This window comes from Runella zeae DSM 19591, from assembly GCF_000423565.1.
Classification (GTDB): domain Bacteria; phylum Bacteroidota; class Bacteroidia; order Cytophagales; family Spirosomataceae; genus Runella; species Runella zeae.
Genome location: NZ_AUIF01000011.1, coordinates 230,686 through 339,983, shown reverse-complemented (window position 1 = coordinate 339,983; position 109,298 = coordinate 230,686). Strand labels below are relative to the sequence as shown.

Here is a 109,298-nt window from a genome sequence, read left to right as displayed (position 1 = left end):
TAACTAATCAGACGCATGCCCATCTATCACCGATAAATCTTTAGCAATATCACCATGCGGTGTCCCTGCTTTATGCGGTATTAATCCCTGTTTCCAGAGGCTATCCCCCTGTGATAGGTAGGTTGCATACGTGTTACGCACCCGTACGACAGTGACATTGCTGCCCCTTCGCCTTGCATGTATTAGGCCTGCCGCTAGCGTTCATCCTGAGCCAGGATCAAACTCTCCATCGTAAATTTCTATTCTATCGACTTACGTCGCTTAATTCTACTGTTACACGCTTTGTCGTTTATTCTTTCTCACCATTCTGTCAATGAACTCCCGTCTAGCGCGTCGCTAAACTTTGTGCTTCTCTCAAAGCTCCTAAACCTCTCTTTTCTCTCTCTCCCCTCTTTTGGGGTTGCAAAGGTCTATCTTTTATTTTTAACTTCCAAATTATTTTTTGCTTTTTTTTATTTTACAAAATTTTCTTCGGAAATTATTCCCTCACTCTCTGTTTCGGGTTGCAAAGGTCTACTTTTTATTTTAAACCTCCAAATGTTTTTTAATCTTTTTTTTAAAACCCAATCCTTAACTCTTTTCTTCCCTCTTCCTTTTCGCCGCTCGTCCGTTTTGGGAGTGCAAAGGTAACACAACCCCGCACCCTTTTCCAAATATTTTAACACATTTCTTTTTAAAAAATTTATAACATCCTAGCTGTTAAGCCTTAAGATAAGGCTAGGTTAGTTTTATTTCTTCTTTAAAGTACTTGATGACATGAATTTTAAGCAAGGATTCCTGTGAAAGAAGATTAAAATGAGGTACCTTTTCTACCGACCGCCAATGTGGCCACCCATCTTTATCTAAGCCTTCTAACTCATAAAAGCCCGATAAGCTTAAAACTTTACATACTGCGATGTGCATTAAATCTTGTTTTTGCTCCTTGGTAAAGGAAATAGGGCCTTTTCCTAATTCATGCACGCCAATCAAAAATAAGACACCATTTAGATCGGCGGGCTTTTTCCCGATTGTTTGCTCAAGGGTTTCTAACAAACCTTCCCAGTCTTTTTCCAACTGTTCGTCTATTTCTTGGTTTTTCATTAGTATATATCCATTTAAAATACATCAAAAATCTTTATGATTCCTGAGATAAAGCATCCCAATATTCAACTGCTCTACGAAGATGAGGGATTACGATGGTACCACCTACCAAAGTAGCGATTGAAAATACTTCTTGTACTTGTGCCGTTGTAACACCCAATTCTTTGCATTTACCTAGATGATATTTTACACAGTCGTCACATCTTAATACCATTGAGCATGCTAAACCCAACATTTCTTTCGTAGCTTCGTTTAAATGACCTTCCGCATACGCGTTTGTATCTAGGTTAAAAAGTCTTTTTATAATGAGATTATCTGAGTCCATGATTCTTTCGTTCATCCGTGCTCGATAATCATTGAACTGCTCAACCAAGTTTTCCATTTTTTAGCTTTATCTTAATATTTTTTGAATGAATGACTATAAAAGCAAAATACCTCCCTTTCTACAAGTTATTTAAAGTAGAGTTGGAGGTATTAATTGAGATGTTGTTTAAATCATAATAGCTCTTCGGTAGAGGTCTTCTTTTCAGCTACATCTTCATAAACTGAGGTATACTCTATTAGATCTGCGACTAATCCGGTCCAGCCAGTTTGGTGCGCAGCTCCAAGACCATCACCATTATCTCCATTAAAATACTCATAAAACAGATACAAGTCCTTAAAGTGAGGATCATCTTGAAAGGTTTTTTGCGAGTAAAAGGCTGGGATATTTCCTGCTGAGTCCCTACGGAAGATATCTATCAAACGTTTGGCCACACAAATCGCCGCATCTCTGATTGTCATGACATTGCCAGAGTTTGTTGGGTATTCTATTTCATAATCATCTCCATAATAATTATAGAATTTTAATAAAGAATCTACAATTAAGAAGTTAAGAGGAAACCAAATAGGCCCTCTCCAATTTGAATTGCCCCCAAAAATACTACTATCAGATTCGGCTGGCGTATATTTGACCCGCAAAACCTCTCCATTCACAAAAAACTCATAAGGGTGCGCTTCGTGGTATTTTGAAAGAGCTCTAATGCCGTATTTAGATAAAAACTCTGTTTCATCAAACATCCGCTTTAGGAGCATTTTCATGCGGTGGCCCCGCAATAATGCCAATAAATGCGACTCACCTTTGCCTGGCTCGTGCCAACGCGAAATCAAAGATGCGAGGTCGGGGCGATTGGTGAGTACCCATTCGACTCGTCTTTTAAAATCTGGAAGCTTTTCTAGTAAATCATCATCCAAGATTTCTACGGCAAACAATGGAATAAGGCCCACCATAGAGCGTAATTTCAACAACATACTCTTCCCGTCTGGCGTATGAAGCACATCATAGTAAAATTGGTCTTCTTCATCCCAAAGACTAATCTTTTGGTCTCCTAAAGACTTCATGGCCGCAGCTATATGCAAGAAGTGCTCAAAAAACTTGGAAGCCATATCTTGATAAACAGGACGTACCAACGAAATTTCGCACGAAATCCGTAACATATTAAGAGTATACATGGCCATCCATCCAGTACCGTCGGCTTGCTCAAGATAACCACCCGTAGGCAACTCTGCACTACGGTCAAACACCCCAATATTATCTAGCCCTAAAAAGCCTCCCGAAAATACGTTGTTTCCTTCAGCGTCTTTGCGATTGACCCACCATGTAAAGTTGAGGAGTAGTTTGTGAAAAATCCGCTCTAAAAATGCAACATCTCCCTGTCCATTAAGTTCTCTATCTATTTCATACACTTTCCAAGTGGCCCACGCATGAACGGGCGGATTGACATCGGAAAAGTTCCATTCATATGCAGGCAGCTGTCCGTTGGGGTGCATGTAATATTCTCTAAGAATAACCGCCAATTGACGCTTGGCAAAATAGGGATCCAACCTCGCTAATGTCACCGTATGAAAAGCCAAATCCCATGCCGCAAACCAAGGGTATTCCCATTTGTCGGGCATAGATAGGATATTGGCAGTGTACATGTGCTTCCAAGTGAGATTGCGTGGGTATGCTCGCCCCTTAAAATCAAAAGGCATTTTGGGATCACCTTTCAGCCATTCATTTACATTATAATAAAAGAACTGTTTGTTCCAGAGCATTCCTGCAAAAGCTTGGCGTTGAATTGTCCGCAGTTCAGGGTCTTTTACATTTTGCTGAAGATCGTCATAAAACTCATCGGCTTCCTGTTTCCTTAGGGCAAAAATTTCGTCGAAATCCGCAAAAGGGTTAGAATTATGGGTTTGGTTAGAAAAACGAAGCCTCACGGTAACACTCTCTTGCGGCGGAACTACTAGATTGTAGTGGCCTGCTGCTTTTGAACCTATCTGATTGGGATTGACAAATTGTTTTTTCCCTGTTACAATATAGTTATTGATACCATCCTTAGTATAAGGCGATGCATTAGGTTTACCAAAGATTCGTTCAATGTTGGTCTCATTTTCACAAAACAACAACTCATCTACTCCCTCAAAATATAGTTTATATTTACCTAGTAAACGATGATTGACTTCTATTTGCCGGTTGGCAATGCCATTGAGAATCGGTTTATAGTCAAATTGGTCATATCCCCACGACCAAGTATTCCGAACCCATAATGTAGGAAGTATCGTAAGGGGTGCTTCTTCTGAATAGCGGTTATGGGCGGTAATTTTGACAAGCAGGTCGTTTTCGTCTGCTTTTGCGTATTCTATAAAAATATCGAAATACTGATTATTGTCAAAAGCACCCGTCTCCAAAATCTCAAATTCGGGCTGAAGTCGGTTTCTTTTTCTATTTTCTTCCGCAAGCTTGGCATAAGGAAAAGCTTGTTGGGGATATTTATAGAGCATTTTCATGTAGGAATGAGTAGGAGTACTATCCAAATAATAGTAAATCTCCTTCACATCTTCTCCGTGATTACCTTCTGGGCCAGTCAATCCAAAAAATCTTTCTTTGATAATAGGGTCTTGCTGATTCCAGAATGCAAAAGCCATACAGATATGGCCTTTGTTGTCGGAGATACCTCCGATACCATCTTCCCCCCAACGATAGGTATATGAGCGAGATATTTCATGAGAAATAAACCCCCAAGAATCTCCCCAATAGCTGTAGTCTTCTCTAACAGTTCCCCATTGGCGTTCAGCCAAATAAGGGCCCCATTTTTTCCAACCTTTATTATCAGCACGCGCATGAATACGCTTTCTTTCAGCAGTATCTTTCATCGTAAGTTAAAGTGGGTTATTGTATGAAATCACAAAAATAAGACAATCACCAACATAGTTTTTTGCAATTTTGTGTCTAAATAAGCAATTAATCAAGCCTTTCCCAATGTTATTTCGTTCTTTTTTATGTCGGAAACTCATTTTTGTCTTTTGTTTGTGTGTAGCCTTTGTCTCCAATGCTCAAGTTTATCAGCCCAAATCAATTATTGCTTTAATAGGAGCACTGGATGAAGAAATTGAACTTTTGAGACAATCTATCCAAAAACCCCAAGACGAGATTATTCATGGAATACATTTTTTTACCGGAAAAATCGGGAAGCAACGAGTCGTAGTCGTTAAGACCGGAATCGGAAAAGTGAATGCCTCAATGACCACCGCTTTTTTATTACAACATTTCCGGCCTCAGAAAGTTATATTTACAGGCATTGCGGGGGGCCTTCATCCTGATTTAAAACCTGGCGACATGGTGATTGGTAAAAAAACAATCCAATATGATTTTGGATATATCAACAATGATACCACGCTCGTCCGAAATACCCGTAACCCCATCAATTCACAGTTAAATCCACTTTACTTTGAAGCAGATTCTGTGCTTTTATCCAAAGCTCAAATAGCTGCAAAGAAAACAGTGCTAGAAAAAATCTCGATTGCCGCAGCTAGTCCTTCTATCATAGTGGGTACTATTGTTACGGGTGATTTGTTTGTAAGTTCAGAAAAAAAAGGGCAACAGCTACGCCTTCTTTTTGACGCGGATGCTACCGAGATGGAAGGGGGAGCCGTAGCCCAAATATGCTGGCAACAACAAGTTCCTTGTTTAATTATCAGGAGTATGAGTGACAAAGCCAACAGTAATGCCCAAGAAAACTTTGCTCATTTTAAAAAAGTAGCAGCCCACAATTCTGCTTCGCTTTTATTGAATATACTCTCCGAAATATCACATTAGCTTTTCTAACAAAAACTAGATTACATTCGGATATTAAGTGCCTTGTTTTTATGGTTTATCCCTAAAAATCATCATTTTTAACTTTCCAAAAATCTTCATCAGCTATGACCAATTCTGAGTTTCATCAACAGCTCCTTGAGCAGCTCCATCAAAAACTTGAACAAGTTAAACTAGGCGGAGGCCAAAAAAATATTGAAAAGCACAAAGCCAAAGGTAAACTTACCGCCCGCGAACGAATCAATTACTTGATTGATTCGGAAAGTGATTTTGTAGAAATAGGGGCGTTTGTGGGAGATGGTATGTATATAGAAGAAGGCGGCTGCCCTTCGGGAGGCGTGGTGGTAGGGATAGGAAGGGTATCGGGGCGTATGTGCGTAATAGTAGCAAATGATGCCACGGTCAAAGCAGGCGCGTGGTTTCCTATTACTGCAAAAAAAAACCTCCGAGCCCAAGAAATCGCCCTCGAAAATCGCCTACCTATTATTTATTTAGTGGATAGTGCGGGGATTTATCTCCCTCTTCAAGCCGATGTTTTTGCGGACAAAGAGCATTTTGGTCGAATCTTTCGCAACAATGCTGTCATGTCTTCTTTGGGGATTTTGCAGGTAGCGGCTATCATGGGAAGCTGTGTAGCGGGCGGTGCCTATTTACCTATTATGTCTGATGAAGCGCTTATTGTAGAAGGAACTGGCTCTATTTTTTTAGCGGGTCCTTATCTCGTAAAAGCTTCTATTGGCGAAGATGTAGATGCTGAAACTTTAGGAGGCGCTACCACCCACTGCGAAATCTCAGGCGTAACCGACAACAAATACCCTGACGATATCGCTTGCCTAGATGCCATCAAAAAAATATTTGATAAAGTAGGGCATGAGATAAAAGCTGGGTTTGATAGAATAAACCCCTCCCTCCCTCTCAAAAATCCTCAAGAAATATTTGAAATACTGCCCGCCGATCGCAATAAGCCTTATGATATGCGCGAGATTATCGAACGTATTGTAGATAATTCTGAATTTGAAGAATATAAAAAGTCGTATGGCCAAACGCTGCTATGCGGATACGCTAGAGTAGACGGCTGGGCTGTGGGGATTGTAGCCAATCAAAGAAAAATAGTAAAAGCTAAAAAGGGCGGGAATACGGCTCCCGAAATGCAAATGGGAGGCGTGATTTATTCGGATTCGGCAGATAAAGCGGCGCGTTTTATCATGAATTGCAATCAGAAAAAAATCCCTTTGGTTTTCTTACACGATGTTACGGGCTTTATGGTTGGTAGCCGCTCCGAGCAAGGGGGAATCATCAAAGATGGAGCCAAGATGGTAAATGCCGTCGCCAATTCGGTTGTACCTAAGTTCACGTTCATTGTGGGCAACTCTTATGGCGCGGGCAACTACGCTATGTGTGGTAAAGCCTATGACCCACGGCTGATATATTCTTGGCCTACCGCTAAGCTTGCGGTCATGAGTGGGGCCTCTGCCGCAAAGACGTTGCTCCAAATACAAGTAGCTACGCTCAAAGCCAAAGGTAAATCTATATCATCAGAAGCAGAGAATGAGCTTCTGACCGAAATTACGGAGCGTTATGATGCACAACTTTCGCCTTATTATGCAGCGGCTCATCTCTGGACCGACGGAATCATCAATCCGCTTGATACGCGACGTATCATTTCTGCTGGAATTGAAGCCGCAAATCATGCTCCTATTACCAAGACTTTTAATGTAGGTGTCATTCAAACCTAAAGGTGACTAAGATGACTTAATGCAGGCAAGACAGTCTAATTAGTAAACCCTTTTGCTGATGTCCTGTCTTGCCTTGGTTTATACCGACTCTCTATCTTTACGCTTCTTGAAAGGTCAATGTGAATTTTGGAAACAAAATAAATACGAAGTGCATGTGTTTTGTGCCAATAGCGACATACTTCAAGATTTTGGCATTACGAACGATGTTATGACATGGGGGCTTTCTTTTAACCGCCATCCGACTGCGATTCGTCAGCATTTAAAGAGTGTGTATGAATTGACTTGTTTTTTCAAAAAAATACGCCCGACTATTGTTCACGCCAATACTCCTATTGCCGCCTTTTTGGCCATGATAGCCGCCCAAAATGCCAAGGTTCCTATTCGTATTTATGAAATGCACGGCTTACCTCTCGAAACTGCATCGTTTCCGGCAAAAGAAATTTATTTTTCTGCTGAAAAAATAAGCTGTTTACTAGCCAATCACGTCATTACGGTAAGCCAATCGCTACGAGATTTGGTCATCCAAAAAAAAATAGTCTCTCCCACCAAAGTCTCGGTAATGCATCATGGTAGCTGCAGCGGCATTGATACAGCAGTAGAATTTAATCCCGCCCTCATTGACACCACTACCATACTCACCCTCAAAAATGAGCTTTTTGGTAACATTTCTGGCCCTGTGGTGGGTTTTGTAGGGCGTCTTAGTCCCGAAAAAGGAATACAAGAACTATATCAGGCTTGGATGATTGTTGAGCGACATTTCCCTTCAGCCAAACTCCTAATTGTGGGGTCTTTGGACTCGCGCCAGTCTATTTCGCCTTATTTGCAGACTCTTCTCAAAACCACTTCTAGTATTGTGTGGGTAGAGTGGAAACAAGATGTGGCTTATTATTTTAGCCTGATAGATTTTTTAGTGCTTCCAAGCCACCGCGAAGGACTCGGCAATGTAGTGCTAGAAGCAGCCGCTATGAAAAAACCTGCCGTAGTATCTAACGTAACTGGCCTGAAAGACGCCGTCGTGGAGAACCAAACAGGGATTTTTTTCAAAAAAGGCTCAGTAGATGAGTTAGCCGCCCAAATGATGTTTTATCTTCAAAATAAGCATATCGTAGAAACTCATGGGCATGCTGCTCAGGCACGGGTAAAAACCTTTTTTTCTCCTACCGATGTTTGGACTAGCAAACTAGCACTTTATCGCCGTTTGGAGCACGAGATGAAATAAGTAATTTTGTGGCATGAATTATCAATATTTTTTCAAACCACTGCTTGATAAAACCATTGCACTTTTAGTGCTTATCCTATTCTCTCCGATTTTGTTTGTGGTTATTGTTTTACTTAGCATTTACAACCAAGGCAAACCTTTCTTTTTCCAATTTCGCCCTGGTCTTCATGGCAAAATATTTAGAATTGTAAAATTTAAAACCATGAATGATCTCCGTAATCCTCAAGGGGAGCTTTTATCAGATGCCCAACGTCTCACGCCTATTGGCAGATTTGTGCGCAAAACTTCTCTGGATGAGCTTCCTCAGCTTTTGAATGTACTTCGAGGAGAGATGTCGTTGATTGGACCACGTCCTTTGCTTACCGAATACTTGCCACTTTATAGTAAACAACAACAAAAACGACACGATGTAAAACCCGGCATTACAGGATGGGCCCAAGTCAATGGTCGAAATGCCATCTCGTGGGCACAAAAGTTTGAGTATGATATATGGTATGTCGAACACCTTAGTTTTCAATTAGATATTAAAATACTTTGGCTTACCCTCATAAATGTTTTTAGCGCAAAAGATATAAATGCAGCTAATTCGGCAACTGTCGATAAATTTACGGGAAACAATTAAAAACTATGCTTTTGTACGGAGCTAGCGGTCACGCTAAAGTTATCATTAGTTGCCTGATTGCCAATCAAATACCTATTATGGGGATTTTTGACGATGATTTATCAAAGACTAGCCTGTGGGATATTCCGGTGGTGGGAAGCTATAAAGCTGAATATGAGAGTCAGGAAAGTGTTATTGTGGCCATTGGCAACAACAAAATCCGTCAAAAAGTAGCCATGATGGTTAGACATTCTTTTGGAAAGACGATACACCCCTCAGCCATCGTAGACCCGACCGTCCAAATCGGTGAGGGAACCATCATTTTGCATCAATCAGTAATACAAGCCGACGCTCAAGTAGGCAAACACGTGATTGTAAACACTGCGGCCTCTATCGACCATGAATGTCGAATCGGTGATTTTGTCCACATCGCCCCTAAGGCTACCTTGTGTGGAAATGTATCTATAGGGCAAGGTACTTTGGTAGGTGCGGGGAGCATTGTATGTCCCAATCTCACCATTGGCAAAGGCTGCTTGATAGCCGCCGGAAGCGTTATTACCAAAAATATTCCTGATTTTGCTGTCGTACGAGGAAACCCTGCTAAAGTGCTGAAAATTATCGATGCTTAAACACCCAATGAAGCATTTTTCTAACCATTTGCTGAACTCCATTACCGGCATTTACCCATAAAAGCGTAGTCAACAAAAGAAATCCAAACACAATCAGAAAACCCCAATATCGGCTATCAAGCCATTCGTTGATTCCTACTGCTAGCGTAATAAACACAAAAATGCCAGTCAGTGAGGCAAGCATCAACATCACTACCAAATACACGAGTTTTATGATGATGTTTTCGATGTGCTCTTGGGTTTCTGTTTTTAAAAGTTCTACACGTGTTTCGATGTACTTGTAGAGATAGTGACGAAGTTCTTCAATTTTCTCAAACATCAGGTTTTGTAGGATAGTAAGCTTACCAAGCCTCCCACAAGAGAGTCTAAAGGTAGCCGCTTTGTTAGAAATAACAATTTTACACAAAACTATTGAGTCTCACAAAGCGTTTGAGATAATGTGATTCTTAACTTTGTAGCCTCAATGCTTATTGTTGAGGCTACAAGAATCTTCTTGTGTTCAATTGTTTCATCATTGTTTTCTGGCTTCGCAACCATGACAGTAGTTCCTTATAAAGATAAAACCACGGGCAAACGTGAGCAAATTGCCGAAATGTTTGACAATGTTTCGCCTAAATACGATCTTCTGAATCACGTCCTCAGTGCAGGTATTGATATTTATTGGCGCAAAAAAGCCATTAAGCTTCTTCAGAAAGAAAAGCCCCAAACTATTCTTGACATTGCCACTGGCACGGGAGATTTTGCGATTGAGGCGCTCAAGCTCAGCCCCCAAAAAATCGTAGGTGTCGATATTTCGGAAGGGATGCTGGCAGTAGGTAGAGAAAAAATCAAAAAACTTGGCAAGGAAAACATTATAGAACTTCGTACGGGAGATTCTGCTCATTTGCCTTTTAGCGACAATTCTTTCGATGCCCTTACGGCCTCTTTTGGCGTTCGTAACTTCGAGAACTTGCTTTTGGGGCTGACAGACATGTATAGAGTTATGAAGCCCGGCGGAACTTGTGTGATTTTGGAATTTTCAAAACCGAAAACTTTCCCCTTCAAACAATTATACAACTTTTACTTTCGTTACATTTTACCGATTATAGGACGAATGGTCTCAAAAGATACCTCAGCGTATACTTACCTTCCCGAATCGGTGCAAGCATTTCCTGATGGAAATGACTTCTTAAAAATTTACGAACAAGCGGGCTTTAAACACACAAAATGTATACCACTCACTTTTGGGATTTGTTCGATTTATGTAGGAAAAAAATAAGAAGAGCCTTTCAAACTCGCCTTCTTATCACTCAACGTAATGACTTGCTGATTGGCGTTTTATTATTGGGCTTATGCCCTTTGATTCCCAGTCAGGCTCAAACGATGCAATATTTCCGCAAAAATTTAGAATACTATGATGATAAGCCCATCCACTTTGGATATTTGATGGGCTTACCTTTGACTCGATTTCATTTTGTGCATGGAGACAATTTCCTCACTCAAGATACCACAAGTCGAATCACAGCTCCTCGAACAGTGGGCTTTCGTATGGGTTTTGTGGTAAATGCCTACCTCAACGAGCACTGGGATATTCGTACGACTCCTACGGTAGCTCTTTATGATCGAGTGCTTGAATACGAATACGCTGGAGGTACTAAGCGTAAAGAATTGCGGGAAGCTACTTGGTTTGAGATTCCTCTTCTGTTAAAATACAAATCCCAACGTCGCAAAAACTCCCGTATGTACATGATTGGAGGTATCACATTGGGTTTAGAAACCAATGTAAGGCGACGACTCCAGCAAGGTTCTGATCGTCTCAATGCCAAAAGCGTTGATTTGAGTATTGATTATGGTTTTGGTTTCGAGCAATTTTTGGCTTATACCAAGTTTTCTCCTGAGATTCGTTTTTCGCACGGAATCGTCAATCTCAACCAAAATACCGCAGGTAGCAGTATTCGCCGCCTTACTTCTCATACGGTTAGTATTTATTTCATGTTTGAATAAACCGTTTGTTTTTTCAAACTTTGCACTACACAATTCTTTTTGATTTTAGGATAGTGAAACCTGGGCTTTTTGTAGCCTAAGTATTACTACTTAAAATCTACACTATCAACATCTTAGAACCATGCAACAAAGTACACTTCTAGACGAAATTCCGTCATTAGATATCTCTGATTTTACTTCGGGTGACAATACGCTCAAAGCTAAATTTGTGCAAGATTTAGGGGCCGCTTTCAACAATATCGGTTTTGTCTGTATCAAAAATCATGGGTTGACCGAAGAGCTAAGATTGAAGCTTTACGATGCTGTTCAGGCTTTTTTTAAACAAACAGACGAAATAAAACGTAAATATGAATTTTCGGAGTTACATGGTCAGCGTGGGTATATTGGGAAGGGTAAAGAAAAAGCCAAAGGCTTTAAAGTAGCTGACCTTAAAGAATTTTACCATATAGGACAGCCTCAACCCGAAGGCGATATGCCACATAATATATTTCCTACAGAAACACCTGAGTTTGAAGTTTATAGTATTGAGGTGTACAAAATTTTTGAAAATACGGGTAAAACTCTTCTCAAGGCGATTGCCATTTATTTAGGATTAGACGAAAATTATTTTGAAGATAAAGTCCGTAATGGCGACAGTATTTTGAGAGCCCTCCATTATTTTCCTTTAGATCCTACTACCGTACCCGACGGAGCCGTCCGAGCAGCTGCCCACGGCGACATCAATCTCATCACGCTTCTTATGGGTGCAAGTGCCGAAGGCCTAGAGGTACTTCGCCGAGACGGAAAATGGATTGGTATCACGGCTCTTCCAGATCAAATTGTGGTCAATGTAGGTGACATGCTTGACCGCCTTACCAATCACCATCTCAAATCTACGATTCACCGGGTTGTCAATCCTCCACGCGAAAAAATGAACACGTCTCGTTATTCTATTCCTTTTTTCATGCACCCACGTGCCGATATGGATTTGACTTGTTTGGAAAGTTGTGTGGATTCATCTCATCCCAAAATGTACATAGATATGACCGCTGGTGAGTTTCTGAACGAACGCCTCATCGAACTTGGTCTAAAAAAAGCTTAGAAAATCATACATTTATACTTTTAGCTAATGACGTAGTCGCACTCCATCACACTTATTTCTTTTATTGTGTTTCAACCAGTATTGCACCCTCCCGTCAAACGGATTCGGTACCTCATCTTTCTCAAGGATGTGGCGATACTGGCTTTGACGTGTTTTGGAGGGCCACAAGTGCATTTAGTTATGTTTTTGGACAAATTTGTCAAAAAACGACGTTATCTGACGGAAGCCGAACTTCTAGAACTACAGTCTCTTTGCCAAATTTTACCTGGCCCTACTTCTACTCAGACCATTACGGCACTAGGCTTTAAGATAGGTGGTCCTAATTTAGCTTACTTGACGCTTTTGGTATGGTCTCTACCCGCAGTGATTGCCATGACAGCTCTAGGGTTTGGAATTAATTACCTCCAAAATCAACACATATCCATCGCTTTTATGCGATTTGTGGAGCCTATGGCCATTGCTTTTCTGATTTATGGAGGGTTTAATATCGGCTCCAAGGTTATCCGAACCTCCTCTCACTGGATTATCCTGGTAATTTCGACAGTCATAGCGTATAGTTTTCCTTCGCCTTACATGACTCCCGTAGTGATAGTAGTCGGCGGGTTAGCTACCTCCTTACAATATCAAAAACACACCAAAATGGATAAAGCCCCCATTCATATCGAATGGGCTAATTTTTTCTTATGGCTGGGAGTCTTGGTTTTTGCAGCGATTTTAGGAGCCATTACGCAGTCTCTTCCTATTCGTTTGTTCGAAAATTTTTATCGGAATGGCAGTCTTGTATTTGGAGGAGGTCAAGTACTAAACACCATGCTTTACACCGAATTTGTGGAATTTAAGCAATATCTCACGCGGCAGGAGTTTTTATCTGGTATGGCGTTTGCACAAATTGTACCTGGCCCTGTATTTTCGGTGGCATCTTACATTGGTGCGCTATCCATGCGTACAGAAGGTATATCAGGGCAACTATGGGGAAGTCTTGGAGCTACGATGGGTATTTTCTTACCTGGTACATTTCTTATTTTCTTTGTTTATCGATTCTGGAACGAACTCAAAAAATACAGGGGAGTCAGAGCATCACTTGAAGGAATCAACGCCGCTAGTGTAGGGCTTACCGCAGCGGCAGCCATCAGGATGTTTATCCCAACCGCCACGGACACTACGGCAGTTTTTACTATTATAGGGACTTTTCTTATATTACAATTCACCAAAACCCCTCCTTATATCATTGTATTTGGAGGAATACTACTTGGGATTTTATTTCATTAATTTCTCAAGTATTTACTTTTCAACAATCCAATAATCATTCTTTATGAACAAATTAAAACTTACACTTTTTTCTTTTCTTTTAGGAGCAAGTGTGTCTTTTGCTTCCGACCCTGCCGACGAAGGGATGTGGCTTCCTTCTCTGATTGGCAAAAATGAAGCACAAATGAAAAAACAGGGCTTCAAACTTACCGCCAAAGACATCTACGACATCAACAATGCTAGTCTTAAAGATGCAATAGTCAGAATGGGGGGAGGGTTTTGTACCGGCGAAATTGTGTCTGACAAAGGTTTACTATTTACCAATCACCATTGTGGATATGATGCAATTGCGACACTCTCCACTCCTAATGATAATATCTTAGATAACGGTTTCTGGGCAAAATCAAACGCAGAAGAACGCCCCGTAGAAGGTCTTTACATTGATATTTTGGTGAGAATGGAAGACGTAACCGCACAAATCTTACCAAAACTTGAGGGTTTGAGTGAAAAGGAAAGAGCCGCCAAAGTAAACCAACTTGGCAATGAGCTATCTCAAAAAGCTACTGACGGAACCGCCTACAATGCTTCTGTGAAAGAATTTGCCAAAGGAAATGCCTATTATTTGTTTGTGTTTGAGAAGTTTTCTGACATTCGCTTGGTAGGTACACCTCCCCAAAGCATCGGTAAATATGGCGGCGACACCGACAACTGGGAATGGCCTCGCCATACAGGAGACTTTTCGGTATTTAGGATTTATGCCAACAAAGACAACAAAGGGGCAGATTATTCCAAAGACAATATCCCTTACAAACCCAAGAAGTTTTTGCCTATTTCTTTAAAAGGTATCAAACCTGGCGATTTTGCGATGGTATTTGGTTTTCCTGGGCGCACCAATCGCTACGAAACTTCGATGGGTATCAAACTCGCTATCGACAAAGTAAACCCTGGCATTATCAAAAACCGAGACATTCGGCTGAAAGCTTGGAAAGAAGAAATGGACAAAGACGTGGCTACCAAGCTCGCTTTGGCCTCTGAATATGCGAGTATTGCCAACTATTGGAAGTATTTTATCGGTCAGACCCAGCAACTAGTGCGTCTGAAAGTGTTCGACCAAAAAGTAGCTTTGGAAAATCAGTTTAGAACTTGGGCCAAAGGAAAGCCTGCCTATGAAGATATTTTTGACCAATGGCAAGTAGCTTACGCATCTTATGAGCCCTACGCAACCCACTCTACCTATTTGAATCAAGGGATTGTAGGAGCCCATATTGCTGCATTGGCCCTACCTATGGCCGTGGCAGAAGAACAACTCAAAGACCCCGCCAAAGCTCAGGGTATCACTGAGCGTTTCAGAAGTAGAGGCGAAGAGTTTTTTAAGTCATTTAACCTTCTTTCGGATCAAAAAATAGTAGCTCAAACACTTTTGGCTTTTTATAATGATATTCCGAAAGACCAACATCCGGCTATTATCAAAGAAATTTTAAACAAGTTTTCGGCGGGTACTCCAGAAGAATCATTTAAAAAGTTTGCTCAAGAAATGTACCTCACAAGTGTTTTTACGGACAAAAACCGTTTCAACAAATTCTTAGACTCCCCCCAATACGAGACTCTATCAAACGATTGGGCGTTTAAATATTTTGCTGATTTTCGGAAAAACTACATTTCTAAATATGCCAAGTACAACGCTGATTTTCAAGAAATTGACAAAAAACTATCTCGTTTGTATATCAAAGGGCTAAGCGAAATGAATCCGAGCCTTGTCGAATATCCCGATGCCAATAGTACGCTACGTGTAAGCTATGGAAATGTGCAAGACTATGACCCACGCGACGGGGTTCATTATAATTACAAAACAACCATGACTGGCGTTATGGAAAAATACAAACCCGGTGATGGTGAATTTGACCTTCCCAAAAACTTTTTGGAACTCTATAAAAACAAAGATTTTGGTCAGTATGCTGAGAATGGCGATGTTACGGTAGGCTTTATTACCAACAACGACATCACGGGAGGAAATTCAGGAAGCCCTGTGATCAATGCCAAAGGCGAATTGATTGGATTGGCATTTGACGGTAACTGGGAGGCAATGTCGGGCGACATTGTTTTTGACAAAAAATACAAACGTTGTATCAACGTCGATATCCGATATGTACTTTGGTGTATTGAGAAACTAGGCGGGTCAGACCTAGTGAAAGAGTTGAAAATCAATAAATAATAATTTTTGCCTTTATAGAATCACCAAATTCAGATAAGGTAGTGTATCAAAAAAACACCTAACCTCTAAAGAGATTAGGTGTTTTTAATTTTATAGCTATGTAAAACATTACTTTTCTCTAAAGAATATTGTAATAGGGACTCCTTCAAAATCAAAGTTTTCGCGCATACGATTTTCCAAATATCGCATGTAAGGCTCTTTGATATATTTGGGGTGATTACAGAAAAATACAAACGTAGGCGAAGGTGTCGGCAACTGAATCATATACTTGATTTTGATATGCTTACCACGATGGGCTGGAGGTGGGTACTTTTCAATCTCTACCTGCATTATTTCATTGAGCTTAGAAGTAGTGATTTTCTTCGTCTTGTTTTCGTATACCTCCATGGCTTTTTCCATGACTTGGAAAATCCGCTGCTTGTCTACTACCGAAGCAAAGATGATGGGCATATAATCCATCGGCGCTAATCGCTCAAGCATTTCTTTGCGAAGTTTGTCGGCCGTTTTGGAATCTTTCTCTATCAAATCCCATTTGTTAACCATTATCAATATTCCTTTTTTGGCTTTGTGGGCCATTCCGATAATATTGAGATCTTGGGCTTCTAATCCTCGGCTGGCATCTAGCATCACAATCACCACATCCGAATCCTCCATGGCTTTGACAGACCTCAAAGTTGAATAAAACTCAATCGCATCTTTCACCCTTGATTTACGACGTATCCCAGCCGTATCGACCAAAATAAAATCTTTGCCATAGGCTTTATAATGGGTATTGATAGCATCGCGAGTAGTTCCTGCTATGTCGGTGACAATACTTCTTTCTTTTCCTATCAAAACATTTAGGAAAGATGATTTTCCGACATTAGGACGGCCAAGAATCGAAATTTTAGGAATTCCAGCATCTGGATCTTCTATCCCAGGGTTTTTGAAATGTTTTACCACCTCATCCAGCAGTTCTCCAGTACCATGCCCTGTTTGAGACGAAATAGGGTACGGCTCTCCCAATCCCAACTCATAAAATTCGGCAGAAGCCTGGCTTCTTTCTAGGGTTTCGGCTTTATTGACAACTAAATAAACTGGCTTTTTGGATTTGCGAACCACATTCGCAAATTCTTTATCTAAGTCAGTCAGACCAGTCATGCTATCTACCATGAAAAGAATAACGTCGGCCTCATCCATGGCAATTTCTACTTGTTCACGGATAGCCCCTTCAAAAATATCATCCGAGCCTACTACATATCCTCCCGTATCGATGACAGTAAAATATTGTTCTGTCCAGTACGCGTATCCGTAATGACGGTCACGCGTTACACCACTTTGGTCATCCATGATGGCCTGGCGTTGTTGAATCAAACGATTAAAAAACGTTGATTTGCCCACATTAGGGCGTCCTACTATTGCTACTATATTTGACATTGTTATAAAAATGTAGAGACACCCTGTCGGGTGTCTGTTTGGTGTTTTGCAGTTTTGTTAGATACCTCTAGGAGTTTTCGTATCCAAACTGCTTCAACTTCTGTATTTTGTTGCGCCAGTCAGGCTCAACTTTTACGTATTGTTCCAAGAACACCTTTTTACCAAAAAACTGTTCCATTTCTTCTCGGGCAGCTACCCCTATTTTTTTGAGCATGCTGCCTTTGTCACCAATAATGATTCCCTTTTGGCTTTGTCTTTCTACCAAAATAACCGCTCTGATAACTATAATATCTTTCTTTTCTTTAAATTCCTCGATTATAATTTCGGTACTGTAAGGTACCTCTTTTTTATAATTCAAAAAGACTTTTTCGCGAATAATCTCCGCCGCAAAAAAACGTTCGGGCTTATCAGTCAGCTCATCTTTAGGAAAATAAGGTGGATGCACAGGCAAATATTCCATGATTGCACCAAACAACTTATCGATGCCTTCTTCTTTTAAAGCAGAGATAGGAATGATAGCTGCCGTAAAGAGTTTTTCTTTCCAGAAAGCGATTTTTTCTTCGATTTGCTCTGGAGTAGCTAGATCAGTTTTATTCAATACCAAAATCACGGCCCCTTCGGTACGTGCTAGTCTTTGCAAAACGTCTTCTTCGTCATGTTTTTCAAAAATATCTACCACAAAAAGCACAATATCGGCATCTTCAAGAGAACCTTGCACAAAATCCATCATCGACTCATGCAGCTTGTATTGAGGTTTGATGATTCCGGGGGTATCCGAATACACCAGCTGAAAATCAGTACCTTCATGAAGGCCATTCAAAATACCCATAATACGATGACGAGTAGTTTGGGCTTTTGATGTAATGATAGATAGCTTCTCTCCTACCAATACATTCATCAATGTAGATTTTCCAACGTTGGGTTTTCCCACAATACTGATAAATCCAGCACGATGATTGGGACTTACTTGGGGCAATATATTTTCTGCTTCCATTATTTCAACCTATTAGTACATCTCTCTTTTATACGACCAGAGATATATTTTTTATTTTTTTTGCAAAGATAGTTGTTTTTTCTGAAAAAGGTCTTACCTTTGCAGTCCCATTACATCGCGGGATAGAGCAGTTGGTAGCTCGTCGGGCTCATAACCCGGAGGTCACAGGTTCGAGTCCTGTTCCCGCTACAACCACAAAGTCGCTGAAAATCAGCGACTTTTGTTTTTTTATAGCTTTACTACTTTTCCTGTCTTGGCTGATTTTACGGCTGCCTCCAAAATCTCTACCACAATACGATTGATTTCGGGAGATGACAAATCTTTGTGTGGCTTGATTTCGCCTTTTACTACTGCCGCAAAATAAGTGAAGGGGTCGTCGTAAGGGGCTGATAAAGACGCGATTTGGCGCTTTTCTTCTTCATTTCCTGTCCTTACTTTTAATTGCAAAGTTTTATCACAAACCACGTACCCTGTCTGACCATAAATTTCCATGTCTTTTCGATCAAAAGGCCAATTCCAAGAAGCTTGAAAAATCCCTTGTGCTTTAGGATAAGTCACAACAATAGTCGCTTCATCATCCACCTTTGGATAAATATCAGGTTTGATTTGCTGAGTTATGGCTGATACACTAATGGGTCTCTCTCCTTTCATCAACCAAGTCATGAGATTGGCACCATAACAACCAAAATCAATCACTGCTCCCCCACCATTCATGACAGGGTCGGTTAGCCAATCCAAAAACTCTTTTGAACATCCAATCTCTTTCGGGCCTCGGTGACCATCATGCACCACTACCTTCCGAATATCTCCCAAAGCCTTTTGCTCATGAATCATCTCAAATGCTTTTTGATGACTTGCATACCAAGTTGTTTCAAAATTTGTCAATAGATGGATTTTATGCTTTTGGGCTAGTTTTATCATAGCGTCAGCGTGAGCCACACTGACTGCCAAAGGTTTTTCGACCATTACATGAATCCCTTTGGGCGCGCATATTTCCACTACCTGCTTGTGTTCAAAAATACTATTGAACGCGCACACCGCTTCTGGCTGAGTAGCTGCAATCATGGCTTCTGTAGTGGGATACCACAACTTCTCCGAAAGTTGATAGCGCTTGAGATAACGCAGGGCAAGCTCTTGATTAGGCTCGGCAATTCCTACAATCTTTACATCTTTTTGGGAAGCTCTTCGTAAGATTTGATGAACATGATCGTGAGTAAGCCCCACCACACCTAGCCGTAATGGCTGCTGTGCAGCACTCCAAAAGCTGATGTGCAACAGCCCTATCAGCATAAAAGATAGTAAGGATTTCATAAGATGATAAGTTTTGTATTAAAAGTACTTACCTTCCAAAATCCCCTTATGTATTCATAAAAAAAGCGGGTAGTCTCATACAAAAACTACCCGCTTCTAAAAAAATCTATGAAAATTAGGCTTCTATTACCAAATCTGCTCTATACACACCTGCATCCAATTTTTCCCGCATAGTATCAAACGCTTGTAGTGTCCGCTCCACATCTTCTAGGTTATGGGCAGCTGTGGGAATAAGACGCAAAATAATCTGCCCTTTTGGAATCACAGGATATACCACTATCGAACAGAAAATGCCCATGTTTTCGCGTAAATCGCGCACCATGTTGGTTACTTCTGGTAGTCCACCTTCCAGACCTTGCATGAATACCGGCGTCACTGGCGAAGTAGTTTCTCCTATATTAAATCCTCTTTCTCTCAATCCATTCTGGAGAGCACCTACAATCTTCCAAAGGTTTTCGCGGAGTTCGGGGTGCTTTTTAATCAACTCCAAACGCTTACGTCCGGCTTCTACATACGGCATTGGTAGGGCTTTGGCATACGTTTGGGAGCGCATATTGTATTTAAGATACATGATAATATCTGGGTCATCTGCTGCTACAAAAGCCCCAATAGCAGCCATAGACTTGGCAAAGGTTGAAAAATACAAATCGATCTCTTCCGAAACTCCAAACATCTCACCGACACCCCCTCCGTTTTCGCCCATAGTCCCAAATCCATGAGCATCATCTACCAAAAGTCGGAAATTATATTTTTTCTTTAGCTCTACTACCTTATCCAGACTACCTACTTTACCCGACATCCCAAATACCCCTTCGGTAATCACCAATACGCCGCCACCTTTTTCATTGGCTACTTTGGTGGCTCTAATCAAGTTTTTCTCCAAGCTTTCCATATCATTATGGTTAAACTTGTAGTATTGACCCATTTTTGCTTTATGTAAACGAATACCGTCAATCAAACACGCATGAGCCTCAGCATCATATACAATTACATCGCGATGATCACATACACACTCTATCACCGACATCACCCCTTGATAACCATAATTGAGCAAAAAAGCATCTTTTTTCCCGACAAATTCCGCCAATTCTTTCTCAAATGCTTCATGATAATCTGAATTTCCAGACATCATACGAGCTCCCATAGGATAGGCAAGCCCCCATTTAGCACTAGCACTAGCATCTGCTTCACGAACTTCGGGATGATTGGCTAATCCTAAGTAATTATTTAAGCTCCAATTAAGCACTTCCATTCCTCGAAACCTCATGTGAGGGCCAAGTTCTCCCTCAAGTTTAGGGAAAGAAAAATAATGATGGCTATTTAAGGCCTTGGCCGATGCTCCAATAGGCCCCCAGTTGTTACGTAGTTTCTCGAAAATATCCACTTTATATTGCTTTTTTGAGGGTTAAATCTAGTTTTTAGACAATTTTTTTGCAAAAGTATTGATTCTCAAAACAAATTCAAAAAACATACTCGTATCGTCCTTGAGTTTAGCTTTATACAAATATACATTTATGGGCGAAAATTAAAATACATATTTGCTTACTAATCGTACTGGTATTAGTCTAAATTTGTGATAGTACTTTTATTAACCGCTCAAATACTTAAAACCAATGGAAGATCAATTGAAAAATGCAGCCGAGCAAGCTAAAGCAAAAGCCCAAGAACTAGCCTCTGAGGCTCAAGAAAAGTATGAAGAAATCAAAGGTGAAATCACCGAAAAACTTCAGAGCATCGATGTAGAAGAAATCAAAGCGGAAGCTTCCGCAAAAGCCGCCGAACTCAAAGCCGAGGCAGGAGAAGCTCTAGCTGAAGCAAAATTAAAAGCCGAAGAATTAGCGGCTGAAGCTCAAGAAAAATTCGAGGATTTGAAAGAAGAAGCAAGCGAAGCTATCGACAAAGCAACAGGCTTTATCAAAGGTTTGTTTGGAGGAGAAAACACAGAAGAAAAGAAATAGTCGGCTAGGAAGCTCATGGTTTGATTCTTCATCTATGAGCTTCTTTCAACGGCTCTTCGTACGCGTTTTGTTGTAATGTATATTGGTTTGAAGACGCGTGTAAGTAATAAAACAAAAAAGTCATCCACGGAAAAAACAGAAACTGCCCGGCATTGAGGTTAGATTCAAAATAAGGAATAATCAAAAAAGGTGGCATAAATATAAAATACTGACTATCAAACCTATAGTATTTGATTACAGCATTAAAAACAAAAAAACATAGAAAAAAAATAAACGTAATACCTCCTCCCGAAAAAAGGATTTCTAAATAGGAATTGTGAGATGCTAATTCAGTTTGTACACCTCCATAATATTGCAAACCCGCCTGAAAATTATCAAAACCAAAACCTGTAAAAAAGACACTAGGATTGTTTTCAAAAATTTGAAAGGCATGTTCTGCTAATTCGAGCCGCACCTCTTTTCTTTGATTTCGGATAGTTGCGTACTCTGAACGCAGATTTACAACTGAGTTTGGGCTAGTAATGATATAGTAAGCAAAACCTGCAATACAAATTGCGATAGCTCCTTTTAGGTAGATAGAACTAATCTTGCTCCGCCAAATCACTATCATCGTCGAAAGCCCTAAACTCGCATAACTACTTCGAGAACCCATCAAAACAATCGCCCACAACGTAACCACCCCCGTTGCAAAAAAGGTATACTTAAGCCAAGTAGGCATCTTGTAATTAGTATACAAATCAAAACTTAGTATAACAAATACCGTACATGCCCAGCTCAAAACATTTGTCTTATAATTACTAATACTCTGACCATAAGCATTTTCGGTTTGAAAAGCGACACCATTGCTTAGCATAATAAGCACAGGGAAGAAATAGGCTAAGCTAAAAATTTGAAGCAATTTAATTTTTGCCTCATCTTTTGAATAATTTTCAAAAAGATAAATAATAAAGTAGTTGATATAAATCAGAAAAGGAATCCACGCAATGAGCCGTTGTAAACTACGTACAAAATCAACACTAAAGGGAGACACCAAAAAATATAGCAACAAAAATGTATATAGAACCCAACTTTTATGCCTGTCAAATAAATATTTTTTATTGCGCCCAGACCACAGAATGCTTCCTAATGAAGCTATTACCAATCCCACTCTCAAAAGTTTTGCAGCCTGAAAAGCCTCTCCACGCAGTCCATAGCCATACACAACCGCAAATACATTCAGAAAAAACATGACCAAGTGCCAATCCCACCGTTGCTGATTTTTAAAAACATTACGCCACTGCATACTTTTCTTTGTTTTTGATACTCCTCTATTCTTTTACCACAGTCATGAGCATTTCTACAAAGTTGCGCAACATTTCGTCTTTAGAAAACTTTCGAATAAAATTCCTACCATTTTGAGCTTTCTCTAAGCGAAGCGTAGGATTTTGAATACATTCTTCAATAGCATTGGCCAAATCCTGAGCATTTGAAGGCTCTATGAGCCAGCCATTTTTACCATTGTCTATTACCTCAGGAATCCCCCCTACCCACGTGCTAATGACCGAAATTCCATGGGCTAATGCTTCAATATTTGCTACCCCAAACGCTTCTGTGTAAGAAGGCACACAAAAAATATCATGACTTCTCATGCAGGCATAGACTCGTTCTTGAGGCTGAGGGCCAAGATATTCTAACTTTACATGAAGTATTTGGGAGAAAAAAGACTTTAAATGCTCTTCAAACCAGGGTTCAGGCCCTATTACTGTCAACAAAAATTGGTACTTCTCTAAGCGTTTAAGGGCTTCGGCCAAAAGTGGCAGTTGGCCTACTAAATAGTCTGCTTTGACAAATAGAATTTTGATGGGCTCTTTAAAATCACGGGTAGGATTGAATTCAACCTCCTCTAACGCAATAGACTTATACAATTTTGTGACCTTCTCTGGGGTCACTTTGTAAGTAGTCTCAATTCGTTTTTTTAGAAACTGAGAGTTGGCAATGATAAGTTGGTGATGATGAGCAGAAAAGCGTTCAAATTGCTTAAACAAGAATCTTTTAAACCATAAGGCACTAAAAGTGAAATTTCTCCAAGTAGAGAGCATATTTTTTTCATCATTTATCATTCCTACCGTGGGCTTAGGCGAAATCAAACTCGCCCATGTCCCATTGAATGAATTGATGAATACCAGTACATCAAAATCGTAGCTTTTTTGAATCTCTTTTATGTGGCTGTAGTAAACAAACCACCTCAGAATTTGCCCAATTGGTTTTAAAATTCGGGGAATATTGAGTCTTACTTTATAAACGTATTTCAAAGTCGTCAGGCGCTCTTCAGATACATCTTCCGTCAGCACTCTCACTTCATGGGCCGGCAAAGTCTCATTGATTTCCAAAATAAGATTGGCAAACTTTACCGGCCCATTGGTTACGTTTTCAAAAGCATTTGTACAAAATAAAATCTTCATTTTTTCTTTGTCGCAATATAGATTTTCTCATTTGGAGAAACCCCATATCGTTCATAGTCAATATTTTGGGCGGTTATTTCCTCTACTTCCAATCCTTCTGCTCTGATTCTGTCCGCATAGTCTTGTCCATAATACCACCTTTGGTCATGCCCATGATACAGCGTCTGTCTTTCTTCGGCAGAAATATCTTTATCCGAAAATGAATGCGCTCTTGAGTAATCAATAGGGTCATGTAAAACCACATAACCGCCGGGTTTGAGTACCCTTTGTATCTCTTGAAGGGCTTTAGAATTGTCAACGACCATCACCAATACTCCAATCGCTATCACCACATCAAAGGTAGCATTTTCAAACTTAATGTCGTCGATAGACATTACATAAGCTGGGCGCACCGTAATACTACTCGTGAATGTAGTCATGTTGTCGGCCGTACTATAGTCTATATAGCGGCTCGACCTTATACTCTCATACAAACATATGTCAGGGGCGAAATGAAGTACTTTTTTAGGAACGGCTTCATAAAAACCTAGCTTCTCCTTAAGTGCAATGTAAGCAAGACGGTGCCTCTCAAGAGACTTACAACTCGGACAATAAGCATTGACCCGATAACGAAATGGCATAAAAGCCTTGTATTTGCTCCCACAGATGGGACATTCGACCTTGTTTCCTAACCGATAAGGAATGCTTCGCATTTGGAGCCGCATACTGCGAAGCTGATCTAAGACAAAGTAATTGTAGGGTATCATGTGTAAACATACGATTGGGTGTCTTTAGCATCATTTGATGGTGTGGCTTGCAACTAACAAAATCGGTGTGGCTTAGCAGCAACAGACATCAAACAACAACACCTTCCCTACCGCTTAAACAACTTCACAAGGTCTTGATAATTTGTGGTATCAGCTATTTCAAAGTTTCGTCTTCCTATTGCCTTCAAATCGCTCTCTCTCGCAATTTGGAGGCAGTTTTTTAAGGAATAACGGTGATTATCAAAAAGTAATGGTAATTGGTGACCCAATAAACGTTCCGTGGCGTTGGTCCGCAAAGTTACAATGGGCTTACTAAAAGACATCGCTAGGTCAATAGAACCCGAATGGTCGATTCGCTTGAAGGGCAAAACCACTACATCGGCAGCATTGAAAAAAAACTGTACTTCTTCTTTCTCAATGAAACGATGAAACCATTGGATGGTAGTGTTATCTTTCGCTTTTGCTGTTAGTTGTTCCCAGTATTGGGTATCGTAACTTTTCCCTGCAATTATAAGACAATTTTTTGATTCTTCTAACTCCCCATGCGCTGTTAATAAATCATTTATTCCTTTATAGGGCTTAAGTTCTCCAAAAAACAAATACACAAACTTATCTTCTTCAATACCAAGCTTTTTACGACTCGTTTGTTTATCTACTACGTTGGGATAATAATAATGATACGGCACATCTTGAATCACTGATACTCGCTGCTCTTTTAGCCCAAATTTAGAGATGGCTTGGCGTTTTACCTCTTCTGAGTACACTCTGATATGATTACATTGTCTAAGAAAAAAACCATATATCTTTCGTTCTAAGCCCAGCCAAATTCCCGCATGGTTTTGAAGATTATGAAGCGTGTGTACAATCTTTACTTTATAAATATTTTTAGCAATGAGAATCTCTACCACAAAAATCAAGGATTTTAAAAACGACCAGCCTAAGCTTTTTCCGATAATAAAACTATGTACCCAATCATAGTACAAAAACGTAGGCTTGTGCTGTTTGAGGGCTTGATATGTACTTCCCAAGGCGTGTTTTTTACCAATAATCACCTCCATTTGGTTTTGCCTCAGAAAATTTACCATCTCATACTGAAAAGGGTTTTCGGCACCAGCATCAGGCAGTACCACAATACGTATAGATGAAGAAGACAAGGTTACTCTTTTTTAGGTTTAATGCGACAAATGTACAAATTGTGCTTAGAAAAGTGGAGGCCTTGTCTTTTGGTTATGTTTATCAGCTCCTTAATCTTTTACTTCTTTATACTATATCCCATGAAGAGAGTCAGTTTATTGTTTATTTACCTTCTCAGTGTCTTTACCGTTTGGGCACAGCCTGCCGAAAAACTCTATAAAGTAGTAGTAGCTCCCGACCATTTTGACTGGACTTACAAAGCTGGAGAAAATGTCAAGTTTACGATTTCGGTTCTTCAAAATGGTAACTTGGTCAAAAATGCGCGCATCCGTTATGAAATTGGGCCCGAAAAAATGGAACCTACCAAAAAGGAAACCATTACACTTCCTTCGGGTGCTATTACTTTGGATGGGGGAACGATGAAAACAAGTGGTTTTTTAAGATGTATTGCTATTGCAGAAATTGACGGTAAAGAATACAAAAATCTAGCAACGGCTGGTTTTGAGCCTCTCACTATCAAGCCTACTGTTGAAAATCCTGCGGATTTTGATACTTTTTGGGAAACCGCTAAGGCAGATTTAGCCAAAATCCCCATGGATGCTAAAATGACCCTACTTCCCGAACGATGTACCGAAACGGTGAATGTCTATCACCTCAATTTGCAAAACTTTCGGATGGGAGCACGGGTGTATGGTATTTTGTGTGTTCCAAAAAAAGAAGGTAAATACCCTGCACTTTTGCACGTTCCTGGCGCGGGGGTACGGGCGTATGCGGGAGACATTGCAAATGCTACCAAAGGAATCATTACGTTACAAATCGGGATTCATGGCATTCCTGTTACAATGGATCCCTCAGTTTATCTAGATTTGGGAGCAGGTGCTTTTAATGGCTATATGAACTACGGTTCTGATGACCGTGATCGTTTTTACTACAAACGCGTCTATCTTGGTTGTGTTCGGGCTAATGATTTCTTGACGAGTTTGCCCCAATTTGATGGTACTAATCTCGCCGTAACAGGCGGTAGCCAAGGAGGTGCTTTGTCTATCATTACGGCAGCGCTTGATAGCCGTGTCAAATGGCTCGGTGCTTTTTATCCAGCTTTGTCGGATGTAACTGGCTATTTGAAAGGAAGAGCGGGTGGATGGCCTCATTATTTTGACAAAAACGCACTCGCCTACAACAATAAACCAGAAAAAATCACCACGCTTGGCTATTATGATGTTGTTAATTTTGCCCGTAGACTAAAAGTACCTGGGTATTACTCGTGGGGTTTCAACGATGAAACCTGCCCTCCTACTTCTATGTATGCGGCTTACAATGTGATTTCAGCACCCAAAGATTTGTACTTAGCTCTCGAAACAGGTCACTGGACTTATCCTGAGCAGCACGAACGAATGACCGGATGGCTTGTTAATAAACTAAAGAATCAATAAAAAAAGCCGAGCAATGCTCGGCTTTTTTTATTGATTCTTCTTTTAACTCTGAGGCACTTCTACTACGTTAGATGTAGTATTTTGGCGAGTACCTTTAGGCATGATAGCCCAAAAAACAAGGTAAATAATGATGACAGGGACGTGAATAAAAGCGAAAAAAGACGCTATCCACAAAATACGCATCAAAGTAATATCTATCCCAAAATAATCGGCTAAACCAGCGGCTACACCACCTATTTTACTTTCCGAAGGGATTCTATGCAATTGTTTCGTTGTCATGGCTTTAGGTATTTAAAATGTTTTAATGACTGTTTTTGTTTCTTTGGCTGTTATTGTTGATTCAAAGGTACTATGTATTACCAAGTAATCAAATAAAGTCTTTATCAGTGGTTAAAGCGGTAGTCAAACGGTGATTTTTGAGGAAGAATTTGAGTTTTGTTATATTTTTCTTACTCTTATGCTAAATGCTTCTGCGGGATTATGAACCAACAATTGCTCAAAATCATCATTGCCAAATCCCTTTGTCTTAAGTATCGGAAATAATTTCTCAAAAATTGTGGTATAACCCACAAACTCTCCGCCCCTTTCCTCTCCCGGCTTATACCAACCCGCATCATGCGAAATCAGCACTTTATGCAAGAGTTTGTTGGATTTGAGCAAATCAAGCCATGTAGCATATTTTTCCCAATCACCCCATCCTATGCCATCTAAGCTTACCCAAGCTCCCATTTGAGCAGCTTTGGTATAAAAATTTTTGTTTGTTTCATTTTGGGCATGTACCCACACAAAAGCGCTGAGATGCACTCCTAGCCGTTGTAGTTGTTGTATTTCTTCAAATGCCGCTACCGCCGGCCCAGTATGTGAACAAATAGTCAGGCCTGTTTTGAGATGAGTAAGCCCCGCTGCTTGTATAAGCTTTCGATGAAGGTCGGAAAGGGGGGCAGGATTTACGCCTATTTTTATAAAACCTGGTTTTACGGTAGTTCCTTCTATTCCTTTTTCAAATTCGGCGCACCATCGTGCGGCCAACTGCTCGGCGGTTTCTTCAAATGCCCATTTTGGCAAATATTTATTATCCACGGCTCCATAGTATCCTGTATTTGTTAGGATTTGAAGGCCGCTTGCCTGAGCTGCTTGTTGTAGTAAAACTACATCTCTTCCCAAAAATGCAGGAGTACAATCAAAGAGTGTTTTTACGCCTTGTTTCTTTACTTCCAATAGATACGGCAATACCACCTCCAATACTTCTTTCCGATTCCATCGTCCTGAGTGGATTTGGTCGGCACCAATAAAATCTACTAACAAATGCTCATGGATAAGTGTTTTTCCCATTTGTTTAGTACTCATTGCCCCGTTGATAGTCATGATTTGCCTTTCTTTTTGTAGAAAAGGCACGAGAGAAGTAGCAAGTAAAAATTGGCGACGGGAAATCATAGCAAAAGTTTAGGGTTGAAATGGTTTGGTGTAAAATACATTGGTTATTTCTTCATTTTTGAAAACCACGGCATAATGTTCAGGTAAATCTACTTTCAATACTACTCCCTGTATCTCTTGAGTTTCAAACGATTGAAGAGGTTTTTGGAGCACAAATCCCGTTTGTTTGAAAAGTTGAAGCCACTGCGAAGTTGCGTATTGTTTTTCTACTCTGAGTGATTCGGTTTGTCCCAATACATCATCTATCTCCCGACTAAAAAAAAGTTTTAGGGCTGCTTTTTCTTTAGGGGTAATTTCCAATGTATCTATCACTTCAAAAACTAACCCATAATGAAGTGCTGCATTGCGAAAACGAGTACCATAATGAGGTTCAAAATGATCAGAGACGGGCTCTGACAATAGAAAAACCTGCGGCGAAAGCTTATGAATATAACTAAAAACTTTTTCGCGGTCGGCCGCTTTTTGTATATGATGCAACGCAAATGAGGCATTGATTACCAAAGTATCATAATGTGTTGGCAATAGCCTCTCTATTTCGGCAAAGCTCATATTTTCAATCAAAGCCAGATGAGAAACAAAATTTACCTCAAAAGGAAGTAATAGATTTGTGAGATTGTGTTGGGCGGTTTGAAGCGCCTCCGCAAAGGGTTCTACCCCTACCACTGTCAATTGTTTTATCTGACTATCAGGCTGTTTTGCCAACTTCTGCAACATATTCACTATCTGCATTCCAGTGCCAATACCAATATCCATTAATACGGGATTCTCAAATCTTGTCAAACTCTGAATCAAAAGCGCATTAGCGCAAGTTTGGGTAAGCGAAGCAAGGGGCAATTGCTGAATCAATAACTCGAACAATCGAATTTGGGGTATTTCAAATTTTTGAAGATAAATATGTTCGTTGGACTGTCCACCTGATAAATGCTGACGCATCGCTTTGGCTAGTACAAAACCAAACATGGCTTCTGGATGGTCAAGGTCTTGGAGAGAGTTTTGGTATATATTCTCCAAGGTTTCTTTATCCGCATCGGTAAGTTGGTCAGGTAGGTGTTGAGCGATGTTTTGGAGTATTGGTAAAAGGTTTTTCATGTCAAAGTGTATTTGCTCAAAATTAAAAAAGTCACGGCGCAAATGCACCGTGACTGTATAAAAACTCAAATATTCTGAATTAATTCCTCGGAGGTTTTCCGCCTGTCAGTAATCCCTGCATTCGCTCCAAGGTTTTTTTCTCCCCTGTTAAAGAAAGGAACGCTTCTCGCTCTAAATCAAGGAGATACTGCTCTGTCACCTGCTGTGGATAACTCAAATCACCCCCACAAATCACATAAGCCAGTTTATCGGCAATCTTGGCATCGTGGTCGGTGATGTAGTTGGCCATGCGCATACTAGCTATCCCCGCTTTAAAGAGGGCAATACCCGTTTTTCCTTGGACTTTAATATCGTTGCGATGCTTGGGCTGAGTATAACCATTTTCGGCCAAATCAATTGCGGCTTGTTTGGCTTCCGCAATCAACCTACTACGATTCAGTACGATTTGGTCACGGTCTGCTTTGATGTAATTCATTTCTACGGCTTCTTGGGCCGAAGTAGAAACTTTCGCTTGGGCTATGTTCATAAAAGCATTTTGCAGGATATTCAGCTCAGGGTCGCCAGTTTGGTACAAATCTGAGCAGCGCAAGGCCATTTCTTTAGTACCTCCTCCGGCTGGAATCAACCCTACGCCCAATTCGACCAATCCCATGTAAGTTTCGGCATGAGCTACTACTTTATCGGCGTGCAGATTCAACTCACATCCTCCTCCTAAAGCCAAGGTATGAGGGGCTACCACTACAGGTACTGACGAATACCGCGCCCGCATCATGGTTTGCTGAAACTGCGCAATCATCAGATTGATTTCGTCATAATCTTGTTCGATAGCAAACATAAACAACATCGCCAAGTTGGCTCCTGCCGAAAACGCTTCGTTGGATTCATTTCCGACCACAAGTCCTCGAAAATCTTTTTCGGCTACCGCATAGGCACGATTGAGCCCTTCTACTACTTCTGCCCCAAAAGTGTTCATTTTGGAGTGAAATTCTACCCCTGCAATACCATCTCCTAAATCATAAATAGATGCGCCCGCATTTTTCCAAATGATATTTTGTGATTTGTTTTCGAGAATGATAAACGCCTCTTGACCAGGAATAGGTTTGTAAGACTGCGAAGGAATATCGTAGTAAAGCTTGCGGCTATTTTCTACTTTATAAAAACTCTCGTTGCCAGCTGCTAGCATACCATACACCCACTGAGCAGGTTTAGCCTCCAACGACTCCATGATTTCGACCATCTTTTGTACACCAACGGCATCCCAGGTTTCGAAAATGCCAAGTTCCCAGCCAAATCCTGCACAAATCGCTTGATCGATGCGATAAAGCTCATCAGAAATTTCGGGAATACGCAATGAAGCATAGCGGAAACTACTGGCAAACGTACGCCGATAAAACTCCCCCGCTTTGTCGGTGCCTTTGAGCAACACCCCAAAACGTTTTTTGAGATTGTCGATGGTCTTAGTTTTTTCGAGCGTCTCAAACTTCACTTTTACCGATGGTTTGTATTCGAGCGTGCTCAAATCCAAAGCCAAAATCAACGTTTTGCCTTTTTCATCTTTTGTTTTCTTATAAAACCCCTGTCCTGTTTTATCGCCCAACCATTTTCTTTCCATGAGTTGAGCTATAACAGGCGAAATATTGAAATCGGCCCGCGATTCGTCGTGTGGTATTTTGGCTAAATTTCCTGCTACATTGACGGTAATATCAAGCCCTACTACATCCGACAAACGAAATGTTCCCGATTTGGGGCGGCCTACTACGGGGCCTGTCAACTTATCAACTTCTTCTACCGTCAAGCCCATTTCTTCGGCTATGCGTACCGTCTGAACTAAAGCATGAATCCCTAGCCGATTGGCAATAAAACCGGGCGTGTCTTTACACAAAACCGTTGTTTTGCCCAAAAACAACTCTCCATAATGCATCAAAAAATCAATGATATTAGCGTCTGTTTGGGGGCCAGGAATCACTTCAAATAGACGTAAATAGCGGGGTGGATTAAAGAAGTGCGTTCCACAAAAATGTTTTTGAAAATCTTCGCTACGCCCCTCCGCCATCAAATGAATCGGAATACCTGAGGTATTGGAGGTGATTAGAGTACCTGGTTTGCGCAGCGCGTCTACTTTCTCAAACAACGAGCGTTTGATATCTAGTCTTTCTACAATGGCTTCTAATACCCAATCATAGTTTTTGATTTCGGCTAGATTGTCGTCAAAATTTCCAAGTTTGATACGACTTGCAAACTTGGGACTATACAAAGAAGCAGGCGTAGCTTTGAGCGTGTTTTGAAAAGCATCATTCACAATACGATTACGCACAGCAGGATGCTCAAGGGTAAGTCCTTTGGCTTGTTCGGCAGCATTTAATTCTTTCGGAACAATATCTAACAACAATACTTCTACACCAATGTTGGCAAAATGGCACGCAATACGCGATCCCATGATACCTGAGCCCAAGATGGCTACTTTTTTAATACTCCGGTTCATCTATGTAGTTATCAATTTTAAGGATACTATCGGATATTTTTGAAAGTCAAAAATAGAAAAAAATATTATGCAAGCATACTATTATCAAAAAATAATAACTAAAAAAAGTCTAAAAAAATAGAAAATAGTTGATAACATCACCCCCTCTCTTGGAGTGAGGTGTAAAGTAAAACACGCTCATTGAAAATCTATCTAAGTATGGAGTTAAAATCGTAACTTTGTGGTTCAAATTAGTTTGGTGATGTATTTCATTGACTGATTCATAATTAACCAATTGACAACCGATGTTAGAACAGTTAGAGGCAATAAAAGAACGTTTTGAAGAGGTAGCCCAGCAGATTGTGCAGCCCGAAGTAGTTTCGGACCAAAAACGCTTCTCAAAATTGAGCAAAGAATACAAAGACTTGGATAAAATTGTCCAAAAATACCAAGCTTATAAAAAAGTACTGAGTGATATTGATGGCGCAAAAGAACTCCTCGCTACCGAAAGCGACGAAGATATGCGCGACTTGGCCAAAGCCGAACTTTCGGAACTCCAGCCTCAAGCCGAAGAACTGGAAGCTACGCTAAAAGAAATGTTGATTCCTAAAGATCCCAACGATAGTCATAATGTAATTCTTGAAGTCAGAGGAGGTACGGGTGGCGACGAAGCGGCTATTTTTGCGGGAGATTTGTTCAGAATGTACCAGCGTTTTTGTGACCGCATGGGCTGGCGCATGGAAATCATGGACTTTACCGAAGGAAGTACGGGAGGCTACAAAGAAATCATCGCAAGTATCGAAGGAGAAGATGTATATGGTAAGCTCAAATTTGAATCTGGAGCGCACCGTGTACAACGCGTGCCTGTGACAGAATCACAAGGAAGAGTACATACTTCAGCCGCTACGGTGGCCGTACTTCCTGAGGTAGAAGATGTAGAAGAAGTAGAAATCAACCCTGCCGACATCGAAATCATCACTTCACGTTCGGGAGGTGCCGGTGGACAAAACGTCAACAAAGTAGAAACAAAAGTGCAACTCACTCACAAACCTACGGGTATAGTGGTGGTTTGTCAGGTAGAGCGTAGTCAGCACGGCAACCGCGAACGGGCTATGAATATGCTACGTTCGAAACTCTACGAAATGGAATTGAAAAAACAAAACGACGCAGTATCTTCTCAACGTAAGTCATTGGTAGGAAGCGGCGACCGTTCTGACAAAATCCGAACTTACAACTACCCACAAAGCCGCGTCACTGACCACCGCATCGGATATACTGTTTATAACTTGCCAACCGTAATGGACGGCGAAATTGGCGATTTTATTGAGCAACTTCGCATTGCCGAAAACGCCGAGCGTATGAAAGAAGGCATGCCGGCCTAAATTTCGGTCGCTATTAGATTTTAAGTGGAATTTGATTAGATTTCGTTGTTTTTTACGGCTTTTCATTTTCACTTAAAATCTATACTAAATGGAAAATCAAATCACAAAAAAATACACAAACGAGGAAGTGACGGTGGTATGGCAGCCTCACATGTGTATTCACTCCGCCATTTGTTTTAAAGGCCTTCCTCTGGTTTTTAATCCTCGCAAACGTCCTTGGGTCACTCTCGAAGGTGGTACTACGGAAACTATTGTGGAGCAGATAAAAAAATGTCCTTCGGGTGCGTTGTCTTATTATATGAATGATGAGATAGAAGAATCCGTAGAAATAGAAGGAAATACAGTCATAGAAATGCTACCCAATGGACCGCTCCTTGTATATGGTAATCTGACCGTCAAGGATACCCAAGGCAATGAGTCTAAGAAATCTAAAGTGACGGCATTTTGTCGCTGTGGGCAATCAGGCAATAAGCCCTATTGTGATGGCTCCCATATAACTTCAAAATTTGAAGGCTAGTTAAGTAGTATTTCCTAGCTACTCTTTCGTAGTAGTAAAAGAAATCAATACAAACTTTCCTCAACAAGCTCTTTTCTTAACCTTCTATCTACTTCTCTATGACTAAACCCACTACCGACCATCGCTCTCATCGGTTGCTTTCTTTGGATGCCCTACGCGGATTTGATATGTTTTGGATTGCAGGTGGCGAAGAGATATTTCATCTACTTGCTAAAGCCACAGGATGGACAGGCGCTGTCATCATGGCTGAGCAGCTTACCCATCCCGAATGGAATGGATTTCGAGCCTATGATCTTATTTTTCCTTTATTTCTTTTTTTGGCGGGCGTATCGGCACCTTATTCGTTGGGTTCTCGTCTCGAACGCGGCGACGACCGCAATAAATTGCTTCGTAAAGTAATACAACGGGGATTAACACTGGTTTTGTTAGGTATTATCTACAACAATGGTCTTCAGATTAGACCCTTAGAAGACATGCGTTTTCCGAGTGTGTTAGGACGTATAGGCTTGGCGGGGATGTTTGCTCAGATTATTTATATCTATACCAATACTCGTACTCAATATATCTGGTTTGTAGGTCTTTTGCTTGGATATTGGGCTTTTGTGATGTTGGTACCCGTACCCGGATGTGGCGCGGGTCATATGACTATTGAATGTAATCCCGTTAGCTATTTAGACTATATGCTTATACCGGGGCATTTGCACCGTGACATTCATGACCCTGAAGGTCTGATTTCGACCATACCCGCCATAGCTACTGGCTTACTTGGCATTTTTGCGGGGAACTTACTTCGAGCAGATGAGCGCTCCACTACGCGCCAACAAAAAGTGCTCGTCTTATTCATAGGCGGGATTCTTTTCTTGATTATTGGCAAACTTTGGGATTATGTTTTTCCCATCAACAAAAACCTCTGGACTAGCTCTTTTGTGATGACTGTAGGCGGATGGAGTTTGATTTTGTTAGCTATTTTTTACTGGATTATTGACATCCAAGGCTGGAATCGATACGCTTGGATACTGGCAGTGATTGGTATGAATTCTATTTTGATTTACATGGCCCAGCATTTCATTGATTTTGGATACACTTCGGAGCGACTCTTTAGAGGCATCGTGAAGTACTTCTCTGAGCCTTACCAAAAGGTCTTCTACGCCATTGGCTATGTGATAGTTGAGTGGCTAATGCTATGGTTTTTGTACAAGAAAAAAGTGTTTTTGAAAGTATAAATAATAGAAACAGGAGGTCTCTCTTTAAGTGATAGAGAGGTCTCCTGTTTCTATCATATCTCCCCACTCTACTCTCAGTACACGCGCTTTGATTCCTACATCTGCCATAAATTGCATCCAATGTAGCTGCTGCGACGACAAATGATCGGTAGGTGACTTTACTTCTACAAGTTCTAATCCATTTTCATCCCAAACCATCAAATCTGGAAAGCCACGGGTATTTTCTCGAAGATTGGTGGCAATTTCTAGCAATATGGCCCGGATTTGTAAGGGCGTCAAGTGAAGGGCTATTAGCTTTACAAGTTCCAACAAAATTTCATTCCAATCTACCAAGACATTAGCAATCCCAAACTTTTCGATAAAAGTGCTTTCTAAAATTTGAGCTATGATCTCAACAGACTCAAGTTCGGCTAATCTTTCACGAATCTGAGGCGCTCTTTTACGAAAAAAATCAGGTTGGTAAAAATCCGAAGGCATTCGTTGAAGCGGATGATGAATCGCTTGCACATTGGTGTCATAGATGATGTCCCAAAAAATAAGTCCAAATAATCCTCGCCAAGGGTAGTTTTCGGCATGAAGGGCTTGCTTACCTTTCAAAACAAAATACTCCGCTACTCCCTGCTCCACACGATGCCGAAAATCAGGGGAGATTGTTACACTTTCAGATTCTTTCAAAAATCGGGTAACACTCTTACGAACCTTTTTCTTGGCACTGTTTATTTTTTCTTGAAAATCAAGCGCAAAAAATCGTTCATCGGCATTTTGAGGGTCTTGCGCGATGGCTTCACAAAGCGCAATGGCTTCTTCTACAAATCCCATACGATGTAGCAACCGAACCCGCCGCTCTCTGGAAGGAATATGGTCAGTAAGCTGATACACCGTAAGTGCTTGCTCAGGAAGTTTGTGTCGTTCGAGGTAAGCTGCGACTCTATTGATTAATTTTATATAGGAAGGCTGGGCTACTTCGCCTAAGTGCCCAATCGAAGCTTGCCAATTCATAAACCAATCAAAAATCTCTTCGGCTGGTGTAGCTTCTTCTTGCATTTCATAAAACTGCTCGGCCGTGAGAGATACCATGAGTTTGTCTTCTGCCTCTTGTCGGGTAGCAAAGCGTGCGGTATAGGCGTCGTCTCGATAGCGTTCAAAATTGACCTTTCCCAAATCTCGTATCACAAATTCGGTCATATCGGCGTAGCGGTTGCCAAAAAACAAAAACTTTAACATCATTACCTCTACCTCATATTTGACTTTGATGACAGTATCTTCAATACGATTTACGAGCAATTCAAACGTATAAGTATGCGTCAGATACCGTATCAAATCTGCTTTTTTGAGGGGTTTGAGAGAAAGTTCAGAAGGAGGAGCCATTTTTACCCATTCTTCTTTGGTAAACAAATTCACCACCTCTTCCGCATAAGATTCGTGCTTGGGGGTAAGCGCTTCGATAAAACCTTTCTCTTCTAGCTGATACAATGCCGCAGGAATATCCTCTATTTCAGCGTATTTTAGTTTGGCAGTCCTAAAAAATAGCCCTTTTCTATTACTAAATCTCACAAAAAGACATTGGGCGTCTTCGGGCAAAGCCCTAAAATCATCAATGAGTTGTCTTTCCGATTCATTTAAAATGGAACCATACAACTTTTCAACAAATTCGACCAGAAACAAAAAGTACTCTAAATAATACTTGGGGGGCAATTCTGCCGCAGGTGTCGGCTCTTTAGATGGGAGTGATTCCATAGCTATTAGTGAGATTCGGAACAAAGTTCGGCAGTAAAATCAACTAGAATATCAATTTTAAATGCAAATTCGTTAAAATGGTATGAAATTAGCTCTTTCAAGTGAAATCATGCCTTAATTTTTGAATATAATGAAGCCAAGCTCACTTCTTTTTATCTTACTCTTTGAGTCTTTTGTAGGATTTTCTCAGCCTAAAATCGAAAATTTAGGAAATTCGGTCAATTCTGAATACAACGAAATCAACCCTGTCATTTCTCCTGACGGTAAAACTTTGTTTTTTGCGCGCGTAAGCCACCCCCAAAACGCACACGGCCCCGAAGGAAGCCAAGATATTTGGTACTCTGAACTAACAAACAACCAATGGGGGCTGGCTCGCCGTATGACCCAACCTCTCAACAAAGAAGAATACAATTGCGCTTATAGCGTCACTCCCGACGGAAACACCCTCCTCATTATGGGAGCTTATGACAAAGGAGCCTATCAAACACGCGGGTTTTCGTTCAGTAAACGTACCGCCAATGGATGGTCGGCACCTCAAAAACTCAATATTCCCAATCTCGAAAATATGAGTAAAGGCGAATACATGTGTGGATTTTTGTCGAATGATGGCAAAACCCTTTTGATGGCTTTTAGCGAAAAAAAGCGTAGCACGAAAGATGATATTTATGTGAGTTTTCTTCAAAAAAACGGCACTTGGACGAAACCCCAAAGCCTTGGTTTAGATGTAAATACGGATGATTTTACGGAAACGACTCCCTTCCTCGCTTCTGACGGGGCTACGTTGTATTTTTCGAGCGACCGTACGGGCGGGCAAGGCAGCAATGATATTTATTATACCAAACGAATCGATAAATCTTGGAAAATTTGGTCTAAGCCTGTCAATCTAGGCACCGCAATCAATACGGATGGCTATGATGCTTATTATACTATTACGGCAGCGGGCGATTATGCCTACATGGTTTCTAAAAAAAATACGCTTGGTAAAGGAGATATTGTCAGAATTAAAATCAAATCCGACGAACCAAGTGCCCCTCCTATCGTGCCTGCTCCCGAGCCAGTCGTAATGCTTAGTGGAAAAGTATTAGATACCAAAACCGGAAAACCCATCGAAGCTCGCATTATTTATGAAAATTTGGCCGATGGTACCGAAGTCGGAACTGCCCAAACTGACCCACGAACGGGAGAGTACAAAATCGTACTGCCCAAAGGCTTGAAATACGGTGTGAGAGCGGTGGCTAAGGATTTTATTGCGGAAGCAAAAAACATTGACTTAACCAACGTCAAAGATTATAAAGAAGTAGCTGGTACTAACCTCACGCTTGTGCCTATTCAAGTAAATGAAGTAGGAGTTTTGAACAACTTATTTTTTGATACTGGAAAAGCGGAAATCAGACCAGAATCAAATCCCGAACTTGACCGTATGGTACTCACTTTCAACGAAAACCCCGGGCTTGTATTGGAAATTGGAGGGCATACCGATGATGTCGGAAGTGATGCGGCCAACATCAAACTTTCTCAGGACCGAGCCGATTCTGTAAGAGAGTATTTTATTGGAAAAGGCATCGAACCCGACCGCGTACAAAGCAAAGGATATGGAGAATCCAAGCCTAAAGTACCCAATACCACTGAGGAAGGTCGGCAAGTCAACCGTCGGGTTGAGTTCAAAATTCTACAGAAATAACATATCATAATCCAAAACTAGAGGAGGCTGTCTCAAAAATAACAGGACACAAAATATTCTTTGGTTTCCACCTCATCCCAACCCTTCTCCTGCTAGGAGAAGGGCTTCAAAAGTCCCCATCTCCAGAAAGGAGAGGGGGATTTAGGGGGTGAGGTTGAACAGAGGCCAAAGATAATTTGGTGCTACTAGACTTTTGAGACAGCTCTTAATATTCAATATCTATGTGTCGGCGGAAATTGCGGGTGGTATATTTATGAGGTAAATGAATATGAAGCTGCTGGGATTTAAAATCATAACGGGCCGTAATACGCTCTGAATCTACGTCGTTCGGTAAAAATACATTGGCAATCGTACGAACGGTCTGTAGGTTGTCCATACCATCTGGACGCTCAGCAAATAGAGGCAACAAATGATACACCCACAATCGATTGTTCAACACATCAACCTGAAAGCTATCAGCTTCTAAGCCTGCCGCCTTTACTTTTACATCATATCCTTCTTCTTGTTGTGCAACCACAACGTGAGGTTCGCTCATGCCACCATTTGTGGTATTGGCAAAATCTATGGCGGTCAAAATATCTTGGGGAATTTCTATTTTCGTTTTCATCTTGCTAGTTGGCTTGTTGCTTAAAATACTTCAAACAACATACCACTGCATTTTTTACTGACAAAATGGCTATTCATTTACAGCCCATTGCCAATATGTCGCAAAAATTCCTCTATTTTCTCCATTTGATACGGATTTTCCCCATCTAAGACCATCATATTTTTTACAATCAATGGCGGCTGACCATATTTTAAGAAGCTTTCCCACACATGTTCAAGAAACCACTCAGGTTCTTTTCCCCAACGCGTCTCGGCCAATCGCCGTTTATAGAAAGTTTCTTTTGAGATTGTATTAAAAAAACAACAATCATAATTAAGATTCATCTCAGCATCCGCGAAGACAAGTATTCCTTCCAAGATTACCACATCAAACGATTCGTTGAAAAACATAATTGCTTTTTGGAGAAGCTCGAAATCAACAGAAGCAGGATGTTCCCAATCTGCTTGATTCTGAATCAGCAGAAGCTCTTTTATTTTTTTTACAAAATCATCTTGATGCAGCGCAATCGCCGTTTTATTTTGGGTGCGATAGTGCCAAACTAAGGTTTCGGCTAAGGTTGTTTTTCCTGAGCGACTGCATCCGCCAATGCCAATAATCATCGTTAATTTAAAGAATAGTATAGATACAAACTTATTGATTCACCCCCCATTTTAAAACTTCGTTTTTTGCGCTATACAGGTAAAAAAAACATATATCCTCACGTATTAGCTGGATTAACTTCGCTTTATTAGTAAAAATATGAATTTTTACTGACATGACTCGCAAAGAATTTCTTGCCCTTCCTAACGCACAATACGACAAACTAACAGATTTACAGTATAAGGAGGGTTTTGTCAAAATTTGGACAGAACTTGGAGGGCAAGTTATGCACGCTAGCTTGAAAAAAAGTACCTCGGCTGATAAGCGAAAAAAAACGATTGCCATGTATATGCATCTATTGACGGGAGTATGATTCAGAGGCCGCACGTAACAAGGGGATTCAGCCTCAGGAAACTGAATTATTGGAGGGAACTACTCAAAATGACATCAACATATATTGAAAATCAAAAAGTTGTCCACTGAAACAAAAAACGAGCCTCCAAAACTTTTGGAGTACTATAAAACCAATCTGAATCGGATGAATTACAAATTATTCCGTAAAAGGTCCAATGATTAGAATTCCGTCACGCAGCTACTAATACAAGCAGCATAAAATTGAAATGCACCCCTTTGAATAGTGGGAGTTCTTTTGATTACTTACATGGACTATTGTGTGGGGGGGGGGTGAACTACACAAAGTCCTTATTAAAATCAATACATGGGAAGAGGCAGATGAATAGAAAATGTGAAACGAACCAAGAGTGTACCGAAATAAACTAGTGTTTAAATCGGTACATCTCCCGCAAAATCAGCCTAAAAAGCTGCCTTATAATGAATTTTATGATAAACAGAATGATCCTCAAAACAGAAAGAATAAAAAGGGTTCAACTCAAGACAGTTGCAATCATTTTTATATCGATTGAAATCATAATTGACATCCATTCCTTCTGATTTGTTTCTTCCTGCATAACAGAGACCAAAATAAGAAGAGTATCGTTTTGGAGGTTTATTCAAACATCTACAAAAACCTTTCCTTCTTCTCATATTTTTTGAAGTGACCGCCTTCTATCTTTGTTTACAGTCCATTATCAAAGTAATTATGAAGATTAAACGGTTCACGATGGCTACCCATGCCATCATATGGGTATTGTTACTGGTTATTCCTTACATTTCCAGCGATCAGCTTTTTAATGCGTTAGACCCTTCGTCTGACAAAAAATACCTTTTACTCTGCCTGATCTTAAGTGCGATGCTGTTGGTCCTTTTTTATTTTAACTACTTTTACCTTACTCCTAAGTATCTGCTTGTCAACAACTACTGGGGGTATTTTTTATTTCTGTTGCTGGCAATAACAGTCGTATTTTCCATCGTTGGCGGCATACTTTTCTTTTCCGGCCTTATTCCTGTTTTAGTACCCGTAACCAATCCGCCGCTTGAAAAAATCTTCCCCGTCATTATTGTTAACGCTCTTTTACTGTGGCTGTTATCGATTGTGTCCTCTATTTTATGGACCGTTTATAACCGATTAAAACAAACGGAAAGTGAAAAACTATCGGCACAAATTGCGTCGCTCAAATCACAGATCAATCCGCATTTTTTATTTAACACATTGAACAATATTTACGCTACCGCCATCGATACCTCGCCCAAAACGGCGGATATGGTCGACCGACTTTCGGAGATGATGCGCTATTCGATGAAAGATACGCAACAGGATTTTGTATTGTTGGAAGATGAACTAAACTACATTACCAATTTTATAGAATTGCAAAAATTGCGTTTAGACCGAAGCGTGAAATTGGAATATTATTCTTTGACTACCGTTCCCGATTTACGAATTGCTCCGATGCTGATTGTTCCGTTCATTGAAAATGCATTTAAACACGGTGTAAACTCCGAACAGAAAAGCCACATTAAAATTGAAATAACGGTGGACCGAACGGAGTTTCAGCTAAGTGTAATGAATAAAAAAGTGGCTTTGCAACGGGACATTTCTGAAAAAAGCAGCTTGGGGATTGAAAATACAAAAAATCGGCTCAATTTGATTTATCCCTCAAAACATTTGCTGGTCATTAATGAAACCGAAAAAGATTTCTTTGTCTCTTTATCTATCAATTTACAATGATACACGCCATTGCCATTGACGATGAGCCGTTAGCGCTTAACGTGATAAAATCGCTGTGCGATAAAAGTGAAAACGTCAGGTTGGTAAAAACATTTACGCAACCGAGTGAAGCTCTCCGGTATTTGCGAAAATTTCCGATCGACTTGATTTTTTGCGATATACATATGCCTTCCATGACCGGGATAAGTCTAATAAAGTCATTGCAGCAAGATACAATGGTGATTTTCACCACTGCTTTCAGTGAATATGCCGTCGTGAGTTACGAATTGAATGCGATTGATTATTTACTCAAACCGATCAATCAAAAACGCTTTACGCAAGCCGTTACCAAAGCACAGGAGTACTTTGATTACATAAACAAAAGGGCGTATGAGGCTGAAAAAAACATTTTCATCCGCGCCGATTTTAGTTTGGTAAAAATTCCGATAGCTGATATTCTCTACATCGAAGGCTTGGCCGATTATCTCAAAGTCTATATCAAAGACCGCAAAACCATAGTAGCGCGAATCTCCATGAAAGACATGGTTGAAAAATTGCATGGGACTGATTTTATGCGGGTGCATCGTAGTTTTATCGTGCCTTTCAGCAAGATCGAAGCAGTTCGAGGAACCACTATTTTCATTGGTGAAAACGAGTTTCCGATTGGAAGAACATACGCCGACGAGTTTTTCAATCGGTATTCTTCATGAATGTTTCCTGTAAAACAGACACGTACTTCGCATAACTCCTACCCTTCTTCTCAAAAATTAGCAGACGCGTTCTCCAAGTTTAAGATTTGCATCGTCATCACAAAAACGATCATTGAATGCAGCCCGAAACAAATAGACAAACGCACCCGTTATCTTACAAGCATAAGATAGCCATTGGCATTTCCCTTCTTCTTTTATGCAGCTCCACGCTATTGTTGGGGCAAACAAAATTTACAGTAAGCGGTACGATAAAACAAAAATCGTCCGGTGAAACACTCATTGGAGTAGCGGTAGGAGTCTTAGAAAAACCTACTGTGGGAGTAACCACCAACGAGTACGGGTTTTATTCCCTTTCGCTTCCCCAAGGCAACTACACATTGCGTTTTTCGTACATCGGATACGAGCAGCAATCGATCCCGGTAGCATTGAATGCAAATGTGACGGTAAACGTGAATTTGGCCGACGGAGTCAGTTTACAGGAGGTAGTCGTCTCTTCCAAAAAGGAAGATGAAAATCTTACCTCCTCCGCCATGGGAACGGAAATACTGAATATGAAAACCGCCGCTAAAATTCCGGTCGTATTTGGTGAAAAGGATCTGGTAAAAACCATTCAATTGATGCCCGGCGTAAAATCGAATGGAGAAGGGAGTAATGGCTTTTCGGTGAGAGGCGGAGCGACCGACCAAAACCTGATCCTGCTCGATGAAGCACCCGTATACAACGCTTCGCACCTGCTGGGGATGTTCAGTACGTTCAATAGCGATGCCATTAAAGATGCTACCATTATCAAAGGCAACAGCCCGGCTCAGTTTGGCGGACGCCTGTCGTCGGTGTTGGATGTAAAAATGAAAGAAGGCAATAATAAAAATTATCAGGTAAGCGGTGGAATTGGTCTGATCAGCAGCCGATTAACGATAGAAGGGCCGATTCAAAAAGAAAAATCCTCCTTTATTATTTCCGGTCGACGGACGTATGCAGACCTTTTTGCACGACTTTCGTCCGATTTAAAAGACGTTAAATTGTACTTCTATGACTTAAATGCCAAAGCCAATCTGGCGATCAACGATAAGAACAAACTGTACTTTTCGGGCTATTTTGGCAAAGACGTATTAGGGGTTTCAAAAACTTTCGGCAGCGACTGGGGAAACTCTACGGCAACCTTGCGATGGAACAGTGTACTGAGCAGTAAATTGTTTTCCAATACCTCCATCATTTACAGCAACTATGATTTCAATGTCGGATTTAAGAGCGAGGGAGGCGAGATAAATTTCAATTCTCACATCAAGGATCTTAACCTCAAGCAGGATTTTACGTTTTATCCAAACGCTGACAATACCATCCGCTTCGGTTTCAATGTCATCCACCACACCATTACGCCCACAAAAGCCGAAGGTTCTGATATTGTGAATACTAAAAAAAGCCGCATAGGCTTGGAAAATGCGGTATATACGAACAACTCCTGGAAGGTATCTGAGAAAATCAATCTTGACTATGGACTTCGGTTTTCTTTTTACAATGTTATGGGTGGAGATACCTATCATATTTACGAGCAGAATCAGCTCCCTCAATCCGTAGAATTGAAAAAAGGCAAAGTCGGCAAAACCTATTTCAATTTGGAGCCAAGACTGTCGGCCAATTACAGAGTGACCTCCACTGCCAGTGTAAAAATGGGCTATGCCCGCAACACGCAGAATTTGCATTTGATGAGCAATTCTACCGGCGGCAGCCCTACCGATCAATGGATTGGAAACAGCTACAACATAAAGCCGGAAATAGCCGACCAAGTGAGCCTGGGACTGAGTAAAAACTTCAACGACAATGCGCTGGAACTGAATACAGAGGTCTATTATAAATCCATGCAGCACCAAATTGACTATCGAGACGGCGCCGACATTAACACCGTTCCTGACGTAGAAAGCGAACTGCTCTTTGGGAAAGGAAGGGCGTATGGGGTAGAGATTTTATTGAAAAAGAAAACGGGGACATTGACCGGATGGATAGGATACACGCTTTCAAAAACGGAACGCCAAATAGAAGGCATAAATAACGGCCAATGGTACAACGCCAAGCAGGACCGCACACATGATCTGTCGATCGTTGGGGTTTATACACTTTCTCCCCGATGGACACTGTCCGGAACTTTTATCTATACCACCGGCAATGCAGTAACCTTTCCTACGGGTAAATACTTGCTGAACAACATGCTGGTCTACCAATATGGCAACCGTAACGCAGACCGAATGCCGGCTACCCATCGATTTGACATCGGCGTCACGTACGAAAAGCCTTCCAAGGGAAAGTTTCAGAGTTCATGGAGTTTCGGTTTATACAATGCGTATGGTCGTAAAAACCCGTATGCCATCACGTTCAAAGAAAACAAAATTAATCCCGAAAAAATAGATGCCGTACAAACGTCTCTCTTTCAATGGGTACCGAGTGTAACGTATAATTTTAAATTTTAAGCACCCGAAAATGAAAACTATAATCAGCTTAGTATTGCTCGCTTTGGTGTGTACCGCTTGCGAAAAAACAGTGACGTTGGACTACAAAGTAAATCAGTCTAAAGTCATCATAGATGGCAATATCACCAACGCAACCGGACCGTATTTCGTAAAAATCACGAAGTCCCTCAAATTGATTGAAACCGGCACCTATCCTACCATTGATAATGCCGTCGTCAGCATTAGGGATGATGCCGGAAACCGTGAAACTTTGACTCCGCGCGGCAACGGGATCTATCAGACGGCTTCCCTAAAGGGCGTGCCTGGCAGAACCTATACACTGACTGTGCAGGCAGAAAATCAAACATATGTTGCTCAAAGCACTATGCCGCAGCAAGTATCCTTCGAGTCCATAAAAGTGGAGGAAGTTGTTTTTACCGGTGAAACGGAATACAATTTAATACCGGTTTACAATGACCCGATGGGAAAGGGGAACAATTATCGGTTTGTAGTGTCGGTAAACGATAAACTTATTAACCAACATTTTATCCAAAACGATGAAGTAAAAAACGGCGTTGTCAATACCCTTAGACTGGAAATAAACGATGATGAGGTAAAATTGAAAAAAGGAGATGCCGTCAATATAACCATGCAGTGCATCGACGCAAATGCGGCATTGTTTTACAAGACCTTGATGCTGATAGGTGATAGCGGCCCGGGTGGCGGTATAACTCCAACCAATCCTCCAAGCAATATTTCCAATGGATCTTTGGGTGTCTTTTCGGCTCATACAATAGATACGAAGGGAGTTAAATTATAGAAATGACTTGTCTCGCAAAACGGGCGTTTTGTGAGACTAAATTTTCTATTAGAAAAACGCCTGATTTAGTTGCAAAAAGTGTCTCATAATGTTATCTCATTAATCAATGCCTCACTTTGTGGAGTGGGGCTGAGTTTGTGATATATTTTCCGATAGTTTTTATTGTGGTGGAATTTTATAAACAGTCATTTGTAAAAGGCCATAAATACCATATATTTACAAAACGACCGTGGAACACCTATAAATTAGGAACAAGAACGAAAGGAGCTGTAAGGCAATTAAAAGCACGGAGCATTATACTTGGTAAACCTGAGAACTTGACTATTGAGGCGATAAAGAAAGGTTGTAATATTAGGATGGAGAATGCCAGAACCCACAAAGCAAATATGCAAGCAAAGGAGCTTCCAACATTATATAGGAATATGGGTATGACTTATCAAGGCATGGCGGAAAAGCTAAATCAATCACAATATTTGACAAGGCGGCAAAAGCTTTTTGATGGGAAGGGGGTGTATAGGTTACTGGAGCGCAAAAATGAGTAATTCAGTTTTCGTATTATCTATGTGTAGTACGAAAGCAAACATACAAAACCTTTAAAAATGTCAAAGTATTAGATAAAAAATGACCAAAAATGCAGTTTTTTTTCGTACTATAAAAGGTAAAAGACGAAATAAGTCTTTTACTGAAGAAAAATTTGCAATGTAGAGCTTTAAAGAGGTAATTTTTCAAAATGCGCCAAAATAACTTGGTTTAAATCGGTATAATTGCTATCTAAAACATTTTTAATAAAAAATGTTTAATAAGCCTCGTGGCAACAAACTATATAATTTTATGGACAATTTATACCTTCAATATAAGCAGATACTTGATGAGATTTACCCTGTAACAACCACAATAAACGATAGCCTCTTCTTATCAGTCAAAAAAGCTGCTTTTGTTCGTAATTTAGAATATAATCTTCAAGTTAATAAAGAGAGTAGTACTAATTTGTATTTTCTTATGCCCTTTTTACGGGGATTGACAGAGGATTATATTACTTTAAGATATATAAATGAGAAAATAACATATGAAGATCAGGAAGATATAATTAAGTATCTAATTACAGAGGATTTAGTTAAAAGCGTAGATGCGCAAGAAGTCTTTTTTGATAAGGAAAGGCAGCAGCAGCAAATTGTAATTCCAAAAACTATACCTTCTGTTTACGAAAATCATAATATCTTTGAAAAATCCTTTAAAAGTTTAGCTTTAAAGTATAATTGGCCTAAGAAAAATCTTCCTAATGTTTTTGAGAGGGCTAAGGCTATTGGTTTAGAAGAATTTTACAGGTACTTTTATCATGCAACCTCAAGAATTGTTCATTTTAACCCGCAATTATTACTTAGGCTTGGATGGGGTATTGAACCTAATCTTGCATTTGAAGAAACAACTTTTAAGTTTTCCGCTGAAAATTTAAAAAAGTACTATACTTATTTCTGTCGCTTTTATGGATGGTTTATCTTTTCTAAATTATATGAAAATTTTAAGAGTGATTTTTTTACTTCTGATATAATTGATAAATCTCTTGCTAATATTCAAATAGAGATTGAACATTTAAGATGGCCTGAAATAGTTACATTTGAAGAATTAAATATTCCTATGAAGCAAGGAATGATGATTTATAACGAGGCTAAATTTGGTTTGTAAAGAGTAGCTGCAATAGTTTACGAGGTACATACAACAGAGGTTACACTTCTGCCACAGTCATCCCTAATTTGTAACTCATGCAATAAACATGAGTTTTCTCCGAAATAGATGTAGCAAAGGCAATGTATCGTCATCCCTCTAACCAACCATCTAAAGCATAGCTCTAAATCTTCATTACGTGAGGAAGATTACTAGTTTGACCTAATTTAGGCGCAAAACGAAGTTTTGAAATGCACTCCCCTTATAAACAACAAATCCCGACAAATGTCAGGACTGTTGCTTCGGTTTTCAGTTGTTGTAAAATATAATTGTGATGAAAAATTTTTCTTCCTCTAAAGAGCTAACTCTTTTTGGGTAGTAATTGTTAATATTTCATTTTCTTTAAGGCGTTTGGCAAGACCTAGGGTCTTGGGAACTTCATAATGAAAGAAGAACTTCATCGTATGAATTTTGGCTTCATAAAACGCCAACTCCTCTCCTTCAAGATGTTGGCTTAAAATAGCCTGTTTGGCTACCACTCCTTGTTTGAGCCATTGCCAGGCTACGGTTATAATCCCAAACAACTCCATATAAAGAGTAGCATCCATCAAAAATCGCTCTATGTCGCCCTGCATAGCATGAGGCATCAAGCTCATCGTGACTTCTTGCAAGCGCGCTAATTCTGCCTTAAGTATCTGAGCATATTTGCTCATTTCATCTAAAGCCTCCGCTTCTGAGATGGTTTTGCTCACTTCTCCAAAAAGCAACTGAGCGGGTTTACCACCTTTCATGGTCATTTTACGACCTAGCAAATCTTGCGATTGGATACCGGTGGTACCTTCATATATGGGTGTAATCCGAATATCACGGTAGAGCTGTTCGAGCGGGAAATCTTCCGTAAAGCCATATCCCCCCAGCACCTGAAGCCCATTGCTCACCGCCACCAATCCCATTTCAGTAGGGTATGTTTTGGCTACGGGAGTAAGCAGCTCTAGCATCAAGCGATATTTTTCTTTTTCTTCGGGGTCGTCGGAAGCGTGTGCAATATCAAAGCAACGGGCTGTTTCAATCAACAAAGAGAGCGAACCTTCCACGATTGCTTTTTGGAGCAAGAGCATCCGTTTTACATCCGGGTGTTCAATAATCGGAATTTGAGGCGTATCCAAGGCCGATTTTTCATTCAATCGACGACTTTGCGGACGTTCTTTAGCGTATTGTAACGATGCCCCATAAGCTGCTGACGCAATAGCCGCCCCTGTCATTCCGACTCCGATGCGGGCTTCGTTCATCATCTGAAACATATATGAAAGCCCTTTGTGAGGCTCTCCTACCAACCACCCGTGGCAATCGTCGCGGTCACCCATAGTCAGGTGCATCGCTGGTACCCCCCGTTGGCCGAGTTTATGATAGATGCCCGTAGAGGTAACATCATTTTCGGAGCCGTCTTCCCGATATTTGGGTACGACAAAAAGCGAAATGCCCTTGGTTCCTTTGGGTGCACCTTCTATCCGAGCCAACATCAAATGAATGATATTAGGACATTGGTCATGGTCTCCTGCCGAAATAAACACTTTTTGGCCTTTGATACGATAAGTACCATCTTCTTGGGGAAAAGCCGTAGTAGTAATATCTGATAATGAACTTCCTGCTTGCGGTTCAGTCAAAGCCATAGTACCTTGCCACTGACCGGCCAGCATTTTTTCAACATAGAGTTGCTTTAAATCTTCTGACCCAAACGAGGCAATCAATCTAGCTGCGCCTGAAGTAAGGCCCGTGTACATCATACCATTGTTGGCGGCCATTACGATAAAACCTAAAAGCGAATTGACTGTTTCGGGCAATTGCTGTCCGCCATTTTCAAAGTCAAAACCTGCTCCTATCAACCCCGCCTCACCCATTGCTCGGATATACTCTCCTACTTTGGGATGCACCGCTACTTTTCCATTACGAAGCTCTGGCTGATTGCGATCTAGCTCTTTCAAATAAGGAAACATGATATTGTCTCCAATTTGGGTTACGGCATCAAGCGTCATATCAAATGTTTCCCGATCATGCGCATTGAAATACGGGTATTTGGTCAGCTCGGTAGCTTTAAAAACTTCATAAAGTAGGAAATTGATATTTCGACGGCTATAGTACTGGGCCATTGGGCGTTAATCTATTTTCGTTTTTATCAATAGGCTTATTGGTATGCTTGCATACTGTATCGCAAAGATACATAAAATCTTTACAACTATTTATAATTCAATAAAAAAAGGCGGCCTAATTACTTTTTTAGACCGCCTTTTGGGGATAAAATATTTTAATTATGCCAAGGTATTTAGATCAAAAGGCAGCCTACGGATTCGTTTGCCAGTAGCGGCAAAAATCGCATTGGTCAGGGCAGGGGCAATAGGAGGCAAACCTGGCTCACCTACTCCACCCGGTTCGGCTCCGCTTTCTACAATGTGTATTTCTACCGCTGGCATTTCATTGAATCGCATGATTTGATACTGATGAAAATTGGTTTGCTCGGCTTGTCCATTTGCAAAGGTAATTCCTTTTTTGACCGCTGCCGAAATCCCCATCACAATGTTGCCTTCGGTTTGGGCTTTTACATTATCAGGGTTGACATAATGCCCACAATCTATTACCGACACCACTTTGTCTATCTTAACGCCATTGGCTTGTTTAGAAACCGTAATACAACAAGCACTAATACTTCCGAAAGACTTAAATATGGCTACTCCTTTGCCTTGACCCGCCGGAAGTTTTTCGGACCACTTGGCTTTTTCGTGTAAAGTTTCGAGTACCGTTTTAAAGCGCGTATCTGTCAACATTTCAAGACGAGCTTTGATAGGGTCTTTACCAGCGGCATGAATGAGTTCATCCAAAAACCCTTCTTGACTAAACCCAAAATTGGAAGCATATACTGAACGCCACCATACAATGGGAATGTCGGTAGGTACATGGCTAAACGATACCTTAAAAGCAGGGATATTGTATTTTTGTTCTTTTTGGCTCAATTCGCCACAAATCCAATCGTCTGGTTTATCAGTGGGTGTTTTGAAGACCTGCATTTGGATAGATTCACCGATAGGATGATGATGATACGCTACAATATTGCCCTGCGTATCTATTCCCCCTTGCATACGTGCCAGCATTCCGGGGCGATAAGGCCCTTGGGTGATGTCATCTTCACGCGTCCACACCAATTTTACGGGTTTTTTGACCTCCCGAGAGAGATAACACGCCTCCAACAAAAAATCGTGATAGGCTTTTCGTCCAAATGCGCCCCCCAGTAAGGCTACGTTGACTTTAATCTGTTCGGGTTTTATTTTGAGATAACCTGCCAAATCCCTTAAAGCCCAATCAGGCCCCTGAATAGGTGCCCATACTTCGGCGGTGCCGTCTTCTTTGATATGAGCGATGGCATTTTCAGGTTCTATGGGTGCATGTGCCAAAAAGGGAGTTTCATATACTGCCTCTATTTTTTTAGAAGCTCCTGAAAACTTTGCGCCAAAATCTCCATGTTCTTCCGCTTTTAATCCTTCTTTGGTTGCCGCTTCCGCACATTTCTTAAAATAAGCTTCGGTGGTCATGGTTTGGGGGATATCCCCATTTTCCCATTGCACCTTTACCGCTCTTTTGGCCGACAGCGCCGCCCAAAAATTATCGGCAATGATAGCCACTGCTTCGGCGGTACGGTGAGGCATGGGACGTTCGCATTTCAATACTTTCTGAACACCCTTGATTTTTAGAGCCTCGGTATCATCAATAGACACCACTTTTCCGTGAATGTGAGGATTATGAATCATCACGGCGTATACCATTCCGGGAACTTCTACGTCTATTCCAAACACTGCCTTACCCGTCACACGGGCGGGTACATCAAGCCTAGGGGCATATTTCCCAATGATTTTAAAATCTTTGCTGTCTTTAACAACGGGATTTTTAGGAACTTCCAGTTTGGAAGCATCATCGGCTACTTCTCCGTAAGAAAGTGTTTTGCCGGTAGGCTTGTGGTATATCTTTCCTTCTTTGGCGTAACATTCTGTTGCGGATACCTTCCAACGCTGAGCGGCGGCCTTAACGAGCATTTCGCGGGCGGCGGCTCCTGCTTTACGAATAGGATTCCACAAGGCTCTTACGCTGCTGCTACCTCCCGACGTTTGGTCTCCGTATTTGTTTTTACCATCTGACTGCCAGATAGTTACTTGATCCAATCGTACTTCTAGCTCCTCAGCCAAAAGCGACGGAACCGCTTGGGTAGAGCCTTGCCCCATATCAGGGCGAGGATTGATGAGGATAATTTTCCCCGTAGGTTCTATCACAATAAACGGGTTGATTTCGAGCGCCAAGGCTGAGGGGCCACCGTGGGTAGTCATATTGACCACCGAGGGCCTAGAGGTAGCTGATAACCCTAACATCAAACCCGCCGACGATAGACCCAAGGTTTTTATAAAATCTCTGCGATTACTCATGTCTTTAGTTTTAAAGTTTAGATGCTCTTGATTACTTTCCTCCAGATGCTTCATTTTTAGGAGCAACCTTTGAGGCTTGTTTGATAGCTTTCCGAATACGGTCATAAGTACCACATCGACAAAGATGTCCACGCATCGCGGCGTCGATGTCGGCATTGGTAGGATTAGGCTTTTCTTTTAAAAGCGCAGTAGCGGCCATAATTTGCCCCGACTGACAGTAGCCACACTGAGGTACTTGTTCATCAATCCATGCTTGTTGTACAGGGTGGAGATTTTCTTCTGTACCAATTCCCTCGATAGTCGTTATTTTTTTTCCTGTTACTGCTTGTACCGGTAAAACACAAGAACGCGTAGGCTTTCCGTCCATGTGTACGGTACAAGCGCCACATTGTGCTATGCCACAGCCAAACTTTGTGCCTTTGAGCCCAATAATATCACGAATCGCCCACAAAAGTGGCATCTGAGGTTCGATGTCAAGGTTATAATTTTTTCCGTTGACATTTAAGGAGATAGCTGCCATAAATTAAAAAGCTTAGTTTATTTTTAGTAAATTTTGCTAGAAAATATATCAAAACCAAGCATTGAAGCTGAAGGGATATTTTTGGTGTCCTAATCCTCACAAAAAAAGGATGAATCAAATTAGTTAGATAGCTCTCACTGATGCATAAAAAGGTGCTCTATCGAAGCTTCGGTAAAACGAGCTTTTTTCGATATAGCTCGCTTTAGTTGTTGAATATAATCAGACTTAGGAATCTCAACAGCCCCAAACCTACGTACATTATCGTTGATAAACTGAGTGTCTAGCAAATCAAATTTTTGTTGTTTGAGAATCTCTATTAAATAATGAAACGCAACTTTAGAAGCATTACTTACCGTATGAAACATAGATTCACCAAAAAATACCGCACCAATGGCCACTCCATAAAGCCCTCCAACCAAACGATTGTCAATATACGTTTCAACACTGTGCGCAAATCCCAAATGGTGTAAATCAGTATAGGCTTTGATGATTTCGTCCGAAATCCACGTATTATCATCTCCTTGACGTGGTGCGGCACATCCCCTCATTACCCCATTGAAGTCAGCATTGATTCTAATCTCAAAAACAGATTTATTCAGAATAGGGCGAAGCGATTTAGGGGATTTGTACGTATAAATAGGGATGATAGCTCTGGGATCTGGTGAATACCAGTACAATGTACCGTCGGCATCTGCCATTGGAAATATACCGTTCATGTACCCATAAATAAGATCGTCGGCCGAAAGAAATGACATGACACAATCAAAAGTGGTTAAAAACAAATATATAAACATGTACCCTGAAAACAAAATTATGAAAGTGTTTTGGAGTATTTTGCTGCTAATTATGGCTTGTTCTACCAATCAATCTAAGGACATGGAACCTGAAATCATCAACCAGCCGAGTGCTTATCGGTACTTAGCGCTCGGCGATTCTTACACCATTGGGGAAAGTGTAGCTCCTGAGGATAGGTGGAGTGAAATTTTGACAAATTTGTTAAGACAAAACAATGTTAACATTAATTCTCCTGAAATCATCGCTCGTACGGGTTGGACTACCGCCGAACTCTTGGAAGGAATAAAAGATCGAAATCCTAAAGGTCCTTATAACATAGTCTCGCTTTTGATTGGGGTCAACAACCAATACCGTGGGCAAAGTATGGAGCGATACCGCGTTGAATTTCAAGAACTTCTCCAACAAGCCATTGGATATGCGGGCGGAAATATTCAGCGAGTCTTTGTACTTTCTATTCCCGATTGGGGAGTTACGCCTTTTGCCAAAGGAAGCAATCAGGCCCAAATTGCAGCCGAAATTGACGCCTTCAACGCAATAGCCAAAGAAGAATGTGACAAACTTAGTATTGTCTTTATTGACATTACACCTCTTTCCCGCACCGCCAAAGATGACTTATCGCTTATCGCTCAAGATGGGCTTCATTTTTCGGGAAAAATGTATCGCCTATGGGCCGAAAAAGCTTTGCCAATCATACAACAACGGGTTTTAAAGTAATAAAATAACCCGCTAAAGCGGGCTTTATTCAACTTTTTCATTTTGTGACTCCTAACTAATTGGATGTAGAGTCTGCCCTTTCATGGCTTCTTCTTTCAAAAAAGGTTGATGATAGAGGCGTTTTCCGGTGGCTTTAAAAAATGCGTTAGCCAATGCCGCTGCCGCCGGCGGAAGCGCTGGTTCTCCCAAGCCTGTTGGGTTGATGTCACTATCTACAAAATAAACTTCTACTTCTGGCACTTCCTTCATCCGAATGAGGCGATAGGTATCAAAATTCTTTTGGGCTGGCACGCCATCTTTGAGCGTTACTTCCCCATATAGTGCATGTCCCAGGCCATCAATAATCCCCCCCTTCACCTGCTGATACGCTCCGCTTAGATTGACTACTACTCCACAATCTACGGCCGCGTACATTTTTTGCAGTACCAAATTACCATTTTTCATCTCTATTTCGGCCACCTGCGCGATATAAGAACCATGCGAAAAATACGCGCTAAATCCTTGGTATAATTGTTTGTTTTTACCCCAATTCGACTTTTCTGCTACCAATTTAATCACGCCTTTCATTCGCTCAATATCATATTTTACCGCTCCTACGGGCGTTTTTTGTGCTTTGTCAAGATAAGCAAGTCGATATTCGATTGGATCTCGACGAGCGGCAGTGGCTATCTCGTCAAAAAAGGACTGTTCGGCAAATCCCAAAAAATTTTCGGAAGGTGCTCGCCAAGGAGCGGTTGTCACAGGAGATTTATGGTCAATGGAATCAACCAGAAAATTGGCCACGGCTCCCGCTGGAAAATGATCAGGGCGTGCGCTATTGCCTGAATTGATACCTACTCCACGCATTCTATATCCAATCCAATTTCCTTCTTCATCCAATGCCGCCTGAAAACGATAGCGCATCGCTGGTCGATATTGCCCACCCTGCATATCGTCTTCGCGAGTCCACATTACTTTGACGGGAGCTTTGGTCATACTTGACAGCTCGGCTGCTTCCATCGAATAATCGGAGCGTTGTCGTCTTCCAAAGCCGCCGCCCATGCGCGTCATTTGGAGCGTTATTTTCTCAATATCTACCCCTAACAATTTCGCCACATTTTTGCGGGTATCTTCAGGCAACTGAGCTGGCCCAATCAATTCAACCCCTTCGGGCCGTACATGGGCAAAAAAATTCATCGGCTCCATACAAGCATGAGACAAAAAAGGGGCTTGATATTCGCGCGTAATTACTTGAGCGGCGGTTTTAAATACCGCCTCTATATCTCCGTCTTTGCGCGATGGTTTTACATCTGCTTTGTCCAACAGTTGTTTCATCAACGTATTATGCTCCGTTGTACTTTCTACCGCACCGTCGGGTTCATATTCTACTTTCAATAATTTACGGGCTTTGGTTACTTGCCAAGTAGATTTGCCTAGTACTGCTACTTTGTTTTTGAACGTAATCACATCCACAATACCCGGCATAGCCTTGGCGGCGGCAGTTTCCACAGATTTGATTTTGGCACCAAATGGGGGCCGTTCAATCATGGCAATCAACATTCCCTCTCGATAGGTATCTATTCCATACAACGGTTTACCCGTAATCATTTCTGCATTATCAGTATTGTGAATAGGTTTTCCGATGAGTTTATAGTCTTTTTTTGCCTTTAATTTTATGCCATCTGGCACTTTCATGGTGGCTGCTTCTGTCGCTAAAGCCCCATAACTTAGTTTGCGGCCGCTTTCTTTATGCCATACAAAACCGTTATCGGTAGTCAATGTGGCTACCGAAACATCCCATCGCTTAGCAGCCGCTTCCATCAACATCCATCGAGCCGTGGCACCGGCTTTACGCAGCCGCTCCCACGAATGCTGCATGGCTCCACTCCCCGCCGTGGCCTGACGTTCAAATTTCTTAGTGTCAAGATGTGCTTGCACTATTTTTACTTTGGTCCAATCCGCATCTAGCTCTTCGGCCACAATCATCGGAAAAGCCGTTTTGATATTTTGCCCTACTTCGGGATTAGGCGCAAAAATGGTAATGACATCATTGGGTGCAATGGAAAGATAGCTGTTAAAATTAACATCTTCTGCTACCGTTTGTATTGGCGAAGCGGTTAATTCAAACCATCGAAAACTTAACAGAAAGCCTCCACCTACCATAGTCGAAGCTCTTATAAAATCCCTTCTGCTTGATTTTATAGACATGATGTGTGATTATTTGAGTTTTGAAGCAGCCAAAGCAACAGCTTCTCGAATACGGTGATAAGTACCACAACGACAAACATTTCCGTTCATGGCTTCAGTAATTTGGGCAGGCGTAGGTTTGGGGGTTTTATTGAGAAACGCCGAAGCGGTCATTATTTGACCCGCCTGACAATAGCCACATTGGGGTACATCAACTTCCGACCAAGCTTGTTGAACGGGATGCTCACCATGGGCCGACAAGCCTTCAATAGTAGTTACTTTTTGCTTGCCAATTGCAGAGACTGGCAATACACAAGAACGCACAGCTGTACCATTTAAGTGGATAGTACAGGCACCACATTGCCCAATACCGCAGCCATATTTAGTACCTACCAATCCCAAGTGGTCGCGGAGTACCCATAAGAGCGGCGTATCTTCTTCGACCTCTACGCGGTAGGTTTTATTGTTGATTTTCAATGTGTAATTAGCCATTTTACAGTCGCTTTGACAGTTAACAAAATCTTGTTTATAAAAAAGCTAATCAATCAACGGTTATACCGTCTTTTTAGTAGTGGGGGCAAAAGTAAAATGGTAGGGTAAAATGCGCGACAGTTTGTGCAAATGTACCGTCAGATGAGGGATATATCTGACGGTACAGGAACTAGTAAAGTAGGGTAACGGAACCTATTAATTTTTGTAGATTCTTTGTTGAGACGGTATATAAAAACGAAAGTCACATTTTTTAATTAAAAAAATAACAAATACCTATCGCTGCTCTAAAAGTACGCACATCAGGGCGGTCTTCAAAACCTTGTCCGCTGGCTAAGAAGCTGTTATACTTCCCAATCGTACCAGCAGCTCTGATATTAAGAGATAATTGGGGTGTAATAAAATAATTGATGCCCCCTCCTAGCCATACACTAGGTCCGCTCAACTTAAACTCATATAATATACCATTCAAATAAACAGGGCTTATTTTCAAATTTTGTAAGGCATATCCTACCTCCACAAAAGGCCGAGCTGCCTGTAAGGTTCCGCCAAAATTGGCCCTAATTCCTGCCGCAAAGGTTGACATACGATTTACATCCCAGTCTGCTTTTAGTTTTAAGGTTTGGCGTTCGTATTGGGCAAAGCCTTCAAATCGTTGGTTAAATCCATAACCTAGTCTGACAGTTCCGCCAAGGCCGTTGGGGTCGGACTCATCCAATTGATCAAAAAAGGTAGAAGACCAGCGTACAAAGCTTCCTTGGAGACTCAGATTAAATCCTTCTGTATTTGAACGTATGTCTTGAGCAAAAAGGCTAGCAGAAACACCACTAAAAAGTAGAAATAAAATCGTTTTTTTGAACATGATTTTGGATGTTTAGTATGGAATTGTAAGCTTGGTACGGGTGGTACGAAGATTGTTAACTCTTCGCCCTTGCTGAAAAACTACCTGCTCACTTGACTTATCACTGTATTCGGGAAATCGAATGGGTACCCATTGATTATTAACGGCTTCGACAACGTCAAAACGAAGGGCTAAAAGGGCTTTTTGTGAGTTTGTAGATGAGCGAGCTGTGATGACTTTTGCCCTCACTTTGGCTCCTACCGGAATCACTACAACGCCCTCTGTACTCACAGCCGATATGGTACGCAGCCATACCACATCTCCCGAGGAGGCTTCGGAAGAGACTGTTTGGGCAAATTCGACCGAAAATGATTCACCGTTTAGTTCTACATGAGCCACGCGAGTGTGTTTGGGAGGAGCTTCCTCTTTTGGTTTTTCTTCCTTAGGCTTTTCTTCTTTTGCAATAGGCTTAGGCGGCTCTTCTACTTGTACAGGATTTTTTTCTTTAGGCGCTTCTTCGACCGGCAATTTCTTTTTGGTTGTTTTCGGGGGCTTTTTTTCTTCTGGTTCGGTGGGTGTTTGTATAGGTAACGTTACTTCTTTTTTGTCCACTGGAAATACCGTCACAGACTCATTTAGGTCTGATTTTGACTTCTCTGGTATTGTCTTATTATCAGATGTTTGCACTTTGGGTAATGAATCCACCACTTCAAAGGCAATGTCTTTAGAAGAGGGAGCAGGTCCATCAAATACCCAAAAACCAATTATTATGGCTGCTATAATGATAGCTCCTACCAATATGAGCCCTTCAAAACTCAGAAGATTAGCCCGTAGCTCTTGGATTTTGGTTTGGGATGTTGATTTAGAATCAGGACTACCGGCGAGCCTAGTCGGACTTACTTGGGGCTTGTCTGACTTAACCGTAGCCAAGCGCGTCAAGGGCACTATAGGCTGGGGATTTGTTTCAAATATATCTGCGGAGATAGGGCCAGGAGCTACTATAGTGGCAAGTGCTTGGCGAAGTTCCCATGCTTTCCCAAATCGCTTTTCGGGTTTTTTATGCAATAGTTTTTCTAAGATATCTTCGATAGATTTTGGTAAATCATTAATTCTACTTCTTAAAGAAATTGGCTTTTTATTGAGAATTTGGTTGATAAGGGTGTTGTCGGTCACAGGTTCAAAAGGTAACTTCCCCGACAACAATTCATATAGCAATACTCCGATGGCATACAAGTCCGACTGAATAGAAGGCTCTACGCCATTGAGCAATTCTGGAGCCATGTATTCGAGCGTACCTACTACCCTATCAGCTCGAGTGAGGCGTTGACTTCCCACCATACGAGCAATCCCAAAATCCATCAATTTGACGGTTCCTTCATGCGTAAGCATGAGATTGGCAGGTTTAATATCTCGATGCAAAATCCCTTTATAATGAGCATGTTGAAGACCGTCAAGAGCTTGAATCACTATTTTTACGGCGGTTTCTAGAGGTAACTTTCCTTTTTTTGCTACCAAGCGCTCCAACGTCATTCCATCCACAAGTTCCATTATCATTAGATTGTCGGTGCGGATTTGTAGGAAATTGTATAAAGTAGCTACATTGGGATGGTTCAACTGCGCCGAAAGCACCGCTTCATTGCGAAAACGTTCCATAAAATTGGTATCGCGCAATAAATGTGGGTGTAGCATTTTTATCGCAACTGGGCGACGCAAAAATGTATCAGTGGCCCGATACACCGTTCCCATACCGCCTTCGCCCAGCAGCTCTTCGATATGATAATTATGAAGGGTACGGCCAATCATCTTAGTTAATGTTTTTTTATTTTATTTCTTCGGTTGGACGAGGAGATTGAAAAACTGCGTTCGATACTCGTTCTAGGAGCAGCACTGTGATATTGTCGTGGCCTCCTCTTTGTTTGGCAGATTCTACCAATTGTTGAGCAGACTCGTTTAAGGCAGGAATGAGCATCAACTGAGCGATTTCGTCGTTGCTCAAATAATCGTACAAGCCATCGGTACACAGCAAAACTCGGTCATCATTTTCCAATTTATAAGTAAGAGTTTCTACATCTATTTCCACTTTGTTGTGAGTTCCCATGGCTCGCGTAAGTACATTCCGTTCGGGATGCTTCTCGGCTTCTAGTGGTGTAATCACCCCCTGACTTACCAGCATTTGGACGTAAGTATGATCCGTTGAAAGCTGTAAAATCTGCCCATTTTTAAAAATATAGAGTCTACTATCACCTACATGCGCCATGTACAAGCTTTGGTCACATACTACCAATGCCGTACAGGTAGTCCCCATTCCTCGTTGTTGTGAATTACGGCTAGCAGCTTGCCAAATAGAGCGGTTTGCTTTGGTAAAGGCCAAGAACAAACTTTCTTCTACCGATTCTTCGCGCGAGTAATATGTTTTGGCGATGGTCTCTACCGCTAGTTGTGAAGCTATTTCGCCAGCGGCGTGGCCTCCCATGCCATCAGCTACGATTGCCAAAAAACCTTTATTGGCCCGAATTCCTAAGTCAGCAGGACGAATAAACCGAGCTGCGTCTTCATTGTTTGTACGAACACACCCTACATCCGACACTACCACGGCTCGTAGGTCACTGTGAGAATCTGACACAGGCGCGTCAGTTGATTTGTCAGATAGCCATTTTTTCCAAAACATACTCGTAAGAGTTCGAGATAATACATTAATCATTGTTAACTCTTAACCACCGTTTTACCGGCATTTTATCCACAAAATCAGTGATATTATTTACCCACTCTGTAATTGAAAATAGCGGATTATTGTCGGGATTTTGCAAGGCGACCAACAGCTCATTGGCATTCATTCGAGAAGAGGCATTGGCTTTTAACAATCTTTGAATGAGACGTTTACTTTTTTTTGACACTTCTGGTACCAATAAGTCGGGTGAGGTATAATTTCCTTTTTCTATTTTGAGCCGAACTTCCGTCTCGCTTCTACCATCAAAAGGCAGGTACCCCGTTAGCATTTCATAAAACAATACCCCCAATGCCCAACAGTCCGATTCGATACCTACTTTGTTTTGAAACTGCTCGGGAGCCATATAATGTGACGTACCCACGATATAGCCTTCTTGGGTAAGCTTAGGAGTATAGACGGATTTTGCAATTCCAAAATCCAATAATTTGGCAAAACTCTCCCGATTTACTTTGACATTGCCGGGTTTCAAATCACGATGGATGATGTTTTTTTCATGCAGATGTACCACCGCCAATACGATTTGCTCCATAACCTTCCACACAAAGCTTTCGGGTAGTCGCCCTTGGCGTTTGATGAGTTTTTCGAGCGTGATTCCTTCTACATATTCCATAATGATGCAAGGAGTTCCGTTTTCGATGGTATATTCATAAAGAGCCGCAATGTGGGGATGTTGTACGGAAGCTTGGATATACGCTTCATTTTTGAACCTTGCTGCTTGGTCGGTTCGATACAAAACTTTTACGGCTGCCAAGCGGCGGGAGGTTTGGTGCTGTGCTTGATACACTTCGCCCATTCCTCCCGACCCCAGCCATTGGGTCAGAATGTACCCTTTGATATTTTGACCTAATTGCATTTGATGAAACTTTAATCGCTAACGCTTTCTTTCTTAAACCCAACTTCTGAGTAATTACCTCACTAGAAAGCACTCTCAATGAAGATGTTTATTATAACAACCTTTGCTTGCTAAGTGTGGATAAGCACTTAATTATTCGCTTTTAGGTTTTTTGAGAAGTTCCATGCCATACTTAATCGGAATCGCAAAAGAGATAATTCCCTGACGAGCATCTCCTCCACCCGCATAATAGATTCCAATCACGTTTCCTTTGTCGTCAAACATAGGTCCGCCACTATTGCCACCGCCTGTGGCATTCAAATCAAGCTGATAGCTATCCCCAAACCCTGATTGTTTGGTCGAAAATTCTGACGAGCTCTCCACTACTTGTTGGATATGCCCCGGTGAGGTAACAGGCGAAGCTACTTCAAATACCTCAGGATTAGGCTTGAAGGGGTCATTTGATTTGCGTACGACTCTTTGCTGTGGTGCACCACCCGGATAACCCATCACGATAATTTCTTCACCTGCCTTCACACTTCCGTAGTTATCTTTTAGATTAACAGGGGCTAGGTCGTTGACATCTACTTTGATAAGCGCTACATCGTGGCTTTGTGAAGGAGTAATCAAACGAGCTTCGTAAGGCTGAGATGTATTCGCAAATACGACCTTTAGGTATTTGTTTCGGCCTTCTACTTGAGCCGCGCGCCCATTGACCATTGTGGCTTCTGAAGGTACCCACCCAAATATTTGCTCGGCTCCTACGGTAGGCTCTTTGGCCAAAATAGGCTGTCCATTTTTATCAAGTCCTTGTACCATAAAACCCGGAAAATTGTTCCACGCAAAACCTGAGTATCTTGTTTTCCAGGCTGCTCCTACGTGGCGATTGGTGAGAATCTGACCATCAGAACTTACCACAAAACCACTCCCTGTACCCGTCGAGCCTACTGGCAAGCCCGCAAGCGATCTTTTTTTGGTAACAAGATAAGGCTCTACGCCATTTTGGGTTTGTACAAACAAAGGTCGAAACATTCCTTGGGCATCTGGGCGATACTCATGGTATAGTTCTTCATTTTCTTGCACTTCGTATAATTCCCACGAAATAAAAATCTTGACAACTTTGTCGGTATTAGCGGCGGCGATAGAAGCGGTCGAAATGGTTTTGCCTTGTTCTAGTTTTTCTTTCAACAAGTCCATCTGAATTTTTGATTCTTCTTGTTGTTTTTTGAGTGCTTCGGTGTATTCGTTGTTTAGCTGCGTATTATCTTCCTTATTTTTTTTCCAAAACACAAAGCCCAAAGACGAAAATATCACCAACACCGCTACTATACTGGCTGTAAGCGTACGACGCGATTTTGTACGTTCGCTGTTGATTACTCGCTCAAAAGTTTGTTTTCCAATGCCCGTTTTAGCAGGTGCTGTTTCCGATACTTCAAGAGGCACAAATTCGCTAGTAGGTTTTACGACTTCTACCAATCGAGTAGCAGGCATCAATTCGGCGGGACGAGGGTCGATGTCAAAAACAAAAATAGGGCCATTGTTTCCCAATTGGACTTCATCTCCAGGAGTGAGAGTGATGCTTCCTTTGACGCGGGTTTTGTTGACAAAAATTCCGTTGCGGCTGTTGTTGTCTATCAACGAAAACACAAGAGGGCTTTCTTTTACAATCTTGCCGTGTTCGCGGCTTACTACGGTATCTATTTCGGGGTCAAACTGAATATCGCTATCGGAAGAGCGGCCAAAGGTAAGTTCGTTGTGACTACTAAAATCAAACTCTTCGACTTGGTTGGCTTTGGCTCCGGCCAAATGACGAATTACAAATTGTTTTACTGGAGTGCTCATTTTTTTAATGTTTTTGTAGATTTTTCAATGATTGATTCTTTAGGAATGCTGCTGAGATTTGAGGCTCATTTTCAGCGAATTATTTTGTTTTTGGATGATACAAAGTTCCGCTAAAAAGCCTCATCAGTAAATCCAGAAACACCTACATTTTGGATAAGGGGAAACCTGTATTTTGGATATACAGGAAAACCTATACTCAACCCAGCACTGTAGCTGCCAAACGCCCAATATTGAGGGTACGGGCATTAGAATCAATGATTTCGCGGTATAGACCACCTGCGGCATAGAGCGTTTCGTGGGTACCACTTCCTATCACTTCTCCCTCTTGCATGACGTATATTTTATCGGCGTCCATGATTTGGCTGATGTTGTGAGAAATAATAAGTACGGTACGGTCTTTTTTGATGGCGTCTATGCTGTCTTTAATTTGTTCGGTAGTGATGGCATCCAAACTAGCGGTGGGTTCGTCCAGAAAAATAATGGGAGGGTTTTTAAGAAAAAGGCGGGCAATCGCAATCCGCTGTTGTTGCCCACCCGAAAGCGCCCTTGCTTCCGTTTGATACTCTTTGGGCATTTGGAGGATTTGGTCATGGAGACTGGCTTTTTTAGCGGCTTCCACTATTTCTTCAAAAGAAGCTTCTAAATTGCCATAGCGAATGTTTTCCTCGACGGTTCCCGAAAAGATGTGATTTTTTTGCATGACAAGCCCCACGTTTTTTCTTATCCATTGGGGATTGTATTGATGAAGTGATTCATTATCAAGCAAAATATCGCCCTCAGATGGCGAATAAAACCCCGCCAAGAGATTCATAGCAGAACTTTTTCCCGCTCCCGACAGCCCTACGATAGCCGTTGTTTTGTTTGGTTCCAGACGCAGCGACACATTTTTGAGGGCTTTTTTACCATTAGGATATACAAAATCAACACTTTTCATTTCAAAAACACCCTTCAACGTATCAGGGATTTTGAGGTCTTTTTTGCTGGTATTTTCGAGATAGCTGTTGTTTTCTATCATATCAAAAAAACCTTCTGCATAGGTAAGTGCTTCGCTGTATTCATCATAAATACGATGAAGGTGTCGCACTGGTGCCGACACATTATTGAAGAGCATCAAATGCAACAAAATAGCCCCGATTGTCATTTGTTGGTTCAATACAAAATAGATTGTTACCACAAAAACCATCACGACTCCTAGCTGCTCGGCAATACTTTTAAGGCCATCAAAAAGATAATTGGTACGGTGGTGCTTTACTTCACTATCCGATAGCTTTTGGGTCAAAGACCACTGACGTTCAGACTCATAATCTTCTCTTACAAAGGACTTTACCACAAAAATAGATTCAATCAAACTAAAGAGTGTGTTGGCTTTTTCTTCTCTAAATTGCTGAATATTGCGCCTCACTTGCTTTTGGCGCTTTGATTGCTCTCGGCTAATAAGCGCATAAAGAGGCATGATGATCGTAGCACACACGCCCACCCACACGTTTTTTTTGTACATCAGCAGCAAAGCCAAAAGTGCGTTAGCAAACATCGGAACAATATCGACGAAGATATTTTTGACCGTTTTGGTAAGACTTTCGATGCCTTTGTCGATACGCTTTTCAAGCTTGCCAATTTGATTTTGGGAAAGCGCAAAAAAAGAGAGGTGATAAGATACCATCCGCCTAATGGTATAGTTGTGCAAATCGGCGGCCAAGCGAAATCGAAGCCTATCACTCAAAAACTTTTGTCCCAGTTGCACCAATAAGTTGATGATTTCTTTGGCAAATAATACCACCACCAAGCCACCCACTATCCAAGTGATTTGCTCGGTAGTTTGGTTTTGTTGATTTAAGATATTTTGAACCGTATTTACGGTATATTCCATCACCAGAGGGGTAACTTGAGCCAACAACGCCCCCAAAGCAGTAAGCACAAAAGCCCCTACTAAACTTTGACGGTATTTTTGGACAAAAGGCCACAGTTTCTTAATAAGACCCAGAGTTGACATTCTTATAAAAGTTTTAGAAGAAGAAATAAAATGGTGGACTAAATCGCTTACGATAAGTTATTTTTTCACGATATGCTTCATTTTATAGCTTCTGCATAAATTCTCGCGTGTTGAGTGTAGCGTCTGATTCATAATCATAAAACAGCTCTACCATAGAAGATACGATGTGAGGGTCGTCGGTAAGAAAGGCCGTTAGTTTGGAAGCACGGCCGCTAGAGTTGGAGCCGCTTCCCAAAATACAAACACACAGGCTCTTCTGAATGCCGGGGGTATTTTCGCGCGGAGTACTGATGAACAATTGGATAGGCAACGTTTTGTTTACCTTCGTCACCCTCACGCCCAAATCTTGCATTTCGCGCATGGCTTGAGAATGTTGATTGTAAAGCTGCCGTATCAATACAGCTTGGGCGTCTGTATCTTCCTGACCGTTGGTCGCAATCATAAAGCGATTGTGATGAGGCACCGACTCTTTCACGGCCAAGGGAGCGTTGCTTCCACTGCGATAGGTTTCTACGGAGACGTGTTCATTGAATATTTTGCCCAAGTATTTCAAAAAAGCATGGCTTGAGCCTTCGTTTTGGTCGTTGAGTGTCACAAATTCTACCCGCGCTCCACTGCCTATTTTTTGGAGATAGATAGCCGTTTCTTTGAGTTTGTTTTCTACATCAGTACAATCTCTCAGAAGAGCCTCGGCCCTCCGTCCATAGTCAAATTGGGTAGCATGACGCAACTCGTGGGGTTTGAGGTCGGCGTGTTTGGCCACCAAATCCATTCGGAATGGCGATATAGCCTCGATTTTGGCCGTATTTGAAAGTACTAACAGGCTGTTGCCTTGGGCTTTAGAGAGGTCTATTACTTTATCGATACCTTCCAACACATCCTTTGTACCCTCCATCAGTTGGACTTTTTCGTTGACTTTACCACTCACCTCCATCATGATTCCGTTGAGAGATTTGGTGGCTTGCACCAGCAATCCCGTCTGCGTCTTGATGTTGTCCATTTCTTGTTGGTTAAGACGCTCTTTTTGGCGATTCATTTTTTCGGTAGTTACGGTCAAGAACAAACCGATAAAAATCCCAACAATCCCTCCCACAAGACCCGCAATGTCAAGTTCACGGATATATTTATCAATTCCCGCACTGAAATAGGTTCGCGAGTCTGTCCATTGACTACCTTGCATTTGGAAATCGGTCAGATAATGCGAAGTATCATAAAAAATATAATACCACTTTAGGCCCAGTGATATAAGCAGAATAATAAAGGGAATCAGAAAAAAACAGGTAAAAAGAGAAGGGTGTTTTTTAGTAATATCAAATAGCACCGCGAAAAAACCTTCATCTTGTATTTCGGTAGAATGAGTTTTGGCTTTAAAGTGCTCGGTTTGCAAAACGTTGGGTTCCATGAGTGTAAGGGGGTTTTACCGTTGTGATTTAACGATACAAAGTTCCGTCAAAACACAACACCCGTAAATCCAGAATCACCTACATTTAGGATATAGGAAAACCTACATTTTAGAATATATAGGTTTTCCTGTAGATGACTGAATTTCAAATAAATCCCCACCAAGCAAGTCCAAAACTCAGGATATTTGCCAAAAAACTTAGCCCAAGAGATAGGAGCCAGGAGACAGCCCACAGTTTTCTTATCCACACCGCTTCCACTAGAGCCACCAATATTTCGAGAAGATAAATATTACCACCAAACTGATAATAATAGTAAGAAAGGAAAGTCCAAGTAGAAGCATTGATGAGAGCTCCTATGGCAATAATCGAAAGGAATTTGTCTTTTTTATACAAAAACAACCACAGGATTGGTAATTCTACCAACCATGTTTTTAATAGATTTTGCCACATTGTTATTGTTTGTGCTTAGCTCGACGATAGCGGACAAACAACAAAGCCGCGATTGCTATCACTCCCACCACCAACAATAAATCCGAAACAGGAGCTCCCGTAGGAGGCTCTACTACGTCGGCCAAGGCTAAGTGCGTCAGGCTCATTAATCCTAAAAAGACGGAAAGCTTTTTCATGATTGATTGTGTTTTCAGATTGAAAAAAGTTTTTTGTGCAGTTTGAAAGCATAGAAATACAAAAGCCATACCCCCATGCCCCAAATAAAAAGCGGAGGTAGATAAAACAGATTTTTTCCTAAAGAAAAAACGGACGCACTTCCACCCAATGCAATAGCCAAACCAAATGCGGCTCCACTCATAGTAGCCGGCCATTGAGGAAAAGCACGTTGTAATGCTATCACACTCACTGGAGTGATTGATTGTAAAAGCCCTGTTCCTATCATCAACCATATCAATTTTCGATGCCCCCACGACAATACCACAATCGCCATTGCAAGTGATACCAACGCATACAGGCGCATCCCTACACGGTCAGAGAGCCATCCTCCTAGAAGCTTACCCACCATCGCAGCCAATGCGATGTACAACAACCACTCGTATTGATGATTATACAAAAGTTGGATGTAATTCCATATCGCTGACCGCGCTGCAATGGCGACCATCAACAAAATCATCAAATAATCATGGGTATCTAGGAAGGTAGTTTTGGGAGTATCTACTTCAAAAGGTAATGCTTCGGGCAGTTTGATAACTAGTACCAAAATGGCCACTATTCCCAAGCCTGCTACTAAAACCAGCTGTATCCATAGCGCTTGAGTGGCACCAGCCCAACCTCCCAGGGCTAACCCAAATACGCCAAAAGCTGAAAAAATACCCATATAAGATGCTTTTTGCGGAAAACTTCGCAAAGTGATACCTCCTCCTGCTACATGAAAAATGGCCGAACTCACCCCCGCCAAAATCGTACCGACCCAAATTTGAAAACCCATACAGATACTGGCCATTATCATTCCCACCAAAGCCAAAATAACGGCACTGCGATAGTATTTCAGGCGGTCGAGATATATCCCAAGGGGAAACTGCCCTCCAAAAGCTATGATATTATAAATCACTACCGCCAAAGCTACATCTGATAAAGCTACTTCTTGAGCCAGAGTACCCATCAAATAGCCAGCGGTAGCATCCGAAAAACCATGCCCTATGCCTAAAGCCCAAATGAGCGTTTGGGACTTTTCTAAAATACCCTGTTTTTTTTGCTCCATTTCTATGATTTTCAAGACCTTACCAAATATCCAATAAAAGAACGTTTTTCACAAATACTTCCTACGGCTCTTGATTCATACAGCCTATGGTTTTATAAACTATTGGTAGAATCATCCATGCAAAAATCACTTCAAAACCTTCCATTCTCAATCTATACATACCTGTATTTTAGCTATAGGAAAACCTAGATATTTGGGTTTTTGGCTTGTTTTTGTTCAAGTTTTGTGCTTATTTTCATGAAGTTATGTACTCTTTTACACTTATTTATGAAAAAGTGGTTCTTTTGTTTTTGGATACTTTCTATCTGTGCATATGCCCAAAAAACCGACTCTTTGCTCCTCCTTTTAGGGAAACTACCGGCTGATACAAGTAAGATCAGCGTTTTGTATGAATTAGGGCAGTCTTTCTGGTTACAAGGAAATGACTCTCTATCTCGCCTATACTCTAATCAATCTGTCTCCTTAGCCCAACAAATACATGATTTGAAAGGTGAAGTGAAAGCAAGACTATTACTTGTACGTATCGAAAACGAATATCTTTCTGACTTAAAAACCGCCTACAATCATTTGGATAAGGCACTAGAAATCGCCAAGGCCATTCCCGACAAATTGTTGGAAGGTCAAGTTTACTTTCGGCGGGCTCAGATTTATACCAGCTTTTTTGAAAAACAGGCCGAAGTCCAACCTCTATTTCAAAAAGCCTTGGCTCTTTTTACCGAAATCAACGACAAAGCTTGGCAAGGCTACGTATATGCGGAAATGGCCTCTTTGCTTGTCACTAGCGGCAAGCATGCCGAAGGCATCGACCTGATGCTCAAGGCCCGTAAGCTTCAAGAAGAAACCAACAATATCATGGCTCTTCGGTCGGTAGTTCCCAATTTGGGTAGTTTTTACTCTACCATAGGTCGCTATGAAAATGCACTTGCTTGTTTTAAAGAAGCCGAAATAATAGCCGAAAAACTTTCAGACAATCGGGTTAAAGCATTTGTTTTGAGCCAAAAAGGCGAAATTTTTGAGAAGCAAGGCAAATACAAAAAAGCGTTAGAGACTTTTGAACAAGCTGCTCAAATTCACCGCATTTCAAATACCATACAAGCCCTATCTCGCACTTATGGCCGAATTGGAGGCGTATATATTCTTTTGGGAAACTACGACCAAGCCTTCAAATACACCCAAGCAGCCGATAGCCTCTACAAAAGCCAAATCGACTCCAACGAATCTTTAGACCATCTCAATCAAATTAATTTTGGAAAGATTTTCTTGGCAAAAAAACAGTACAAGCGTGTGATCCAATACGCCAAGGAAGGAATTGAATGGGCTTCTGAGTCCGACCCTCCTCTTCGACGAGAAATAGCAGAATATCATCGTCAATTAGCCGAAGCTTACGAAGCCCTCAAACAGCCTCAGCTATCACTACATCATTTTAAACAGTACAAAACCCAAGCAGATAGCTTGCTCAACAACGAAGCCCTCCAAAAAATTACGGTTTCGTCCATGACTTATGAATTTGAGAAAAAACAACAAGGCAACAAAATACGCATACAAGAACTTGAAAATCAACAGCTAACCCGTACCCGAAATTTCTTATTGGGCTTTTCTTTTATTGGCGTTTTTGGGGTGGGATTTGTAATGTGGTCTAATCGAAAACTTAAAAACAAGAATCAGCAACTAAAACTTAAAAACAAAGAAATAGAAGAAGCGCTTTTTAAGGGGCAACGAATCGAACGGAAACGAGTTGCTTCAGAATTACACGATAATCTCAATACCAAACTTGCCGCTGTACGGTGGCATCTGGAAGCTATGCAAGAAGAAAATTTCAATGATTTCAACAAGAAAATTTATAATCGACTGCTTGATATGGCCAATGACGTCTATGCTGACGTAAGGCTTATTTCTCACAATATGCTCCCTGCCGAGCTCGAAACTCAGGGACTAATTCCGGCCATTGAAAAACTTGTTGAAAAGCTCAATATCAACACAAAAACTACTTTTCATCTTATCGCTCAACCTTCCTCTGATAGACTTCCTTCCGAAACAGAACACCAACTTTATAACATTACACTTGAACTCATCAACAATGTCATCAAGCATGCTCAAGCCTCAGAAGTGTGGATAAGCTATAGCCAAACCGATACCGCTGCTTGCTTATCTGTAAGCGATAATGGCATAGGAATGACCGAAGAAATGCCATCAGAAGGTATAGGAATGACCAATCTCAACAATAGAGTAGCTGCTCTTTCGGGAAAGTTAACTTTTCAAAGCAAACTAGAAGTAGGTACCAAGGCCACTATTGAAGTTCCCATTTAGATTTTTCTTTTTCATGAAAAAAATCGTATGCCTTTTCATTATTTTTTTGCTAAATGTGGGCTTTTCAAAAGCACAAAATCCCTTGTTGGATAGCCTTATCCACCATATTCATGACTTATCCACCCAAAAACCTTCTCTAAATCGTGATACCAATATCGTATTGAGTTTGAGCCTTCTTACGGAGCGCTCTATCAATTTAGGAGATTCACGTGAACTGATGTTTTTGGATTCTCTTAAAAGATTCACAGTAGCGGTAGAGTGGCCCAAGGGAATAGGGCTATATCAGCGTGCTTTGGGTAAATACAACGATATAAAGGGAAACTATACAGAAGCTTTTCAACACTATAATCAAGCCATTCAAACCCTTAAAAAAGCAGGAGGAGACCCTTACGAATTAGCGTACACGTACGTATTAGCAGCATTTGTTTTAAACAATAATGGCCTCACCAACAAATGTTTAGAACTTTTATATGAGGCGTTGCCCTACGCCAAAGCTACTACCAACAAAAACAATCTCGGTTGGATTTATGATTTCTTGGGAGACTATAATTACTATGACCCATTCGGAGTCAGAAATTATAAAAAAGCGCTTTTTTATTACAAACAAGTAGAGCGGCTTATGCCCTACACCACAAGCCCTACCCTCAAAGCGGATAATCCTCATTGTTTGGCCAATGTATATATGAAACTCGGCAATGAAGCCCTTGCCACCCAATATCGCGACAAAGCATTGGCATTAGCCAAATCTTACAACAATCGGGTTGTCATTTTTGCTACTTATGCCGATTTGGCTGATATATACGATCAAAAACAATCTTATGCCAAAGCCCTCGAATACCGCAAGGCTAGCTTAGATTATGCCCGTAGGTCGGGATGGAAAGAAATGCAATCACGGGCTGAGAATTATATTTATCGAACTTACAAACAAATGGGCGATTACCAAAATGCCCTCAAATACTATGAGCTTCATAAAATGCACGAAGATAGTCTTGGGCGATTTTCAGTCCAGAAAGCTTATGCCGAACTACAAACAAAGTACGAAGCCGAAAAACAACAACTTAGAATCAGTGATTTAGAAAATGAGAAACTCATCCAATGGCGCAATTTTTTAATCGGGCTTTCGATTTTGGGGCTTTTTGTGGCTGGTTTTGTGTTTTGGTCAAATCATAAGTTAAAAACTACCAACAAACAACTAAGTATCAAAAACAAAGAAATAGAAGAAGCACTTCTGAAAGGACAAACCCTAGAACGCAAGCGCGTAGCTTCTGAATTGCATGACAATCTAAATACCAAAATTGCGGCACTTAGGTGGCGATTAGAAGCACTTGATACTTCTAAATATCCAGAAACAGACCAAAAAATTCACGCCGGAATTCTCCAAACCCTTGAGGATGTATATGCAGATGTACGTCTTATATCTCATAATCTACTTCCCCCTGAACTCGAAACCGAAGGTTTATCCACAGCTTTACAAAAACTAATCGAAAAGCTTAATCTAAATACCAAAACCATGTTTCATCTCATTGTGGATGAAGCTTTACCGCGCCTAAATCCCACCACCGAATACCAGCTTTACAGTATTATTTTAGAGTTGGTAAACAATGTTTTGAAACATGCTCAAGCCCAAAAAGTATGGATAAGCCTTTCCGAAAAAAATCAGTCGATTTTTCTTACTGTCAGCGACGACGGTGTCGGAATGCCTACTCATAACAATCCAACGGGGGTAGGTTTGCGTAACATAAGTGCGCGGGTAGAATCGCTGAAGGGAACTTGGTCTTTAGATACAAAACCTAAGGTTGGCACCAAAATAAGTATAGAAGTACCCGCCTAAACCAATTTGTTTTTTACAGCATACTTGATAATACCTATTGCGTTTTTTACCCCCAATTTTCGTAGGATATTGTGGCGGTGCGTTTCGACTGTACCTACGCTGATAAAAAGCCGCTCCGCAATTTCTGAAGTTGAAAGTTCTTGGGCTATCAACCTTATGATTTCGAGTTCGCGAGCCGTCACAGCAATAGGCTCACTCGGAATTTCTTCGTTGGAAGTAGCAGCTAAAGAAGCCGGGCTTAGCAATTCTTTCATGACAGCCTCACTAAAATACTTCTCGCCTCTTGCTACAGTGGTGAGCGCTCTTTCTAGCTCGGCACGGTTTGCTTTTTTCATCACATAGCCCGAAATCCCCGCCTGAAACGCCTGTCGGATATTGTCGGCATCTTCCGAAACGGTGAGCATCAAGATTTTAAGATTAGGAAATTTTTGACGCACTTGAAGCGTAAGTGCTACCCCCGACAAATACGGCATACTCAAATCCGTTACTAAAATATCAATTTCGTGGGTATCCAAAAAACCCAAAACCTTGCGGCTATCATTGAGTGTTCCGACTACTTCCATTGCTGGAATCGTAGAAATCAAGAGAGAAAGGCTGTCCAAAACAATCTGATGATCGTCAGTTATAAGTACACGAATAGACATTTTTCATAAACGATTAGGGTTAATCAAAAGTAAGATAAGATTTTGAAAACCCAAAAGCCTGATTTCAAAACCTTTCTCTCTTTGCCGAACCGTATTAAAACCCTAATTTTGCAGCCCTTACTACTTTTGATGGTTTTGTGTGATTTAGTTCAAACCCACTATTGAAGTAGTAGTCATAAGATTTTTTAATTTTTATATCATTTATAAACGTGGGTCCGATACAGATTAAACAGATTCTTGCCGAAGCCAAAGTAGGCAGCGAAGTGGTGGTCAAAGGCTGGGTACGCACTAAGCGCGAAAGCAAAAACGCTATTTTTATTGCTATCAACGACGGTTCTACCATTAATAATATCCAAGCCGTCGCCGAACCAGGCCAAATCAACGAAGAAACCCTCAAATTGATTACGACCGGTTCTTGTGTGAAAGTGACTGGCAATTTGGTAGAATCGGTAGGTTCGGGGCAATCCGTAGAAGTCAAACTCACTGATGTGCTTGTCTACGGCACCGCTGACCCTGAAGTATATCCTCTCCAACCTAAGAAGCACTCTCTGGAGTTTTTACGAGAGATAGCCCACTTACGGCCACGTACCAATACTTTCAGTGCGATATTGCGTATTCGTCATGCATTGGCATTTGCAGTTCATAAATATTACAACGACAACGGCTTCTATTATCTCCATACGCCTATCATCACCGCATCCGATGCCGAAGGTGCGGGCGAAATGTTTAGGGTGACGACCCTTGATTTAGAAAAATTGCCGCGCAATGAAGAAGGAAAAATTGACTTCAAAGAAGACTTTTTTGGCCGCGAAACCAACCTTACCGTGTCAGGTCAGTTAGAGGGAGAATTGGGTGCGATGGCTTTGTCAAAAATCTATACTTTTGGTCCTACCTTCCGTGCCGAAAACTCCAATACCACCCGCCACTTGGCAGAGTTTTGGATGATTGAGCCCGAAATGGCCTTCTTCGAGCTGGAAGACAACATGAACCTAGCCGAAGACTTCGTAAAATATGTGATTCGGTATGCCGTCGAAAACTGCCAAGAAGACTTGATTTTTTTACAAAAACGCCTCGAAGAAGAAGAAAAATCAAAACCCCAAAACGAACGCTCGATGCCTTTGCTCGAAAAACTGCGTTTTGTGATAGATAATTCTTTTGAGCGCATTACCTATACGGAAGCAATCGACATTTTGTTGAAATCAAAACCTCACAAAGAAAAGAAATTCCAATATCCGGTAGAATGGGGAATCGATTTGCAATCAGAACATGAGCGTTTTTTGGTAGAAAAACATTTCAAAAAACCTATCATTTTGACCAATTATCCACGGGCTATCAAGTCGTTTTATATGAAACAAAACGAGCCTAATGAGTTAGAACCTGGCCCAACGGTTCGGGCAATGGATGTACTTTTTCCGGGCATTGGCGAAATCATTGGTGGCTCCCAAAGAGAAGAAAACTACGACAAACTGGTTACGAGAATGCACGAAGTGGGTATCGAACCCGAATCGATGTGGTGGTTTTTGGAAACTCGTAAATTTGGTACAGCACCGCATTCGGGTTTTGGGCTTGGTTTTGAGCGCTTGATTTTGTTTGTGACAGGTATGACCAACATTCGCGATGTGATTCCTTTCCCTCGTACGCCCAAATCGGCCGAGTTTTAAGTTACTTTTTTTAAAGTTATTCATAAACAAAAAGCACTTTCATGACGAAGGTGCTTTTTTTAGTTAATTTTGCCAACATACCAATTACAGTGAATCCCATGCAAGACAATAAAAACGAAATCGAACAACAAATCAACGTTGAAATCTCGGAAGAAATGGCCGAGGGTGTGTATTCAAACTTAGTGATGATTGCCCATTCTAATACTGAGTTTATTCTGGACTTTATTCGTTTGATGCCTGGTGTACCCAAAGCTAAAGTAAAGGCGAGAGTTATTTTAACCCCTGAACATGCTCAACGTTTACTGATTGCTCTTAAAGATAACATTCGCAAATTTGAAGACAACCACGGCGATATAAGACAGGCCGAAGATCCAGATTTTCCATTTGTAAATTTTGGAGGTCCCATAGGCGAAGCTTAATCTATGATTACTTATAATCCTAAAGACTGGTGGAAACTTATCTTTGCCTTCCACCGAAGCGATACCTTTATGTTTTTATTACCGGGTATCCTTGGAGTTGCTGCTTATACTGGCGTAGTCGCTTATATAGAAAATGACATATTCCACGCTTCTTTCAAAAATACCACCGTTGTACATTCACTCGTAGGATTTGTATTATCAATGCTACTGGTATTTCGTACCAATACCGCCTACGAGCGTTGGTGGGAAGGCCGAAAAATTTGGGGGAGTTTTGTGAATAACTCTCGAAACTTGTCTTTGAAACTAGACACCTTTCTTCCCAAAGAAGATAATCATACACGCCAAGTTTTTCGGATTTTGATCAGCAACTATGTCTATGCTTCCAAAGAACACCTTCGGGCGGGCGTGAATACAAACGAACTAGAACAAATCGGGAAGTATAACTCCCATTTTTTTAACCAAAAGAAACACGTCCCTAATCAAATCATGGGGGCAATTTATGAAGAGATTCATCAGCTTTATCAAAAGGGAGTGATTACAGGCGACCAACTTTTCATCCTTAATGAAGAACTTCGTTCTTTTACCGATAACATTGGGGCTTGCGAGCGCATCAAGCGTACACCTATCCCTTATGCCTACAGCTTGTTTCTAAAAAAAGTCATTTTCTTGTATGTATTTACCATGCCCATTGGATTCGTGATTGAATTCAAATATTGGGCTGTTCCTATTGTCGCTATCATCTTCTATGTCTTTGCAAGTATTGAAGTACTAGCGGAAGAAATTGAAGACCCTTTTGGCACCGATGCCAATGACCTTCCCACGGATACTATTTATAACACCATTCACGACAACCTTAGTGAGATTCTTAAATAATCCTTTCTAAAAGGTTTTTCTGAGTGTTTGTTTCGCAAACTTGCAGGGTTTTGTACCTTTGCAAAACTTTCTTTGTGCTTCTGACTATGTCACAACTTTCTGTACGGCACCTTTTGGGCATCAAAAACCTCACCGAATCAGACATTTACAGTATTTTAGATACCGCGACTCAATTCAAAGACGTCATCAATCGTCCGATAAAAAAAGTACCATCGCTGAGAGATGTAACGATCGCAAACGTTTTTTTTGAAAATTCGACCCGAACGCGTCTGTCTTTTGAATTAGCCGAAAAAAGACTTTCGGCCGATGTTGTCAATTTCTCGGCCTCGGGAAGTTCTGTTAAAAAGGGAGAAACGCTACTCGATACTGTCAACAACATCCTTTCGATGAAAGTAGATATGATAGTGATGCGTCATAGCAGCCCTGGAGCGCCTCATTATCTCTCTCAACGAATATCCGCCAATGTCGTCAATGCCGGCGACGGTACCCACGAGCACCCTACGCAAGCTCTCTTAGATGCATTTTCTATCCGTGAGCAGATTGGGGATTTGGCTGGCAAAAAAATCGCCATCATTGGAGATATTTTACACTCCAGAGTAGCACTGTCCAATATATTTTGTTTGAAAAAATTAGGTGCACAAGTCCGAGTATGTGGCCCCACTACCCTTATCCCGAAATATATTTCTTCTCTTGGCGTAGAAGTAAGCCACAATGTAAAAGAAACGCTTCAATGGTGTGATGTGGCCAATGTACTTCGTATTCAACTTGAAAGACTTCAAGTCAAATATTTCCCCAGCCTAAGGGAGTATTCGCTGTACTTTGGAATCAATAAGAAAATGCTGGATGAAGTAGACCACGATATTGTATTGATGCACCCAGGTCCTATCAATCGGGGAGTAGAGCTTACTTCAGATGCCGCCGATTCGCGTCAGAGTATCATTCTGAATCAAGTAGAAAATGGCGTAGCAGTGCGGATGGCTGTATTGTATTTGCTCGCCCAACAATAGCAAAAAAGTGAGGTAGAAGAACTCCTTTACCTCACTTTTAGATTTAAGCCGAATTTCGAGCTGCGTTGATGATGCCAAACATTGCTCTTATTACTAATTTATTATAAACTTCTATTTCTGAAGGCGATACCTCTCCGCTTTGAAGCTTCTGAAGGGCGTATTGCTGAATCGTCATTAAAGGCAATACGATTCTTTCCCTAACTTTGATAGAATCTTTGGTCACCGGGTTTTGATTCATCAATTCTTGCTCCCCCGAAAATTCCAACATCAATTTGATACTGCGCTCATATTCTTCATACATCATGTTCCAAAGAGTACTAAACTCTGCATTCTCTTTTAGGTATTTGGTAGCAGGATAATACGCCTTCATTAAAGATTGCATTGAATTTTCGACGAGCGTTCGCACAAACAAAGAGCGTTTATAAAGCCGCCGCAATGTTTCCATTTTTCCTTCGCTTTTAAGTTTTTCGAGCGCTGACCCAAATCCATAAAAACCAGGAACATTTTGTTTCATTTGAGCCCAAGACCCTACAAACGGAATCGCTCGCAAATCTTCAAATTTAAGGCCACCACCACTGCCTCTTTTGTCAGGACGGCTTCCTATTTTAGTTTGCCCATAAAAACGCAAAGGAGTAATCTTTTCAAGGTAAGGTACAAACGTAGGGTGATTTTTAAGCCCTAAATAAGCTTCATAAGCCACATCAGCAAGTTCTTCCATCAAAGCTTTGTCAGTTTCAGAAAGCTGATCTTTGGTACTTTTGGACGTAAAAAGATGGTTTTCTAGGCCTGCGGTAAAAAGTCGCTCTAAATTATACATTGCCGTGGGTACGGTGCCATAATTTGAACTAATGGTTTGGCCCTGTACTGTAAGTTGAATTTCCTTGTCTTCAATATCTTTCCCTAGTGATGCATAAAAAGCGTGGTTGTTTCCACCACCACGACCCGGAGGCCCTCCACGACCGTCGAAGAAGGTTACTTTTACATCATATTCTCTTGATATTTTTGTAAGTTGTTCTTTAGCCGTGAAAATCGACCAGTTAGCTCTTAGGTAGCCTCCATCTTTGGTACCATCCGAAAACCCTACCATGATGGTCTGCTGATTGCCTCGTTTGGCCAAATGAGTGCGATAAAATGGATTCTCATAAAGCTGCTGCATCACTTCCGCCGCGCCTGCCAAATCATCTACCGTTTCAAACAAAGGCACGATATCCACATTTATCTCGGTAGTTTTCCACACATTCTTCATCAACGCCAATACTTCTACTACATTCAAAGCACTACCACAATTGCTAATCACATATCTATGGGCTCCTGCTTCGCCATTACGGCGTTGAATCTCTCTAATCGCCAACATCGACCCACAAATATCTCGGGCGATGGGGTCTTGAAAATCATTTTCGTTTATTTCTACTTGCAACGACAACAAAAACTCAATTTTCTTTTTCTCATCCCAAGTTTCATAGTCAGCATAAGTAAAAACTGGAATCTGCTTTTCAATTTTATTGAGAATTTCCTGCCAGGCTAAGGTATGTTTTGGACTGACTTGGCGTATGTCTAAACTCGCAAAGAAGAATCCAAATAGTCTGATTTTGAGGATAATATCATCTAACGAATCTACAAAAAAACTATCGTGGTATTTTACCAGTACCTCGCGTGCCTTCTGCAAATCGTCAAGAAGCTCATCGGCCGAAGCATAATGTTCTTGATCAGGATAATAAATAGCGTTATTGGTTTTACGCTCAGCATTAGCAATTATTTCCTCGACTCCTTCAAAAGTCAAGCGGCGTTTAAGATATTTTATATCTCTCCAATAGCACTTTAACAAAATTTGGCGCAGACGGTCGGCTACTTGAAGGGTGACATCGGAGGTCACGAAGGGGTTTCCGTCTCTATCTCCTCCTGGCCAAAACCCTAATCTAAACAACTGAGTATGAGGCCATTCATTAATAGGAATATTAAGACCTCTCAGTAGTTTTTGTAAAATAGCAGGAATAGCGTCATAAAATACATTTTCCAAAAACCAGCCAAGCGTCAATGCTTCATCGAAAGGTGTAGGCTTATTTTTATTGATAAACCCAGTTTTTCCCAATTGAAGCAACAGGTTGTTGACTGCCACAAAATCATTGTCTTTGATTGCCTCTTCCAAATCAGTAATGATTCCCAGTACTTTTCCAGGATAAAATTGAGTAGGATGAGCTGTTAGCACAATTCTGACACAAAAATCATCTAATTTTTTCAGTAATTTTTGGCGTAAATCTTCACTATCCACGCGATTGAGTAGCTGAGTGATAGAGCCTTGTCCATTCAAATCGTGCGTTTGGTTAAATCCTGCATCTTCCACCGAATCAAACAATACTACCTGACGCTCAATAAATTTAATAAAATTAAAGAGTAAATCTTTTCTTTCATGCTCAGTAGCGTGCTCGATATATTCTTCGAAAAAAGACTCAATAATCTGCTGAGGGCTTTTCCCTGCTTCAAACCCCTCTTCACTAGCTTGGGTTAGCAGCGGTAATAAAGTACCTGTCCGAAAAATGTCCTGAAACGGCAGACTCAAAAATAGGCTGTTGAAGATATTATATTTCGTCACAACAGCATCTTGATATACGTTGGGCATTGTGGGTTGTTAATTTAAAGGTGGGTAATGAAAAGCGAATAAAAACAAAAAATTGTACATTTTCAAGAAATATCACCAATCATAGTGCTTTTTTTTTGATAAAAATTCTAATCTACATGTGACTTTTTATCCAAAATACATTCCAAATAGAGCTTATCTTCTATCTTTAAACTCAAGGGTGTTTAATGGTTTGCAAACGACCTAGTATATGTATATACGCAAAATTAAATATCTGTTCATTAATACTTTAGGCAGCACCATTTGTATGGTATTGACTTGTGTGAAAGGCTATAATCAAGATTTTATTCGCCGTGAAATTGATGTCAATAGCTTTATTCAAAATCTATTACCAATTCAAGGAGATGATATTAACTATAACGAAGTAGCCGAAAATTTAATCCAACTTTACGCTACACCTCTCGACCTAAACACTTGTACTCGCGAAGAACTTTCGGCGACTTTTTTACTCAATGAAAGGCAACTTAATCATTTTTTTGAATACCGCATTCAACTTGGTCCATTTATATCCATTTATGAATTACAAGCTATTGCGGATTTTGACTTACCTACTATTTATAAAATATTGCCTTTTGTAGGAATTTCTTCTCCAAATCAAAAAATTTGGGAAAGTATCAGTAATCCTTCAGATCATTATTTTTTGTTTCGTACGGAGCAGCTACTCGAAACCAAAAGAGGCTCAACCCCGAATGCTCCTAAGTCTCGCGATGGTACTTTGCAGAAGTTTGAAGGAAGTAACTTACAATGGTATGCACGCTATCGATATAGTCGATCACGAGATTTTAGTTTTGGATTTACATTCGAAAAAGATGAAGGAGAAGCCTTCGAATGGAATCCTTCAAAATACAAATACGGGGCTGACTTTGTTTCGGTACATGCCCAAATCCAGAATAGAGGCAAGCTCAAAAATTTAATTATTGGTGATTACCAATTGCAGGTAGGACAAGGTTTAATTTTTGCCGCTGGGTTTTCTTTGGGAAAAGGTATGGAAACAGTATATACCGTTCGACGGCCAACTGTGGGTGCCAAACCCTACACTTCTGTTACGGAAGCAGGGTTTTTGAGAGGTATCTCCGCTACTTATGCGCTGCACAAAAAACTATCTCTCACTATGGTATATTCTCGTACAATGCGTAGTGGTAATCTCAGTGAGGTTCAAGATGATTCTACGGTCCAGACCGTCGTTAGTTCTTTACAAACAGATGGTCTTCATCGAATTCCTAATGAATTACAATACCGAGCCAATACGGTAGAACAAAACACGGGTGCCCATTTATGGTACAACTCTACCCGTGGACAATTAGGGGTTAGTTTTTTGTATACCCACTTTGATACCCCTCTCAAGAGAGCCTCTGCCATTCGTAATGAATATGAATTTTCGGGAACAGACAACCTAGTAGTAGGATGTCATGGAAATTACTTATGGCAGAATTTTAATTTTTTTGGCGAAATAGCACGTTCAAAAAGTAGTGGTATTGGGGCGGTAGCGGGTATGCTTGCAAGTCTAAGCAAACGTTGGGACGCAACAACTGTATTTAGGCATTATGATAAGAATTTTCATAGTTTTTATGCCAATAGTTTTGGTGAAAATAGTCGTAATATCAATGAGACAGGGCTCTATGTAGGACTAAAATATACGATTCACAAAAAACTAAAAATAGGTACGTATATAGATGTTTATAAGTTCGGTTGGTATAAATATTTGGTTGATAAACAAAACAGTAGCGGATATGATGTACTTTTTCAAACCACTTGGACTCCTTCTAAAAGATGGGCCTTGTATGGGGTAATTAGGCATGAAAGAAAAGAAAAAAATATACCGTCTAGTCTGTCCAAGCAAAATTTTATAAGTCAAACTACTCGTCAAAATCTTATTTTAAATGCCGAATATACACCCCATAAAGTAATATCGCTTCGTACTCGCATTCAAGGGAGCTTATTTAGTTATCGAGATTTTCCTGTTGACAAAGGATGGCTTATTTTTCAAGAGATCGCTATAACTTGGCGTAAAATCTCGATAAGTAGTAGAATTTCATCTTACAATACAGATAGTTATGATGCTCGGCAGTACGCTGTAGAGAAGGATGTCCTCTATGCAATTTCCATGCCTGTTTATTATGAACGGGGTTTTAGAAATTATATCCTATTACGATATACGCCTTATCGTAAGTTAGATTTATGGCTAAGGATAGCACGTACAACCATGCCCGAAAGGGCCAAAATAGGCTCATACGTAGACGAAATAGACAGTTCTCACCGTACAGAGTTAAAATTCCAATTGAGATATAAATTATAAAAAAGTATATTATTTCTCACTTATTATCAATGATTTATCTCTATTATCTTTTTGGCATAAATTTTGTAAATATAAACACTGTTACCCCGATATAGGTCAATATTACATTGTCTGCTTATGAGAAGATTTTACTCCTTTGGATTATTAAGTGTAGTAGTGTTTTTTCTTTTGGGCTGGATGCTCAATTGTACAGGCTTAGCAGTTCCTAAAACTTCTCAGCCATTTCTAGATTTAAATACTACGGATGTTGTTGCTTCTGACTGGATTCCTGTAGATCACTGGGTAAGTACTAGTGTGTTTGGATTACCGGCTCGTTCTTACGAAATCAATCAAATCAAAATCAATAGTAGTACACTAGAAAACAATCAACTTTATGTTTACTCAAAAATCGATGACGATATACATACCCTTCCATTTACATTGAATACCGATAGCTCCGAACAGCGTTTTGATTATACATTACCCAACTCTTCCTCTTTGAGAATCGTGACGATAGGTTTGAAAGGTAGATTTAACCCTACCAAAAACCAACAGTATCGTTATATACTGATTCCTAATTCGTTAGTAAAAAAATCACCCGTCAACATGAGTGATTATGAGGAAGTAAAGATGGCATTCCACCTAGCTGAGTAATTCCTTTACATAGATTTTTCTGAATTTTACTAAAAATGCCTATACTTGCCCCCTTGTGTGCAAAGTATAGGCGTTTTTTAGTTTAGCCTAACCTTATCTTTCATTATGCTTTACTACTTATTCTCATTTCTCGACAAAGAATTCAACTTTCCTGGTGCAGGAGTATTTCAATATATTTCTTTCAGGGCTTTAGGTGCTACTGTTACTTCTCTTCTTATTGCAGCAATATTTGGTAGTCGCATCATTAATTTTCTCCGTCGTCAACAAATCGGCGAAACTATCCGTGATTTGGGATTACAGGGACAAATGGAGAAAAAAGGAACCCCTACCATGGGTGGATTTATTATCATTGCGTCTTTGCTTATCCCGGTACTTCTTTTTGCAAAATTATCCAATGTGTATATCGTCTTATTGATTATTACGACTGTATGGACGGGATTAATCGGGTTTATAGATGATTATATAAAGAAGTTTAAAAATAATAAAGAAGGCCTCCAAGGTAAGTTTAAGATTGTGGGGCAAGTAGGTTTAGGACTGATTGTGGGGCTTACATTGTCTTTCAACCAGCATGTTAAGATTCGTGTATATGACAAGCCTATCATTAGCACTGCCATTGGCGAAATTCAAAGATATAGCGATGTCATTAATCCCACTACGACGACGGTTCCGTTCATTAAAAACAACGAATTCGATTATTCCAATCTACTTTTTGGATTATTACCAGATAGCTATACGTGGATAATTTATACCATAATGGCTGTATTTATTATTACTGCCGTCTCCAATGGTGCCAATATCACCGACGGCATCGACGGCTTAGCGGCTGGGACGTCCATTATTATAGCTCTTACACTAGGCGTATTGGCTTATATATCAGGTAATACCCGCTTTTCACAATATCTCAACGTCATGTATATTCCTAATTCAGGCGAATTAGTAATATTTATTGCTGCTTTTGTAGGCGCCTGTATTGGCTTTTTATGGTACAACTCCTACCCTGCCCAAGTTTTCATGGGAGATACAGGAAGTCTAATGCTCGGGGGGGTGATTGCGGTTATCTCTTTGGCAATCAGGAAAGAACTCCTTATCCCTATCATGTGTGGTATTTTCTTTGCCGAGCTTCTGTCGGTAATCATGCAGGTCAGCTACTTCAAATACACAAAACGAAAATATGGCGAAGGTAAACGTATTTTTTTGATGTCGCCTCTACATCATCATTTCCAAAAGAAAGGTTACCATGAAGCTAAAATAGTAGCTCGTTTCTGGATTATTGGGATTATTTTAGCGATAGCGACTTTGGTTACCCTCAAGTTACGATAGTTTATGGTAATGTTTTTTGGCCATAAGTAGTTTCAACGAGGCTTACTTTTTCCCAAAACAGCCTTCTTTTTATATTGACTATCAAAAGATTGTCGAAGTCTGTATGCTCAATGCTTTTGAGGGTGGGTTTTGCCCCTAATGCTACTGCTGTTTCGATGACATTGTTGTTATGTCCTACCATCAGTGCATTTTTACCTTTCAGTTTTTTTAAACGATTTGCTACTATCGTGACTGGTTTGGTTTCATAAACGCCCGCTTTTTGGTTCAGCTCATTAAGTAGTGGCTGTGCCGTTTGTAAGGTTCTTTGGTACTTACTCACAAAAACGGAGTCAATTTTTTTATCTTTCAATAGTAGTGCTAAGTCTTCTCCTCTTTTTTTTCCTGCTTCGGAGAGAGGCGTATCCTCACTTTGATCTAGCCGCTCTGCATGACGTACTAGATAGAAAGTGGATCTATAGCAACTACTCATTACTATTTGTGCTGATATGAGTATAGAAAGGTGGAGTTTTAATGTTTTTTTAGTCATAACGAATTTTATAAAGAATCTCCTCTCAAAAGTCGGAACTGTTTTCGGGCTTCTGCCCCATAAATACTCGCAGGATGTTTTTCAAGGATAGTTTGGTAAAGTTCCATTGCTTTTTGTTTATCCTTAAAACGATTTTGGTAAAGCTCTGCCATCATAAATAAGGCATCATCTGCCAATATATCTGATGGAAACTTTTCCACAATTTGCTGTAAGTTATCCACCGCTTTCTGATGTTCACCCATTTTGGCATAGGTCCGAGCTTTGAGCCACAATATTTCGTCGGCCAAGGAATGATCTTTGTATTTTTTGAAGAGCTGGTCTAAGGCCGCTAACGCCTCCGTAGTTTGATTTTGATAAAGCAACAGGTCTATTGCCGCATATTCTCTCATCGCAGCTTCTGAGGTATCTAAACCCGTATTATCTTGTATCAACAAACTCAATGAGCCAGCATCATTGGCAATTTCTCTAGAAGTTGCCATTTTTAGAATATCTAAGATGTCTTTTGCCAACGCAAAATCCCCCTTGTAATAGTTGAGTCGGGCATTTCTTAACTTAGCTTCGTAACCAAGTGGGGTTTCTTTTTGAGACTTTTCGACTTGAGAGTATAACAGTGTCGATTCCCAAGGTTCGTTTTTAAGCAAAAAGATATCCCCCAAATCCAATTTGCACTTATCAATGAAGTCACTTTCAGCTCTGCCAATTTTAATCGCATTTTGTAAAATGACTGTGGCCGTATCTTTTTCGTTGAGATAAAAAGCGTACAGATTGGCCATGCTTCTCATGGCATCAAGGGTACGATTATTTTGACCTAATTCTCCCAGTAGTTTTTTGTAGTCCTCAATCAGTTTTCTTACAGCGGCTTGCTGAATGGGAAAAGTATTTTTGACTTGTTCTTCTCTTGCCACGATGACCATACGCCTTGCATAAGGGTACAGCTGTCCTTGGGGATATTCTTTGATAATGTATTCAAACGATTGTATAGAAGCTCCATAGTCTTTATTTTGTAAAGCTAAATTTCCAAGATCAAATATTTTTGCTCCGTTATATTTGAGGCGTCTATCTAGCGCTCTTTCTTGGATAAATGCCTTACTGAACTGTTTCTTTTGAGTCAAAAACCAAATGAGCATTTCAGCATAGAAAGTTTCGTTAGGTTGTCTTTGAATTTTTTCATAAAGAATTTTTTCAAACTTGGCTTGATCTTTTTCTTCTCTTAAAAAATCCTGAAAATAGTTTTGAATCACTTCTTTACTTTGAATCACTACCCCTAAGCTCAAAAGCTCCTCAATCATCTGCTCTGTTTTGCCGGTTTGTGCATACAAAGCCGCCAACTCCATTTTAAAGAGGTTGTCGTTTCCTGCCATGTCTCTGCCTTTGAGTAAGGCGTTGATAGCCGCTTCTGTGTTGTCTATTTCTCTAAATTCTTCCGAAAGATCCTTATAGGCATTAATATCCTTAGGTGGAGCTTGAGCGATACTTTCTTGGTATTTGAGAGTAGCGGCAGGCACTTGTCCCATTTGCTCAAGCATACGTCCCCAATACAAAGTGTATAAGTACCCAAATTTTTCGTCAGCCTTCTGCTGACGCTTAAAGAATTTTTCTGCTTCTTCAAAGTTTTTCAATTTGATCATGCAGTTCACATATCTCCTCAAATAAATTTTGTTGAAGTCTTTACGCAGCACTTTTTGATAAAGCGTAACCACTTTGTCACATTCTCCTTTTTGGAAATACGCATCAGCCAAATCTGCATCACTTTGGGCAAGACTGCTTGTATAACTCCAAAGTGAAAAAATTCCTAATAAGCACGCTGAGCGATAGAGCGAGGTTATACACACTTTTCTTGCACCCATTTTAATAACTTAAATATTTAATTTTTAAAACTATTAAAGTTCATTACCGGCGTGGATATGTGGACAATAAAGTTATCAACTAGTTTTCCACTTTACCTTAAAACGAATATGTGAATAAATGAGAGGTTTATCCACGTTATTTTATTTTTATCCACAACTGAAATTACTGTTTTTCAGGAATATATGCAAATATTCACAATTACTGGTGGATTGTGGATATTTTTATCAACGCTGTGGAAGATTGTTTATCCACGTTTTTTACTGTTTAAAACACCTTGAAAATGTGTGTAAAAAGGGGGGGATTACAAACAGTCTGAATGTGTATAACTTTTTATCCACACCTTTTGAAGGTTATCTACAAGTTGTGCGAGTACTTATCCACCAACTTACCCACTGTTTGTATAGTTATCCACATTATTATTCACATTTTTTCCGCAACTTTTGATTTTTTGTGAAAATGTAGTTTCACAGCCTTATATCAATATCCTCCTTTTTAAACGTTTTGCAAATAGTGAGCCAAAACCCTAAATAGCTTATCCACACAATGTGATAATTGTGAATTATTTTGTGGATAAGTCTATATCTATCCCACTCATTACAAAATTTTTCTTCACTTTGACCTCGTCAGGGTGAAAGATGATGGGTTCAGCTAAGGTTTTTTGCTTGATGTCTCCTGAATCCCATCGACCATTGTTGTTTTTATCCACAATGACTCGTAGATAGTACGAGGCGGGTTTCAAATAGGTGAAGCTATAAGACTTTTGCCCTATGATTCTTTTGACTACTTCATACTTATCATCTAGAAGTTCCACAATAAGATTATCATTACTTCCTTTTATTTCTCCTTCTAGTGTTCCATAGTCTTCTTCATCCATGATAGGCAGCTTATATGTTTTAGCAGCGATAGTATCGTTTTCAACACTGATAAAGGTGTTTTTGGGAATGATAATTTTAAATTCTCTTCGTGCGCTAATAGGCCTTGAAAGCGAGAGTATAGTATTATTATTTTCCCATTTATAGTCGGTAAGTGCCACTTTTTCGGCTCTAGTACTATCACTATAAAACTCCAATTGCTCTAGTTTGGCTAGTTGAAGGGGTTTCGTAAAAGTAAACTTTAGATTTACCAAACGGGGTTCTATTTCTTCACCTTCTTTAAAATTCGTTTTCATTTCGAAGGGGTCTCGGTTACTGTCAGCATTTTTACCTCCTCCCCTACTCTCTCGGAATTTGATTTTTTGGACATGTTCAAACGGGATACCCAGAGAGTCTTTTATGATTATCTTGGTAAAGATGGTGTCCTTCTTATTTTTGGTATTATAGAACTTTAGTTCATTGGTTCCTGCTTGAAAATGCGGAATAGAGTCTTCGGGATTGTCAAATTTTACTTTATAATCCACAAATCCTTTATCATAATTTACAGAGTAATAATTGGTTCTAGGCTGCGTATTTCGCACTTTTGAGGGGGTAGTATTGGCTAAAAATAGCTTCAGTGAAACGCCTGAGATTTGCGTAGAATCAAAAATTTTGATACTATCCCTTAAATATGCTATTCTCTCAGCCTTAGAATTGTAGGTCAAAGAGCGGTTTTTGTCATCGATAGCGATTAGTTTATAAAAATTGGGGTGTATGTTTTCAATGCTAAACCTACCCGAACTATCAGTGCGAGTAAAGTAGTTGGGTTTCATTTTCTCAATATTGAGTGTATCGGTATGGGGGTAAAGTCCTACCAAAACATCCAACATAGGTTTATCAGTAAACAAATCCTTGACGGTTCCTGAGACCGAAGCTGAGTCTAATATCGGGCCTGTACTAAAAACAAGTCGGAGATTTTTAGCTGGATTTTTTTCGCTAAAATCTTTGACGGCATCGCCAAATGCCAATGAATAGGTAGTAGTCGAGTCGAGGGGTTGCTTAAATGTAATTCGTAATCCGGTGGGTTTTACTTTTGAGTTGTACTCTCCTGCATCTGGCGTGATGAGGAGCTTTTGTTGTAAATTCTCCACCACTATATATTCATCAAACTCCAGTTCTACGGTTTGTTGACGATAGTTGGTTTGTTTATGGACAGGAGTACTTTTTATAAGACTAGGAGGAATTATATCTTTTTTGCCGCCTGTAGGAGAAACCGATTGAGCACAAGATTGCAGTAGAAAGTAGATGGCTGTATATGTAAAAAAAGTTCTTAGGTAAGATAGATAAGAGACTTTATTGGGACGTTTGTATGATGCTATCATAAGATATGAATGGCTTGATTTTTTGACAAAAATAAAAGGGGCTTTGTAAAGCCCCTGCAAATTAACATCTTTTAAAGATGGATATTATAATCGTTTTTTGTCCTTTTGTATTCTCAAGTTTATTTAGTGTGTTGTGTCTTATCTTAAATGAAGAGTACCCAGAAACTAAATATGCGAGATATGTGTACTCTTCAAATTTAACTTATCTTCCCAAGTATACCATCAAAATAGAAACATCTGAAGGACTTACGCCGCTTATTCTGGAGGCTTGCCCCAAGGTACGTGGCCGAATGGTTTTGAGTTTTTGACGACCTTCAAATGACAATGCAGAAACCCTGTCGTAGTCAAATTCTGAAATAATTTCGAGATCTTCGAGTTTATTCATTTTTTCGACCATGAGCCTTTCTTTCTCGATATAGCTTTCATACTTGACCGTTATCATGGCTTGTTCGAGTGTTTCTTCATCGTATTTATTAAGAAACTCTGATACAGAACCTTTGATTTTCTTGAGGTCTTGTATCTCGATATTGGGCCTTTTGAGCAAATGATAAAGGGGTTGTTTTTCTTTGATTGAGGCCGTCCCTAACTCTCCCAAAAGACTATTCACTTCTTCTGGATTTACTTTTGTTGTTTTTAGTTCGTTGAGAATAACTTCAGTATTAGCAACCTTCTCCTTTACCCTTTGATAGCGGGCTTCATCGGCTAGACCTATTTGATAACCTTTTTCAGTAAGTCGAATATCGGCATTATCCTGTCTTAATAAGGTGCGGTATTCGGCTCTTGACGTAAACATTCGGTAGGGTTCTTCTGTGCCTTTATTGACTAGGTCATCTACCAATACACCTATGTACGCTTCCGACCGTTTCAAAATAAAAGGCTCAAGTTCGTGGGCGTTTTGGTGTGCATTGATTCCTGCGATTAAGCCTTGGCAAGCAGCTTCTTCGTAGCCAGTTGTACCGTTGATTTGACCTGCAAAAAATAAGTTTTTGATCAGATGCGTTTCTAGCGTAAGTTGTAATTGAGTTGGGGGAAAGTAATCGTATTCGATAGCGTAGCCCGGCCTAAACATTCGTGCATTTTCAAATCCTGGAATCAATTGTAAGGCTTTGTATTGTATATCTTCAGGAAGTGAGGTCGAAAAGCCATTCACATATATTTCAACCGTATTCCATCCTTCTGGTTCTACGAATATTTGATGACGGTCTTTATCGGCAAATCGATTAATTTTATCTTCTACTGAAGGGCAATAACGAGGTCCAAGTCCTTTTATCCTTCCCGTAAACATTGGAGATTTGTCGAAGCCCGTTCTTAACACCGCATGTACATCTTCATTGGTATAGGTAATCCAGCAGCTTCTTTGTTGTGATAATTGGGGAGTTTCGGTATAAGAAAATTTCGCGGGATTTTCATCACCCGGTTGTTCTTCCATTCTCTCATAGTTCAAAGAACGTCCGTCGATTCTAGGAGGAGTGCCGGTTTTCATCCGACCTGATTCAAATCCCAATGTCATTAATTGCTCTGTAATACCAGTCGCAGCTTTCTCTCCTACCCTTCCTCCTCCAAAGTTTTTTTCACCAATATGAATAAGACCATTCAAAAATGTCCCATTCGTAAGTACAACGGTAGTGCTTTGAATCTCGATGCCGAGGCTTGTTTTTATGCCGATTACCTGTTTGTTTTTTATGAGTAATTCCTTTGCGGTATCTTGCCAGAAATCAACATTCAGAGTTTGCTCCAAAGTCATTCGCCATTCTTCTGCGAATCTCATTCGATCGCTTTGGCATCTTGGTGACCACATCGCCGGACCTTTGGAACGGTTTAGCATTCTGAATTGAATCATTGTTTTGTCACTAATGATTCCTGACTGTCCTCCTAATGCATCTATCTCTCTAACGATTTGCCCTTTTGCCACTCCTCCCATTGCGGGGTTGCATGACATTTGTGCTATCGTTTGCATGTTCATTGTGACAAGGAGTACTCTCGAACCCATCCTTGCCGCCGCCGCTGCTGCTTCGCATCCTGCATGTCCTGCCCCTACGACTATCACATCATATTTTGGAAACATCTCTTATTTGTGGTTGAGTTATGCTAAAAAAGTGTTTTTTGTGAAAATGACTAAAATGTTCCACGTGAAGCACTTTGTATGTTGTTGATTTAAAGTTACTTATAGCTTAGATAAATAGTGGTCTTCTTTTGCTCTCATTTGAAGTTCTTGCTCATCTTCAAGGTCGTCATATCCCACCAAGTGAAGTACCCCATGTGCTAATACACGTCGAAGTTCTTCCTCGAATTTTTTTTGAAGGGTGCTCGCATTTTCTCTCACACGATCTATACTTATAAAAATGTCTCCTTCAATATGATTGTCTTCTTCACTGTTGTCGAAAGTGATAATGTCAGTGTAAAAATCATGTTCAAGATATTCTTGATTTATCCTGAGAAGGTACTCATCAGAACAAAATATGTAGTTGAGTTGGTTCAGATGAAAACCCTCTGCCTCAATTATGTTTAATAACCATTTTTTTGTAATACGTGATTGAGGTACTTTGAAGTCTATATCCTCATTGAAAAACTGAATCATAATAAGAGTTGGTGATTGATACTACAATGTGAGCAAAATCGATAGAAGATTGTGTAAGATAAATAACTCACCCAATAATGCTGATGGAGTTATAAATAGTATACAAAATTAGATAACAATCACCAAAGTGTCAAAACAACTGTTTCCAAGTACCCTTGAGGAAGTTATATTTCATGGTACTAGGAAATGCTTTCCACCAATATTTGTTGATTTTTACGGCAAAAGAAGGCTGCATATAACAATTAATGGCGCAGCCTTCACAGGCGGGAAGACGACCTTCTAATGCCACTAGCTGTTGAATTTCGGGAGATTGATAAAGCTCGAAAAGATTGTTTTCGATGGGATATTCTTTCAATCCAAGATGATAACAAGGCAGGATGATTTTATTTTCGGGCGAAATCACAATGGTTGTACTACCTGCCAAGCATACAGGGTCAGAAGTATGATTGCCTCCGTCAAGGCGAAGTTGAATAAAAGCATCATTCAGATACACATTCTTTCTTTTGCCCCATTCTCTTAACTCTTGAAGGGCTTCGGTCGAAAGCTGAGCACCTACTTGATTGTATTCAAAAACTGGATTTAAAATCAAAACCAAATCGTTGGGTAGGCATATTTCGTCCCAAAGTTGTTGAATCTGGTGGATGTTGTTTTCAAAAACCGTAAACAAAATATCGGGTCGTTCATTATAAGACTTAGCAATTTGGATAGACTCCATTACTTTATCAAAACATTTGACGCCACGTGATTTGTCATGCTCGTCTCGGTTAGGCGAATCAAGTGAAAAATGAAGCATATCCACTAAACCTCTCAGACGAGATGAGTATTTAGGATAGAGAAGACCGTTGGTAGTGATTGTGGTAATGAGCCCTGATTTTTTTGCTTCTCTCAGCAACTCGTCAATTTGGCGGTGTAAAAGAGGCTCACCGCCCGTGAAGTCAACAACTTTAACTCCTAGTTTTTTTAGCGCTTTAAAATTTGATTTAGCGTTTTCGATAGTAATGTAGGGCGAGGGTCTCTCCCATATGTCACAAAAACTACAAGTAGCATTGCAGCGATAAGTCACGTAGTAATTGCATAATACTGGATGAGATACTAAGCGCATAAGAAGAAGAGTTTAAAAAAATAAAGCCGCAATGACAAAAATGAAATTGCGGCTTTATGCTTAAATATAGCATTATTGAAGCATGCGAAGTAAGCTCGCTAATTTGTCTTTCAAGTCTTTGCGATCAACAATAAAATCTAAAAAGCCATGCTCTAATACAAACTCTGCACTTTGAAAACCTTTAGGTAAATCTTTTCCTATGGTCTCTCTAATAACTCTTGGCCCGGCAAAACCAATCAAAGCACTAGGTTCGGCAATGTTGAAATCTCCTAACATTGCATAAGATGCCGTAACACCGCCCGTTGTAGGGTCGGTGAGTAAAGATATATAGGGAATACCTGCTTCTGATAATAAAGCCAACTTAGCCGAAGTTTTGGCCATTTGCATAAGTGAATATCCTGCTTCCATCATGCGAGCTCCTCCCGAGCGTGAAATCATCAAGAAAGGTTTTTTGTGCTTAAGAGCATGATCAATTCCTCTCGCAATTTTTTCACCGACTACCGAACCCATAGAGCCGCCGATAAAATTAAAATCCATGCAACTTACTACAATATCAATTTCATCCATTTTGCCATAAGCTGTGCGTACGGCATCCTTGAGTCCTGTTTTTTTTATGGTATCACGGATTCGATCAGGGTATTTTTTTGTGTCTTCAAATTGAAGCGGGTCTCCAGAGGTCATATCGGAGTCAAGTTCGGTATAGTCAGTATTATCAAACAAGATTCCAAAATATGCTTCTGACCCAATTTTTTCGTGATAACTACACTTTATACAAGTGTAAGCGTTGAGTTTGTGCTCCCGAGTATGCATCACATGCTTACAACTAGGACACTGATACCAAAGCCCATCAGGGGCTTCTCGTTTCATTTCTGTAGGTGTTTGAATACCTCTTTCTTTTCTAGTAAACCAAGACATAAAAGTCAACAGTTAACAGTTTATAGATGAGTTGCCGAGATTTGAAAAAATACTTTTAGGTGGAATGTATTTTAGCCCTCAACGGCGAAGTGGGCTCAAAGATACTAAGTTTTTTATCTAAGCATCAAAGAGAAAGATAATACTTGCGTTTGGATTCTGGAAAACGTTCTATTGCATAGCGAAGAGCTGTGCGAGGTATTTGGTGAATATGTGTGTCCAAAAACTCTTCTAATACCAATTCGTCACGCTTTCCAGCTTCTCTCAGCATCCAGCCTACAGCCTTGTGAATAAGGTCGTGAGAATGACTAAGGAGCAACTCCGCAATTTGGATAGTATCCGTAAATTGCCCGTGTTTGATAAAATACCAAGTAGATACAATTGCCGTTCGTTGAGCCCACAAATTGGGTTGGTTTGCTAATTGATAAAGAACAGCTCGGTCTCTTCTAAACAAGTAAGCCCCCACTATGTCACGGCACGTGACATCCACTAAGTCCCAGTTGTTGATGAATTCGAAGTTGGTTATATAAATATCAAAAATAGCCTTTTGCATTGCTTCATCTTTTTTTGATTTCTGAAATCGAAACATCAATCCGAGTAAAGCGGCCATTCTGAATTCGTGATAAGGGCTATGAAGAAGTTGAACCCAATCCTCAATAGGCAAATCTGAATATTTCTTTACAATAAAACGTATTTGAGGCATTGTCACTCCTAAAAACACATCGCCTTCGCCGTATTGTCCTTTTCCTGTTTTAAAAAAATGAGAAAGAAAGGCAGCCTTTTGGGGGCTGCCTTCACTTATTAGTTCGGTTTTTATTTTTTCTAAAGCCACGATTTATCGTTTATGCTTATCAAGTTTAACCATTATAAAAGCTTCTTCGGGCAAGTTTGGTTTGGAGTATAAGACTACGTTTTGGCGCAAATATGCGGGCTTTTCTAAGTCACTTGAGCTATATCTACCATTAGTAATGTCTTTGACCAATTTATCCAAAATTGCAGGGTCTTCTTGAGGCTCGGGGGCACTATATGGCTTTGAAGGAGAATGCTTCTCTGCCGGTTGAGCTTCACTCTCAATTGTTGGCGGTTGAGGCTGTTCTGTAGTGTTTTGTGGTTGTTGGGGATACCCTACAGTGATTGTAGGTGGGTTCGCTCCAGAGGGGGCTGGAACTGGATTGGTTGTAGGGGTTGTTTCACCTACTTCTTTGACTATAGGTGGCTTAGACTGAGGTTGTGGAGGGGTAGTTGGTGTTTCTACAGAACTTCCATTTGTATCTTTTTTAGTGGGTTTTACACCAGTAGAATCATAATGGAAAGGTAGATGAGAATCTTCAAATCCAGCGGCAATAACTGTCACCAAAAGTTTTTCTTGAAGAGAATCATCAAAAATAACCCCTACTTTGCACATATCTGCTTCATCGCCAATCAAACTTTCGATGTAGTTTGTAATAGCCATTTGTTCGTCAAGCGTTGCCATGTACTCTTCTTGGGTACTCGAAGCAAGCGTAATCAAGATTTTCTGGGCCCCTCTGATATCTCTATTGTTGAGTAGTGGCGAATTTAACGCCGCCTCTATGGCTAATTCTGCGCGGTTTTCTCCCGAAGCAGATGCCGAACTCATCACCGAAGTACCCGCATTTTCTAGTACTTTTTTGACGTCCATGAAGTCAGAGTTGACACTACCATGGACGGTAATAATCTCTGCAATACTTTTCACGGCATTGGATAGAACATTGTCGGCGTGTTCGTAGGCTCTCAAAATAGGAAGTTTACCATAAAGCTTGGCCAATTCGTCGTTTAGAATGACCAACACGGTATCGCAGTGATCTTTGAGAGCATTGATACCTTCTAAGGCTTGATTTTTCTTGGTTCGACCCTCGTGGCTGTAGGGAGCAGTCACCACTGCTACCGTCAACATCCCCATTTCTTTGGCTACTTGAGCTATCACAGGGGCGGCACCTGTACCCGTACCCCCTCCCATACCAGCCGTAATGAAAACCATTTGGGTGGGAGGTTGCATAAGCTGCCTGATATACTCAATACTTTCTTCAGCGGCTTTTCTTCCAGTGGCAGAGTCAGTTCCAGCTCCGAGACCTTTCAACATTTCAGCTCCTAGCTGAATTTTATTTTCGATAGGACTTCTCAATAATGCCTGTTTATCAGTATTAGAAACGACAAACACCACATCTTTGATGCCCTTTTTATACATGTGGTTGACGGCATTGCTACCTCCCCCTCCTACCCCGATTACTTTTATAATGGGAGCCTCTTCCGAATGTTGTGAATTTTCCATGACGAACTCGTAGTCGTGGTCAAAATAGTTTTTTCTTGCAAAAACCATATTTTTTTAAATATAAACAATTGGTGAGAAAGATTTTAGTTTGAATAGGGCTAATATTTATCTTTTCCCTCCATATCATCGTGCATAAGACCTTTCCAGATATAAGATCCTACTTCTTTGATTTTAATATCTTTAATCCCAAAATTTCCCCAAATGCTGCTGCTTGTTTTTTTCTTTTCCTGCTCTTTTTCTTGTTTTGATTTTTTTTCAACCCGCTTATCTAGTGGTTTGATGCTAGACCACGCGAGCCCAAGAGCGGTAGCATAAGACGGATCATTGACAAGAGAGTCATGAATAGGTGCATTGAATCGTTCTAAGTTTTGAGGTTTCCCAATTTGAACGTGCATTTTCGTCACATCTCTAAAAATAGAATCAATACCATTTATCTTAGAAGTACCGCCGGTGAGAATTACACCCGCTCTCAGTTTATGTTCATAACCCGCTTTTTTGATTTCGGCAAAAACCAATGCTGCAATTTCACGCAGACGAGCGCGAGCTATCAAAACAATGTTACGAGCTACAATCTCAATGGGAGGAATACCATCAGCAGTGGGTACCATCAAAATGGTATTGAGACTACAAGCATCAGGATTGGTTTCTCCCAAAGTGGTTTTTGCTTCTTCGGCACTTTCGTGAGTAAGATTACAACCTTCTTTGATGTCGTTGGTGATGTGATTTCCTCCAAAGGGAAGTACCGCCGCATGTCTTAGCAAGCCTTCGTGATAGATAGCAATATCGGTGGTGCCTCCGCCAATATCTACCAAAACCACCCCTAGGTTTTTATGGTCTTCTGACAAAACAGCAAGCCCCGAAGCTAAAGGAGAAGCCGCAAAGCCGTCTTCTTCATCTACTTGGATATTAGCTTTTTGCAACGAATCCCTGATTTGATGAATCGCTGATTTTTTGGCGGTTACTATTTGGAAGTTTCCGCTCAGTTTAAGACCCGTATGACCTACAGGGTCTTTGATGTCATGTTGGTCTCCTACCGCAAATTTGAGCGGTAATAAATGAATGATTTGATTGGTATCAGAATCAAAAGTTTGTTGCATATCAGCCAACAACGCCGCTACATCATCCCCTTGTACAAAAGTTGATTTACAAGTAATGGAACCAGTTTCGGAGGTAGTTTCTAAATGCGTACCACTTACGTTGACAGTTGCCGTAAGTGGATAGTGCAACAAATCCGCCATTTGAGCTTTTTTTGCAGCCAGCTCCAATGCCTGACGAATAGCATCTTTGGTTTTGATAGGATTATTAATAATACCCCTATAAACCCCCTCGTTACGAGCGGAGCCAAGGCCTATCACTTCTAACATTGAATGGTTGTTGTGCTTTTTTAATTTAGCCAAAACCGCTGCGACCTTGGTACTACCAATGTCAATTCCTAGGTGAAATACATTATTTTCTGACATGATTATATGGTGTTAGGGTGTAAAGTGTTTTCACACAAAATCCTCATCAGTTTGTTTTAGTAATACAAAAAGGGTTTATTCACACACAATCTGGTTTTTAAACTTCACACTGACTTTTTTATATCTATCCCAGCCTTTGAGAGGTAATATAGTTTTGTAAAAAACTTTTAATTTATCAAACTTAATGCTTGCATCCTCGGGTAGTCCAAAGTCAATTTGATGATGACCCACTTGGGGAATGAGCGTCAATTCGCTGTCATCATCTATTACTACTTCCGCTACTTGCGCTTTCCAAAATGAGTTTTGTTGTAACTCTTTCAGGAAGCTTACCACTTTTTGTCCTTTACTCGATTTTATGTTTTGTTGCTTACTAAAAAATCCTCCAGATAAAATAACCGTACGTGCGGCAAACTTGCTTGACAACGGAACAAAATCTCCTGTCTCGGTCAAGTATCCACCGTTTTGTGCCAATAAAATTTGGTTTTCTGCTGTTTTGGTACCTAAAAGGCGACCAATAGGTCTATGTTGTTCTATAGATACGACCAAATTTCCAGATAAATCTCGAAATACTTGACAATTTTTTATCAAACGGTTTTTTAGGACTCTTTTTTCGAGGCCTTTTAGTTTTATATCAGAGAAAGACATGCCTTTTATCTCGTCTACACCTTTTAAGGTGACAAGGTCTTTGATGTCTTGTTCGCTAAAGAAGGGGTATTCTGCATTTGGGTCTAATTTGACAATTATTCCCTTACAGAGCTTGTGTGATTGCTGTATTTCTACAAAAATCACAAGCGCTAGCACCACAAGTGCTCCGAGTATATACCAAATCCAGCGTTTCATAATAAATTTGACTTTACTGGCTTTGTGATTGAAAGCCAGAGAAAGAAATAGAATCTTGAATTAGTTGTTTTAGTGGTTCGATATAAGTATCTATATCGCCTGCGCCAATTGTAGCTATGACATCGGTTGAGCGGTTTTTTATAACGTTTATTAAGTCAGACTTCATACACTGCATTTTGTCACATGTAATGTGCTTAAAAATTAAATCTGCAGAGACGCCCTCTATAGGTAGCTCTCGAGCAGGATAAATCTCTAACAACACCACACTGTCGGCTATGGATAAACTTTGGGCAAATTCAAGCGCAAAATCTCTAGTGCGACTATACAAATGAGGTTGAAAAATCGCCGTTATGTGCCGATCTGGATACAAAGCCTTCAATGATGATAGAAATGCCGCCACTTCTGCGGGGTGATGGGCATAATCATCAATTAACACATTAGAATCTGTTTTTAAGTAGTATTCAAATCTACGTTTTACTCCTCCAAAAGTGGCAATGGCCTTTCTGATTTGGTCGTCAGTGAGTCCTATCGTTAGACCAATAGCAATCGCAGCAATCGCATTTTCTACATTGTGAAACCCCGGCACTTTTAGCTCTAGTCCTTTTATGATTCCGTCAGGATGTACGACATCAAAAATAAAACAGGCATTTTCGATACGAATATTTTGCGCATGGTAATCTCCTTCGTTGAGGGAGTATTCCCACACTTTTGCTTGAGTTTTTGGGGCTAGTGCTAGCCCTTTTTTCATGAATAATTGTCCTGTAGGTTTGATTTGACTTACATACGCAGAAAAAGAATCCAAAACAGCGTGGTGGTCACCATAAATATCCAAGTGGTCGGCGTCAGTTGAAGTGACTACGGCAATCTCTGGGAAAAGCGTCAGAAATGAACGGTCAAATTCATCAGCTTCTACTACACAAGGAACGGAACTCAAGTCTTCACTGGGTTCATTAAGAAGCATATTGGTTCCGTAATTTTGGGTAATTCCTCCCAAAAAAGCCGCGCAGTTGACATTTGAATGTCTCAGCAGATGGGCTGTCATAGAAGATGTAGTGGTTTTTCCGTGCGTACCAGCGATCCCGATCGTGTACATTTCACTGGCAATCAACCCTAAGACTTTTGAACGCTTAAGTAAAGGAAAATGATTGCTGATGAAATAGTTGTATTCTTGATGGTCTTTGGGAATAGCGGGCGTAAAAACTACCAAAGTTTGAGTCGGATTTTCTAAGAAAGCCGAAGGAATTAAATCAATAGAATCATCAAAATGAACAGATATTCCTTCTTGTTGGAGAGTGTCGGTGAGAGTTGTAGCTGTACGGTCATAGCCTGCTACTTGAAAGCCATTGATATTGAACCAGCGAGCTAGCGCACTCATGCCAATACCTCCGATACCCAGAAAATAAATATTTTTATAATCAGAAATCTGCATGGTTTTGAGGTTTTGTGTAGATGAAACATCTACAACGTATATAAACGAGATTCACAGAATAAAATATCATCAAAGCTGTAGAATAGCTTGAGCAATATCCGTAGCTGCGTCTGGTTTTGCTAATTTTTTAATGTTAATACTTAATTCACGTTGTTTGGCAGTATCTTGTAAAAGCCTCAATGCCGTCTGAACAAGTTCTTCTTTGGCGTCTTTGTCTTTCACAAGTAAAGCTGCATTTTGTTCTACGAGGCTCATCGCATTTTTGGTTTGATGATCCTCTGAGGCAAAAGGAAAAGGAACTAAAATGGCTGGTTTTGCCACCAAGCATAGCTCTGATACCGACAAGGCTCCTGCCCTAGATACTACTACATCGGCCAAGGCATAAGCCAAATCCATTTCATAGATAAAATCCGATGTCTTTACATAAGCAGTTTTTAGATTTTCTACGGCTGATTTAGCCTTGTCTGCATAAGGTTTGCCCGTCTGCCAAAGTATTTGATAACCCGACTCTATGATCAACTTCAATCCAGCTTCAATGCTTTCATTGATTGTTTTGGCACCTAAGCTCCCTCCTATCACCAGTAGTGTTTTGCGGTTGGGCTGAAGTCCAAAATGCTCATAAGCTTGTTGGCGTTTATGTTCTACATTCAAAATATCACTTCTGACGGGATTGCCTGTGAGTTTAAGTTTGTTTTTTGGAAAAAAAGCTTCCATGTGGGGATAGGCTACACAGATAGCTCTTGCTCTTTTGGCTAGCAATTTGTTGGTAATACCAGCATACGAATTTTGCTCTTGTATCAATGTGGGGATTCCCATCAAAGAAGCAATCATCAAAAGAGGACCACTTGCAAACCCCCCTACTCCAATAGCTACATCAGGCTTGAAGCTATTGATGATGCTTCTGGCTTTCAGCAAACTCCTTGTGAGCTTGATAGGAAAAGACAGATTATCTAGCGACAATTCTCGCTTGATTCCTGAAATAGGCAATCCAATAATTTCATAGCCAGCTTTGGGTACTTTTTCCATTTCCATTTTTCCTAAAGCGCCTACAAACAAAATCTCTATGGAAGGGTCGATGGCTTTGAGGGCATTGGCAATCGCAATCGCCGGGTAGATATGTCCACCTGTACCACCACCGCTTATGATAACTTTTTTTATCATTCTCTTAACATTTTACTTTCGTCGACTTCTCCTCTGCTTACACTTAGGATAATACCGAGAGATATACACGTAAATAATACGGAGGTACCGCCCATACTGAGTAGAGGAAGGGGCTGTCCTGTCACTGGAAATATACCAACGGCTACTGCCATATTTGTAAAAGCCTGTAAGCCAATACTTAGTGTGAGTCCCGCAGAAAGCAGACCCCCAAAAGCTCGATTTGTTTCGTTGATATTTTGAACTCCTCTTACTAGCAAAACAGTGTATAAAAGCATAATAAAAATCCCACCCAACAAGCCATATTCTTCCACGATAATGGCATAAATAAAATCAGAATAAGCTTGAGTTAAGTAATTTCTCTGATGACTATTGCCAAGACCTTGACCTATGGTACCGCCGTTTGCGATAGCAATAAAACCTTGCTTTGCCTGATATTCGTCTTGCTTGACAAATCGCTCAATACGTCCTTTGGCGGTTTCGAATCGCTGACCAACTATAAGCCCTAAGGCTCCTACTGCTGCTAGAGCGATAAGCATTGCGATGAGGTATTTGGCAGGAACCCTACCTACATAAAACATCAAGAAACACGTAAAACCTAACAGAAAAGCGGTGGAGGTACTAGTGAGTGCAATAAAAAAACAAATAATGACCACCCAAGCGATCATTTTGCCGAGCACTCCCCAGTCGTATTGTACCCGCTGACGTTTGGCTAGCATGGCAGCCAAGTTGGCAATGAGAGCTAAACGTGCAAAATCAGCGGGTTGAAAAGTAAGTCCAGTACCGGGGATAGCTAGCCAGCGAGTAGCTCCGTTGATGGTAACCCCAGCTACTTTTACTAAGATGAGCAGAGGAATAGAAATCAGTAAGGCTGCCCTTGATAAGCGCGAAAAATAGGTGTAATTGACAAGATGTATACGCCACATCACCAGAAGCCCAATACCTGTAAAAAATACGTGCTTAAATAAAAAAATCTCAGGATATCCGCCGCCTCGTTGATAGGCCAAAGTCCCCGTGGCACTGTAAACAATAAGCATACTCACCAAGGATAGTAATGCTACAATAATCCAAATGACTGTATCGCCTTTTAGATTACGACGCAGCCATTGCTTGATAAATTGCCAACGATTTTGCGGGGGGTGTAGGCTACCTTCTTGGGATTCAAAAGCATTCATCTCTATATTCGTTTTTATGGATTAGGGTACAAAACTCAGCACCGCCGCTTTGAATTGTTCGCCACGGTCTTCATAGTTTTTGAACAAGTCAAAACTGGCGCAAGCAGGCGAGAGCAACACCACATCATCAGCCTTAGCCAATGACAAAGCGTACCGTACCGCCTCCTTAACGTCCTGTGTCTCAATGACAAGTGGAACGATAGGGGTGAAAAACGAGAGAAGTTTGCTATTTTCTTTGCCCAGACAGATAAGGGCTTTTACTTTTTGACGGGCCAAAGTCTCGACTTGGGTATAGTCGTTGCCTTTGTCGATTCCGCCAGCTATCCATATGATTGGGGTATCGTAACTGTTGAGAGCATAAAAAACTGAATCAACATTGGTCGCTTTTGAATCATTAACAAATAAAACATCGTTGATTTTTGCAATCGGCTCCAGCCGGTGAGCCGCATTTCGAAAACTCAATAATCCCTGTTTTATTTGTTCATTATTCAATCCCACCGCCATCGCTGCCAAGGTAGCTGCCATTGCATTGATAGCATTGTGAGGACCTTTGAGGGGTAGCTCGTCTGCTCTTATGTCAAAAGTACGAGTATGATACGTTACTTCCAACTTCCCGTTATTAAAAAAACCACCATTAGTTTCCTTTTTTAAGAAAGAAATGGGTAAATGATTGACATTGAAATGTTTGTATTGAAGCTCTTTGGCGATAGCCTCATTGTCTATAAAATAAATGAAGTCATCGTCAGGTTGCATGTTTTGCAACAGACGAAATTTGGAATTGATATAGTTTTGGAAAGAATACTCATAGCGATCAAGGTGATCGGGGGTAATATTTAACAAAATACCAACATCTGCTTTAAAGTTAAACATGTTGTCGAGCTGAAAACTGCTGATTTCCAGTACAAACCAATCAAATTTATCTTCAATAACTTGTTTTGCAAAGCTCTCCCCAATATTGCCAGCGAGCCCTACATTGATTCCGGCAGATTTCAGTAAATGATAAGTAAGCAGGGTGGTGGTTGTTTTTCCATTGCTGCCAGTGATTGCGATTGTCTTTGCTTTTGTATAACGAGCCGCAAACTCTATTTCAGAAATAATGGGTGTTCCCTGCGCGAGCAGTTGTTGTATCAAAGGTACTTTGTCGGGGATACCAGGGCTTTTGATGATTTCATCGGCAGCAAGTATGCGTTGTGTGTCGTGCTGACCTTCTTCAAAAGAAATCTGATTGGAATGAAGAATAGCCCTATAATCGTCTGATAAAAGGCTTTTATCCGAAAGAAAAACATCAAATCCTTTGGCTTTTGCCAATAAAGCAGCACCTACGCCACTTTCACCTCCGCCTAATACGACGATTTTGAAGGCACTTCTAGACATTTTTATTATATATGGGGTAAAAGCAGAAAAAGAAACTTAGAGCCAAAATAAGGCTTTTTTAGAAGAAATTGCAAAGAAAAGAAAAGCTCTAAAGGTATATATTTAAAGAAATATGTTTAATAGAATAGTGGTATTTTTGAGCTTATGAGTTTATTGTTAGGCACTTTACTGTTAATTAATAAACTCATAAAAGTAAAAATATGAAATGAGAAATAAGAGCTAATATTTTTTTGAAAAGCTATGTCAAAAATTATTGATTTATCTAAGCCTATTCGTTATAACCAACAAGACCCATGGTTTATGAGAGTAAAAATAAAACATAAACCTCATCGAGCAGCGAAGTGGTTGATTCGTTTTTTGGGGCTACCTTTTCGCTTATATCCCAAAGGCTTTGAGGGTTGGGCTGATGATACCATCAAGCATATGGGGGTTCATGCTACTACTCATATTGATGCTCCTTGGCATTATTATCCGACGGTAGGGGGCAAACCTGCCAAAACCATTGATGAGATTCCGCTAGAATGGTGCTATGGGGAGGGTGTTGTGATAGATATGAGTCATAAGCCTGATTTTGAGGTTATTACTGTAGAGGATATTAAGCAGGATTTACTTAAAACGGGGGCTTTTTTGAAAAAGGGCATGATTGTGCTTATCAAGACCGGAAGAGACCAATACAATGGAACGAAGCAATTTGCAGACGTAGGCACAGGAATGAGTAAGGAAGCCACCGAGTGGCTCATTGACCAAGGAATTAAGGTAATGGGTATAGATCAATGGGGCTGGGATTTGCCTATGCGCTACATGATTCAGAAAGCCAAAGAAACCAATGATGCGGAATTGTTTTGGCAAGCTCATTTGGTAGGGAGAGACAAAGAATACTGTCACATTGAGCAGCTTGTCAATCTTAATCAATTGCCACCTTTTGGGTTTAAAATTTGTGTCTTCCCTCTAAAAATTGTGGGGGCATCAGCTGCCCCCGCACGTGTAGTTGCTATTTTGGAAGACTGAATTATTTTTTCTTGGCCTCTTCTGCTTTTTGTGCTGCTTCACCTGCTTTGATAAATTCGGCCATTTGTTGCTGCGTGATACCCACTGTGATGTCAATATTGGGCTTCGCTTGCTTCAATGCCGCCACTCCTGCCTCTGTCGCTTTGGATTGCCACAAATGAAGGCTACGCAAGTTTGGTAGGGAGCTGAGTTCTTTAAGGCCTGCATCGGTCACTTGAGTATTTACAAGATTGAGATATTCAAGATAAGTCAACATCTTGATTTGGCGAAGGGTTGCATCGCTAATACCCGTATTTTCTAAATTAAGTTTTTGTAAGTTTTTTAGTTTGGCAAAAGTAGCGGCAGCTTGGTCGGTGATTTTGGTATCACCCAGCTTTAGCCAAACGATTTGCTCTTTGATGGGTTCAAGTAGTGCGATTTGGGCGTCGGTAAGAGAGTTTACATTGACGGCGTTTACTTCCAATAGATTGCTTCCACTAGCAACAGGAATCACCAACAAACTTGCTTTTTTTAGGGCTTCTATAGCTTTAGGGTCACCTGCTGCTACTTTTGCCGAAAAAACGGGAGATTCGGGAGCGGGGCCACTTACAGAAGAGCTAGATGCGGTGGAAGTAGCTCCTGAACTCAACGAAGCTAAGGCAGGTTTTATGTCGTCTGGGGTTTTTAAGTCGGCTACTTTTTTGTCAAAGGGCGCTCCTTGGTCTATCCACCACGACAAAATGGCTATTTGGGTATCGTTCAGCTGCGTTTTTCCTTTGGGTGGCATGTGGTTGTCGTCTTCAAGCGGCAAAAGACAGCGTTTGATTAGCTCACTTTCTTGGCCTTTGCCATTCACAATGATAGGGCCATTTTCTCCGCCTTTTTTCAGGAATTCAATACCATCCATGCGCAAATCTCCTTTTGATTTGGAGGCATTGTGACATTGAACACAACGAGCCTTCAGAATAGGATTAACTACATCTTGAAATACCATCGCATTATTTATATCCGCAATGGGTTTGATTTCGTCGGTTCCTTTTTCTGGTTTAGGTTCCATGCCAATCCATCCTCTGAAAGGTTCGGGGGTTTCTTGGGTCAAAAAACCTTCGCCGTGAGTAAGTGAGCCTCCATGATGACCCGCTGAAAGGGTAAAGAAGCTACCAATGGCCAAGGCAGGTAAGTACAAAAGACTTCCGAAAGGAATTTTGTTGACAAAAAAATCAGCTTTAGATGCCCAAGCTATCCATGAAGCCACTGCCACCCAAATCCCCTGCCATTGGTGTTCGTTCAAAAGATTTTCTTCATATCCACCACCTAACGAAAGCAAATAGCCTGCAACACAAGAAAGCGTAGCTCCAATGGCTGTCCAAAACAAAACAAATGAAACGGTGGATTCTTTTACATCAATTTTATGAGTCAATCGACCTATTTCAAGCAATACTGCTAAAATCAAAAAACCAATGGGTAAATGAACTAAAACGGGGTGAAATCGCCCAAAAAACGCCGCCCAATCAGAAAAAGCTTGCAACAAAATCATAGTTTGATTTCGACTATCGAGTGAATATTTAATTTACTTATTATAAAGACTACCTCTCCATTTTTATACGCAAAGTCTAGGGGCTTATTTTCGGGCTGGAGCACGACCTTTTGGGGGCGTTGGGAGGATTTAACCATAACTTTCAGATTAGATAAAGGCGGTATGTCGTCACTAGCATGGATTGCTTTGTTGGCATGGTTGCCTGCCATATTGATGAGATTGGCATAAAGCGTTCCATTTTTTTGATTCAAAGCCACATTCACAAATTTGGAGCCACTCACCGTTAGCTTAGGCTGGAAAAGTTGATGAGCCATTTGGCCCAAAAAGTCCCGTCCAATATAGGTTTCTCGTTTGAAGTGTTGTTCCCCAAAATTAAAATAAATAGCCCCTATTTTACCTTTTCCCAAAGAAGCAATCGACGCAATAGGACCTTCGCCATATCGGGTATCTCCCTGCGAAAACCACTGTCCAAAAGTCTGAGTCGTGGGAAGTGGCTCAAAGGGCTGAAAAGTAGCTTTTGTACCAGTAAGCAAATTGCCAAAGCCCCAATTCGGAATGACTTGAGTCGTCGGGCTTAAACGAACGCCTAATTGTGGTTCAAACATTTTGATTGTTTGAGCCCCAATCACCAGTAGATTTCCGCCTTGTTGGACATATTCAATCAGTTCTTTATGAAGGTCAGCATTTATTTTTTTCCACTCAGGAATCACGATAAGCGGATATTCTTTTGTATGTCCCTTTAGATGATGCTCTTGTAATATCTCGGTCGAAAATTGACTATACAAAAGCGCATTAAGGACCCCAATCATGGGCTCTAGTTTGCGGTCGCCTGTATTGTAAACAGTGGTGATTTCGCTTTTATAACCTTCGTTGGAATACAAGATAGCAATTTGTGGCACAGGCTTGGTATTTTGACAAAACGGTTGGCGTTGACGGCAAAATGTAGCCAATTCAGCCATAGTTCCATAGGCATAAGTGGGAAGGCTTCCATCGTGATTTTGGGTCCAATACGCCTGATAGCCACCTCCCATCGAAATCACTTGGGCGGCTTCTTGTGAAAGTTGGGCAGCATTTTTGGGAGATTTGACTTGGTCTTCCCAACCATAACCAAAACTCCAAGACATCAAATCCCACGGTTTGCCTTGAGGGGCTAGGCAGCGCGCCTGAAAACCAGACTGATTGGCTCCGTTGAGCGGCTCTGTGTCGCCAGATAAAAAATCAACATTTATATCGACCTTTTCGGGCATCATGGCCGAAAACGACCAGTTGCTTGCTACCTGAAACCGAGGATTATAAGCATGGAGGACATCGGTATATTTACGTACATATCGCCGAAAAGCCACTCGATGAAATTCGAGCCACTTATCATAATGAGGGTCTGTTTTTTTTCGAGGAATCTCTTGAATACCAGTGGTACTTCGAAACTCTTCGATGGCTTTGGGCGAATAGTCGGGGTTGGTAGCCCAGCAGTCCCCATCGACCCACACCCCATCTACGCCATAGTCACTGATTTCTTTTAATTGAGGAATCAAAAGGCTATCGGAGTAAGCTCCCCAAAACGATATTTTTTGTGGATCGGCCTTCCCGTCTGCGCCAATTCTAGCCCATTGTGGATGATTTTTAGCAGCTTCGTCGTCCCAAACCCCCGAATAATGAACATACAATGCTACTCCATTGCGGCGTGTTACCTCTCTAAAAAGTTTCAATATATCTTTCTCAAAATGCTTGGGTTTATGCCCCACCTTTGTAGGATAGCTCGTCACGCCAGGGTGTCCTTTGCAATCTACTTGGATAAAATCAGGCTTTACTTTTTTGAGAAGGGAGTCAATCATTTTGTCGGTGAGCGTTTTGCCGATTAGCGTATCTTTAAGACTTGCGTGGAAATCAAAATGAAGACCAAAAAAACTCTCAGAACGCCGCAGAGAGGTTTGGGAAGATGCTTTTAGAACTACAAAAAATAGGAAAAAGAAACGTAAAATTTTCATAGAGATTTAGGGGTTTACTTATCGTTAAAAAGCGTTTTATGAGAATATTCTCCTTAGCCAAACACTTGAGGCTTAGCAAAGGGAAATAAAAGCGTTTTAGAAAAACAGGTAAAGTAGTAAAGGGATTTCGCATAATTTATCTTTTCGTATTATCTTGCACGCCCAAATATAAAGCCTCAACAAACCATGACATTCCCAGCAGAGCTTAAATACACAAAAGACCATGAATGGATTCGCCTAGAAGGTGACGATACTGCCGTAGTAGGAATCACAGATTTTGCCCAAAGAGAATTGGGTGACATTGTGTACGTCGACATTACGACTGTTGGACAAACTATTGAAGAAGGAGAGATTTTTGGAACCGTAGAAGCGGTTAAAACAGTTTCAGACTTATTCATACCAGTCACTGGCGAAATCCTAGAATTCAATGAAGAATTGGAATCCTCTCCCGAATTAGTCAACGAAGATCCCTATGGACAAGGTTGGATGATTCGTGTCAAAATCACTGGTTCTGTTGAAAGTTTACTCTCAGTAGAAGCATATAAAGAATTGATTGGTGAATAAATAGAAGCTCCGAAAGGGGCTTTTTTTTTGAAGAAGTTGTTTGTTGGAAAACAACAACTGTAATGATAAACGAACTCTATGCTACTGATTCGTTCTGTTAAAATAGTGGATAGCCGCTCGCCCTATCATGGGCAAACCAAGGATATTTTGATAGATGATGGAACTATCGTTCAAATCGAAGATTCTCTGGAAGTTGCCGAGGCGGAAATATTAAGTGGATCCAATTGGCACATATCCCCTGGCTGGGTAGATATGCGTGTATCGGCTTATGACCCAGGTTATGAGCATAAAGAAGACTTATCAAGTGCCTGTGACGCAGCCCAAGCGGGAGGATTTACGGAGATAGCGGTATTGCCCAATACCAAGCCTGCCCTCGACTCAAAGGATACTTTGATATATGTAAAGCACAAAGCACGCGGAAAAATCGTAAATGTGCATCCCATTGGAGCGGTTACAAAAAGTTGCGAAGGAAAAGATTTTACCGAGATGATTGACCTTGCTCATGCAGGGGCGGTGGCTTTTTCAGACGGTATCCATTCTTTGTACAATACCCACATATTTTTAAAATCCCTCCAGTATTTACAGCAAGTCAATCGAGTATTGATGAACCGCCCCGAAGACCATGACTTAACCGTTTTTGGTCAAATGAACGAAGGCGAATCAAGCACTTTATTAGGTTTGAGGGGCATCCCTTCTATCGCAGAAGAGTTGACGATTATGCGCGATTTGAAGTTGCTTGAGTATGTGGGAGTCAATAGTGAGGTACCTATTTTGCATATTTCGACTATTTCTACCGCCAATTCAGTAGCTCTTATAAGAGAAGCCAAGAAAAAAGGATTGCCAGTCTCGTGTGATATTGCAGCTCATCAGATTGCATTTGACGATACAGTTTTAGGTGATTTTGATACCCATTACAAAGTCAACCCTCCTTTCCGTGGGCAAAACGATATAGAGGCTCTGTGGGAAGGACTAGCCGACGGAACCATTGATGCGGTGGTTTCGGATCATAATCCCCAAGATGAAGAGTCCAAAAATTTAGAATTTGATTTAGCCGAGTTTGGTATTACGGGACTTGAAACAGCTTTTGCTTTGCTAAACACTTATCGTCAGAAAGTAGAGTTAGAGCAAATTGTGAATAAACTCACCCACCGACCTCGTGAGATTTTAAGACTTCCAGAGGTAAGTATTGCGGAAGGAAACAAAGCTAATTTAACGATTTTTGACCCAGCATTGGATTGGATATTTACCGAAACTCATTCCCAATCTAAAAACACTCCATTTTTAGGAAAACCATTAAAAGGCAAAGCGTTGTATGTGCTAAATCGAAATATGGTTGAAAAATGTGGATAACTATGTGGATAACTTATGAAAAATGTGATTAACTTTTTCAACAA

90 protein-coding genes, 1 tRNA gene and 1 rRNA gene (1 of these 92 running past the window's edge) are annotated in these 109,298 nt (G+C 40.7%); 37 read left to right on the top strand and 55 right to left on the bottom strand.

All coding sequences use genetic code 11. The features are described 5' to 3' along the window. The 4 genes from G563_RS0104995 to G563_RS0104970 form a co-directional block, all read right to left on the bottom strand. Window positions 1–233, bottom strand: a 16S ribosomal RNA gene (locus G563_RS0104995); the annotation flags it as partial. 484 nt (window positions 234–717) lie between these two features. Continuing rightward, on the bottom strand, window positions 718–1,080 hold the full coding sequence (locus G563_RS0104985; RefSeq protein ID WP_028664336.1) for a hypothetical protein: 363 nt from the start codon (window positions 1,078–1,080) through the stop codon (window positions 718–720). Window positions 1,081–1,114: 34 nt separating this feature from the next. Beyond that, window positions 1,115–1,462 carry a carboxymuconolactone decarboxylase family protein gene (locus tag G563_RS0104980; protein WP_028664335.1) on the bottom strand — a complete coding sequence of 116 codons (348 nt, stop codon included), beginning with the start codon at window positions 1,460–1,462 and terminating at the stop codon, window positions 1,115–1,117. 113 nt (window positions 1,463–1,575) lie between these two features. Then, the gene (locus tag G563_RS0104970; RefSeq protein ID WP_028664334.1) at window positions 1,576–4,257 is read right to left on the bottom strand and encodes an MGH1-like glycoside hydrolase domain-containing protein; all 2,682 of its coding nucleotides are present in this window, start codon (window positions 4,255–4,257) and stop codon (window positions 1,576–1,578) included. Window positions 4,258–4,363: 106 nt separating this feature from the next. Between G563_RS0104970 and G563_RS0104965 the strand changes: the two genes are divergently transcribed. The 5 genes from G563_RS0104965 (at window position 4,364) to G563_RS0104945 (ending at window position 9,382) form a co-directional block, all read left to right on the top strand. After that, window positions 4,364–5,200: a 5'-methylthioadenosine/adenosylhomocysteine nucleosidase gene (locus G563_RS0104965; RefSeq protein ID WP_028664333.1), complete on the top strand. Its 837-nt coding sequence runs from the start codon at window positions 4,364–4,366 to the stop codon at window positions 5,198–5,200. 104 nt (window positions 5,201–5,304) lie between these two features. Further along, entirely contained in the window at window positions 5,305–6,933 is a 1,629-nt protein-coding gene (locus G563_RS0104960; protein ID WP_028664332.1) for an acyl-CoA carboxylase subunit beta, read from the top strand. Window positions 6,934–6,991: 58 nt separating this feature from the next. Beyond that, window positions 6,992–8,152, top strand: coding sequence for a glycosyltransferase family 4 protein (locus G563_RS0104955; RefSeq protein WP_028664331.1), 1,161 nt, complete (start codon window positions 6,992–6,994; stop codon window positions 8,150–8,152). Between the two features lie 13 nt (window positions 8,153–8,165). After that, window positions 8,166–8,774, top strand: a complete 609-nt coding sequence (locus G563_RS0104950; protein WP_028664330.1) for a sugar transferase — start codon at window positions 8,166–8,168, stop codon at window positions 8,772–8,774. A gap of 5 nt (window positions 8,775–8,779) precedes the next feature. Beyond that, window positions 8,780–9,382, top strand: coding sequence for an acetyltransferase (locus G563_RS0104945; RefSeq protein WP_028664329.1), 603 nt, complete (start codon window positions 8,780–8,782; stop codon window positions 9,380–9,382). Here the strand turns inward: G563_RS0104945 and G563_RS36730 are convergent. Next, window positions 9,369–9,701: a phage holin family protein gene (locus tag G563_RS36730; protein WP_157585079.1), complete on the bottom strand. Its 333-nt coding sequence runs from the start codon at window positions 9,699–9,701 to the stop codon at window positions 9,369–9,371. The two genes, G563_RS0104945 and G563_RS36730, sit on opposite strands and share 14 nt — an antisense overlap. A 216-nt stretch (window positions 9,702–9,917) precedes the next feature. Between G563_RS36730 and ubiE the strand changes: the two genes are divergently transcribed. The 5 genes from ubiE to G563_RS0104910 all read left to right on the top strand — a co-directional run bounded on the left by ubiE (window position 9,918) and on the right by G563_RS0104910 (window position 15,906). Next, window positions 9,918–10,640 carry a bifunctional demethylmenaquinone methyltransferase/2-methoxy-6-polyprenyl-1,4-benzoquinol methylase UbiE gene (ubiE, locus tag G563_RS0104930; protein WP_028664328.1) on the top strand — a complete coding sequence of 241 codons (723 nt, stop codon included), beginning with the start codon at window positions 9,918–9,920 and terminating at the stop codon, window positions 10,638–10,640. Between the two features lie 44 nt (window positions 10,641–10,684). Continuing rightward, on the top strand, window positions 10,685–11,365 hold the full coding sequence (gene porT / locus G563_RS0104925; RefSeq protein WP_445508771.1) for a type IX secretion/gliding motility protein PorT/SprT: 681 nt from the start codon (window positions 10,685–10,687) through the stop codon (window positions 11,363–11,365). 121 nt (window positions 11,366–11,486) lie between these two features. Beyond that, the gene (locus tag G563_RS0104920; protein ID WP_028664326.1) at window positions 11,487–12,446 is read left to right on the top strand and encodes an isopenicillin N synthase family dioxygenase; all 960 of its coding nucleotides are present in this window, start codon (window positions 11,487–11,489) and stop codon (window positions 12,444–12,446) included. Between the two features lie 66 nt (window positions 12,447–12,512). Further along, window positions 12,513–13,715, top strand: a complete 1,203-nt coding sequence (chrA, locus tag G563_RS0104915) for a chromate efflux transporter (protein WP_028664325.1) — start codon at window positions 12,513–12,515, stop codon at window positions 13,713–13,715. Between the two features lie 43 nt (window positions 13,716–13,758). Further along, complete coding sequence (locus G563_RS0104910) at window positions 13,759–15,906, top strand: S46 family peptidase (RefSeq protein ID WP_028664324.1); 2,148 nt, start codon at window positions 13,759–13,761, stop codon at window positions 15,904–15,906. 108 nt (window positions 15,907–16,014) lie between these two features. Here G563_RS0104910 and der read toward each other — a convergent pair whose 3' ends face one another. Further along, entirely contained in the window at window positions 16,015–17,322 is a 1,308-nt protein-coding gene (der, locus tag G563_RS0104905) for a ribosome biogenesis GTPase Der (protein WP_028664323.1), read from the bottom strand. Between the two features lie 67 nt (window positions 17,323–17,389). Further along, window positions 17,390–18,316 carry a GTPase Era gene (gene era, locus G563_RS0104900; protein ID WP_028664322.1) on the bottom strand — a complete coding sequence of 309 codons (927 nt, stop codon included), beginning with the start codon at window positions 18,314–18,316 and terminating at the stop codon, window positions 17,390–17,392. A gap of 116 nt (window positions 18,317–18,432) precedes the next feature. Between era and G563_RS0104895 the strand changes: the two genes are divergently transcribed. Beyond that, window positions 18,433–18,505 (top strand) — tRNA-Met (locus tag G563_RS0104895). A 39-nt stretch (window positions 18,506–18,544) separates the two neighbouring features. Here G563_RS0104895 and G563_RS0104890 read toward each other — a convergent pair. Next, the gene (locus tag G563_RS0104890; RefSeq protein WP_028664321.1) at window positions 18,545–19,627 is read right to left on the bottom strand and encodes a Gfo/Idh/MocA family protein; all 1,083 of its coding nucleotides are present in this window, start codon (window positions 19,625–19,627) and stop codon (window positions 18,545–18,547) included. A 115-nt stretch (window positions 19,628–19,742) separates the two neighbouring features. Continuing rightward, entirely contained in the window at window positions 19,743–21,011 is a 1,269-nt protein-coding gene (locus tag G563_RS0104885) for an aminotransferase class I/II-fold pyridoxal phosphate-dependent enzyme (RefSeq protein WP_028664320.1), read from the bottom strand. Window positions 21,012–21,240: 229 nt separating this feature from the next. Here G563_RS0104885 and G563_RS33745 point away from each other — a divergent pair, with 229 nt between their 5' ends. After that, window positions 21,241–21,585, top strand: a complete 345-nt coding sequence (locus tag G563_RS33745; RefSeq protein WP_051210768.1) for a hypothetical protein — start codon at window positions 21,241–21,243, stop codon at window positions 21,583–21,585. 28 nt (window positions 21,586–21,613) lie between these two features. On the opposite strand, the gene G563_RS0104870 is transcribed toward G563_RS33745, so the two are convergent. From G563_RS0104870 to G563_RS0104855, 4 genes are all read right to left on the bottom strand, one after another. Beyond that, a complete protein-coding gene (locus G563_RS0104870; RefSeq protein ID WP_084650765.1) occupies window positions 21,614–22,867 on the bottom strand; it encodes an O-antigen ligase family protein in 1,254 nt (417 codons plus the stop codon). A 25-nt stretch (window positions 22,868–22,892) separates the two neighbouring features. Further along, window positions 22,893–24,026 (bottom strand): glycosyltransferase family 4 protein, encoded by a 1,134-nt coding sequence (locus G563_RS0104865; RefSeq protein ID WP_028664318.1) that lies wholly within the window; start codon window positions 24,024–24,026, stop codon window positions 22,893–22,895. Continuing rightward, a complete protein-coding gene (locus G563_RS0104860) occupies window positions 24,023–24,772 on the bottom strand; it encodes a class I SAM-dependent methyltransferase (RefSeq protein WP_084650764.1) in 750 nt (249 codons plus the stop codon). Before G563_RS0104860 ends, G563_RS0104865 begins: the two co-directional genes overlap by 4 nt. Before the next feature lie 107 nt (window positions 24,773–24,879). After that, complete coding sequence (locus G563_RS0104855; protein ID WP_028664316.1) at window positions 24,880–25,926, bottom strand: glycosyltransferase; 1,047 nt, start codon at window positions 25,924–25,926, stop codon at window positions 24,880–24,882. A gap of 120 nt (window positions 25,927–26,046) precedes the next feature. Between G563_RS0104855 and G563_RS0104850 the strand changes: the two genes are divergently transcribed. Next, a complete protein-coding gene (locus G563_RS0104850) occupies window positions 26,047–27,339 on the top strand; it encodes an acetylxylan esterase (RefSeq protein WP_028664315.1) in 1,293 nt (430 codons plus the stop codon). 42 nt (window positions 27,340–27,381) lie between these two features. On the opposite strand, the gene G563_RS0104845 is transcribed toward G563_RS0104850, so the two are convergent. The 4 genes from G563_RS0104845 to G563_RS0104830 form a co-directional block, all read right to left on the bottom strand. Next, window positions 27,382–27,618, bottom strand: coding sequence for a PspC domain-containing protein (locus G563_RS0104845; RefSeq protein WP_028664314.1), 237 nt, complete (start codon window positions 27,616–27,618; stop codon window positions 27,382–27,384). Between the two features lie 159 nt (window positions 27,619–27,777). Next, window positions 27,778–28,773, bottom strand: coding sequence for a phosphotriesterase family protein (locus G563_RS0104840; protein WP_028664313.1), 996 nt, complete (start codon window positions 28,771–28,773; stop codon window positions 27,778–27,780). A 9-nt stretch (window positions 28,774–28,782) separates the two neighbouring features. Further along, window positions 28,783–29,862 carry a GRAS family protein gene (locus tag G563_RS0104835; protein ID WP_028664312.1) on the bottom strand — a complete coding sequence of 360 codons (1,080 nt, stop codon included), beginning with the start codon at window positions 29,860–29,862 and terminating at the stop codon, window positions 28,783–28,785. A 79-nt stretch (window positions 29,863–29,941) separates the two neighbouring features. Continuing rightward, window positions 29,942–32,344 carry a 3-hydroxyacyl-CoA dehydrogenase/enoyl-CoA hydratase family protein gene (locus G563_RS0104830; protein WP_028664311.1) on the bottom strand — a complete coding sequence of 801 codons (2,403 nt, stop codon included), beginning with the start codon at window positions 32,342–32,344 and terminating at the stop codon, window positions 29,942–29,944. A 284-nt stretch (window positions 32,345–32,628) separates the two neighbouring features. Between G563_RS0104830 and prfA the strand changes: the two genes are divergently transcribed. The 3 genes from prfA (at window position 32,629) to G563_RS0104815 (ending at window position 35,445) form a co-directional block, all read left to right on the top strand. After that, window positions 32,629–33,705 (top strand): peptide chain release factor 1, encoded by a 1,077-nt coding sequence (prfA, locus tag G563_RS0104825; protein ID WP_028664310.1) that lies wholly within the window; start codon window positions 32,629–32,631, stop codon window positions 33,703–33,705. An 88-nt stretch (window positions 33,706–33,793) separates the two neighbouring features. Next, window positions 33,794–34,222: a (4Fe-4S)-binding protein gene (locus G563_RS0104820; protein ID WP_028664309.1), complete on the top strand. Its 429-nt coding sequence runs from the start codon at window positions 33,794–33,796 to the stop codon at window positions 34,220–34,222. Window positions 34,223–34,320: 98 nt separating this feature from the next. Beyond that, a complete protein-coding gene (locus tag G563_RS0104815) occupies window positions 34,321–35,445 on the top strand; it encodes an acyltransferase family protein (RefSeq protein ID WP_028664308.1) in 1,125 nt (374 codons plus the stop codon). 24 nt (window positions 35,446–35,469) lie between these two features. Here G563_RS0104815 and G563_RS33740 read toward each other — a convergent pair whose 3' ends face one another. Continuing rightward, window positions 35,470–37,182: a VRR-NUC domain-containing protein gene (locus G563_RS33740; protein ID WP_051210767.1), complete on the bottom strand. Its 1,713-nt coding sequence runs from the start codon at window positions 37,180–37,182 to the stop codon at window positions 35,470–35,472. A gap of 130 nt (window positions 37,183–37,312) precedes the next feature. Here G563_RS33740 and G563_RS0104805 point away from each other — a divergent pair, with 130 nt between their 5' ends. Next, window positions 37,313–38,863, top strand: a complete 1,551-nt coding sequence (locus G563_RS0104805) for an OmpA family protein (RefSeq protein ID WP_028664307.1) — start codon at window positions 37,313–37,315, stop codon at window positions 38,861–38,863. A gap of 205 nt (window positions 38,864–39,068) precedes the next feature. Here G563_RS0104805 and G563_RS0104800 read toward each other — a convergent pair whose 3' ends face one another. Both G563_RS0104800 and G563_RS0104795 read right to left on the bottom strand, forming a co-directional pair. Further along, the gene (locus G563_RS0104800) at window positions 39,069–39,470 is read right to left on the bottom strand and encodes an Hsp20 family protein (protein WP_028664306.1); all 402 of its coding nucleotides are present in this window, start codon (window positions 39,468–39,470) and stop codon (window positions 39,069–39,071) included. A 77-nt stretch (window positions 39,471–39,547) separates the two neighbouring features. Beyond that, window positions 39,548–40,069 carry a uridine kinase family protein gene (locus tag G563_RS0104795; protein WP_028664305.1) on the bottom strand — a complete coding sequence of 174 codons (522 nt, stop codon included), beginning with the start codon at window positions 40,067–40,069 and terminating at the stop codon, window positions 39,548–39,550. A 155-nt stretch (window positions 40,070–40,224) separates the two neighbouring features. Between G563_RS0104795 and G563_RS0104785 the strand changes: the two genes are divergently transcribed. From G563_RS0104785 to G563_RS0104755, 6 genes are all read left to right on the top strand, one after another. Continuing rightward, the gene (locus tag G563_RS0104785; protein WP_028664304.1) at window positions 40,225–40,422 is read left to right on the top strand and encodes a hypothetical protein; all 198 of its coding nucleotides are present in this window, start codon (window positions 40,225–40,227) and stop codon (window positions 40,420–40,422) included. Between the two features lie 681 nt (window positions 40,423–41,103). Beyond that, complete coding sequence (locus G563_RS33735) at window positions 41,104–42,174, top strand: sensor histidine kinase (RefSeq protein WP_169579714.1); 1,071 nt, start codon at window positions 41,104–41,106, stop codon at window positions 42,172–42,174. Continuing rightward, window positions 42,171–42,863 carry a LytR/AlgR family response regulator transcription factor gene (locus G563_RS0104775; protein ID WP_028664303.1) on the top strand — a complete coding sequence of 231 codons (693 nt, stop codon included), beginning with the start codon at window positions 42,171–42,173 and terminating at the stop codon, window positions 42,861–42,863. The genes G563_RS33735 and G563_RS0104775 overlap by 4 nt, the downstream gene beginning before the upstream one ends. Before the next feature lie 116 nt (window positions 42,864–42,979). Then, on the top strand, window positions 42,980–45,325 hold the full coding sequence (locus tag G563_RS0104770; RefSeq protein ID WP_084650763.1) for a TonB-dependent receptor: 2,346 nt from the start codon (window positions 42,980–42,982) through the stop codon (window positions 45,323–45,325). A 10-nt stretch (window positions 45,326–45,335) separates the two neighbouring features. Further along, a complete protein-coding gene (locus tag G563_RS0104765; protein WP_028664301.1) occupies window positions 45,336–46,124 on the top strand; it encodes a DUF4249 domain-containing protein in 789 nt (262 codons plus the stop codon). Between the two features lie 831 nt (window positions 46,125–46,955). Continuing rightward, entirely contained in the window at window positions 46,956–47,807 is an 852-nt protein-coding gene (locus tag G563_RS0104755; protein WP_157585075.1) for a DUF5677 domain-containing protein, read from the top strand. Window positions 47,808–48,139: 332 nt separating this feature from the next. On the opposite strand, the gene G563_RS0104750 is transcribed toward G563_RS0104755, so the two are convergent. From G563_RS0104750 to aat, 4 genes are all read right to left on the bottom strand, one after another. Next, a complete protein-coding gene (locus tag G563_RS0104750) occupies window positions 48,140–49,933 on the bottom strand; it encodes an acyl-CoA dehydrogenase (RefSeq protein WP_028664299.1) in 1,794 nt (597 codons plus the stop codon). Between the two features lie 159 nt (window positions 49,934–50,092). After that, complete coding sequence (locus tag G563_RS0104745) at window positions 50,093–52,249, bottom strand: xanthine dehydrogenase family protein molybdopterin-binding subunit (protein ID WP_028664298.1); 2,157 nt, start codon at window positions 52,247–52,249, stop codon at window positions 50,093–50,095. Between the two features lie 31 nt (window positions 52,250–52,280). Further along, window positions 52,281–52,769, bottom strand: a complete 489-nt coding sequence (locus tag G563_RS0104740) for a (2Fe-2S)-binding protein (RefSeq protein WP_028664297.1) — start codon at window positions 52,767–52,769, stop codon at window positions 52,281–52,283. A gap of 134 nt (window positions 52,770–52,903) precedes the next feature. Then, window positions 52,904–53,524: a leucyl/phenylalanyl-tRNA--protein transferase gene (gene aat / locus G563_RS0104735; RefSeq protein WP_028664296.1), complete on the bottom strand. Its 621-nt coding sequence runs from the start codon at window positions 53,522–53,524 to the stop codon at window positions 52,904–52,906. Between the two features lie 37 nt (window positions 53,525–53,561). Between aat and G563_RS0104730 the strand changes: the two genes are divergently transcribed. Next, window positions 53,562–54,278 (top strand): SGNH/GDSL hydrolase family protein, encoded by a 717-nt coding sequence (locus G563_RS0104730; protein ID WP_229598445.1) that lies wholly within the window; start codon window positions 53,562–53,564, stop codon window positions 54,276–54,278. Between the two features lie 51 nt (window positions 54,279–54,329). Here G563_RS0104730 and G563_RS0104725 read toward each other — a convergent pair whose 3' ends face one another. From G563_RS0104725 to G563_RS0104665, 12 genes are all read right to left on the bottom strand, one after another. Further along, window positions 54,330–56,465, bottom strand: a complete 2,136-nt coding sequence (locus G563_RS0104725) for a xanthine dehydrogenase family protein molybdopterin-binding subunit (RefSeq protein ID WP_157585073.1) — start codon at window positions 56,463–56,465, stop codon at window positions 54,330–54,332. A 9-nt stretch (window positions 56,466–56,474) separates the two neighbouring features. Next, window positions 56,475–56,936: a (2Fe-2S)-binding protein gene (locus G563_RS0104720; RefSeq protein ID WP_028664293.1), complete on the bottom strand. Its 462-nt coding sequence runs from the start codon at window positions 56,934–56,936 to the stop codon at window positions 56,475–56,477. 250 nt (window positions 56,937–57,186) lie between these two features. Next, on the bottom strand, window positions 57,187–57,795 hold the full coding sequence (locus G563_RS0104715; protein ID WP_028664292.1) for an outer membrane beta-barrel protein: 609 nt from the start codon (window positions 57,793–57,795) through the stop codon (window positions 57,187–57,189). A 12-nt stretch (window positions 57,796–57,807) separates the two neighbouring features. Continuing rightward, window positions 57,808–59,577, bottom strand: coding sequence for a serine/threonine protein kinase (locus tag G563_RS36725; protein ID WP_051210764.1), 1,770 nt, complete (start codon window positions 59,575–59,577; stop codon window positions 57,808–57,810). Window positions 59,578–59,593: 16 nt separating this feature from the next. Beyond that, window positions 59,594–60,475 carry a Stp1/IreP family PP2C-type Ser/Thr phosphatase gene (locus G563_RS33720; protein WP_084650762.1) on the bottom strand — a complete coding sequence of 294 codons (882 nt, stop codon included), beginning with the start codon at window positions 60,473–60,475 and terminating at the stop codon, window positions 59,594–59,596. Next, window positions 60,468–61,355 (bottom strand): serine/threonine-protein kinase, encoded by an 888-nt coding sequence (locus G563_RS33715; protein ID WP_037325873.1) that lies wholly within the window; start codon window positions 61,353–61,355, stop codon window positions 60,468–60,470. Before G563_RS33715 ends, G563_RS33720 begins: the two co-directional genes overlap by 8 nt. 132 nt (window positions 61,356–61,487) lie before the next feature. Beyond that, entirely contained in the window at window positions 61,488–63,176 is a 1,689-nt protein-coding gene (locus G563_RS0104695; protein WP_084650761.1) for a trypsin-like peptidase domain-containing protein, read from the bottom strand. A 196-nt stretch (window positions 63,177–63,372) separates the two neighbouring features. Further along, window positions 63,373–65,166: an ABC transporter ATP-binding protein gene (locus G563_RS0104685; protein ID WP_028664290.1), complete on the bottom strand. Its 1,794-nt coding sequence runs from the start codon at window positions 65,164–65,166 to the stop codon at window positions 63,373–63,375. Between the two features lie 82 nt (window positions 65,167–65,248). After that, complete coding sequence (locus tag G563_RS0104680; RefSeq protein ID WP_028664289.1) at window positions 65,249–66,568, bottom strand: hypothetical protein; 1,320 nt, start codon at window positions 66,566–66,568, stop codon at window positions 65,249–65,251. A 145-nt stretch (window positions 66,569–66,713) separates the two neighbouring features. Further along, entirely contained in the window at window positions 66,714–67,019 is a 306-nt protein-coding gene (locus tag G563_RS0104675; protein ID WP_028664288.1) for a hypothetical protein, read from the bottom strand. 2 nt (window positions 67,020–67,021) lie between these two features. After that, entirely contained in the window at window positions 67,022–67,195 is a 174-nt protein-coding gene (locus G563_RS37900; RefSeq protein WP_157585072.1) for a hypothetical protein, read from the bottom strand. Window positions 67,196–67,209: 14 nt separating this feature from the next. After that, window positions 67,210–68,280, bottom strand: coding sequence for an MFS transporter (locus G563_RS0104665; RefSeq protein ID WP_028664287.1), 1,071 nt, complete (start codon window positions 68,278–68,280; stop codon window positions 67,210–67,212). 267 nt (window positions 68,281–68,547) lie between these two features. Here G563_RS0104665 and G563_RS0104660 point away from each other — a divergent pair, with 267 nt between their 5' ends. Continuing rightward, complete coding sequence (locus G563_RS0104660) at window positions 68,548–70,587, top strand: tetratricopeptide repeat-containing sensor histidine kinase (protein WP_028664286.1); 2,040 nt, start codon at window positions 68,548–68,550, stop codon at window positions 70,585–70,587. 13 nt (window positions 70,588–70,600) lie between these two features. Beyond that, window positions 70,601–72,418 (top strand): tetratricopeptide repeat-containing sensor histidine kinase, encoded by a 1,818-nt coding sequence (locus G563_RS0104655; RefSeq protein WP_028664285.1) that lies wholly within the window; start codon window positions 70,601–70,603, stop codon window positions 72,416–72,418. On the opposite strand, the gene G563_RS0104650 is transcribed toward G563_RS0104655, so the two are convergent. After that, window positions 72,415–73,062 carry a response regulator gene (locus tag G563_RS0104650; protein ID WP_037325870.1) on the bottom strand — a complete coding sequence of 216 codons (648 nt, stop codon included), beginning with the start codon at window positions 73,060–73,062 and terminating at the stop codon, window positions 72,415–72,417. The genes G563_RS0104655 and G563_RS0104650 overlap by 4 nt on opposite strands. Before the next feature lie 209 nt (window positions 73,063–73,271). On the opposite strand from G563_RS0104650, the gene asnS reads away from it, so the two are divergent. The 4 genes from asnS (at window position 73,272) to G563_RS0104630 (ending at window position 77,022) form a co-directional block, all read left to right on the top strand. Further along, window positions 73,272–74,723, top strand: coding sequence for an asparagine--tRNA ligase (asnS, locus tag G563_RS0104645; protein WP_028664283.1), 1,452 nt, complete (start codon window positions 73,272–73,274; stop codon window positions 74,721–74,723). 98 nt (window positions 74,724–74,821) lie between these two features. Then, a complete protein-coding gene (locus tag G563_RS0104640; protein ID WP_028664282.1) occupies window positions 74,822–75,142 on the top strand; it encodes a DUF3467 domain-containing protein in 321 nt (106 codons plus the stop codon). A gap of 3 nt (window positions 75,143–75,145) precedes the next feature. After that, entirely contained in the window at window positions 75,146–76,015 is an 870-nt protein-coding gene (locus G563_RS0104635; protein ID WP_028664281.1) for a bestrophin family protein, read from the top strand. Window positions 76,016–76,101: 86 nt separating this feature from the next. Then, window positions 76,102–77,022: an aspartate carbamoyltransferase catalytic subunit gene (locus G563_RS0104630; protein ID WP_028664280.1), complete on the top strand. Its 921-nt coding sequence runs from the start codon at window positions 76,102–76,104 to the stop codon at window positions 77,020–77,022. A gap of 43 nt (window positions 77,023–77,065) precedes the next feature. On the opposite strand, the gene G563_RS0104625 is transcribed toward G563_RS0104630, so the two are convergent. Then, a complete protein-coding gene (locus tag G563_RS0104625; RefSeq protein ID WP_028664279.1) occupies window positions 77,066–79,639 on the bottom strand; it encodes a phosphoenolpyruvate carboxylase in 2,574 nt (857 codons plus the stop codon). 208 nt (window positions 79,640–79,847) lie between these two features. On the opposite strand from G563_RS0104625, the gene G563_RS0104620 reads away from it, so the two are divergent. From G563_RS0104620 to mraY, 3 genes are all read left to right on the top strand, one after another. After that, the gene (locus G563_RS0104620; protein ID WP_229598444.1) at window positions 79,848–81,953 is read left to right on the top strand and encodes a ComEA family DNA-binding protein; all 2,106 of its coding nucleotides are present in this window, start codon (window positions 79,848–79,850) and stop codon (window positions 81,951–81,953) included. A gap of 117 nt (window positions 81,954–82,070) precedes the next feature. Next, window positions 82,071–82,586: a hypothetical protein gene (locus G563_RS0104615; RefSeq protein WP_157585070.1), complete on the top strand. Its 516-nt coding sequence runs from the start codon at window positions 82,071–82,073 to the stop codon at window positions 82,584–82,586. A 105-nt stretch (window positions 82,587–82,691) separates the two neighbouring features. Beyond that, window positions 82,692–83,906, top strand: coding sequence for a phospho-N-acetylmuramoyl-pentapeptide-transferase (mraY, locus tag G563_RS0104610; RefSeq protein ID WP_028664276.1), 1,215 nt, complete (start codon window positions 82,692–82,694; stop codon window positions 83,904–83,906). Between the two features lies 1 nt (window position 83,907). Here the strand turns inward: mraY and G563_RS0104605 are convergent, their stop codons facing one another. The 15 genes from G563_RS0104605 to murD all read right to left on the bottom strand — a co-directional run bounded on the left by G563_RS0104605 (window position 83,908) and on the right by murD (window position 102,831). Then, entirely contained in the window at window positions 83,908–84,375 is a 468-nt protein-coding gene (locus tag G563_RS0104605) for a phosphoglycerate mutase family protein (RefSeq protein WP_169579713.1), read from the bottom strand. Between the two features lie 65 nt (window positions 84,376–84,440). Further along, window positions 84,441–86,279 (bottom strand): tetratricopeptide repeat protein, encoded by a 1,839-nt coding sequence (locus G563_RS0104600; protein WP_051210762.1) that lies wholly within the window; start codon window positions 86,277–86,279, stop codon window positions 84,441–84,443. A gap of 560 nt (window positions 86,280–86,839) precedes the next feature. Beyond that, window positions 86,840–88,513 carry an Ig-like domain-containing domain gene (locus G563_RS0104595; RefSeq protein WP_157585068.1) on the bottom strand — a complete coding sequence of 558 codons (1,674 nt, stop codon included), beginning with the start codon at window positions 88,511–88,513 and terminating at the stop codon, window positions 86,840–86,842. Window positions 88,514–88,715: 202 nt separating this feature from the next. Continuing rightward, complete coding sequence (gene mnmG, locus G563_RS0104590; RefSeq protein ID WP_028664272.1) at window positions 88,716–90,578, bottom strand: tRNA uridine-5-carboxymethylaminomethyl(34) synthesis enzyme MnmG; 1,863 nt, start codon at window positions 90,576–90,578, stop codon at window positions 88,716–88,718. 99 nt (window positions 90,579–90,677) lie between these two features. Next, window positions 90,678–91,091, bottom strand: a complete 414-nt coding sequence (gene ybeY / locus G563_RS0104585) for an rRNA maturation RNase YbeY (protein WP_028664271.1) — start codon at window positions 91,089–91,091, stop codon at window positions 90,678–90,680. Window positions 91,092–91,221: 130 nt separating this feature from the next. Beyond that, window positions 91,222–92,193, bottom strand: a complete 972-nt coding sequence (locus G563_RS0104580; RefSeq protein ID WP_028664270.1) for a radical SAM protein — start codon at window positions 92,191–92,193, stop codon at window positions 91,222–91,224. Window positions 92,194–92,265: 72 nt separating this feature from the next. Continuing rightward, entirely contained in the window at window positions 92,266–93,108 is an 843-nt protein-coding gene (gene accD / locus G563_RS0104575) for an acetyl-CoA carboxylase, carboxyltransferase subunit beta (protein WP_028664269.1), read from the bottom strand. A 124-nt stretch (window positions 93,109–93,232) separates the two neighbouring features. Then, the gene (locus tag G563_RS0104570) at window positions 93,233–93,937 is read right to left on the bottom strand and encodes a DNA alkylation repair protein (protein ID WP_037325865.1); all 705 of its coding nucleotides are present in this window, start codon (window positions 93,935–93,937) and stop codon (window positions 93,233–93,235) included. 3 nt (window positions 93,938–93,940) lie between these two features. After that, the gene (ftsZ, locus tag G563_RS0104565; RefSeq protein ID WP_028664267.1) at window positions 93,941–95,395 is read right to left on the bottom strand and encodes a cell division protein FtsZ; all 1,455 of its coding nucleotides are present in this window, start codon (window positions 95,393–95,395) and stop codon (window positions 93,941–93,943) included. 98 nt (window positions 95,396–95,493) lie between these two features. Further along, the gene (gene ftsA / locus G563_RS33710; RefSeq protein WP_051210760.1) at window positions 95,494–96,855 is read right to left on the bottom strand and encodes a cell division protein FtsA; all 1,362 of its coding nucleotides are present in this window, start codon (window positions 96,853–96,855) and stop codon (window positions 95,494–95,496) included. 75 nt (window positions 96,856–96,930) lie between these two features. Continuing rightward, window positions 96,931–97,644, bottom strand: a complete 714-nt coding sequence (locus G563_RS0104555; RefSeq protein ID WP_157585066.1) for a cell division protein FtsQ/DivIB — start codon at window positions 97,642–97,644, stop codon at window positions 96,931–96,933. A gap of 64 nt (window positions 97,645–97,708) precedes the next feature. After that, window positions 97,709–99,124 carry a UDP-N-acetylmuramate--L-alanine ligase gene (gene murC / locus G563_RS0104550; RefSeq protein WP_028664265.1) on the bottom strand — a complete coding sequence of 472 codons (1,416 nt, stop codon included), beginning with the start codon at window positions 99,122–99,124 and terminating at the stop codon, window positions 97,709–97,711. A 69-nt stretch (window positions 99,125–99,193) separates the two neighbouring features. After that, window positions 99,194–100,285, bottom strand: a complete 1,092-nt coding sequence (gene murG, locus G563_RS0104545) for an undecaprenyldiphospho-muramoylpentapeptide beta-N-acetylglucosaminyltransferase (protein ID WP_028664264.1) — start codon at window positions 100,283–100,285, stop codon at window positions 99,194–99,196. Beyond that, a complete protein-coding gene (locus tag G563_RS0104540; RefSeq protein ID WP_051210759.1) occupies window positions 100,282–101,457 on the bottom strand; it encodes an FtsW/RodA/SpoVE family cell cycle protein in 1,176 nt (391 codons plus the stop codon). The genes murG and G563_RS0104540 overlap by 4 nt, the downstream gene beginning before the upstream one ends. A 21-nt stretch (window positions 101,458–101,478) precedes the next feature. Further along, window positions 101,479–102,831 (bottom strand): UDP-N-acetylmuramoyl-L-alanine--D-glutamate ligase, encoded by a 1,353-nt coding sequence (gene murD / locus G563_RS0104535; protein ID WP_037325862.1) that lies wholly within the window; start codon window positions 102,829–102,831, stop codon window positions 101,479–101,481. Window positions 102,832–103,071: 240 nt separating this feature from the next. Between murD and G563_RS0104530 the strand changes: the two genes are divergently transcribed. After that, complete coding sequence (locus G563_RS0104530; protein WP_028664261.1) at window positions 103,072–103,839, top strand: cyclase family protein; 768 nt, start codon at window positions 103,072–103,074, stop codon at window positions 103,837–103,839. Window position 103,840: 1 nt separating this feature from the next. Here the strand turns inward: G563_RS0104530 and G563_RS0104525 are convergent, their stop codons facing one another. Then, on the bottom strand, window positions 103,841–105,355 hold the full coding sequence (locus G563_RS0104525) for a c-type cytochrome domain-containing protein (protein ID WP_028664260.1): 1,515 nt from the start codon (window positions 105,353–105,355) through the stop codon (window positions 103,841–103,843). Continuing rightward, on the bottom strand, window positions 105,352–107,340 hold the full coding sequence (locus G563_RS0104520; protein ID WP_028664259.1) for an alpha-amylase family protein: 1,989 nt from the start codon (window positions 107,338–107,340) through the stop codon (window positions 105,352–105,354). Before G563_RS0104520 ends, G563_RS0104525 begins: the two co-directional genes overlap by 4 nt. A gap of 186 nt (window positions 107,341–107,526) precedes the next feature. Between G563_RS0104520 and gcvH the strand changes: the two genes are divergently transcribed. From gcvH to G563_RS0104505, 3 genes are all read left to right on the top strand, one after another. After that, window positions 107,527–107,904 carry a glycine cleavage system protein GcvH gene (gene gcvH, locus G563_RS0104515; protein ID WP_028664258.1) on the top strand — a complete coding sequence of 126 codons (378 nt, stop codon included), beginning with the start codon at window positions 107,527–107,529 and terminating at the stop codon, window positions 107,902–107,904. Window positions 107,905–107,982: 78 nt separating this feature from the next. Further along, a complete protein-coding gene (locus G563_RS0104510; protein ID WP_028664257.1) occupies window positions 107,983–109,254 on the top strand; it encodes a dihydroorotase in 1,272 nt (423 codons plus the stop codon). A gap of 15 nt (window positions 109,255–109,269) precedes the next feature. Continuing rightward, window positions 109,270–109,298, top strand: partial view of a DUF4199 domain-containing protein gene (locus G563_RS0104505; protein ID WP_028664256.1) — the beginning only. 517 nt of this gene lie beyond the right edge of the window; 29 of the gene's 546 nt are visible here — the first part of the coding sequence; its start codon is at window positions 109,270–109,272; its stop codon lies beyond the right edge, outside the window.

Bases quoted from the DNA above. Each gene is read 5' to 3' on its own strand.
- G563_RS0104985 (WP_028664336.1), bottom strand. From the start codon at position 1,080: ATGAAAAACCAAGAAATAGACGAACAGTTGGAAAAAGACTGGGAAGGT.
- G563_RS0104980 (WP_028664335.1), bottom strand. From the start codon at position 1,462: ATGGAAAACTTGGTTGAGCAGTTCAATGATTATCGAGCACGGATGAAC.
- G563_RS0104970 (WP_028664334.1), bottom strand. From the start codon at position 4,257: ATGAAAGATACTGCTGAAAGAAAGCGTATTCATGCGCGTGCTGATAAT.
- G563_RS0104965 (WP_028664333.1), top strand. From the start codon at position 4,364: ATGTTATTTCGTTCTTTTTTATGTCGGAAACTCATTTTTGTCTTTTGT.
- G563_RS0104960 (WP_028664332.1), top strand. From the start codon at position 5,305: ATGACCAATTCTGAGTTTCATCAACAGCTCCTTGAGCAGCTCCATCAA.
- G563_RS0104955 (WP_028664331.1), top strand. From the start codon at position 6,992: ATGTCCTGTCTTGCCTTGGTTTATACCGACTCTCTATCTTTACGCTTC.
- G563_RS0104950 (WP_028664330.1), top strand. From the start codon at position 8,166: ATGAATTATCAATATTTTTTCAAACCACTGCTTGATAAAACCATTGCA.
- G563_RS0104945 (WP_028664329.1), top strand. From the start codon at position 8,780: ATGCTTTTGTACGGAGCTAGCGGTCACGCTAAAGTTATCATTAGTTGC.
- G563_RS36730 (WP_157585079.1), bottom strand. From the start codon at position 9,701: ATGTTTGAGAAAATTGAAGAACTTCGTCACTATCTCTACAAGTACATC.
- ubiE (WP_028664328.1), top strand. From the start codon at position 9,918: ATGACAGTAGTTCCTTATAAAGATAAAACCACGGGCAAACGTGAGCAA.
- G563_RS0104920 (WP_028664326.1), top strand. From the start codon at position 11,487: ATGCAACAAAGTACACTTCTAGACGAAATTCCGTCATTAGATATCTCT.
- G563_RS0104910 (WP_028664324.1), top strand. From the start codon at position 13,759: ATGAACAAATTAAAACTTACACTTTTTTCTTTTCTTTTAGGAGCAAGT.
- der (WP_028664323.1), bottom strand. From the start codon at position 17,322: ATGTCAAATATAGTAGCAATAGTAGGACGCCCTAATGTGGGCAAATCA.
- era (WP_028664322.1), bottom strand. From the start codon at position 18,316: ATGGAAGCAGAAAATATATTGCCCCAAGTAAGTCCCAATCATCGTGCT.
- G563_RS0104890 (WP_028664321.1), bottom strand. From the start codon at position 19,627: ATGAAATCCTTACTATCTTTTATGCTGATAGGGCTGTTGCACATCAGC.
- G563_RS33745 (WP_051210768.1), top strand. From the start codon at position 21,241: ATGGAAGATCAATTGAAAAATGCAGCCGAGCAAGCTAAAGCAAAAGCC.
- G563_RS0104870 (WP_084650765.1), bottom strand. From the start codon at position 22,867: ATGCAGTGGCGTAATGTTTTTAAAAATCAGCAACGGTGGGATTGGCAC.
- G563_RS0104865 (WP_028664318.1), bottom strand. From the start codon at position 24,026: ATGAAGATTTTATTTTGTACAAATGCTTTTGAAAACGTAACCAATGGG.
- G563_RS0104860 (WP_084650764.1), bottom strand. From the start codon at position 24,772: ATGATACCCTACAATTACTTTGTCTTAGATCAGCTTCGCAGTATGCGG.
- G563_RS0104850 (WP_028664315.1), top strand. From the start codon at position 26,047: ATGAAGAGAGTCAGTTTATTGTTTATTTACCTTCTCAGTGTCTTTACC.
- G563_RS0104845 (WP_028664314.1), bottom strand. From the start codon at position 27,618: ATGACAACGAAACAATTGCATAGAATCCCTTCGGAAAGTAAAATAGGT.
- G563_RS0104840 (WP_028664313.1), bottom strand. From the start codon at position 28,773: ATGATTTCCCGTCGCCAATTTTTACTTGCTACTTCTCTCGTGCCTTTT.
- G563_RS0104835 (WP_028664312.1), bottom strand. From the start codon at position 29,862: ATGAAAAACCTTTTACCAATACTCCAAAACATCGCTCAACACCTACCT.
- G563_RS0104830 (WP_028664311.1), bottom strand. From the start codon at position 32,344: ATGAACCGGAGTATTAAAAAAGTAGCCATCTTGGGCTCAGGTATCATG.
- prfA (WP_028664310.1), top strand. From the start codon at position 32,629: ATGTTAGAACAGTTAGAGGCAATAAAAGAACGTTTTGAAGAGGTAGCC.
- G563_RS0104820 (WP_028664309.1), top strand. From the start codon at position 33,794: ATGGAAAATCAAATCACAAAAAAATACACAAACGAGGAAGTGACGGTG.
- G563_RS0104815 (WP_028664308.1), top strand. From the start codon at position 34,321: ATGACTAAACCCACTACCGACCATCGCTCTCATCGGTTGCTTTCTTTG.
- G563_RS33740 (WP_051210767.1), bottom strand. From the start codon at position 37,182: ATGGAATCACTCCCATCTAAAGAGCCGACACCTGCGGCAGAATTGCCC.
- G563_RS0104805 (WP_028664307.1), top strand. From the start codon at position 37,313: ATGAAGCCAAGCTCACTTCTTTTTATCTTACTCTTTGAGTCTTTTGTA.
- G563_RS0104800 (WP_028664306.1), bottom strand. From the start codon at position 39,470: ATGAAAACGAAAATAGAAATTCCCCAAGATATTTTGACCGCCATAGAT.
- G563_RS0104795 (WP_028664305.1), bottom strand. From the start codon at position 40,069: ATGATTATTGGCATTGGCGGATGCAGTCGCTCAGGAAAAACAACCTTA.
- G563_RS0104785 (WP_028664304.1), top strand. From the start codon at position 40,225: ATGACTCGCAAAGAATTTCTTGCCCTTCCTAACGCACAATACGACAAA.
- G563_RS0104775 (WP_028664303.1), top strand. From the start codon at position 42,171: ATGATACACGCCATTGCCATTGACGATGAGCCGTTAGCGCTTAACGTG.
- G563_RS0104770 (WP_084650763.1), top strand. From the start codon at position 42,980: ATGCAGCCCGAAACAAATAGACAAACGCACCCGTTATCTTACAAGCAT.
- G563_RS0104765 (WP_028664301.1), top strand. From the start codon at position 45,336: ATGAAAACTATAATCAGCTTAGTATTGCTCGCTTTGGTGTGTACCGCT.
- G563_RS0104755 (WP_157585075.1), top strand. From the start codon at position 46,956: ATGGACAATTTATACCTTCAATATAAGCAGATACTTGATGAGATTTAC.
- G563_RS0104750 (WP_028664299.1), bottom strand. From the start codon at position 49,933: ATGGCCCAGTACTATAGCCGTCGAAATATCAATTTCCTACTTTATGAA.
- G563_RS0104745 (WP_028664298.1), bottom strand. From the start codon at position 52,249: ATGAGTAATCGCAGAGATTTTATAAAAACCTTGGGTCTATCGTCGGCG.
- G563_RS0104740 (WP_028664297.1), bottom strand. From the start codon at position 52,769: ATGGCAGCTATCTCCTTAAATGTCAACGGAAAAAATTATAACCTTGAC.
- aat (WP_028664296.1), bottom strand. From the start codon at position 53,524: ATGTCATTTCTTTCGGCCGACGATCTTATTTATGGGTACATGAACGGT.
- G563_RS0104730 (WP_229598445.1), top strand. From the start codon at position 53,562: ATGTACCCTGAAAACAAAATTATGAAAGTGTTTTGGAGTATTTTGCTG.
- G563_RS0104725 (WP_157585073.1), bottom strand. From the start codon at position 56,465: ATGTCTATAAAATCAAGCAGAAGGGATTTTATAAGAGCTTCGACTATG.
- G563_RS0104720 (WP_028664293.1), bottom strand. From the start codon at position 56,936: ATGGCTAATTACACATTGAAAATCAACAATAAAACCTACCGCGTAGAG.
- G563_RS0104715 (WP_028664292.1), bottom strand. From the start codon at position 57,795: ATGTTCAAAAAAACGATTTTATTTCTACTTTTTAGTGGTGTTTCTGCT.
- G563_RS36725 (WP_051210764.1), bottom strand. From the start codon at position 59,577: ATGATTGGCCGTACCCTTCATAATTATCATATCGAAGAGCTGCTGGGC.
- G563_RS33720 (WP_084650762.1), bottom strand. From the start codon at position 60,475: ATGATTAATGTATTATCTCGAACTCTTACGAGTATGTTTTGGAAAAAA.
- G563_RS33715 (WP_037325873.1), bottom strand. From the start codon at position 61,355: ATGCAATTAGGTCAAAATATCAAAGGGTACATTCTGACCCAATGGCTG.
- G563_RS0104695 (WP_084650761.1), bottom strand. From the start codon at position 63,176: ATGAGCACTCCAGTAAAACAATTTGTAATTCGTCATTTGGCCGGAGCC.
- G563_RS0104685 (WP_028664290.1), bottom strand. From the start codon at position 65,166: ATGTCAACTCTGGGTCTTATTAAGAAACTGTGGCCTTTTGTCCAAAAA.
- G563_RS0104680 (WP_028664289.1), bottom strand. From the start codon at position 66,568: ATGGAACCCAACGTTTTGCAAACCGAGCACTTTAAAGCCAAAACTCAT.
- G563_RS0104675 (WP_028664288.1), bottom strand. From the start codon at position 67,019: ATGTGGCAAAATCTATTAAAAACATGGTTGGTAGAATTACCAATCCTG.
- G563_RS37900 (WP_157585072.1), bottom strand. From the start codon at position 67,195: ATGAAAAAGCTTTCCGTCTTTTTAGGATTAATGAGCCTGACGCACTTA.
- G563_RS0104665 (WP_028664287.1), bottom strand. From the start codon at position 68,280: ATGGAGCAAAAAAAACAGGGTATTTTAGAAAAGTCCCAAACGCTCATT.
- G563_RS0104660 (WP_028664286.1), top strand. From the start codon at position 68,548: ATGAAAAAGTGGTTCTTTTGTTTTTGGATACTTTCTATCTGTGCATAT.
- G563_RS0104655 (WP_028664285.1), top strand. From the start codon at position 70,601: ATGAAAAAAATCGTATGCCTTTTCATTATTTTTTTGCTAAATGTGGGC.
- G563_RS0104650 (WP_037325870.1), bottom strand. From the start codon at position 73,062: ATGTCTATTCGTGTACTTATAACTGACGATCATCAGATTGTTTTGGAC.
- G563_RS0104640 (WP_028664282.1), top strand. From the start codon at position 74,822: ATGCAAGACAATAAAAACGAAATCGAACAACAAATCAACGTTGAAATC.
- G563_RS0104635 (WP_028664281.1), top strand. From the start codon at position 75,146: ATGATTACTTATAATCCTAAAGACTGGTGGAAACTTATCTTTGCCTTC.
- G563_RS0104630 (WP_028664280.1), top strand. From the start codon at position 76,102: ATGTCACAACTTTCTGTACGGCACCTTTTGGGCATCAAAAACCTCACC.
- G563_RS0104625 (WP_028664279.1), bottom strand. From the start codon at position 79,639: ATGCCCAACGTATATCAAGATGCTGTTGTGACGAAATATAATATCTTC.
- G563_RS0104620 (WP_229598444.1), top strand. From the start codon at position 79,848: ATGTATATACGCAAAATTAAATATCTGTTCATTAATACTTTAGGCAGC.
- G563_RS0104615 (WP_157585070.1), top strand. From the start codon at position 82,071: ATGAGAAGATTTTACTCCTTTGGATTATTAAGTGTAGTAGTGTTTTTT.
- mraY (WP_028664276.1), top strand. From the start codon at position 82,692: ATGCTTTACTACTTATTCTCATTTCTCGACAAAGAATTCAACTTTCCT.
- G563_RS0104605 (WP_169579713.1), bottom strand. From the start codon at position 84,375: ATGAGTAGTTGCTATAGATCCACTTTCTATCTAGTACGTCATGCAGAG.
- G563_RS0104600 (WP_051210762.1), bottom strand. From the start codon at position 86,279: ATGGGTGCAAGAAAAGTGTGTATAACCTCGCTCTATCGCTCAGCGTGC.
- G563_RS0104595 (WP_157585068.1), bottom strand. From the start codon at position 88,513: ATGATAGCATCATACAAACGTCCCAATAAAGTCTCTTATCTATCTTAC.
- mnmG (WP_028664272.1), bottom strand. From the start codon at position 90,578: ATGTTTCCAAAATATGATGTGATAGTCGTAGGGGCAGGACATGCAGGA.
- ybeY (WP_028664271.1), bottom strand. From the start codon at position 91,091: ATGATTCAGTTTTTCAATGAGGATATAGACTTCAAAGTACCTCAATCA.
- G563_RS0104580 (WP_028664270.1), bottom strand. From the start codon at position 92,193: ATGCGCTTAGTATCTCATCCAGTATTATGCAATTACTACGTGACTTAT.
- accD (WP_028664269.1), bottom strand. From the start codon at position 93,108: ATGTCTTGGTTTACTAGAAAAGAAAGAGGTATTCAAACACCTACAGAA.
- ftsZ (WP_028664267.1), bottom strand. From the start codon at position 95,395: ATGGAAAATTCACAACATTCGGAAGAGGCTCCCATTATAAAAGTAATC.
- ftsA (WP_051210760.1), bottom strand. From the start codon at position 96,855: ATGTCAGAAAATAATGTATTTCACCTAGGAATTGACATTGGTAGTACC.
- murC (WP_028664265.1), bottom strand. From the start codon at position 99,124: ATGCAGATTTCTGATTATAAAAATATTTATTTTCTGGGTATCGGAGGT.
- murG (WP_028664264.1), bottom strand. From the start codon at position 100,285: ATGATAAAAAAAGTTATCATAAGCGGTGGTGGTACAGGTGGACATATC.
- G563_RS0104540 (WP_051210759.1), bottom strand. From the start codon at position 101,457: ATGAATGCTTTTGAATCCCAAGAAGGTAGCCTACACCCCCCGCAAAAT.
- murD (WP_037325862.1), bottom strand. From the start codon at position 102,831: ATGTCTAGAAGTGCCTTCAAAATCGTCGTATTAGGCGGAGGTGAAAGT.
- G563_RS0104530 (WP_028664261.1), top strand. From the start codon at position 103,072: ATGTCAAAAATTATTGATTTATCTAAGCCTATTCGTTATAACCAACAA.
- G563_RS0104525 (WP_028664260.1), bottom strand. From the start codon at position 105,355: ATGATTTTGTTGCAAGCTTTTTCTGATTGGGCGGCGTTTTTTGGGCGA.
- G563_RS0104520 (WP_028664259.1), bottom strand. From the start codon at position 107,340: ATGAAAATTTTACGTTTCTTTTTCCTATTTTTTGTAGTTCTAAAAGCA.
- gcvH (WP_028664258.1), top strand. From the start codon at position 107,527: ATGACATTCCCAGCAGAGCTTAAATACACAAAAGACCATGAATGGATT.
- G563_RS0104510 (WP_028664257.1), top strand. From the start codon at position 107,983: ATGCTACTGATTCGTTCTGTTAAAATAGTGGATAGCCGCTCGCCCTAT.